93 protein-coding genes (1 of these 93 cut by a window edge) are annotated in these 115,343 nt (G+C 61.0%); 53 read left to right on the top strand and 40 right to left on the bottom strand.

From position 1 onward, the window contains the following. Positions 1–15 precede the first annotated feature (15 nt). Complete coding sequence (gene lhgO, locus PP263_RS11235) at positions 16–1,239, top strand: L-2-hydroxyglutarate oxidase (protein WP_308368542.1); 1,224 nt, start codon at positions 16–18, stop codon at positions 1,237–1,239. A 124-nt stretch (positions 1,240–1,363) separates the two neighbouring features. Beyond that, complete coding sequence (gene nadA / locus PP263_RS11230; protein WP_308368541.1) at positions 1,364–2,422, top strand: quinolinate synthase NadA; 1,059 nt, start codon at positions 1,364–1,366, stop codon at positions 2,420–2,422. 332 nt (positions 2,423–2,754) lie between these two features. Here nadA and PP263_RS11225 read toward each other — a convergent pair whose 3' ends face one another. Continuing rightward, complete coding sequence (locus tag PP263_RS11225; RefSeq protein ID WP_308368540.1) at positions 2,755–4,251, bottom strand: M48 family metalloprotease; 1,497 nt, start codon at positions 4,249–4,251, stop codon at positions 2,755–2,757. Between the two features lie 234 nt (positions 4,252–4,485). On the opposite strand from PP263_RS11225, the gene PP263_RS11220 reads away from it, so the two are divergent. From PP263_RS11220 to PP263_RS11190, 7 genes are all read left to right on the top strand, one after another. After that, on the top strand, positions 4,486–4,749 hold the full coding sequence (locus tag PP263_RS11220) for a sulfurtransferase TusA family protein (protein ID WP_308368539.1): 264 nt from the start codon (positions 4,486–4,488) through the stop codon (positions 4,747–4,749). 4 nt (positions 4,750–4,753) lie between these two features. Next, positions 4,754–5,857 (top strand): AI-2E family transporter, encoded by a 1,104-nt coding sequence (locus PP263_RS11215; protein WP_308368538.1) that lies wholly within the window; start codon positions 4,754–4,756, stop codon positions 5,855–5,857. A gap of 82 nt (positions 5,858–5,939) precedes the next feature. Beyond that, a complete protein-coding gene (locus PP263_RS11210; protein WP_308368537.1) occupies positions 5,940–7,043 on the top strand; it encodes a phosphoribosylaminoimidazolesuccinocarboxamide synthase in 1,104 nt (367 codons plus the stop codon). Between the two features lie 109 nt (positions 7,044–7,152). Further along, complete coding sequence (locus PP263_RS11205; protein ID WP_308368536.1) at positions 7,153–7,311, top strand: hypothetical protein; 159 nt, start codon at positions 7,153–7,155, stop codon at positions 7,309–7,311. Positions 7,312–7,347: 36 nt separating this feature from the next. After that, a complete protein-coding gene (locus PP263_RS11200; protein WP_308368535.1) occupies positions 7,348–9,726 on the top strand; it encodes a VIT domain-containing protein in 2,379 nt (792 codons plus the stop codon). Further along, positions 9,726–10,304, top strand: a complete 579-nt coding sequence (locus tag PP263_RS11195) for a class GN sortase (protein ID WP_308368533.1) — start codon at positions 9,726–9,728, stop codon at positions 10,302–10,304. Before PP263_RS11200 ends, PP263_RS11195 begins: the two co-directional genes overlap by 1 nt. A gap of 208 nt (positions 10,305–10,512) precedes the next feature. Continuing rightward, positions 10,513–13,242: a LuxR C-terminal-related transcriptional regulator gene (locus PP263_RS11190; protein WP_308368532.1), complete on the top strand. Its 2,730-nt coding sequence runs from the start codon at positions 10,513–10,515 to the stop codon at positions 13,240–13,242. 92 nt (positions 13,243–13,334) lie between these two features. On the opposite strand, the gene PP263_RS11185 is transcribed toward PP263_RS11190, so the two are convergent. Further along, positions 13,335–13,865, bottom strand: coding sequence for a hypothetical protein (locus PP263_RS11185; RefSeq protein WP_308368531.1), 531 nt, complete (start codon positions 13,863–13,865; stop codon positions 13,335–13,337). Positions 13,866–14,477: 612 nt separating this feature from the next. Between PP263_RS11185 and aceE the strand changes: the two genes are divergently transcribed. From aceE to PP263_RS11140, 9 genes are all read left to right on the top strand, one after another. Continuing rightward, positions 14,478–17,147: a pyruvate dehydrogenase (acetyl-transferring), homodimeric type gene (gene aceE, locus PP263_RS11180; protein ID WP_308368530.1), complete on the top strand. Its 2,670-nt coding sequence runs from the start codon at positions 14,478–14,480 to the stop codon at positions 17,145–17,147. 26 nt (positions 17,148–17,173) lie between these two features. Further along, positions 17,174–18,847 carry a dihydrolipoyllysine-residue acetyltransferase gene (gene aceF / locus PP263_RS11175; RefSeq protein ID WP_308368529.1) on the top strand — a complete coding sequence of 558 codons (1,674 nt, stop codon included), beginning with the start codon at positions 17,174–17,176 and terminating at the stop codon, positions 18,845–18,847. 226 nt (positions 18,848–19,073) lie between these two features. After that, the gene (locus PP263_RS11170; protein ID WP_308368528.1) at positions 19,074–19,343 is read left to right on the top strand and encodes a hypothetical protein; all 270 of its coding nucleotides are present in this window, start codon (positions 19,074–19,076) and stop codon (positions 19,341–19,343) included. An 83-nt stretch (positions 19,344–19,426) separates the two neighbouring features. Next, positions 19,427–19,675, top strand: a complete 249-nt coding sequence (locus PP263_RS11165; RefSeq protein ID WP_308368527.1) for a hypothetical protein — start codon at positions 19,427–19,429, stop codon at positions 19,673–19,675. After that, entirely contained in the window at positions 19,665–20,030 is a 366-nt protein-coding gene (locus PP263_RS11160; RefSeq protein ID WP_308368526.1) for a hypothetical protein, read from the top strand. The genes PP263_RS11165 and PP263_RS11160 overlap by 11 nt, the downstream gene beginning before the upstream one ends. Before the next feature lie 15 nt (positions 20,031–20,045). After that, positions 20,046–20,903: a C1 family peptidase gene (locus PP263_RS11155; protein ID WP_308368525.1), complete on the top strand. Its 858-nt coding sequence runs from the start codon at positions 20,046–20,048 to the stop codon at positions 20,901–20,903. 56 nt (positions 20,904–20,959) lie between these two features. Beyond that, the gene (locus tag PP263_RS11150; protein WP_308368524.1) at positions 20,960–21,259 is read left to right on the top strand and encodes a DUF2188 domain-containing protein; all 300 of its coding nucleotides are present in this window, start codon (positions 20,960–20,962) and stop codon (positions 21,257–21,259) included. 286 nt (positions 21,260–21,545) lie between these two features. Then, positions 21,546–21,902, top strand: coding sequence for a hypothetical protein (locus tag PP263_RS11145; protein WP_308368523.1), 357 nt, complete (start codon positions 21,546–21,548; stop codon positions 21,900–21,902). 428 nt (positions 21,903–22,330) lie between these two features. Further along, on the top strand, positions 22,331–22,807 hold the full coding sequence (locus PP263_RS11140; RefSeq protein ID WP_308368522.1) for a hypothetical protein: 477 nt from the start codon (positions 22,331–22,333) through the stop codon (positions 22,805–22,807). 548 nt (positions 22,808–23,355) lie between these two features. On the opposite strand, the gene PP263_RS11135 is transcribed toward PP263_RS11140, so the two are convergent. Both PP263_RS11135 and PP263_RS11130 read right to left on the bottom strand, forming a co-directional pair. Further along, positions 23,356–26,538 (bottom strand): multidrug efflux RND transporter permease subunit, encoded by a 3,183-nt coding sequence (locus tag PP263_RS11135; RefSeq protein WP_308368521.1) that lies wholly within the window; start codon positions 26,536–26,538, stop codon positions 23,356–23,358. 151 nt (positions 26,539–26,689) lie between these two features. Then, positions 26,690–27,832: an efflux RND transporter periplasmic adaptor subunit gene (locus PP263_RS11130; RefSeq protein ID WP_308368520.1), complete on the bottom strand. Its 1,143-nt coding sequence runs from the start codon at positions 27,830–27,832 to the stop codon at positions 26,690–26,692. A gap of 369 nt (positions 27,833–28,201) precedes the next feature. On the opposite strand from PP263_RS11130, the gene PP263_RS11125 reads away from it, so the two are divergent. The 4 genes from PP263_RS11125 to PP263_RS11110 all read left to right on the top strand — a co-directional run bounded on the left by PP263_RS11125 (position 28,202) and on the right by PP263_RS11110 (position 33,554). After that, entirely contained in the window at positions 28,202–29,161 is a 960-nt protein-coding gene (locus PP263_RS11125; protein WP_308368519.1) for an AraC family transcriptional regulator, read from the top strand. An 82-nt stretch (positions 29,162–29,243) separates the two neighbouring features. Next, complete coding sequence (locus PP263_RS11120; RefSeq protein WP_308368518.1) at positions 29,244–29,735, top strand: sigma-70 family RNA polymerase sigma factor; 492 nt, start codon at positions 29,244–29,246, stop codon at positions 29,733–29,735. A 26-nt stretch (positions 29,736–29,761) separates the two neighbouring features. Next, positions 29,762–30,700, top strand: a complete 939-nt coding sequence (locus PP263_RS11115) for a FecR domain-containing protein (RefSeq protein WP_308368517.1) — start codon at positions 29,762–29,764, stop codon at positions 30,698–30,700. 19 nt (positions 30,701–30,719) lie between these two features. Then, positions 30,720–33,554 carry a TonB-dependent receptor gene (locus tag PP263_RS11110; RefSeq protein WP_308368515.1) on the top strand — a complete coding sequence of 945 codons (2,835 nt, stop codon included), beginning with the start codon at positions 30,720–30,722 and terminating at the stop codon, positions 33,552–33,554. A 180-nt stretch (positions 33,555–33,734) separates the two neighbouring features. Here the strand turns inward: PP263_RS11110 and PP263_RS11105 are convergent, their stop codons facing one another. The 7 genes from PP263_RS11105 to PP263_RS11075 form a co-directional block, all read right to left on the bottom strand. Then, a complete protein-coding gene (locus PP263_RS11105) occupies positions 33,735–35,033 on the bottom strand; it encodes a jacalin-like lectin (protein WP_308368514.1) in 1,299 nt (432 codons plus the stop codon). Positions 35,034–35,267: 234 nt separating this feature from the next. Then, positions 35,268–36,704, bottom strand: coding sequence for an alkaline phosphatase PhoX (locus tag PP263_RS11100; RefSeq protein WP_308368513.1), 1,437 nt, complete (start codon positions 36,702–36,704; stop codon positions 35,268–35,270). A gap of 144 nt (positions 36,705–36,848) precedes the next feature. After that, positions 36,849–39,476, bottom strand: a complete 2,628-nt coding sequence (locus PP263_RS11095; protein WP_308368512.1) for a TonB-dependent receptor — start codon at positions 39,474–39,476, stop codon at positions 36,849–36,851. A 324-nt stretch (positions 39,477–39,800) separates the two neighbouring features. After that, positions 39,801–40,094, bottom strand: coding sequence for a delta-class carbonic anhydrase (locus tag PP263_RS11090; RefSeq protein WP_308368603.1), 294 nt, complete (start codon positions 40,092–40,094; stop codon positions 39,801–39,803). A gap of 30 nt (positions 40,095–40,124) precedes the next feature. Further along, complete coding sequence (gene gstA, locus PP263_RS11085; RefSeq protein ID WP_308368511.1) at positions 40,125–40,730, bottom strand: glutathione transferase GstA; 606 nt, start codon at positions 40,728–40,730, stop codon at positions 40,125–40,127. 85 nt (positions 40,731–40,815) lie between these two features. Then, complete coding sequence (locus PP263_RS11080; RefSeq protein WP_308368510.1) at positions 40,816–41,325, bottom strand: nuclear transport factor 2 family protein; 510 nt, start codon at positions 41,323–41,325, stop codon at positions 40,816–40,818. 299 nt (positions 41,326–41,624) lie between these two features. After that, the gene (locus PP263_RS11075; protein WP_308368508.1) at positions 41,625–42,287 is read right to left on the bottom strand and encodes a DsbA family oxidoreductase; all 663 of its coding nucleotides are present in this window, start codon (positions 42,285–42,287) and stop codon (positions 41,625–41,627) included. A 143-nt stretch (positions 42,288–42,430) separates the two neighbouring features. On the opposite strand from PP263_RS11075, the gene PP263_RS11070 reads away from it, so the two are divergent. After that, a complete protein-coding gene (locus PP263_RS11070) occupies positions 42,431–42,838 on the top strand; it encodes a helix-turn-helix domain-containing protein (RefSeq protein ID WP_308368506.1) in 408 nt (135 codons plus the stop codon). 40 nt (positions 42,839–42,878) lie between these two features. On the opposite strand, the gene PP263_RS11065 is transcribed toward PP263_RS11070, so the two are convergent. After that, positions 42,879–43,361, bottom strand: coding sequence for an HPP family protein (locus tag PP263_RS11065; protein WP_308368505.1), 483 nt, complete (start codon positions 43,359–43,361; stop codon positions 42,879–42,881). A 102-nt stretch (positions 43,362–43,463) separates the two neighbouring features. On the opposite strand from PP263_RS11065, the gene PP263_RS11060 reads away from it, so the two are divergent. Both PP263_RS11060 and PP263_RS11055 read left to right on the top strand, forming a co-directional pair. Beyond that, positions 43,464–44,042 carry a TetR/AcrR family transcriptional regulator gene (locus PP263_RS11060; RefSeq protein ID WP_308368504.1) on the top strand — a complete coding sequence of 193 codons (579 nt, stop codon included), beginning with the start codon at positions 43,464–43,466 and terminating at the stop codon, positions 44,040–44,042. A 70-nt stretch (positions 44,043–44,112) separates the two neighbouring features. Beyond that, positions 44,113–44,334 (top strand): hypothetical protein, encoded by a 222-nt coding sequence (locus PP263_RS11055; RefSeq protein WP_308368502.1) that lies wholly within the window; start codon positions 44,113–44,115, stop codon positions 44,332–44,334. A gap of 20 nt (positions 44,335–44,354) precedes the next feature. On the opposite strand, the gene PP263_RS11050 is transcribed toward PP263_RS11055, so the two are convergent. From PP263_RS11050 to PP263_RS10960, 19 genes are all read right to left on the bottom strand, one after another. Continuing rightward, positions 44,355–45,137 (bottom strand): CPBP family intramembrane glutamic endopeptidase, encoded by a 783-nt coding sequence (locus PP263_RS11050; protein WP_308368501.1) that lies wholly within the window; start codon positions 45,135–45,137, stop codon positions 44,355–44,357. Positions 45,138–45,156: 19 nt separating this feature from the next. Next, complete coding sequence (locus PP263_RS11045; RefSeq protein WP_308368500.1) at positions 45,157–45,858, bottom strand: AraC family transcriptional regulator; 702 nt, start codon at positions 45,856–45,858, stop codon at positions 45,157–45,159. A gap of 16 nt (positions 45,859–45,874) precedes the next feature. Continuing rightward, positions 45,875–47,215, bottom strand: coding sequence for an ATP-binding protein (locus PP263_RS11040; RefSeq protein WP_308368499.1), 1,341 nt, complete (start codon positions 47,213–47,215; stop codon positions 45,875–45,877). Beyond that, positions 47,215–48,573: a sigma-54 dependent transcriptional regulator gene (locus PP263_RS11035; RefSeq protein ID WP_308368498.1), complete on the bottom strand. Its 1,359-nt coding sequence runs from the start codon at positions 48,571–48,573 to the stop codon at positions 47,215–47,217. Before PP263_RS11035 ends, PP263_RS11040 begins: the two co-directional genes overlap by 1 nt. Before the next feature lie 138 nt (positions 48,574–48,711). Beyond that, positions 48,712–49,248 carry a nuclear transport factor 2 family protein gene (locus PP263_RS11030; protein WP_308368497.1) on the bottom strand — a complete coding sequence of 179 codons (537 nt, stop codon included), beginning with the start codon at positions 49,246–49,248 and terminating at the stop codon, positions 48,712–48,714. Between the two features lie 71 nt (positions 49,249–49,319). Continuing rightward, positions 49,320–50,537, bottom strand: a complete 1,218-nt coding sequence (locus PP263_RS11025; RefSeq protein ID WP_308368496.1) for an FtsX-like permease family protein — start codon at positions 50,535–50,537, stop codon at positions 49,320–49,322. Between the two features lie 28 nt (positions 50,538–50,565). Beyond that, positions 50,566–51,879: an ABC transporter permease gene (locus tag PP263_RS11020; protein ID WP_308368495.1), complete on the bottom strand. Its 1,314-nt coding sequence runs from the start codon at positions 51,877–51,879 to the stop codon at positions 50,566–50,568. An 11-nt stretch (positions 51,880–51,890) separates the two neighbouring features. Further along, a complete protein-coding gene (locus PP263_RS11015; protein ID WP_308368494.1) occupies positions 51,891–52,592 on the bottom strand; it encodes an ABC transporter ATP-binding protein in 702 nt (233 codons plus the stop codon). 257 nt (positions 52,593–52,849) lie between these two features. Continuing rightward, positions 52,850–54,130, bottom strand: coding sequence for an efflux RND transporter periplasmic adaptor subunit (locus PP263_RS11010; RefSeq protein ID WP_308368493.1), 1,281 nt, complete (start codon positions 54,128–54,130; stop codon positions 52,850–52,852). A 388-nt stretch (positions 54,131–54,518) separates the two neighbouring features. Beyond that, positions 54,519–56,522, bottom strand: coding sequence for a sulfotransferase (locus tag PP263_RS11005; RefSeq protein WP_308368492.1), 2,004 nt, complete (start codon positions 56,520–56,522; stop codon positions 54,519–54,521). A gap of 138 nt (positions 56,523–56,660) precedes the next feature. After that, positions 56,661–59,240, bottom strand: a complete 2,580-nt coding sequence (locus PP263_RS11000; protein ID WP_308368491.1) for a TonB-dependent receptor — start codon at positions 59,238–59,240, stop codon at positions 56,661–56,663. Between the two features lie 128 nt (positions 59,241–59,368). Beyond that, positions 59,369–60,235, bottom strand: a complete 867-nt coding sequence (gene purU, locus PP263_RS10995) for a formyltetrahydrofolate deformylase (protein WP_308368490.1) — start codon at positions 60,233–60,235, stop codon at positions 59,369–59,371. A 12-nt stretch (positions 60,236–60,247) separates the two neighbouring features. After that, positions 60,248–60,967 carry a sarcosine oxidase subunit gamma family protein gene (locus tag PP263_RS10990; protein WP_308368488.1) on the bottom strand — a complete coding sequence of 240 codons (720 nt, stop codon included), beginning with the start codon at positions 60,965–60,967 and terminating at the stop codon, positions 60,248–60,250. Further along, positions 60,960–63,980 carry a sarcosine oxidase subunit alpha gene (locus PP263_RS10985; protein WP_308368486.1) on the bottom strand — a complete coding sequence of 1,007 codons (3,021 nt, stop codon included), beginning with the start codon at positions 63,978–63,980 and terminating at the stop codon, positions 60,960–60,962. The genes PP263_RS10990 and PP263_RS10985 overlap by 8 nt, the downstream gene beginning before the upstream one ends. Next, a complete protein-coding gene (locus tag PP263_RS10980; protein WP_308368485.1) occupies positions 63,977–64,294 on the bottom strand; it encodes a sarcosine oxidase subunit delta family protein in 318 nt (105 codons plus the stop codon). The genes PP263_RS10985 and PP263_RS10980 overlap by 4 nt, the downstream gene beginning before the upstream one ends. A 15-nt stretch (positions 64,295–64,309) precedes the next feature. Further along, positions 64,310–65,563: a sarcosine oxidase subunit beta family protein gene (locus tag PP263_RS10975; protein WP_308368484.1), complete on the bottom strand. Its 1,254-nt coding sequence runs from the start codon at positions 65,561–65,563 to the stop codon at positions 64,310–64,312. A gap of 441 nt (positions 65,564–66,004) precedes the next feature. After that, on the bottom strand, positions 66,005–67,387 hold the full coding sequence (locus PP263_RS10970) for an L-serine ammonia-lyase (protein ID WP_308368483.1): 1,383 nt from the start codon (positions 67,385–67,387) through the stop codon (positions 66,005–66,007). A 25-nt stretch (positions 67,388–67,412) separates the two neighbouring features. Beyond that, positions 67,413–68,675 carry a serine hydroxymethyltransferase gene (gene glyA, locus PP263_RS10965; RefSeq protein WP_308368481.1) on the bottom strand — a complete coding sequence of 421 codons (1,263 nt, stop codon included), beginning with the start codon at positions 68,673–68,675 and terminating at the stop codon, positions 67,413–67,415. 15 nt (positions 68,676–68,690) lie between these two features. Continuing rightward, positions 68,691–69,962 carry an aromatic ring-hydroxylating dioxygenase subunit alpha gene (locus PP263_RS10960; protein WP_308368480.1) on the bottom strand — a complete coding sequence of 424 codons (1,272 nt, stop codon included), beginning with the start codon at positions 69,960–69,962 and terminating at the stop codon, positions 68,691–68,693. Positions 69,963–70,217: 255 nt separating this feature from the next. Between PP263_RS10960 and PP263_RS10955 the strand changes: the two genes are divergently transcribed. The 10 genes from PP263_RS10955 (at position 70,218) to fdhA (ending at position 84,484) form a co-directional block, all read left to right on the top strand. Next, entirely contained in the window at positions 70,218–71,345 is a 1,128-nt protein-coding gene (locus PP263_RS10955; protein ID WP_308368479.1) for a hybrid-cluster NAD(P)-dependent oxidoreductase, read from the top strand. Positions 71,346–71,924: 579 nt separating this feature from the next. Next, complete coding sequence (locus PP263_RS10950; protein WP_308368478.1) at positions 71,925–73,064, top strand: GlxA family transcriptional regulator; 1,140 nt, start codon at positions 71,925–71,927, stop codon at positions 73,062–73,064. Between the two features lie 248 nt (positions 73,065–73,312). Beyond that, on the top strand, positions 73,313–74,290 hold the full coding sequence (locus tag PP263_RS10945) for a dipeptidase (protein WP_308368476.1): 978 nt from the start codon (positions 73,313–73,315) through the stop codon (positions 74,288–74,290). A 59-nt stretch (positions 74,291–74,349) separates the two neighbouring features. Further along, positions 74,350–74,892 carry a DUF5943 domain-containing protein gene (locus tag PP263_RS10940; protein WP_308368475.1) on the top strand — a complete coding sequence of 181 codons (543 nt, stop codon included), beginning with the start codon at positions 74,350–74,352 and terminating at the stop codon, positions 74,890–74,892. Positions 74,893–74,959: 67 nt separating this feature from the next. Continuing rightward, positions 74,960–77,023, top strand: a complete 2,064-nt coding sequence (gene dgcA, locus PP263_RS10935) for a dimethylglycine demethylation protein DgcA (protein WP_308368474.1) — start codon at positions 74,960–74,962, stop codon at positions 77,021–77,023. Positions 77,024–77,231: 208 nt separating this feature from the next. Next, a complete protein-coding gene (locus PP263_RS10930; RefSeq protein WP_308368602.1) occupies positions 77,232–79,187 on the top strand; it encodes a (Fe-S)-binding protein in 1,956 nt (651 codons plus the stop codon). 36 nt (positions 79,188–79,223) lie between these two features. Continuing rightward, on the top strand, positions 79,224–80,498 hold the full coding sequence (locus PP263_RS10925) for an electron transfer flavoprotein subunit alpha/FixB family protein (protein WP_308368473.1): 1,275 nt from the start codon (positions 79,224–79,226) through the stop codon (positions 80,496–80,498). A gap of 160 nt (positions 80,499–80,658) precedes the next feature. Next, entirely contained in the window at positions 80,659–81,444 is a 786-nt protein-coding gene (locus tag PP263_RS10920; protein WP_308368472.1) for a hypothetical protein, read from the top strand. A 213-nt stretch (positions 81,445–81,657) separates the two neighbouring features. Further along, on the top strand, positions 81,658–83,268 hold the full coding sequence (locus PP263_RS10915) for a BCCT family transporter (protein WP_308368471.1): 1,611 nt from the start codon (positions 81,658–81,660) through the stop codon (positions 83,266–83,268). 16 nt (positions 83,269–83,284) lie between these two features. Beyond that, positions 83,285–84,484, top strand: a complete 1,200-nt coding sequence (gene fdhA / locus PP263_RS10910) for a formaldehyde dehydrogenase, glutathione-independent (RefSeq protein WP_308368470.1) — start codon at positions 83,285–83,287, stop codon at positions 84,482–84,484. A gap of 240 nt (positions 84,485–84,724) precedes the next feature. Here fdhA and PP263_RS10905 read toward each other — a convergent pair whose 3' ends face one another. Continuing rightward, entirely contained in the window at positions 84,725–85,825 is a 1,101-nt protein-coding gene (locus tag PP263_RS10905) for a substrate-binding domain-containing protein (protein ID WP_308368469.1), read from the bottom strand. A gap of 82 nt (positions 85,826–85,907) precedes the next feature. Here PP263_RS10905 and PP263_RS10900 point away from each other — a divergent pair, with 82 nt between their 5' ends. The 7 genes from PP263_RS10900 to PP263_RS10870 all read left to right on the top strand — a co-directional run bounded on the left by PP263_RS10900 (position 85,908) and on the right by PP263_RS10870 (position 93,328). Further along, positions 85,908–86,444, top strand: coding sequence for a formate dehydrogenase subunit gamma (locus PP263_RS10900; RefSeq protein ID WP_308368468.1), 537 nt, complete (start codon positions 85,908–85,910; stop codon positions 86,442–86,444). Beyond that, a complete protein-coding gene (locus PP263_RS10895; RefSeq protein WP_308368601.1) occupies positions 86,438–88,036 on the top strand; it encodes an NADH-ubiquinone oxidoreductase-F iron-sulfur binding region domain-containing protein in 1,599 nt (532 codons plus the stop codon). The genes PP263_RS10900 and PP263_RS10895 overlap by 7 nt, the downstream gene beginning before the upstream one ends. 2 nt (positions 88,037–88,038) lie before the next feature. Beyond that, positions 88,039–90,915: a formate dehydrogenase subunit alpha gene (fdhF, locus tag PP263_RS10890; RefSeq protein WP_308368467.1), complete on the top strand. Its 2,877-nt coding sequence runs from the start codon at positions 88,039–88,041 to the stop codon at positions 90,913–90,915. A 7-nt stretch (positions 90,916–90,922) separates the two neighbouring features. Then, positions 90,923–91,795: a formate dehydrogenase accessory sulfurtransferase FdhD gene (gene fdhD / locus PP263_RS10885; RefSeq protein ID WP_308368466.1), complete on the top strand. Its 873-nt coding sequence runs from the start codon at positions 90,923–90,925 to the stop codon at positions 91,793–91,795. Then, the gene (locus tag PP263_RS10880; protein ID WP_308368465.1) at positions 91,792–92,007 is read left to right on the top strand and encodes a formate dehydrogenase subunit delta; all 216 of its coding nucleotides are present in this window, start codon (positions 91,792–91,794) and stop codon (positions 92,005–92,007) included. The genes fdhD and PP263_RS10880 overlap by 4 nt, the downstream gene beginning before the upstream one ends. 144 nt (positions 92,008–92,151) lie before the next feature. Beyond that, positions 92,152–92,466, top strand: a complete 315-nt coding sequence (locus PP263_RS10875; protein WP_308368671.1) for a hypothetical protein — start codon at positions 92,152–92,154, stop codon at positions 92,464–92,466. Then, positions 92,441–93,328: a universal stress protein gene (locus PP263_RS10870; protein ID WP_308368464.1), complete on the top strand. Its 888-nt coding sequence runs from the start codon at positions 92,441–92,443 to the stop codon at positions 93,326–93,328. Before PP263_RS10875 ends, PP263_RS10870 begins: the two co-directional genes overlap by 26 nt. A gap of 182 nt (positions 93,329–93,510) precedes the next feature. Here the strand turns inward: PP263_RS10870 and PP263_RS10865 are convergent, their stop codons facing one another. From PP263_RS10865 to PP263_RS10855, 3 genes are all read right to left on the bottom strand, one after another. Then, entirely contained in the window at positions 93,511–94,698 is a 1,188-nt protein-coding gene (locus PP263_RS10865) for a hypothetical protein (protein WP_308368462.1), read from the bottom strand. Next, a complete protein-coding gene (locus PP263_RS10860; RefSeq protein WP_308368461.1) occupies positions 94,698–95,270 on the bottom strand; it encodes a tRNA-(ms[2]io[6]A)-hydroxylase in 573 nt (190 codons plus the stop codon). The genes PP263_RS10865 and PP263_RS10860 overlap by 1 nt, the downstream gene beginning before the upstream one ends. A gap of 184 nt (positions 95,271–95,454) precedes the next feature. Then, complete coding sequence (locus PP263_RS10855) at positions 95,455–95,892, bottom strand: hotdog domain-containing protein (protein WP_308368459.1); 438 nt, start codon at positions 95,890–95,892, stop codon at positions 95,455–95,457. Positions 95,893–96,183: 291 nt separating this feature from the next. Here PP263_RS10855 and fabV point away from each other — a divergent pair, with 291 nt between their 5' ends. The 8 genes from fabV to PP263_RS10815 all read left to right on the top strand — a co-directional run bounded on the left by fabV (position 96,184) and on the right by PP263_RS10815 (position 103,916). After that, entirely contained in the window at positions 96,184–97,362 is a 1,179-nt protein-coding gene (fabV, locus tag PP263_RS10850) for an enoyl-ACP reductase FabV (protein ID WP_308368457.1), read from the top strand. Positions 97,363–97,579: 217 nt separating this feature from the next. Next, positions 97,580–98,623, top strand: a complete 1,044-nt coding sequence (locus PP263_RS10845) for an NADP(H)-dependent aldo-keto reductase (RefSeq protein ID WP_308368456.1) — start codon at positions 97,580–97,582, stop codon at positions 98,621–98,623. Between the two features lie 81 nt (positions 98,624–98,704). Further along, positions 98,705–98,938 carry a DUF2789 domain-containing protein gene (locus PP263_RS10840; protein ID WP_183460848.1) on the top strand — a complete coding sequence of 78 codons (234 nt, stop codon included), beginning with the start codon at positions 98,705–98,707 and terminating at the stop codon, positions 98,936–98,938. Between the two features lie 135 nt (positions 98,939–99,073). Next, positions 99,074–100,036: an LpxL/LpxP family Kdo(2)-lipid IV(A) lauroyl/palmitoleoyl acyltransferase gene (gene lpxL, locus PP263_RS10835; RefSeq protein ID WP_308368455.1), complete on the top strand. Its 963-nt coding sequence runs from the start codon at positions 99,074–99,076 to the stop codon at positions 100,034–100,036. 91 nt (positions 100,037–100,127) lie between these two features. Further along, positions 100,128–101,003 (top strand): 4-hydroxy-tetrahydrodipicolinate synthase, encoded by an 876-nt coding sequence (gene dapA, locus PP263_RS10830; protein WP_308368454.1) that lies wholly within the window; start codon positions 100,128–100,130, stop codon positions 101,001–101,003. Positions 101,004–101,043: 40 nt separating this feature from the next. Further along, positions 101,044–102,219, top strand: a complete 1,176-nt coding sequence (gene bamC, locus PP263_RS10825) for an outer membrane protein assembly factor BamC (RefSeq protein ID WP_308368453.1) — start codon at positions 101,044–101,046, stop codon at positions 102,217–102,219. Next, positions 102,219–102,986 (top strand): MBL fold metallo-hydrolase, encoded by a 768-nt coding sequence (locus tag PP263_RS10820; protein WP_308368452.1) that lies wholly within the window; start codon positions 102,219–102,221, stop codon positions 102,984–102,986. The genes bamC and PP263_RS10820 overlap by 1 nt, the downstream gene beginning before the upstream one ends. Before the next feature lie 105 nt (positions 102,987–103,091). Further along, entirely contained in the window at positions 103,092–103,916 is an 825-nt protein-coding gene (locus tag PP263_RS10815) for a sulfite exporter TauE/SafE family protein (protein ID WP_308368451.1), read from the top strand. Between the two features lie 131 nt (positions 103,917–104,047). Here PP263_RS10815 and PP263_RS10810 read toward each other — a convergent pair whose 3' ends face one another. Beyond that, positions 104,048–105,580 carry a peptide MFS transporter gene (locus tag PP263_RS10810; RefSeq protein WP_308368450.1) on the bottom strand — a complete coding sequence of 511 codons (1,533 nt, stop codon included), beginning with the start codon at positions 105,578–105,580 and terminating at the stop codon, positions 104,048–104,050. 363 nt (positions 105,581–105,943) lie between these two features. On the opposite strand from PP263_RS10810, the gene PP263_RS10805 reads away from it, so the two are divergent. After that, positions 105,944–106,999, top strand: a complete 1,056-nt coding sequence (locus tag PP263_RS10805) for a tetratricopeptide repeat protein (protein ID WP_308368449.1) — start codon at positions 105,944–105,946, stop codon at positions 106,997–106,999. Positions 107,000–107,090: 91 nt separating this feature from the next. On the opposite strand, the gene PP263_RS10800 is transcribed toward PP263_RS10805, so the two are convergent. From PP263_RS10800 to PP263_RS10785, 4 genes are all read right to left on the bottom strand, one after another. Then, complete coding sequence (locus PP263_RS10800) at positions 107,091–109,745, bottom strand: TonB-dependent receptor (protein ID WP_308368448.1); 2,655 nt, start codon at positions 109,743–109,745, stop codon at positions 107,091–107,093. A gap of 516 nt (positions 109,746–110,261) precedes the next feature. After that, complete coding sequence (locus tag PP263_RS10795; RefSeq protein WP_308368447.1) at positions 110,262–110,555, bottom strand: ComEA family DNA-binding protein; 294 nt, start codon at positions 110,553–110,555, stop codon at positions 110,262–110,264. 533 nt (positions 110,556–111,088) lie between these two features. After that, positions 111,089–113,905 (bottom strand): TonB-dependent receptor domain-containing protein, encoded by a 2,817-nt coding sequence (locus PP263_RS10790; RefSeq protein WP_308368446.1) that lies wholly within the window; start codon positions 113,903–113,905, stop codon positions 111,089–111,091. A 537-nt stretch (positions 113,906–114,442) separates the two neighbouring features. Beyond that, positions 114,443–114,745 carry a HigA family addiction module antitoxin gene (locus PP263_RS10785; protein ID WP_308368444.1) on the bottom strand — a complete coding sequence of 101 codons (303 nt, stop codon included), beginning with the start codon at positions 114,743–114,745 and terminating at the stop codon, positions 114,443–114,445. A gap of 156 nt (positions 114,746–114,901) precedes the next feature. Here PP263_RS10785 and PP263_RS22715 point away from each other — a divergent pair, with 156 nt between their 5' ends. Together PP263_RS22715 and PP263_RS10780 are read left to right on the top strand one after the other, a co-directional pair. Then, positions 114,902–115,144: an Arc family DNA-binding protein gene (locus PP263_RS22715; protein WP_374693713.1), complete on the top strand. Its 243-nt coding sequence runs from the start codon at positions 114,902–114,904 to the stop codon at positions 115,142–115,144. Then, positions 115,141–115,343 carry the 5' portion of a type II toxin-antitoxin system VapC family toxin gene (locus PP263_RS10780; protein ID WP_308368443.1) on the top strand. The gene runs 211 nt beyond the window's last position, so 203 of the gene's 414 nt are visible here — the first part of the coding sequence; its start codon is at positions 115,141–115,143; its stop codon lies off the right edge, out of view. The genes PP263_RS22715 and PP263_RS10780 overlap by 4 nt, the downstream gene beginning before the upstream one ends.

Here is a 115,343-nt window from a genome sequence, read left to right as displayed (position 1 = left end):
ACAAGCGAGGTCAGGGTGTACGATTTCATCATTATCGGCGGCGGTATCGTCGGCATGTCCACCGCCATGCAGCTGCAGCAAGCCTTTCCCGATCGAAAAGTTCTGGTACTCGAGAAGGAAGCCCGGCTGGCGGAACACCAGACCGGCCACAACAGCGGCGTGATCCACGCGGGGGTTTACTATACGCCGGGCAGCCTGAAGGCAAAGTTCTGCCTGGAGGGCAACCGCGCCACCAAGGCCTTCTGTGACCGCCACGGCATCCCGTACCTCGAGTGCGGCAAGCTGCTGGTTGCCACCAATGCGCTGGAGGTGGAACGCATGAAGGCGCTGTGGGAGCGCACCGAAGCCAATGGTCTGGAGCGCTATTGGCTGAGCGCCGCGGAGCTGGAAGAGCGCGAACCCAATATCACCGGGAAGGCGGGAATCCTCGTACCTTCCAGCGGTATCGTCGACTACCGGGCCGTCACCGAGGCGATGGGGCGGGAATTCCGCACGCTGGGTGGCGAAATCCGTTTCGGTTGCACGGTCACCGGTATCGAGGAGCTTCGCTCTGAAGTGCGAATTCACAGCGACCGGGATACCGTTGCGGGCCGCCACCTGATTTCCTGCTCGGGCCTGATGGCCGATCGCATCGTGCGCATGCTCGGACTGGAGCCGTCGTTCCGCATCTGTCCTTTCCGCGGTGAATACTACCGGCTGAAACCCGAACACAACCGGATCGTGAACCACCTGATCTACCCGATCCCGGACCCGTCGATGCCCTTCCTCGGGGTTCACCTGACACGCATGATCGACGGCAGCGTCACGGTCGGGCCCAACGCGGTGTTGGCCTGGAAGCGGGAGGGCTACCGCAAGACCGACCTGTCCCTGAGGGACACCCTCGAAACCCTGAGCTATCCGGGTATCCTGAAAGTTCTGAAACAGAACCTGAAACCGGGCCTGAAGGAACTCAAGAACTCGCTGTTCAAGGGCGGTTACCTGAAAATGGTGCAAAAGTATTGTCCGATGCTCGAAAAGGCGGACCTGATGCCCTATCCGGCCGGGGTGCGGGCCCAGGCGGTCTCGCGGGACGGGAAACTGGTGGACGACTTCCTGTTCGTGAACACCGCCCGCACAATTAACGTCTGCAACGCCCCGTCCCCGGCCGCCACCTCGGCGCTGCCGATCGGCGCTCACATCGTCGACACAGCGATACAGCAATTCCATCTGGGGCCCAGAGCCGACAGCCGGGTCGCGTGATCCTGGCGCATCTAGGGCCTGACGGCTGGTGGCCTTCTGGTCACGCCCAACTGCCGGTGGCGAAGAAAGCCGAAGCGCCGCGATAACGCTATAATGCGCGCTTTTCCGCAACTGATAGGTAGTCATGAGCCAGAAATTAGTTCTCGCAGAGGCTGTTGATCCGCGCGCACTGGTGCAGGGGCACCTGGCGGAACCGGCTGTGCACCAGTACAGCGAAGAGGAGCTGGAGCTGTGGCGCGAGCGTATCAAGCGCCTGCTGAAAGAGCAGAACGCGGTGCTTGTGGCCCACTACTATACGGACCCGCTGATCCAGGCCCTGGCCGAGGAAACCGGTGGCTGTGTATCCGACTCCCTGGAAATGGCCCGATTCGGCGCTGAACACCAGGCGGAGACCCTGATCGTCGCCGGCGTCAAGTTTATGGGGGAGACCGCCAAGATCCTCACCCCCCACAAACGCGTGCTGATGCCCACCCTGGAAGCCACCTGTTCCCTGGACCTGGGCTGCCCGCCGGAAGAATTTTCCGCTTTCTGCGACGCGCACCCGGACCGCACCGTGGTGGTCTACGCGAACACCTCGGCGGCGGTAAAGGCGCGCGCGGACTGGGTGGTGACTTCGAGTATCGCCCTGGATGTGGTGGACCACCTGGACGCACAGGGCGAAAAGATCCTCTGGGCGCCGGACAAGCACCTGGGCAGCTATGTGCAGCGGGAGACCGGTGCGGACGTGCTGCTGTGGGACGGCGCCTGCATTGTGCACGAGGAGTTCAAGGCCAAGGGTGTGTTGGACCTGAAGGCCCTCTACCCGGACGCGGTGGTGCTGGTGCACCCGGAATCCCCCGCCGCGGTGGTGGAGCTGGCGGATGTGGTGGGCTCCACCTCGCAGATTATCAACGCGGCGAAAACCCGCCCGGAAAAGCGTTTTATCGTCGCCACCGACCAGGGCATCTTCTACAAGATGCAGCAGCAGTGCCCGGGCAAGGAACTGATCGTTGCACCCACCGCTGGTGCCGGCGCCACCTGCCGCAGTTGCGCCAGTTGCCCGTGGATGGCGATGAACTCGCTGGAGACCCTGTGCGGGGTACTGGAGCGGGGGGATAACGAGATCTCCGTGGACCCGGAGCTGGGCAGGCGCGCGATGGTGCCGCTGCAGCGGATGCTGGATTTCCGCAAGCCGCTGGACTGATCATCGAATGCGGAAAAATTTGTATGGAACAAATTTGGACAGCCGAAGGCTGCCCGCGAAGCGGGTGAGGCACAGGGATGTGCCTCATCAATGCGGAATGCGGAATGCGGAATGCGGAATGCGGAATGCGGAATGGAGCTTCCTTGCCAGCGGATGGCTACGGAGTCCTGATCGTTTCGCCTGCAAGCAGGCTGCTACAGGGTGCCTGTAGGAGCGGCCGTTGGCCGCGATCAATCTTTCAGTGAATTACAAATGCGGGAGCGCGGCGGCGAAACGTTCCGGCGGCAATAGACCGGCCCGCGTATTCCGCATTCCTCACTCACCATTCCGCATTAAAGCTCTTTGGCCTTCTCCTGCATCTTGATCACATCTTTCATACGCTGCTCCAGGATCGCGTGGGTCTGGTAGTCGTCCTTGGCCATGCGGATGCCGTGGCGCAGGTGCTGCAGGGCCTTGTCGAAGACGCCGTTGAGAATGTAGTACTCGGCGCGCGCCTCGTGTACACCGACGATGTCCCCGGCCAGGCCGTGAGTCTCCGCCAGCAGGTACCAGACCGCCGGGTCCTTTTTGCGCACGCGGCTGTGCCTTTCGAGGATGCGCTCCGCAGCCAGGTAGTTGCCCGCCTTGAAGTGGGCGTTGGCCAGACCCATGGTCAGGGCGTGATCGCCGGGGTTCCTGTCCAGCGCCTTGCGCAGGCGCTTGGTGGCGCTGTTGTAATCCTGGCGGGCCAGGTCGATATCCGCGCGGGCCAATACAAAGGCCGCCTTGTCCGGCTCCCTGTCCAGCAGCGGCTGCAGGGTTTCCAGGGCAGTGTCCATTTTGCCGGCGGCGGTCTGCGCCAGCGCCAGGCCGTAGCGGGCGGCGTCCTCATTGTCGCTGATACCGCGCAGTTCCGCCTGGAAGCGTTTGACCGCCTGTTGCGGGGTGGCTTCGGCGGCCACGCGGATGCGTGCGCGCATCAGATGGTATTCACGGCTGTCGCTGGTCTCGACCGCCGGCATGCGGTTGGCGCGCAGTTTGGCGTCGGCAATGCGCTTTTCGGTCACCGGGTGGGTGAGCAGGAACTCCGGCGGGCGGCGGTAATAACGGGTGGCCCTGAGCATCTGTTCGAACATCTCGCCGGCCTCCTCGGGATTGCGGCCGGATTTGGCGAGGGTCTCGATGCCCACCCGGTCCGCTTCCTGTTCGTTCTGGCGGGAGAAGCGCAGCTGGCTGTCCAGCGCGGCGGCCTGGGTGGCGGTCATCGCCGCGATACCGGCGTCACCGCCGGCGGTGGCGGCGAGAACCAGGGCGCCGAGCATGCCGGCGAGGGTGGGGATGGTACTGTTGCGCTGGGCCTCGAGGGAGCGGGCGTAGTGGCGCTGGCTCAGGTGGCCCAGTTCGTGGGCGATCACCGACGCGAACTGATCTTCGTTTTCGGCAAACAGGAACAGGCCGGTATGTACGCCCATGATGCCGCCGGGCACCGCGAAGGCATTCATGGTGTCGTTACTGACCACCACCACGTCGATGGACTTGTCTTCCAGTGGGGCGTATTCGGACAGGCTCTTGACCGTATTTTCCACGTACTGCTGCAGCAGCGCGTCGTTGGAGGTGCGCACCTGGCTGCGGAACATGCGCAGCCACATCTGCCCCAGTTCCTTCTCCCGTGTTCGGGATACCACACCGCTGCTGCTGTCGCCCAGTTCCGGCAACAGGATCTGGCCGTCGTCGGCGACTGCCGCCAGCGGCGCGCCGAGCAACAAGCCCAGACCCAGGATCGCCAGCCCGCTGCCGAGGTGCCGGCGGGAAGGGGAACGCCGCGAGTTTTTCTGTTGGTGATCGATCATCTGTGGCTACTGCTTGGTCAAGAAAAGATCTAAGACAACTCTATACGGAACCTCGGCGAGCTGTCGAGGTTTTGACCAAGAGGGCGGGGAAAAGGTTCTGTTGTTTGTGAACGGTGACTCCGGGCCCAAGGGCGTACCCCTTGGCGGGCGAGCGGATAGACGAATAAAGGGACGCGGCATTTCATACAACATCCGGGCTATAATCCGCCGCACTGCCGATTCTCGACCGAGACGATGACCGGAACTGTACAGACACAAAACGTGGACTGGGATGCCGCGCACACCCTGGACACCCGCGGGCTGACCTGTCCGCAGCCGCTGCTGGCCATGCGCCGGGCCCTGGGTGAACTGCCCGCCGGTACGCTGCTGCGGGTGCTGGCCACAGATCCGGGTTCCTGGCGGGACTTCCACAGCTACGCCGAACTGAGCCGCCGGCCGCTGCTGCGCGCGGAGCAGCGGGGCGGGGTATTCAGCTACTGGATAAGACGAGACACCTGAAATTATGCTGGCGATAGTCCGAAACTGGGTAAACCGCTACTTCAGCCAGGAAGAGGTAGTGCTGCTGGTGCTGCTGATGCTGGCGGCCCTAGTGGTTCTGGCGACCCTGGGCCAGGTGCTGGCCCCGGTGCTGGCGGCGCTGATCATCGCCTTCCTGATGCAGGGTATGGTGCAGCGGCTCGTTTCATGGAAGGTGCCCCACTGGCTGGCGGTAACCCTGGCCTGCCTGGTCCTGGTGGGCACTATCGTGGCCCTGTTTCTAGTGGTGCTGCCGATCATCTGGCGCCAGCTGGTGCGGTTGTTTGCGGAACTGCCGAATATGATCGAGCGGGGGCAGCAGTTGCTGCTACTGCTGCCGGAGCGCTACCCGCGGCTGGTTTCCGCGGAGCAGATCGACGATATCTTCAGTACCCTGGCCAGTGAACTGGGCTCGGTGGGCCAGACCCTGGTGACCTTCTCCCTCGCCAACCTGCCGGTGCTGGCAGCGGTGCTGATCTACGCAGTGGTGGTGCCGATCCTGGTGTTCTTCTTTCTCAAGGATTCCGACAAGCTGATCAATTGGTGTGTCTCTTTCCTGCCCAATCGTAGGCCCATGCTGCGCCAGATCTGGCACGAGATGAACGACCAGGTGGCCAACTACGTGCGCGGCAAGGTGATCGAGATCTCCATCGTCGCTGTGGTCAGCTACGCCGCCTTCCTGATGCTGGGGGTCAATTACGCGCTGCTGCTGGCGGTGGCTGTGGGGCTCAGCGTGTTGATCCCCTATATCGGTGCCGCAGTGGTGACCATCCCAGTGGCCGCCATCGGGCTGTTCCAGTGGGGCTGGAGCAGCGAGTTCTTCTACCTGATCCTGGCCTACGGCATTATCCAACTGCTCGACGGCAACGTGCTGGTGCCGCTGCTGTTTTCCGAGGCGGTCAACCTGCACCCGGTGGCGATTATTCTCGCGGTACTGTTTTTCGGCGGCATCTGGGGCTTCTGGGGCGTCTTCTTCGCCATTCCGCTGGCGACTCTGCTGAAGGCAATCATGAACGCCTGGCCGACTGCCGGTCACCAGGCCGAATGGGAGGCCAGGGAGATGGCGGAGAACGGCGGCGATCAACCATAAGCGCGGGGCTCTGTTTGCGCTGGAGCGCTTTTGCTAGAATCCCGCGCTTTCTCTCTGGCAGCCCCTGAACAGGTATAGATCCATGAGCCTTGCCGACAAAGTACTGGCGGTCAACGACGACCTGCCGATTCGCACCGACAAGCCCGTCCACAGCGGCAAAGTCCGCTCCGTCTACTGGCTAACCGAGACCGACAGCCGCCGCCTGATACAGGAAAAGGGCTACCCTGTAGCCCCGGATGCGCCGCTGGCGGTGATGGTGATCTCCGACCGCATCTCCGCGTTCGACTGTATCTGGACCGGTGAGGGCGGCATGCGCGGCGTGCCGGGCAAGGGGGCGGCGTTGAACGCCATCTCCAACCACTGGTTCAAGTTGTTCCGGGACAACGGCCTGGCGGACAGCCACATCCTCGACATTCCCCACCCGCTGGTATGGATAGTGCAGAAGGCGCGCCCGGTGATGATCGAGGCCATCGCCCGCCAGTACATCACCGGCTCCATGTGGCGTGCCTATGCCAAGGGCGAGCGCGAGTTCTGTGGCATCGAAATTCCCGACGGCCTGCAGAAGGACCAGAAGCTGCCGGAATTGCTGATCACCCCATCCACCAAGGGGATCCTCAAGGGCATCCCCGGCGTGCCGGAGGCGGACGACGTCAACATCACCCGCGGCAACATTGAAGATAATTTCGAGGCCTTCAATTTCCGCCGCCGTGACGATATCGAGCTCTACGAGAAGTTGCTGAAAGAGGGCTTCGACGTGATCTCCGAGGAACTGGAAAAACTCGACCAAATCTTCGTCGACACCAAATTCGAGTTCGGCTACGTCACCGACGCCAACGGCGAGGAAAAGCTGATCTATATGGACGAGGTGGGCACCCCGGATTCCTCCCGTATCTGGGATGGCGAACAGTACCGCGCTGGCAAGGTAGTGGAAAACTCGAAAGAGGGTTTCCGCCAGGCGCTGCTGAGCCACTTCGCGGACCCGGATATCCTGCTCAACAAGGACCGCATGGACGAGCGCCAGGCCCTGGCCCGCGACAACGAGCTGCCGGCATCCATGCTGATGGATGTATCCGATACTTATGTAGGGATTGCGGAAAAGATTATCGGCGGGAAACTGGAACTCTCCGAAAACCCGAAGGCGGAACTGATCGAGGTGCTGCGTAACGACTATGGTTTGATTGATTAGGGCCTGATCAGATAATCTGCACAAAAACCGGCGCTTGCGCCGGTTTTTTTTGTGCCCGGTAACGTGGAAAATCCCTAACCCTCCGGGACTTCCCCTGTAGGAGCGGGCCATGCCCGCGATCAAGGGTACGGCAAACACCCATCGCGGGCATGGCCCGCTCCTACAAATCAATGATCCACCGAGCGGCAATCCGCTGCCAGAATTCGCCACAATTCCCCTTCTTCCCGCCGCTATCCAAACCCGTTTCCGCCCGCTTGCCCCTTTTTAATCCACTTCAGAACGAAACAAATATGGAGGGATGCAAGTGAACAGGGCACTTTTTTCCGGCCAGCGCATACCGCGCGAACTGCTGGTGTTACCGACCGAGGAATACTACCGCCGCCGCTACCGCGGGGGAAAGCGCAGCCGCTGGCTGCTGTTTCTGGTTACCGCGCTGGCGGTATTTATCGCCGCGGTGGGCGCGCGGGCGGAACAGGCTGTCACTCTGGACGACGTGGAAAGCGGGGACCTGCTGTTTAACAGCGCGGAGCAGGGCCGTTATACACCGGCAGTCCATCTGGCCAGTCATGCGCGTATTGAGGTTCGCGGACTGGTGGCGGAAGTGCAGCTGGAGCAGGCGTTCGCCAACCGCAGCGACCAGTGGCAGGAGGCGGTGTACGTACTGCCACTGCCGGAACAGGCGGCGGTGAACGGCCTGGAAATCCAGGTGGGCGAACGGCGTATCGTCGGCAAGGTGCGCGAGCGCGAGCAGGCCGCGCAGATCTACAAGGCTGCCCGCGCCGCCGGCAAGCGCGCCGCGCTATTGGAGCAGCAGCGCCCGAATCTGTTTACCAACAAAGTGGCGAATATCGCCCCGGGTGAAACCATTCGCGTGCATATCCGCTACCTGCAGCCGGTGGCTTACGACAGCGGCACTTTCAGCCTGCGCCTGCCCACCACACTGACACCGCGCTATATTCCCGGCAAGGTGATCGAAGATGCCGAAACCGAGCTGTCGGTCGATGGTGACGGCTGGGCTCTTCCCACGAACCAAGTGCCGGACGCAGATAAGATCACTCCATTTATGTGGATTCCACCAGTGGAATCCACCCTTCGGGGCAGCGTAAAGTCGCCCAAAATGCCTCCCGACAGCTTTGCGCAACCGGCCGCAGAGCTGACTGCAAACAGCAGCCACAAAATTTCCGTCGAGGTAAAACTGGACGGCGGGCTGCCCTTGGCAGATATCACCAGCCCCTATCACGATATCGATTTCAAAAAGCACAGCGGCGGAAGCTATTTCGTCACCCTGCGCAACGGCAGTGCGGCCATGGACCGGGATTTCGCCCTGCGCTGGCGCCCGCGCGCGTCAGCTATGCCCCGCGCGGCGCTGTTTACCGAACAGGGAATGGCACCGGACGGAGAAGATGGAGAGAAGCGGGCCAGTACTTACCTGCAGCTGTTGCTGTTGCCGCCGGACAGGGCGGGAAAGGTGCGGCGCCTGCCGCGGGAAGTTGTCTATGTGATCGACACCTCCGGTTCCATGGGCGGCAACTCGATTCGCCAGGCCAAGGAGAGTTTGCTGTTGGCGCTGTCGCGACTACAGCCGGGGGACCGCTTCAACGTGATCGAATTCAACAGCAACACCCGCGCGCTGTTCCCGCGCCCGGTCGCTGCGGACCCGGTCAATATTCGGCACGCCCGCGCCCAGGTGGAGAACTTACAGGCCCGTGGCGGCACTGAGATGGCGCCGGCTCTGCGCCTGGCGCTGAGCCAGCAGCTGCCCGGTGACGACAATCTTGTGCGGCAGGTGGTGTTTATCACCGACGGCGCGGTGGGCAACGAGCGTGCGCTATTCGAACTGATCCAGCAATCGCTCGCCAACGCGCGCCTGTTCACCGTTGGCATCGGCTCGGCCCCTAACAGTCACTTCATGCGCAAGGCTGCGCAGTTTGGCCGCGGCGCCTCCGTCACCATCGGTGATTTGGGCGAGGTGCAGGAGAAAATGCAGGCGCTGTTTGCCAAGCTGGAAAACCCGCTGGCCACCGATTTGCAGATCACCTGGCCCCAGGGACTGGTGGTGGACGCCTACCCGAAAAGAATTCCCGACCTCTACCGCGGTGAGCCGATACAACTGGTGGCGAAGATCGGGGGCGCCGGGCTGAGCGGTGAGGTGCAGTTGCGCGGAAGACAGGCGGGCAAGCAGTTCCAGCTGCGCCTGGCTCTGAAGAAAAGCGGGTCCGATGTCGGCCGCGGGATCGGAAGCGTCTGGGCGCGCAGCAAAATAGAGTCGCTGCGCGACCGCCAACTGGCGGTGGGGGAATCCAGCGAGGCCGGGCAGTCGCTGCGCGAGCAGGTATTGCAGCTGGCACTGGATCACCAGTTGGCAAGTCCTTACACCAGCTTTGTCGCGGTGGAGGAAAAAGTGGTGCGGCCGCAGGGGGAAGGGCTCTCCAAAAGCCCGGTGCCCAATGTGGTGGCGCGCGGTCAGGTACTGCAGCGTCAGACCTACCCGAGCACCGCCGCCGGTCTCAACGCGCAACTGCTGATGGCCGCGGCCCTATTGAGCTTAGGCGGGCTGCTGTGCCGCGGACGGGCGTTGCGGTGCGGTCTGTCGCGGCAATTGCGCCGTTGGCTGCGAAAACTGCTGCCTGATCTGCGCCGGGTCCGGTTGCCGCAGGAGCGTAGCCTGGTGAGGACTCGCTAATGCTGCGCGCGGCTCTGTCCGGCATCCTATTGACCGCCGGGATTTGGCAGCTGGGCGGCGCCGCCTGGCTGCTGGCCAAGGCGGAGCTGGCACAGGTGCTGATCAGCGATGCCTGGGAGGAGCAGCTGCAGACGGGCGTCGAAGTGAAGCCCTGGCCCTGGGCGGACACCTGGCCGGTGGCGAAACTGCAGCTGGATCAGCAAACATCCTTGATGGTACTGGCCGGCGGCAGCGGCCAGGCGCTGGCCTTCGGCCCGGGAATGCTGGCAATCTCCGGCGCGCCGGGAGAGCCGCGCACCACGGTGATCGCCGCCCACCGCGATACCCATTTCGGCGACCTGGGCAAACTCAAACCCGGCGCACCGATTCAGCTGCAGGACAATCGCGGCCGCTGGCATAGCTACAGGGTCAGCGAGACCCGGGTGGTGGACAGCGGTCGCGAACAGCTGCCGGTTTTCGCCGAGCCGGGGCTGCTGCTGGTGACCTGCTATCCCTTCGGTGCGATAGATCCCCGCGGCCCGTTGCGCTACCTGGTGTACGCCGAGTACCTGGACGGCGCGGCGCCGGTCCAGCTGTGAGGGAAGGGAGGCGACCCGCGCGCTTCAGATAGTCGGCTCCGTCTAGGGTTTTATCCCCGGCCTATACTGGATGGCAGGTCAATCGGTTAAAACACTATAAAAATCTTTACCTCGCGGGTACCCGAAGAGGTGCCGCTCATTTTGATGGGATCGCGCGAAGCGCCCTGGCTGGATGCCCGCGCCGCAGCCGCCCTGGACGGAGTGCCTGATGCCCGCTCGCAGCGAGAACAGATTCGGTTCGACGCCCATGATCGCCTTGGGCCTGACGCCTCCGCACCTGGTGGAGGACAGTGTGTTGCGCGAGCGGCTGCTGCAAAAGGCCTGCGGCGAGCAGCTTCCCGCGGCGCACCTGTGCCTGGTGACCGCGCCGGCCGGCTACGGCAAGTCCACCTTCCTCGCGCAGTGCCGGCAGCGGTTGCAGGACCGGGGACTGGCCACCGCCTGGCTGACCCTGGATGAGGAGGACAATGAAGAGGGCCTTTTTTTCTACTGCCTGGGCGCGGCCCTCGGTCAGTTTAACCCGGAGATCACCGGGGAACTGGTTGAGCGCCGCCTGACGGCGGGCGAGTTCAGCGGCCGGCGTCTGATCACCGAACTGCTCGGATTTCTGGATCCCTCCCGGCATTACGCGCTGTTTCTCGACGATTACCACCACATTCACAACCCGGCGGTGCACGAGGCGTTGCGGCTCCTGTTGCTGCAGCTGCCCGGTAACCTCTACCTTTTTATCGGCTCGCGCAGCATGCCGCCGGTCCCCCTGTCGCGATACAGTGCGGCCGACGACCTGTTGCTGCTCGATAGCGGCGACCTGGGTTTCGACAGGGAGGAAACGCGGGCCCTGTTGTGCGACATCAACCATTTGCAGGTGAGCGGCGAGGAGATGGCGCTGTTGTGCGAGAGCACCGGTGGCTGGGCGGCCGTGCTGCAGCTGGCCGCCCTGTCCATGCAGGGCTCCGCCGATCGCAGCCGCCTTGTCAGCGCCTTGTCCGCTAACAGCGGATCCGTGGCCGACTTTCTCACCGAGGAGGTGGTGGCGCAGATGCCCGGGACCCTGGCCGGTTTTTTGCGCCGCATCGCCATACTCGACCGCTTCTGCGCATCCCTGTGCCTGGCCGTCACCGGCGACCGGGAACACAGTTTCGAGCTGGCGCGGCTGCAGGATTCCCGCCTTCCGGTGCAGAGCCTGGACGAGAGCGGCGACTGGTACCAAATGCATCCCCTGTTCCGCAATGCCCTTCAGCGGCAACTGGAGTCCGTTCGCGCGGAGGATCTTGTGGAGCTGCACCGCCGGGCCAGTGCCTGGTTTGAGAAACACGGATTGATGGCGGAGGCCATACAGCATTCCATCAGCGCCGGCAATGAAGGACGCGCGCTGGAGCTGCTCGACGAGGAGGGGATCAGCCTTCTGGTTCAGGGTTACGTGTCCCAATTCCTCGGCCTGGTCCGGCGACTGCCGGAGTCGCTGCTGCGGGAGAGCCAGGGGACGCTGATCCAACTGGCCTGGCTGCAGGTGCTCTGCAACCGATTGCCTCAGGCGCGGCGGCTGCTGGAAGAGCTCAAGAGCCGCAGGTATTCCCTCGAGTCGGCACAGTGGGTGGAGGTCATCTGCATCGAGGCGAACCTGTACGCCTACGACGACGAGCTGGACAAGGCGGCGCAACTGACGGACACCTGGCTGCCCCGCTGTCCCCCAGAGCCTGTATATCTCCGCGACTGCTTCAGGCTGTTGCCGGGCATGTTGCACTACGTCCGGCGGGAGTACGCGCAGGTGCTGGAAATAGCCCGGCAGGTGCTGGCGGCTCCCTCGGTTCCGAAGCAGGTCTACAACCAGGCTTGGGCCGCCTGCTTCGAGGCGCTCGTCTATCTCGCCGGCGCCAGGCTCAAGGAGGGCATCGGGTATGCGGAGCAGCAGTTGGGCAATATCCTGCGCCACGTGATGCCCAACTCCGAGGGGGTGGCCCTGCTGGAGTCGATGATCGGGCTCCTCCGCTACCAGCGGGGAGAGCTACAGCGGGCCGAAACCCTGTTCCAGCGCGGCCTTGAAGCGCTGCGGGTCTATGCGACCGTCGACATGGTCATCGGTGTGCTCAGCGCGCGCGCTCGGCTGTTGCACGGCGCGGGCGATACCCAGGGCGCCCTCGATTATCTGGACGAGATGCAGGCGCTGGCGGAGGGGCGCGGCTGGACGCGCCTGCGCGCCTGTGTCGTGCACGAGCGGGTGCGGCTGCTGCTGGCGCTGGGCGAGCTGGGGCGGGCCAGGGCCTGTTTCGACGAGTGGCAGCACCACCGCGAAACCCTCCCCCGTCCTTCGGGCTACATTCAGGCGAATATCGAAGAGTGGATCGGGGTTGCCAAAGTGCGCCTGATCCTGGCCGAAGGTGATGCGGTAAAGGCCGCGCTGTTGCTGAAGGCATCGATCGGGGAGTCTATCGAAAATGGCCAGGTATTGCGGGCCATGGAACTGCAGGTACTACTGGCCAAGACCTATCTGTCGGAGAACAAACCGGATCAGGCCAAACAGGCGCTGAGGGACGCACTGGCCCTGGATCCGGAGAGCGGAGCCATTCAGCTGTTTCGCGACGAAGGCGAGGAGGTGATCGCGGCACTGGCGGCGCTCAGGCGGGATCTGGGACTCTCCACAGGGCCGGAGCAGCGCGAGTTGTGGCAACAGCAGATAGACACCATCATTCCCGATCAAACCGCCGGGGAGGCGAAGGTCAACCTGGCCGCTGCCGGGCTGGTCGGCGAACTGACCAAAATGGAGTTGGCAATCCTGGCGCTGGTGGTCGAGGGCTATTCCAACAAGGAAATCTCCGAGCGCCTGGGCGTGCCTACCGACACCGTCAAGACCCACCTGAAATCCGCCTACGGAAAACTGGGCGTAACCCGGCGCACCCAGGCGGTGCGTCGCCTGCTGCAGCTGGGAATTTTCGAATAGCTGGGAACGGATTCCCTGAATCAACTGACCCCATGACAAATACCGGCAACAAATGTTGCCGGTAATAAACTTGGGGCGCGATTGGTAGAGACTCAATAGAGCACTGCGCGGCGGAAAGTGCGCCGGTGGTGCCCCGCGTATGAGATCGACGTCAACGGCATGCTGATAACGTCGATGAAGACAGAGACGATATCACCGGTAGCCGGCATCTCGCCTTTCAGAACCTCCACCGTGTATATCAGATTCCTGCCCTTCAGCACCGGGTTGCGTAGCTCTACCACAACCTGGTGCAACATTTCGCCTTTGAGAATCGAGACGTCGGCATTGGGCGGGTCGGAAAGGAAGCTGTCTTTGCCCTGGCTCCAGAAGGGAATGAAGGCTTTCGTCTTCATGTTGCCGGCGATACGTTCCGGCCGGTCGGAGAAGAAGAGCGTCACCGGGCTGACGTCCTTCAATGTCAGCCGGTTGGTGCCCTTGTCGAAACTCATGCGCTTCGCCGACTGTACGAAGAGGAAATCTGTGTTGACTTGTTGGGGCTTATCGCCCGGCGGCGCGGCCGAGGTGTTGGCGACGGCCAGGCTGAGGCCGAAGAGTATCAACAGCGGGATTCGAGTCATTTTCATGGTGTATTGCTCGGTTGACGGAAAGGCGGTGCGAGTGCGGCTGTACGGGGCATGCTTTCAGAAAAACTTTAGCCAGGAATACGTGGTCGCGCCAAAGCATCGGGGTTATCGAAGCCGCACCCTGCGTTGCGCCGTCCACGGCGGACGGCCCCTCAGCCCCGGAGGTCCCCAGGAACGTGACCGAAAAGCAATTTTTGGACTCGATTTTGTAACTACTCTTAGCGGTTTTTCCGCAATATCGTCCGTATACTGGCCGATTCAGCATATATTTGTTTTAGTAATTGGTTTTAATTGTTACTAAATGTCCTATCTGGAAAAACTTTTGTAGTAATACTACAATCGCCCCCGCTTGAGGCTCGCCACGACCGTCCAGCTGCCGAGCGGCTGGCCTGGGTGGGCCAACTTTCACTGTCGAATTACGAATGGCGGAAGAGAGGTACCCTTCCTTCTGTCCCGGTAGTAAGTCGAGCCGGACGGCGATGTCAGGTTCCGCGCGATTCCTTTACCAGTGGGGCACCGCCGCCCCAGCGCTGTACTTTGTCCAGTTGCCAACATTGATTCTGAAATAAGAAAGACCGACTCGACGTCGCACAATTCGCCGAGGAGCACTTGATGCACGAAGAAACCGACAACCAGGAAACGCAGGAGTGGCTGGACGCGCTGCAGGCGGTAATCCGCCACAGCGGCAAGGAGCGTGCCGCATTTCTGCTGAAGCAGCTGTCCGAACGCGCCACTGACGCGGGGGTGAAGCTGCCCCCGGCCATCACCACCCACTACCGCAACACCATTCCGACCAGCGCGGAAAAGCGCATGCCCGGCGACCTGTTTATGGAACGCCGCATCCGCTCACTGATCCGCTGGAACGCATTGGCCATGGTGGTGCGCGCCAACCAGAACGACGACGCTCTGGGCGGGCATATCGCCAGCTTCTCCTCCGCGGCCACGCTGTACGATGTGGGCTTCAACTACTTCTTCCGCGGCAACGAAGGCGAGCAACTGGGCGATCTGATCTTCTTCCAGGGCCACAGCTCCCCGGGTATCTACGCTCGCTCCTATCTCGAGGGCCGCTTCGACGAAGAGCAGATGGACAACTTCCGCCGCGAAGTGAACGGCAACGGTCTGTCCTCCTACCCGCATCCCTGGCTGATGCCGGACTACTGGCAGTTCCCCACTGTATCCATGGGCCTGGGCCCGATTCAGGCGATCTACCAGGCGCACATGATGCGCTACCTGTCCGCCCGCGGGCTGTCTCCGCGGGGCGACCGCAAGGTATGGGCCTTCCTCGGCGACGGCGAGTGCGACGAGCCGGAAACCCTCGGCGCCATCTCCCTGGCCGGCCGTGAGAACCTCGAGAACCTGGTGTTCGTGGTCAACTGCAACCTGCAGCGCCTCGACGGCCCGGTGCGCGGCAACGGCAAGATCGTCCAGGAACTGGAAGGCGTCTTCCGCGGCGCCGGCTGGAACGTGATCAAGGTCCTTTGGGGGCGCCTGTGGGACCCGCTGCTGGAAAAAGACGACAAGGGCCTGCTGCAGAAAGTCATGGACGAGGTGGTCGATGGCGAGATGCAGAACTTCAAGGCCAACGGCGGGGCCTATACCCGCGAGCATTTCTTCGGCAAGTACCCGGAACTGCTGGAGATGGTCAAAGACCTCTCCGATGATGAAATCATGAAGCTGAACCGCGGCGGCCACGACCCCTACAAGGTCTACGCCGCCTACGCCGAGGCCATGGCCAGCAAGGGTCAGCCCACGGTAATCCTGGCGCAGACGGTAAAAGGCTACGGCCTGGGCGCCGCCGGTGAAGCGGCCATGGATACCCACTCGGTGAAGAAGCTGGACCTGGACGCCCTCAAGCGCTTCCGCGACCGCTTCGGTATCCCGCTGTCCGATAAGGAGCTGGAGGAGGTTCCCTACTACCGCCCGGCACCGGACAGCCCGGAAATGAAATATATGGCCGAGCGCCGCAAGTCCCTGGGCGGCCCGGTGCCGTCGCGCAAGGCGGACTTCCCCGCATTGAAGGTGCCCGGCCTGGACGCCTTCAGCGCCCTGACCAAGGGCTCCGGCGACCGCGAAATTTCCACCACCATGGCCTTCGTGCGCGCCATCGCCGCGCTGGTGAAGGACAAGAACATGGGCCAGAACGTGGCGCCCATCGTCCCCGACGAGGCGCGCACTTTCGGTATGGAAGGCCTGTTCCGCCAGTTGGGCATCTACTCTTCCCAAGGGCAGAAATACACCCCGGTCGACCACGGCCAGATCATGTATTACAAGGAAGACAAGAAGGGCCAAGTGCTGGAAGAGGGCATCAACGAGGCCGGCGCCATGTCCGCGTGGATTGCCCTGGCGACCGCCTACAGCAACCACGGCGTGCCCATGGTGCCCTTCTATATCTACTACTCCATGTTCGGCTTCCAGCGCATCGGCGACCTGGCCTGGGCCGCCGGCGACATGCAGGCGCGGGGCTTCCTGATTGGCGCCACCGCCGGCCGCACCACCCTGAACGGCGAGGGCCTGCAGCACCAGGACGGCCACAGCCACGTGCTGGCGTCCACCATCCCGAACTGCAAGAGCTACGATCCGGCCTACGGCTATGAGCTGGCGGTCATTATCCAGCACGGCCTGAAGGAGATGTACGAGGAGAAGAAGAACGTCTTCTACTACATCACCATCGAGAACGAGAACTACCTGCAGCCGGAAATGCCCCAGGGCGTGGAAGAGGGCATTATCCGCGGTATCTACCGCGTCAGGTCCGGAGCCAAGAAAAGCGGCAAAGGCAAGGCGGCCAAGAAGCATGTCCAACTGATCGGTGGTGGCACCATCCTGCGCGAAGTGCTGGCCGGGGCGGAAATCCTCGCGAAGGAGTTCGGCGTGACCTCCGACGTGTGGAATCTCACCTCCGGCGTGGAAGCCGCCCGCGAGGGACAGGACGTGGCGCGCTGGAATATGCTGCACCCGGAGGACGAACCGCGTAAACCCTGGATTACCCAGCAGTTCGAAGGCAACGAATTCCCGGTGGTGGCCGCCACCGACTACATTCGTTCCTACGTGGAGCCGCTGCGGGAATTCATTCCCGGCGACCTCACGGTACTGGGCACAGACGGCTTCGGCCGCAGCGACTCCCGCGAACAGCTGCGCCGCTTCTTCGAAGTGGATCGCAACTATGTGGTCGTCGCCGCGCTGAATGGCCTGGCGAAGCAGGGCGTGATTGACGCAAAAGAAGTGAGCGAGGCCATCCGCAAGCTCAATGTCGATCCGGAAAAAATTAACCCGCGTATCAGCTGAGGCACGCTCGAAAGGAAGGCAAAAACATGGCAAAGCAAGTCATTAAAGTGCCTGATCTCGGCGGTGCCGATCAGGTGGACGTAATTGAAATCACCGTGGCGGCGGGCGATACCGTCGCGGAAGAGGATTCGCTGATCGTTGTGGAGGGCGACAAGGCCTCCATGGACGTGCCCTCTCCCTATGCGGGCAAAATCCTCAGCATCTCCGTGTCCGAAGGGGACAAGGTCTCCGAGGGCGATGTGATCGGCGAGATCGAAACAGAGGCCGAGGGCGAGGCAAAGGACGAGGAAAAGGCGGAGGCCGAGCCGGAGGAGAAAACCTCTGGGCCGGAAAAAACCGAAGAGGAGTCGGCCGAGACCACCGGTGGTGAAACCTCCGAAGCCGGCGAGGAAAAGGAAGAATCCATCACCATCCCCGACCTGGGTGGTGCCGACCAGGTGGACGTGATCGAAATCTGCGTAAAGCCCGGCGACGAAGTGGCCGAGGGCGATTCGCTGGTGGTGCTGGAGGGCGACAAGGCCTCCATGGACGTTCCCTCGCCGGCTTCCGGCACAGTGGTTTCCATCGCGGTGAAGGAGGGCGACAAGGTCTCCGCCGGTGACGACCTGGGCGTGTTGAAAGTAGTGTCCTCCGGCGCTGCGAAGCAATCTGTGGAAGAAAAACCCGCGGAAGAGAAACCCAAGGAGAAGGAAGCTCCGGCCAAAGAGGAAAAGCCTGCCGAAACGGCCGAACCCCCCGCGGCACCGCAGAAGGACCACCAGGTGGAGCGGGACCTCACCGTTTCCGCGGAAGTCTACGCCGGCCCCGCGGTGCGCAAGCTGGCGCGGGAACTGGGCGTGACCCTGAACAAGGTCAAGCCCAGCGGTCCGCGGAGCCGCGTGACCAAGGACGACCTGCACACCTATATCAAGGAGCAGGTGAAAAAGGCGGAGAGCGGGGGCGCCCTGGGCGTCGGCGCCGGTATCGGCATTGCCAAGATGCCGGACGTGGACTTCGGCCAGTTCGGCCCGGTAACCGCCGAGCCCATGTCCAAGATCCACAAGCTCACCGCCGCCAATATGGCCCGCAACTGGCTCAACGTGCCCCACGTCACCCAGTTCGACGACGCGGATATCACCGAGCTGGAGGAATTCCGCAAATCCATGAAGGCGGAGGCGGAAAAGCGCGGCGTGAGACTCACCCCCGTGCCCTTCCTGCTCAAGGCCGCCGCCGCCGCGTTGCGCGCCGAGCCCAGCTTCAACGTATCGCTGCACAACGACGGCGAACACATTGTGCGCAAGGACTACGTGCATATCGGCATGGCGGTGGATACACCCAAGGGCCTGATGGTGCCGGTGATCCGCGACGTGGACCGCAAGGGCTTGTACGAACTGGCCGAAGAGGCCAGTGAGATGGCGCTGAAGGCGCGTGACGGCAAGCTGAAACCCCGGGACATGCAGGGCGCCTGCTTCACCATTTCCAGTCTCGGCGCCATCGGCGGCACCGGCTTTACGCCGATCGTCAACGCGCCGGAAGTGGGTATCCTCGGTGTTTCCAAGCTGAGTGTGCAGCCGGTGTGGAACGGTAAGGAGTTTGTACCCAGGCAGATGCTGCCGCTGGCGCTGTCCTACGACCACCGCGCGGTAAACGGCAGCGATGCGGGGCGCTTTATGACCTACCTGGTCGACGTGCTGGGCGACGTGCGCCGCCTGTTGCTCTGACCCGCCACCACTCTCCTGTAGGAGCGGCGGGGCGGCCATCCGCCCATGGCCGCGATCGATGGTGAAGTTGTCACACCGATCGCGGCCATGTGCCGCCCGCTCCTATGTATATACTCGATGAATTCCGCGCATAAATTATCGCCCACCCCCTAGCCAAAAATCCCGCCAGCTACACTGAAGAATACAAACCTTTCGCGCCACTCTGAAAGTAAAGAGGTATTCGGAAATGAAGCGCATAGGGACATTCGCCCTGCCGGTGGTAACAGCGCTGGCCCTGCAAGGCTGCATTCTTCTTCCCGTCGACGACAAGGACGGCTTCGATCCCTTCTTTTTCGACCCGGATGACAACAGTCACAGCGCCGACTTCGTCGAGGTCGGCAATTACCAACCCAATTCCTATGCGCCGCCGGCGGCAAGCCGCCACTGCAGTGTGGAGGGGGAAATGCAATCGGTGGGTTCCGCCTGCTGGTTTTTTCCGGTAATGCGGGTCTACTGATCCCGGGACTTAAAGGAATAGCCCCCCTCTCCCGTTGGGGAGAGGGGATGGGGGAGAGGGGCCACCCTACGGAGGAATTTCCCATGCCGAAACGGACGATATTTTTTTTCGCATCCGCCGCCTCTTTGCTGCTCGCCGGTTGCGGTGTTACCAACCCCCGCGAGCAAGTGGTCTATCCCCACAGCAAACCGATTCCCCGTGCCGCCCATGCGGAGCAGAGGACCAGCTGTCCCGGCGACGCCGAGGAACTCGCTCCCGGCTCCATCTGCCCGCCGAGCGCCCAGTGTTTCGAAATTTACGGCGGCCGGCGCTGTATCGTCTATGAAAGGTAAATTTGCAATAACCGCGCTCGCCGCGGCCTCACTGATCAGCGGCTGCGCCGGTTGGGACGGCTTCTGGAACGACCTCTGCGGCACCCCGCAGGTCTACACTCACCAGCCCATTCCGCTGGAGGAAATGCCGGCCTTCCCGCGCCACTGCCTGCCGGGTGACACGGAAGTGATGGCCTATTCCCAGTGCCCGGTCGGTGAAGCGGCCTGCTACCAGCTGGATACCGGCAACTGGTGTACCGGTATCAGCATGGCCCAGTGCCCGGGCGGCGCCATCCCCATCGCCGTTGACGTGCAATGTCCGGTCGCCGGCAGTTGCTGGATGCATTCCAGCGGCCTGCGCTGCCACTCGGTGTAGCAAAGGAGTACGGCTATGCGGCAGATACACGGCCGCGGGCTCGGTTGGAATCGCGATCTCCCGGATATTCGCGATTACACACCCTCGACAAAATCGGTGTCGGGAATACTCGGTAAGTCCACACCGCTGAAGCAGGCGCTGAAGGCGCCGCCGCCCTCAGTGGACCTACGCGAATTCTGTTCGCCGATCGAAGACCAGGGGCAGCTGGGTTCCTGTACCGCCCACGCCGGTGTCGGCATGCTGGAATACTTTGAGCGGAGAGCCTTCGGCAAACACCTGGATGCTTCACGGCTGTTCCTCTACAAGGTGACCCGGCAATTACTCGGTTTCACCGGAGACGACGGCGCCTTTCTGCGCGACACTATGAAAGCGATGGTTTTGTTCGGTGTTCCGGCGGAAAAGTACTGGCCCTACGATCCCGAGAAGTTCAACGATGACCCCAGCAGCTTCTGTTTCACCTTCGCACAAAGCTACAAGGCGATCGAGTACTTCCGTCTCGACCCGCCGGATGTGGACAGAAGTGAACTGCTCGGCAGGATCAAGGAGAGCCTCGCCGGCCAGTTGACGGCGATGTTCGGCTTTACGGTTTACTCCTCCATGCCGCCTCCGGGCGACGGCAAAGGTGAGATTCCTTTCCCGACCACCGGCGACTCCTTCGAGGGCGGCCATGCGGTGCTCGCCGTCGGCTATGATGATAAAAAGAAAATCGCCGGTGAAAAGGGCGCCCTGCTGATTCGCAATTCCTGGGGAACGGGCTGGGGCGTGGAGGGCTACGGTTGGCTGCCCTATGCTTATGTTGAAGCCGGGTTGGCGACGGACTTCTGGTCCATGGTCAGAGCCGATTTCATCGATACCGATTTGTTCAAGGCCTGATGTGCCGTCCGGCCCGTTCGATGGGTTTTTTATCTGCAACAGTCGAGGAGGTTCGCATGCAGAGTTATCACATCACCAAAGAGGGCGATCACTGGAAACTGGCCAGGGAGGGCTCCGCTCGAGCCTCGCTGACCGCGGAAACCAAACGTGAGATTATCAGTGCCACCAGTACCTTTATGAAGGGCAAGGAGGCCTCGGTAAAGATCCACAAACTGGATGGCGGGGTTCAGGAGGAGAGGACCTATGTGACCGGGAGCAATTCTCGCGGAACCAGTTCCCGCGCAAGCAGTTCCCGCGGGAAAAAGTCCGAGTCCCGCAAAACCAAGTCGGCCCGGCGCCCGCGCCGTCTTCAGTGACGATAAGCTTCACTTGAGTTGCCGGCAAAGTGCCGGGGCGGGGATTCTGGAACCATTGGCTCCCAAATCCCGGCCCCGGCACTTTCGCTTCGATTCGCAGTTTTAGCCTTTGTCGGCGCCCCGGCCCAAAGGTTCCTAATGATAAGGCTTGATCAAAGCCCATAGAACAAATCCCGCCGTTTCCTGCAATCAAATATTTCGTGTAAAGTTTATATGTCCGCCTGCCGGGTACAAGAACCGGGCTGCGACATAGAGAGAATGTTCAATAATTCCATAGAGACAGGATATGAGCTGGATAGGGGGCGTGCTGATCGCGATAGACCAGCTGGGCAATGCAATTGCCGGAGGCAACCCGGATGCCACCATTTCCGCGCGGACCGGTTATTTTGCCAGGGTGGAAGACACCCCGTTCAAGCCCTACTGGGAAGTGATGGAGCGGGTCATCGATTTTACCTTTCTGCCAATCGACGGCCCGGATCACTGCTACAACGCCTACCTGTCAGATAAGGACGAGAAAAATGAAGAGGGTAGCGATATCATGCGCGGCCTGCTGGGGATTATCGTCATTCTGGTCTGTATTCCCCTCTCTGTCGTCACCAGGATCTATACCTTTGTTTTTCCCTGGACGAAATATAGAATCTGAGCCCCGGGAAAATTGATAACAGGCGCTTTTCGGCTGTTGGCCGGGACTGAAAGCGCTGTTCGGACAGCGTGCAATTATGCTGGATACACTGAGAGTGGCACTTGGATATGTCAGCGAACATAAAGTCCTATGTCTATAAAATTATTGACGAAATTTAAAAAAGCGGGGCGGATATTATTAGGAATAGTTTTGCACTGTATGTTTTTGCGCTGGCGTCAATTAAGGTTTTTAAGAGGTGTTGAATTATGTATTTTAGAGGTATATTTTTCCGAGCGGAAACTGGTCGTGGCGTTTATGTATGTAAATCCTGCCATGGGGGGGTGTCTTCAGATGCTCGGGCCGGTTTGAGGTGCTGGGGTCAGGTGATTTGAAACTGGTATCTGTCGGTAAGCTGGATGGTTTAATTAGATTTTTTGCGAGGTGATCTCATGGATCTGACTTGGGTTATCATATTTTTTCTTGCAGCCGCATCGTTTGGCTTTATTTGCGTCAAACTACGTAAATTGATTGTTTGTAAAATAGAATGTTTTGCTCGTGATGCGGGGATGAAAAGCACTTCTGGTTTTTTTTCCTATATTGAGGGTGATTACTTTTCCGTAAAAGGGCGGCTTTTGAGTGCAAAGAAAGTTCATAAAGAATATGTCCGCGCATTGGGGCCCAGTAATTTTGTAATCCACAGGTGTCAAGTTAATCTTTCTGTGGAGTATAGAGTTAGAGGCAAGAGATATGTTTGTGATAGGTCCATTTTTAGTATGGTTCCAAATAGCGACGAGTTGCTTGCGGATAAGGCGATGTCGCTAGTGCGGTCGTCAAAAAATATAAAAGTTTATTATCGTGATGAATCTAACCATGACGCGTATATCATTGTTGGTGGTGTCAAGAGTTGGTCTTCTCTTGGGGGTTAATTGATAAATCTACATAGGTGTTGAATGTGCTTTTGTGTGTGAGTTCTTTGCGTCGTTTATTTTTTATATTTCCTTTTTAGGGGCCTCAGCGGAATCTGTGGATCTGAAACCCGCTCAATAGGGGCTCCGCCCCTAGTGGCCGTAGGGTGCGCCGTGCGCACCGAAAGGCTCTGGAGCCCGCATCTGCTCTGATGTGGTGCGCTCGGCGCACTCTGCGTCGCTCAGCTAAGAGCCTGTTTAACGCCTTCGAAAATTCGATCCCAGCGCAGGGCCGGCATGGATGCCTCTTTCCGGGACACGGGCTGGGCGCCCCCTTAAATCCCTGTACACTCGTAATCGGCATCCATGCCTCACAAATCTGCCGGAGCAGATTTGGACGCCGAAGGCGCCCGCAGGGCGAGCGCCAGGGATGGCGCGAGTCATACGATCCCGGAAATAGGCGTCCATACCGGCCGGGCGAACCTCGCGCGAGACTCCAAACAGGCTCTAAGTGGCGGTTTTGATGCGAAGCCCACGGTAGCAGGCCCGCCCATTCTTTAAATTGCCACTCAGTTTTGCACCGCAACCACAGCCTGCTCCAGGCGCGCCGGCTCGCCCGCGCTGCGGCCGTGCCCCGCCAGCTTGCGCAGCGCCACATAGAAAACCGGCGTCAGCAACAGCCCGAACAGGGTCACGCCGATCATGCCGGTAAACACCGTCACGCCCATGGCGTTGCGCACCTCGGCGCCGGCGCCGCTGGCCAGTACCAGCGGTACCACGCCGGCGATAAAGGCCACCGAGGTCATAATGATCGGCCTCAGGCGCAGACGGCAGGCTTCCAGGGCCGCGCGCATCGGATCGAATCCGTCATTGATTTCCAGCTCGCGGGCGAACTCAACGATCAGGATGGCGTTCTTGCACGCCAGCCCCATCAGTACCACCAGGCCCACCTGTACGAACACGTTGTTGTCGCCGCCGGTCAGCCACACGCCGAACAGCGCCGCCAGCATACACATGGGCACGATCAGGATCACCGCCAGCGGCAGCACCCAGCTCTCGTAGAGTGCGGCGAGTACCAGGAACACCAGCAGCAGCGCCAGGGGAAAGACCAGCATGGCCGCATTGCCTTGGGTGACCTGTTCGAAGCTCAGGTCGGTCCACTGGATATTCATGCCGCCGGGCAGCGTCTGTTCCGCCACTTTTTCCACTGCCGCCAGCGCCTGGCTGGAGGACAGCATCGCCGGGTCCGACTGGCCGATCAAATCCGCCGCCGGGTAGCCGTTGTAGCGGATCACCGGGTCCGGGCCGAAACTCTGGCGCAGGGTGACCATGGTATTGATGGGCACCATTTCGCCGCGGTCGTTGCGGGTGTAGAGGTGGTCGATATCGCTCACTTCATCGCGGAAGGGCGCGTCCGCCTGGGCCATGACCCGGTAGGTGCGGCCGAATAAATTGAAATCGTTGATATACAGGGATCCAAAATACAGTTGCAGGGTGCCGAACAAATCGTCTAGGCGCACACCCTGCGCCTTGGCCTGCAACCGGTCCACCTCCGCATCCAGCTGCGGCACATTGGCCTGGTAGGAACTGAACGGGTAGCTGAGACCCGGTGACTGGCTGAGCGCGCCGGCCAATTGGTTGGTGGCGGTCTGCAGCGCGCCGTAGCCAGCGCCGGTGCGGTCCTGTACGTACAGGGAATAGCCGGAACCGGCACCGAGGCCGAAGATGGGCGGCGGCATAAAGGTGACGGCGAAGCCCTCTTTGATCTGTGCCAGTTTGCCATTCAGTTCCGCAGCAATTTCCTGCGCGCTGCGATCACGTTCACTGAAATCGTCGAAGAGCACAAACACCGTGCCCACATTCGGCGTGTTGGTGCGCTGCAGCGCGTTGAAGCCCACGAACCCGGCCGCGTGGGAAACCCCCTCAGTTTCCAGCGCAAGCTCGGTCACCCTGCGGGCGACTTCCTCGGTGCGGTCCAGCGAGGCGCCCTCCGGCAACCGGATACTGCCCACCAGATAGGTTTTGTCCTGGGTGGGAATAAAGCCGCCGGGGACCTGGTTGAACATAAATATCGTTCCGGCGAGTAGCAGTGCATAGAGGCCAAACACCAGGCCGCGACGGCTGAGGCTGCGGCCCACCATTCCCTGGTAGCGCTCGGCGTTGCGCTGGAAAAAGCGGTTGAACGGACGGAAGATCCAGCCGAACAGACGATCGATAACCCGTGCCGGCAGATCCGGCGCGGCGCCGTGGGGTTTCAGCAGTGTCGCCGCCAGTGCCGGCGACAGGGTCAGCGAGTTGATCGCGGAAATCACCGTGGCAATGGCGATGGCCATGGCGAACTGACGATAGAACTGGCCGATGACGCCGTCGAGGAACGCCATGGGCACGAATACGGCGCAGAGCACCAGGCTGATGGCGACAATGGGTCCGCTCACCTCGCGCATCGCCTGGTGCGCGGCGGCCAGTGGGGTCAACCCTTCCTCGATATTGCGCTCGACGTTTTCCACCACCACTATGGCATCGTCCACCACGATACCGATGGCCAGCACCATGCCGAATAATGTCAGTGTGTTGATGGAAAAGCCCAGTACCAGCAGCACCGCAAAGGTGCCGATAATCGACACCGGCACAGCCAGCAGTGGAATCAGCGAGGCGCGCCAAGTCTGCAAGAACAGAATCACCACTAGTACCACCAGCAGCACCGCTTCCAGCAGAGTTTTGATCACCGCCTTGATGGACGTGCTGACAAAAACCGTAGGGTCGTAGGCGATCTCCCAGTCCAGCCCTTCGGGAAACTGCTCGTCCAGTTCGTTCATTTTTTCCCGGACCGCGCGGGAAACTTCCAGGGAGTTGGAACCGGGCGCCTGGAAAATCGGCAGCGCCACCGCCTGGCGACCGTTGAGCAGCGCGCGCAGCGCATCCTGCGAAGAGGCCAGCTCTATGCGCGCCACGTCGCGCAACCGGGTGATCTCGCCGTCGTCGCCGGTTTTGAGCACCACATCGCCAAACTCCTCGGCGCTCTCCAGGCGGCCCTTGGCGTTGATGGAAATCAGGAAGTCGTTTTCCCCGGGCATGGGTTGGGCGCCGATCTGGCCTGCGGAGACCTGCACATTCTGCTCGCGCACCGCGCTGACGATATCCGCCGAGGTGACACTGAGCGCCGCGGCTTTCTGCGGGTCCACCCACAGGCGCATGGCGTAGTCGCCGGAACCGAACAGTCCCGCCTGGCCGACGCCGGGAATACGCGCGAGTTCATCGCGGATATGTAACACCGCATAGTTGCGGATATAGGTGGCATCGAAGCGGTCGTCCGGCGACAGCAGATGTACCGCCATCATCAGGTTGGGGGACTGCTTCTGTGTCGTGACACCCTGGCGACGTACATCCTCCGGCAGCCGCGGCAGGGCCTGGGACACGCGGTTTTGCACCTGTACCTGGGCCAGGTCCGGATCGGTGCCCAGTTTAAAAGTCACGGTGAGCGACAATGTGCCGTCGCTGCCGGCGACGGATTTCATATAGATCATATTCTCCACACCGTTGATGGCCTCTTCCAACGGCGTGGCGACGGTTTCCGAAATGGTTTTCGGGTTGGCGCCGGGATAGCTGGCCGTGACCGCTACGCTGGGCGGCACCACCTCCGGGTATTCGCTGACGGGCAGCAGCGGAATACTGATCAGGCCCACCACGAAAATAATGATCGACAGCACCGAGGCGAAAATGGGCCGGTCGACGAAGAAACGGGAAAAATTCATACAGGATCATCCAAAGTGCGGCATTGGGGTATCGCACTAAATTTTGAAACTTGAATCTGTTTTTGTAGGAGCGGCCCATGGCCGCGATCGGGTTCTCGCTCGGAGTCCGATCGCGGCCATGGGCCGCTCCTACAGGAAGAGTGTTTGGTGATCAGCGCGCGGCGAGCAGCCGGTCGGGATCCTGCTCGCGCATCTGCACCAGCTGCGGCTCCACCTGCACACCGGCGGCGAAGATTTTCTGCAGGCCGTTGACGACTATCCGCTCGCCGGAATCCAGGCCGTGGCGGATCACCACCAGTTCATCCATCTGCGGCCCGGCTTCCACTTCGCGGCGGACCACGCGGTTTTCCCCGTCCACCACATACACGAAGCGGCGGTCCTGGTCGGTGAGCACCGCCTTTCGGTTCACCAGCACCGCACGGCTCAACTGCTCCGTGGGCATCTGTACGCGGGCGAATTGACCGGGCTTGAAGGTGCCGGTGGGGTTCGGGATCACGGCGCGAAACTGTATGGTGCCGGTGTGGCTGTTCAGGCGGTTGTCGATAAAATCCAGCTGCCCGCGGTGGGGAAAGCCCGGCTCCCCGGCCAGCCCCACCCGTACCTCCGGATGTTGCTCGGGGGTGAAAAAGCTGCGGCTGGCAACAAAGGTCTGTTGGTCGCTCTCGAAATAGACATACATGGGGTCGACTGAAACCAGCGTGGTCAGGAGTGTCTGGTCTGCGCTGGCCAGGTTGCCGCGGGTGATAAAGGCGCGCCCGACCCGGCCGCTGATCGGCGCCTTGACCTGGGTGTACTGCAGATCCAGACGGGCATTTTCCAGCGCGGCTTCGGCGGCATCCACCGCCGCCTTGGCGGAATCCCGCGTGGCGTTGCGCCGATCGAATTCGTCGCGGGAAATCGCGCGGCTTTTCAGCAGCTGTTGAGCGCGCTCCGCCTGGCTCCGGGCCAGGGTCAGCTGGCTGCGCGCACTGGCCAGTTCCGCCTGCGCCGCGCGCTCGCGGGCGCGATAGGGGCGGGGATCGATGGAAAACAGCAGATCGCCGCGCTGCACCAGTTCACCCTCGGTGAAGGCGACCTGCTCGATATAGCCGCTGACCCGGGGCCTCAGCTCCACCGTTTCCGGCGCGGCCACGCGGCCGGTGAAATCGTTCCAGAGCGTGGCCGGCTCGGCCAGCACTTCGGCGACTTCCACCACCGGTGGCGGCGCCTGTCGGGCGCCCTGCTTATCGGCACCGCATGCCGCCAGCGCGGTTGCAGCCAGAACAAGAAAAGTGGTTTGCAGAATTCTTGCCATAACAAAATTAACTCCCTGGGTTACGGAAGAGTGGAAAGGGGCTTCTCTCCTGATGGACGGTAACCATACCGGTGAAGGGGGGTGGGGCGGTATCCGGTTACTGTGCGGTGATTGCCTAATCCTGTTTTGCGATATTGAGAGGCTTTGCCGGGTTGAGTTGGGCTGGCACCTGGTTGCGCAATTGTTGCAAAGCTGTGCGCGTGAAACCCAAGCGCACCAATAGTTGGCGGGATACAGATGGATTGCACATTGCTGCAGGGTAATTGCCTAATTCTGCAAAAGTCTAAGAGGGTTGCCCAAAACTCCGTATACTGGCCGCCGGTATGGTTGGCAAATGCCCGGTGATGACCGGGCGGTGAGGAGTTGGTTATGGCTGTGGAGCACAGGCAAGTCGGCGCGGGGGAAGCGGATATCGAGGCGGTGCGCAGGAAGCTCGCGCACAGAATACAGCAGTGGACGCCGGAGCAGGGAATGCAGTATTCGACCCTGGACGGAGTGGGGTTGATCCGCTCCGATACCGCGACCAGTTGTACCTCTTCGGTATACGAACCCTGCCTGGGCTTTATCGTGCAGGGCAGCAAAACCCTGCAACTGGGCGACAAGGAAATCTCCTACGGCTCCCCGAGCTACCTGGCCTCTTCGGTGCACCTGCCAGTGGTGGCGCAGGTGGTGGAGGCTTCCCCCGAGGAGCCCTACCTGGCGGTGAAGTTGGTGGTGGACCCGCAGGAGGTGACCGACCTGGTGCTGGACCTGGGGGACAAGGCCCCGGAACTCGACCCGGCGTTCACCTGCCCGGAAATCTCCTGCGGCCTGTGCGTCGCGCAAATGGATCTTGGCATGCTGGAGGCGGTAAACCGTTTGGTGGGGTTGCTGGAGACCCCCGCGGATGCGCCGATACTGGCGCCGCTGGCGCGCCGGGAAATCCTCTACCGCGCGCTGATGGGCGAGATGGGTGCGCGCATGCGCAAGTTCGCCGTGGCGGACAGCCAGGCCAACCGCATCTCGCGGGTGATCGCCCTGCTCAAAGACCGCTTCTCCGAGCCGCTGCGCATTCGCGACCTGGCGGGGGAGGCCAATATGAGCGAGTCGTCCCTGTACCACAGTTTCAAGCAGGTCACGCGCATGTCGCCGTTGCAGTTCCAGAAAAAACTGCGCCTGCACGAAGCGCGCCGGCTGATGCTGGCCGAGGGGCTTGAGGCGGCCTCCGCCAGCTATCGGGTGGGCTACGAGAGCCCGTCCCATTTCAGCCGCGAGTACAGCCGCATGTTCGGCGCGCCGCCGCGGGCGGATGTGAGCAAGCTGCGCGGGGAGCAGCGGGTGTCGGCCTGAGGCTTCGCCTGAACTGCTTCTCCACCAAACTGTAACATTGCCGCGCTAAACTCCGGTGCCTGAACCTCTGCGAAGTTCGAGCATGCCTGAGTTGAATGTCCCACAGGAGGCGCTCTGCCGGGAACTGGTCGAGGGCAGTCCCCGCATCAAACGCTATCTCAGCCGCCACGCCGCGGATGCCAGCGAGGCGGCGGATTTTTACCAGGAGTCCATCGCCCGCGTGCTGGAGCAGGCGCGCGAGCAGCCCATCCACAACCCGGTGGCCTACGCCATCCGGGTGGCGCGCAATCTGATTATCAATCGCCCCGCGCCCAGCTACGACGACGAGCGTGAACTGGCCTGTCCCGGCCCCTCGCCGGAGGAGAGCGCCAGCCGCGCCCAGCGCGTGGCGCTGTTGACCCGTGCACTGGAATCCATGCCGCCCCTGCGCCGCTCCGTATTTGTCCGCCGACGACTGCACGGTGACAGCCGCGCGACCATCGCCCGGGAACTGGGGATCAGTGAGGAAGCGGTGAAGAAACATATCAGCCGCGCCCTGTGCGATCTGCAGCGCATGCTGGACAGGGAGGTCTGACAGTGGGCAGGCAGGTGGAGCTGGAAATGATTTACTCCGATGCGGCGGAGTGGCTGGAGCGGCTGTCCGGCGAAAAGCCTGATACCGTGACTGCGCGCCGTTTCGAAAACTGGCTCAACGGCGATGCGCGCCGCGCGGCAGCGATGGATCGGATGCTGCAGACCTGGTGCGACCCGGCGCTCGCCGAAGCGGCGCGCAGGGCAGGATTGCCCGGAACCGCGAGCAGGCGCCGCCCGCTCCACTGGGGTGGGGCCCTGGCGGCCGCCGCCTGCCTGCTGGTGGCGGTTCTGCTCTGGCAGCCCGAGGGGGGAGAGGGCGGTGTCGCGCCGCCTGTGCACTTGCAAACACCGGTGGCGGAACTGCGCCAGTTCGAACTCGAAGACGGCTCGGTGCTGGAAATGGCCGCGGCGAGCGAGCTGGAGGTGCGCCTGGAAGAGCGGCGGCGCCGGGTGAAACTGGTGCGCGGTGCGGCTTACTTCGCCGTCGCCGGCGACAAACGGCGTCCCTTCGAGGTGCGTATCGGCAGCGCCAGCGTGGTGGCCCTGGGCACCGAATTCAATATCGAAAAATCCTCCGCCGGCACCGATGTCATCGTCCACGAGGGCGCCGTCGAAGTGCGCGCGAACGCCGGGGCGGAGCCCCTGGTGTTGCGCGCCGGCAATCGCGTGCGCATCGACCGCCGGGGCATTTCTCCGGCCGAATCGGTGGACCTGAAACGCGTTGTGGACTGGCGCTCCGGCTGGATTGAGATCCGCGACGAATCCCTCGCCTATCTGCTGGAGCGGTTCGCCCGACACAGCCCGGAGCCGATTGAGTTGGCGGACACCCGGCTGGCCGGGCTGCGGGTTGCCGGGCGTTTTCGCCTGAAGGACACGGAAGCCAACCTGGCTCTGCTCAGCCGCCTTTATCCACTGGAGGTGGAGCGGCGGGACGGCCGGATTCTGGTGCGGTATTCGCCGGAATAAGCCGGGGGCAGGGGAGGCCATGGGATATCCGCGCACTCTGGCCATTCGAATAATCCTGTGCATTTTCCTGCAATTGCCGGCGGCTGCGGGCGCCGAGGTTAGTCGCTATTTTTCCCTGCCGGCCCGGCCGCTGGCGGAGTCCCTGGCGGAATATTCGCGAATCGTCGCGCAGGCCGTAGTGTTTGATCCGCGGCAGGTGAGGGGAATGCGCGCGCCGGCGCTGGATGGGGAATTCACCGATGGAGAGGCATTGCGGTTGCTGCTGGCGGGCACGCCGCTCGCCGCCGAGCAACTCGGGCAGAGCTGGCTGGTTGCGCCGCGGGTGCAACCTTCCGCCTCAGAGCCGAAGGTCAGCTTTTCCGACAGCATCGAGGAAATCCAGGTAACCGGGAATTATCGGAGTGCCCTGGGCGTGGCTGCCGGGCGGAAGCGCGCGGCAAACCGGCGCCTGGATGTTGTCCTCGCGGAGGATATGGGCCGGTTCCCGGCACTGAATGTCGCCGAGGCGATCAACTACAGCGCAGGTGTCTCCGTGGTGCGCGACCGCGGCGAGGCATTGTTTGTCAGCCTGCGCGGCCTGCCCACCCAGTTCAACGAACTGACGCTCAACGGCCGGCCGCTGGCCAGCAATGAAAATGTGCGCACTTCCGAGCAGTACGGGCGGCGTTTTCATTACAGTATTTTGCCCTCAGAGCTGGTGGCGGGCGTCGAGGTACGGAAATCCACCACCGCCGCCGACACCGCGGGGGCCATCGGTGGCAGTGTCAATCTGAACACCTTCAGGCCCCTGGACAGTTCATTAGATGGGGGCTGCACCATGCTCCGCGGCAGCGCGGCCGCCAGTTATTCGCCGTTGTCCGCCGAGAGCGATCCGCGTTTTTCGGCACTGGGCTCCTGGGTGAATACCGATGGGAGTCTGGGGCTGTTGCTGGGTGCCGCCTATACAGAGCGCAGCCTACGCCAGGACCGCGCGCTCAATTTTCGCTGGACCGAATTGGAGGGCGGAGCCATTTCACCGGGAGGCGTGCGCCCCACCCTGGAGCTGGAGGAGAGCGAGCGTCTGGGGCTTACCGCTGCCGTGCAATGGCGGTCCCGAGGGGCAACGCAGTTGGATATCAACCTGCTGGACCTGCGCCGGGATACTGCCTACCGGGAATTCAGCTACAGCGCCGACTACGCCCCGGAATTTCTCGAAGCGGATAGTTTGCGCTGGCGTGACGGCGCCCTGATCGGCGGCGAGACCGAACGCGGTTCGGTGCAGATAAGCCGCGAGTCCGCCGGTCTCGCCGACCGGCTGCAGGCGCTGGATTTCAATTTCGAACAGGATCGGAACGGCTGGCACTACCGCGCTGGTGGAGCCTTCTCCCGCGCCCGCAGTTACAACAGCGATCCTATAATACGCACCCGCCTGCGTCGGGAAGAAGATGTGGCCTTCAGTTTCTGGTATCCCCGGAGCGTCGGCTCGGCGCTGCCCCGTATCGAGTACCGGAACCTGTCGCTGACAGATCCGGATGCCTTTCCCGGGCGGCGGCTGGAGTGGCGGCGGATCAACGCCGGTGATGACAGCGCGACCGTCGATCTCAGCGCGGTGCGTAATTTTACGGGGGATTTTTTCGAGAGCATCGAGGGGGGTATTCAATGGCGCAGCCGTGCGCGGGACTACCGGCGTCGGGATGCGATTGTCACCGGGGGAATTGCCGGCGAGTTTTTTTCTGCAGCCTATTATCAGCCGTTGCCGGTAGGGGATTTTCTGGAGAGCAGCAATGGCGGCCTGCCCCGGCAGTGGCTGGTGCCCGACGAGGCGCGCTTCTGGCGGTCGGTGGACACCAGTGCCCTGACAGCTGCCGGCCCCACTGCGGATGACCAGCTCAATTCCTATGAGGTGGCGGAGAGAAGCCGCGCGGTCTACCTTCAGGCCAATTTCGACACCCAGCCCTGGCGGGGCAACCTGGGGCTGAGGTATGTCCGCAGCGCCCGGCGCGCGCTGGGCCACTGGCCGGGTCCCGGCGGCGATGTGGATCCGGTGCGTTTTGACCGCGGCAGCGGAATTCTGTTGCCATCTGTGAATCTCGCTTTCGAGCTGGACAGCGCGCGCATCTGGCGACTGTCGGCGGCGCGGGTGATCAATCGTCCGGATTTGCAGGACCTCGCCCCCCGGCTGACCCTGAACTCCGGCGACGAACTCACGGCGGTGGGTGGAAACCCTGCGTTGCGGGCGGTGACCGGGCGGCAGTACGACGCCGCCTTTGAATGGTATTTTACCCCCCACAGCCTGCTGAGCCTGGGGTTCTTCCACACCGAGCTGGAAGGCTTTATCCACACGGATACTTCGGTTGTTTCCATCGGCGGCGAGGACTACGAATTAACCACCAGGAGCAATGGCGGCAGCGCCCGGGTAAGCGGGCTGGAGCTGGACTACCAGCAACTGTTTGAACAGCTGCCGGCGCCCTGGGACGGGCTGGGAATCCAGGCCAACTTTGCGCTGACGGATTCGCGGGCCGAATACCGGGAAGCCGACGACACGGTAAAGGACGAACTGGCGGACGTGGCCCCGAGAACTCTCAACCTGGGAGTTTTTTACGAAACTCCCGCTTTTGGTGTCCGCCTGCACTACAACTGGCGCGACCGGGTGTTGAAGCAGGTGGGCAGCTACAACCAGGCGTCGCAGAACAGCGAGCCCTACGGTACCCTCGATGCCCAGTTGTCCATCGGTCTCGGTGAAAAAATCCGATTTTTCGCCGAGGGGATTAACCTCACCGGCGCGGCGGAGCGGGAGTCCGTGGCCGGTGGGGAGTTTGCCGGTTACAGCTATTACGGGCGCACTCTGATCGCTGGAGTCAAGGCCAGTTTTTAATTCTAGCCTTGCATTTCCGAGAGCAACTCGGTGCGCGCGGCGCACCCTACAGGGTGCTTTGTAGGAGCCTGCTTGCAGGCGAAAAGATCAGTGCTTCGTAGCGGTTCGCCTGCAAGCAGGCTCCTACAGGTGAAGTTTCGTAGGATGGGCAAAGCGCAGCGTGCCCATCAATCATCCGGATTAAAAATCCCTCGCGATAAAACCGACCTTGTCCAACTCGTTCCCGGAACGGCCGTAGGCGCCGACAAAGCCCTTGCCCCCGGGGGCGGTGAAAGTCTCGCAATAGCCTTTGTAGCTGCCGCCGGAAATGCTGTTACCCAGATTGGTCTCCAGCGCCAGATAGAAAATACGCGTATGACCGTTGTATTTTTCCTGGCAAGCAGTGACGGTGTCCAGGTATTCACCCTGCGCCAGCGTCAGTGTTTGCGGGGTGCCGCCAGAGCCGCCATGGCCCAGCTGTTGCCCGTCGGCGTAACTGAATGCCAGCCGGTCCACGCGGCGTCCCGCGCGCAGACCTATAGCGGTGGGCGCCGGGTAGCCGCTGTCGCTGAGGATTGCCAGGTCATTGAAGAAATTCCCGTGGGGACCGCCGAGAGTGCCGGTCAGGTGGAAACCTTCCGCGACCGAATAATTGAAATGGGCGGCCACCGGATCGTGGTCGGAGAGTTCCTCGCCCGCTTCGTCGACAAAGTGTGAGGGCACATGGGCATCGCTGAGGGACAGGGTCACCGCCGGACCGCTGCGGTAGAGAATTTTATCCACCCGCTCACAATTGCCGCTGTTCTTGTCCGCGCAGTCCAGCAGTGCCGGGTCGCCATTCTGCGGATAGATACCGCCGCGGGACTGCTCCACCCACACATCGGTGAAACCGGCGGCGATAAATTCGTGCAGCTTGTCCGGCGCGCGCGTATAGCGGGAGTTGGTGTCGCCGGCGACGATGACCGCGTGGCCCCGGGAACGGGTTTGGACGGCCTCCAGCAGCTGCAACAGGTTGCTGGCGCGGGCGCTGTTGGAGTTGTCGTCGGTGTTGGCATCGGCGTGGAGGTTGTACACGTCCACGATGGCGCCGCCGTTAAGGAACATACGGGAAAAAGAGAATCCCTTGGGGGTGAGGCAGTCGCTGCCACTGTCGAAGACGCCGTAGCAGTCGTTCCATTTTGTGCGGCTGAAGTCGGTGACCCCGGCAAATGCGAAGCGGTTCATGCCGTCGCCGAAGGCAATATCGCCGGAGTGGGGCGATTGGTAAGTGTGTTGCACCTGGCTCACCAGGTCACTGTGGTAGCTGAAGTCCTCCTGCACCAGCACGATATCGTAATCGTTGAGCAGCGGGCTGATTTTTACAGTGTTGGTGGCCGGGCTGCCGGAGCTGAAGGCATCCGGCAGGCCTGCCACATTGTAGGTCAGTACGCTGAGCTGCCCGTCTGCCAGTGCCTGGCTGCTGAGTGCCAGCGCGGCGAATATTCCCCAGGTTCTTTTCACGGTTTTTCTCCTTTGCATGAGCATGTGGTGCCTGCGAATTGCAGGTATACGGAAGAGACTTCAGGTGGCGCCGGGGGGACAGCTGCGCCGATGAATTTATTTTGGCAATTGGGTGACTGAAAAAATTTCTGTTTTCCCATCCCGTAGGAGCGGCCGTTGGCCGCGATCGGCGGTGGTTAATATCACAGGCCGATCGCGGCCAACGGCCGCTCCTACAGGGGGGCTTTTCGCTGCTTATGCGCGTAAATTTCCCCATGGCCCGGTAATCGCCAGCGTCATGCCGGGCCTTTGGATATTCACGAACAGGGTGGAGCCATCCGGCGAGAAGCAGGCGCCGCAGAATTCTCCCTTGTCCGGGTGGGCGTTCATGGCCAGGGTGTAGAGTTTTCCCTGCGGCGTCAGTCCGCGGATATAGTTGACCATGTCCGGGCTGTCGGAATAGCTGTCCTCGCAGATAATCAGGTCGCCCCAGGGCGCTATGGCCAGGTTGTCGCAGGATTCCATCAGCGCCCGATCGCGGGTCTCGTAGACCAGTTCCAGTTCTCCCGGGGTTTCGTTGCCGCTGCCCTCGTGGCTGCCGGGGCGGTAGCGCCATATTTGCCCGATATGCTTGGGGCCGCCGCCGGTGGCGGCGAAGAAAATCTCCCGGCCGCCGTCCGCACGCGTGGCGAAAGCCACGCCCTCGCAGCGACAGAAGCGCGCCGCGCCCTTTGCCGCGCCGCGCAGGCTCAGGTCGCCATCCGGGGAAGTGACATCCTCCAGGTCCATCCACTCGCAGCTGAAACGCTGGCCGATTTCCACTGTGCGGGCGTCGGGGTTGTCCGCGTCCTCGGTCCAGTTGCGGGTGAGCGCCCGCGGCCAGTCGCGGATCACCAGAGCCTGCAATTTGCCGCCCTTTACCAATTCACCCGGCTGGGCGGGGAGAAAGCGATAGAAAAGCGCGTGATCGAAATCCTCGGTGAGGTAGACGATGTCGTTGCTGCTGTCCACCGCGGCCGCCTCGTGCACGAAGCGGCCCATTTCCTTCAGTGGCACCGGCTCCACCAATCCTTCGGCGATTGCGGGCACTTCGAAAATATAGCCGTGTTCGCGGCCGAATCCCTCCCCGGGGCCGGCCAGGCTCTCTTCGCAGCTGAGCCAGGAGCCCCAGGGGGTGGCGCCGCCGGCGCAGTTGCGGGTGGTTCCCAGCAGGCTTAAATGGGAGCGCTCCACGCGGCCGGTTTTGTGGCTGTAGAGCAGGGTACTGGTGCCGCCGTTGACCGGCAGGTCCCCATAAAAATCGTAGGCTTTTTTGCCGGCGGTTTTTGCCCGGGATGAATTGGTTTGAAAAGGGCCGATTTCCTCACCCACGGAGTCCAGTTCGTGGTTGCGCACCAGCAGGCACTGGTCTTTTTTTCCGGGCACCGGGAAGGCGGCCATGCCGTCCGGGGCGCTGGGGGTGGTGAGCCCGTCGGACATCATATCGCCGCTGCGGGAAATAATTTTGTAACTGAACCCCTGCGGCAGATTGAGGATGCCGTCCGGGTCCCGGTAGAGCTGTCCGAAACGGTCCACGCCACGCTTTGGGTCCACCGCGTACACCTGGGCAAGGGCGGAAAAACTGGAGAGGCCGCCGAAGGCCAGTGCGGCGGCGCCCGCGTTGCGCAGGAAGTGCCGGCGGGAAAGAGTCATGGTCGGTTCTCCCAATACAAAAAAGCAGAGACCTGTAGGAGCGGCCCATGGCCGCGATCGGAGGTGGTTTATGTCACAGGCTGATCGCGGCCATGGGCCGCTCCCGGCCGGACCGCTCCTACAACAAGGGCGAAAGACAATTAATCAGTAATTAATCCGCGCGCCCAGTACGAAAGTGCGGCCGTAATCGGTGTAGCTGCGGAACTCGTCGTCGTCCACAAACAGCTGCTGCACTTCGTTGGTGATATTGATGCCTTCCATAAACACGGAAACTGCATCGTTTATATCATAGGAGGCACTGAAGTCCAGTGAGCCGAACTCGGCGTTGTTCTCGGTGGCCAGGCTGTTGGTGCCGATCTGGTTGAGTACGCCGTCGCGCCAACTGTAGCTGAAGCGCAGGGCCAAGCCGTCTCTTTCGTAAAACGCCGTCAGGTTGTAGCTGTTCTTGGCCACATCCTCCAGCTCGCCCTCGATGCGCTCGTCGCCGTCCACGTACACTGCATTGGAGTCGGTGTAGGTGTAGTTGGCCTGCACGCCGAGGCCGTTGAAAGGCGCGGGCAGGTGGTGGAAGACCTGTTGATAGGCCAGTTCCAGGCCGGAGACATCCGCGTTTGAGCCGTTCACCTTGGAGGTGAGTCGATAGACCTCGCCATTGAATTCCAGGTCGGAGACCTGGGTCTGGATAAAGGTGGAGATATCCTTGTAGAAAATCCCGGCGGTTAATGCTGTGCCCTCCCGGGGGTACCACTCCAGGGTGGCGTCGTACTGCCAGGCCTCGAAGGGCTCCAGGTTGGGGTTGCCGCCGCTGGCGGTGAGGATATCGCCGGAGTTGAAGGTCAGGCGCGGCGCCATATCCTGCAGGTCCGGGCGGGTGATCACCTTGGCGGCGGCGACGCGGCTGACCAGGTTGTCGCGGATATCCAGCGCGAAGTTCAACGACGGCAGCACGTCGGTGTAGTCGTTGGAAAAGCGCACCGGAGTGGCCTCGCCGTCGACGTTGGCGTGACCGGAGGAAACCTGCTCCGTTTGCGCCACGCGCACGCCGATATTACCGCGCAGGGGCATTTCGCCCAACTGGCTGTCCATATTCAGCATGGCGTAGGCGGAGCGGATGCTTTCCTCGATTCGGTAGGAATTGCGTCGGTCGCCGGCGGTGAGCTCCGCAGCCAGGTCTTCCGAGCTGGGATAGTCGCTCCAGAAACGGGATTCATCGGGTACCAGCCACTCCTGGGGCAGGTTGCCGGAGGCGTCGCCGAGAAAATCACTCACCGGAAAACCGGTAAAGTAGCTCTCGTCGAAGGTGATCCCCTCGATACCATCGGTGAGCCGCAGGTCGCGGCGGAAATAGTCCCGCGAGCGCTCGCGCAGCTTGACGCCGGTGGCGAATTCGCTGAAGCCGGCGAAATTGATTTCGCGGCTGGCATCCAACTGGATCGACTGCTCCTCGTCCTCCGCGCGTATAGTGCGCCACTCCAGGCGGCGGCCGGGCCATTGGGCGGGATCGTTCAGGTCCACTTCGGTGTAGTTGATGCTGGGCACCGAGTCGCCGTCCACTTTAGGGAACAGGAAATCGAAGCCGATGCCGCTGGTGACCCGGAAGCGGGTGCGGCGGATCGGGTCGGCGTCCTCGCTGTCGGCGGTGGAGTGGAATAGGTCGCTGGAGAGGGTCCACTGGTCCAGTTGCCATTCGGCGTTGAGGCCGATGGCCAGGTTCTCGTCGTGGATACCGGAACTCTCGCGGCCGATCTGCACGGCACCGTCCCGGGTGGTGCCGCCCACCAGGGCACCGTCGCGGATCACCGCGGAGCCGGGCACCAGGTCCTCGTAGTCGTAGTCGGCGCTGTAGGTGAATTCGTCGTACTGCACCTCCTGGTCCACGTAGAGAATATCCAGGTTGATATCCAGGGTGTCGTTGGGACGCCACTGCAGTGCGGTGGACAGGCCCAGTCGCTCGCGGTCCTCCAGTTCCAGGGTCGGGCGGATGCCGCCTGGGGTGATCACGGGGCCGCTGTCACGGGTGCCGTCGCCATTGGTGTCTATACACTCGGGCACTTCGGTCCAGCCGAAATTGATCGCCCGGTCCTGGCGCAGGCTGCGCTCGGCGTAGGCACTGGAGACCAGCAGACCGAAGGTGCCGTCGGCATTGACCCAGTTTGCCAGCCCGGAGAGGCGCGGATCGGTCTCCTCGGCCAGCTCCGCGTGGCTGGCGCGGCCGGAGGCGGTGAACTTGGTCTCCCCCAGGTCCAGCGGGCGAAAGGTTTTCACATTCACCGTGCCGCCGATGGCGCCCTCGTCCAGCGCGGCGGTGGGGCTCTTGATCACCTCCACCGCGGAGACCAGCTCCGCGGGCAGGGTATCGAAGCGGAACTGGCGACCGAACTGACCGGAGGTGCGCACATTTTCATTGACCGCCATAGTGCGGCCATTCAGGGTGGTCACCTGGAAGTTGGAACCCAGGCCGCGCACGCGAACGTAAACCCCCTCGCCGCGATCGCGCACGATGGAGACCCCGGTCACCCGTTGCAGCGCCTCGGCGATATTCTGTGCGGGGAACTGGCCGATATCCTCGGCGATAATGGCGTCGGTAACGCTGGGCGCATTGCGCTTGGTATCGATGGCCGACTGCAGGCTCCGGCTGTAGCTGCCGGTAACCACTATCTCCTCCAGCTCCCCGAGGTTTTCCTGGGCAGTGGCCGGAGAAATGGCGGTGCCGAAAGTAACGGCGCCGATCAGTGCGGGTAGGGTTTTCTTGCGGTACATGGACAGTGTCATCTTTCCCCCGATGGATTCTTCTGGCGGTGATTATTTGCGTCCTTAGACAGCCAGCTAAGAGGGGAATGGAGAGGAAAAGGGGACAAAAATTTATTTATTTTTGGCGGAGCCGGGAATTCTTGAAATTTCAATAATTCTGTAACAGTTGGGCGGGCAAAATCAAAAGTTATCTGGAAGGTGGCTGCTTCCTTTCAGGAAGAGAGGCCGGTGGCGGCCCTGCTGCCGGGGGCTTTTTTGGCGGGACACGCTGAGAATACGTCGCTGTACGCTCTCCACGGCCCTCCTTGGCAGTGACAAAACGGTAGGATTGCTGTTTTGTAAAGATTATCGATGGATTGCTGACAGAAGCTCTGGGTTGATGACGAGGCTTCTTACGCCATGCGCATGATCTTCATTAAAGGTGTTTTCTTTGCACCACTCGCCGATGGTTTCAGCATTGACTTTGGCTATTTTGGGGAGAACGCTCCATGTGACCTGAAAAGGTGAGCCTTTTTCGTTGTAATCAGGGCCCGTAGTTGAGCCGGCGTACTGAACAGGGGCGCCGGTATTGTCCGGAATGTTCAATGCCTGATGTCGACCGTTTTTAACGCCGTGCTTGGCCAATTTACTGAAATCCAGAGCATGGGGTGCGGCGGCCGGTTGTCCGCGTTAGATCAACCCTTCAGCCTTCATGGCTGCCTGAACGGCGGGGCGCTGACTCATTCTCTCAATGAAACTGTTGAGATGGTTGAATTCTGACAGGTCGAGGGGCAGAAAATTGCTCCAAAAGGTGGTCACGAAGAGATACATATCCGCGACACTATAATTTTTTCCCAGTAACCATTCGTCTTCAGAAAATCTCTGGTTCATGGAGCTGTACTGCTGCAACAGACGATCGGCATAAACCCCTTTACTGACCGGGTCCGCTTTGGGGTTAAAGCGTACGCCCCAAGTTTTGTGAATTTCCGTGGCGATAAAGTTCAGGTTTTCGTGCAAACGGCTACGCGCAAAGGTGCCGTTGGCTGGTGCCAGGTTCTTCTGGGGTACCAGATCGGCAATATACTGCATAATGGCAACCCCCTCGGTCAGGCGTTCACCGTTATCCAGTTCGAACATGGGGACAGCGCCTTTACTGTTGATTTGATAGTAGTCGCTGCCGTCATCCAACTGGTGGCTGGCCAGGTCAACACGGATAAGCTCGACGTCCAGCTCTGCCTCACGGAGGGCGATATGGGGCGCAAGGGAGCAGGCTCCAGGTGAAAAATACAGTTTCATATCAGTTTCTCTTCAGGTTGATGATGTTCTGGAAACGGGCGAGCCCAGGGAAACGCGGCTACGCCCGGGTGATTCAGGGGTGGCACTACTGTAGGTCGGGCGCCTCGCCGACCAGTGCGGGGTCCCAGTGTTCGACCGCCTTGCCGTCGACGATCCGCCACATATCGAACCAGGTCGTTGTGTATTCACCCTTAGGATGTTTGGGATCTTTGACCACGCGAGGATAGGTGACGACAACCAGGTCACCCTCGGCGGTAACCGAGGTGATCGGCATGCTCAGCTTTTCCGGGATGGGCTTCGGCTTTACTTTCAGGACTTGGGTGAAATACCCGACGACGGCATCCCGTCCGCTGGCCGCATTCGGGTTGTGCTGGATATATTCCTCCGATAGCAGTTGATCGGCCATATCCCAATGACCGGCTTCGAGCAAATCCTTGATGATGCGATAGGCCACCTGTTTGTTGGCGTGGAGTTTGGGGTCGGGGCTGGTGAACAGCTCGTCCGCGTTACTTGCCGCGGTCACTGGTTCCTGGGCCAAAGCCGGCAGGCCGTTGAGGGCTGCGGCAATCAACGCCGCAAATAACATTCGTTTCATATTGAATCTCCTTACTGATTGGTAATTGATTCGTGGGAGCGGCGGGGGTAGTAATTACCAGCTTTGTTGGGTCAGGCGGGCACCGGCGCATTCTCGGAGGTCAATTTTTCTCTCTGCAGCGCCTCCCAGAATTCCGCCGGAATCCCACTTTCATCGATTGCACGTTGGGACAGCGCCGCGGTGCCCGCCGCCAGTGAAGAAAGTCCCGACGATTCATGATTAATCCTCCGAAATTGAGAGCGGGTGATACGTTTGGCGGGCAGGCGGAATCGTCCAATCCATTTCCCGCCTGCGGTCGGTCAGCGGGTGTGCTCCGGGAGCTGCGCCTGTTCCTGTTGGATCACCTGGATAATCCTCAGGTATTCGTCCGCTGAACGCGCACCCGCAATGGCGGACTGCCCGTTGATGATCATGGTGGGTACCGAGTGAATGCCCATCTGCCGCCAGCGCCGCTGATCGTCCCGTACCTCTGTGGCAAAGGCGTCGCTGGCGAGCAGGGTGCGGGCCTGTTCGACATCCAGGCCGGCGGCGCCGGCGAGATCCAGCAGCAGGTCGTGCGCTCCGGGATTGCGGTCCTGGCCGTGATAGGCGCGCAGCAGCGACAGTTTGAGTTTTCGCTGGCTGCCGGCGGGCCCCTGCGCATCGGCCCAGCTCAACAGCCGATGCGCGTCGAAGGTATTCCACACCCTGGAGCGGTGGCCGAACTCGAAGCCGACAGCTGCGCCGCGTTCGTGCAACATGGCGTTGGCCGCCGCTATCTGCTCCCGGTCCATGCCGAGCTGTCGCTCGAGGTAACTTTCCAAGCCCTCCCCGGCTGGCGGCATATCGGGGTTTAGCTCGAACGGCCTGAAATGCAGCTCCACCGGGATGTCGTCGCCGATGCGTTGCAAGGCGCACTCAAGAGCGCTTGCGCCGATCGCGCACCAGGGGCAGGAAATGTCGGAAATGAAGTCGATGCGCATGGACCTGTCCCCCCCGGTCTCAGGCTGTTGTCTCCAAGGCTGGTACGATCTTAGGGGGGGAACAAATTTTTTGTAAGTACTTACAAGAATGTTAGTGTAGGTGGGATATTGTAATGAGAGTCGGTTTGTAAAAGGGAGGCGTTATGCATATTTCAGAGAAGTTGCGGCGAGGTGACGTTTGCGTTGAGGCATGCCCGTCGCGAGAGCTGCTCCAGCACATCACCAGTCGATGGGGGGTACTGGTACTTATCTCCCTGGAATCCGGGACGCAGCGCTTCAGCGAGTTGAGGCGCAGGATCGGCGGCGTGAGCGAGCGGATGCTGGCCCAGACACTGCAATGCCTGGAGGGGGACGGGTTGGTGGACCGGGTGGCCTATGAGGTGGTGCCACCGCACGTGGAATACAGCCTCACGCCCCTGGGGCGGGAGGCGACGGAGAAGGTGCGCGTCCTCGTCGACTGGATCGAAGACAGTATGCCGCGGATCGTCCAGGTCTGGAGCGAGCGGGAAGCCACACGCTCGAAATCTGCCCGCCCGGTGGAGCCTGAATAGACTGTCGGACCTGTCCGTGGAATTTTTTCTTTGACGTGGTTTATACCCGGCGCTTTGGATAAGGCTGTCGCGCCAGTCGGTGGTAGATGCTCCCAAACAACACGATCAGCACGGCGCCCGCGAGCACCGGCGTCAGCAGAAAGTCCCACCCCTGACCGCCGAGCATTACCACAATCGGATTGGCACCCGCCGGGGGGTGGGTGGTGCCGGTGAGCTGCATCAGGGTGACCGCGATTCCCACCGCCAGGCCGAGAGACCAGGCGTGAACCCCGAACCACTCCGCAGCCACCAAACCGACCAGTGCGGTAAGGCCGTGGCCCAGCACGATATTGCGCGGCTGGGCCAGCGGACTCTCCGGCAGGCAGAACAGAATCACCATGGTTGCGCCGAAGGGCGCCATCAGCCAGATCCCCGGGCTGTCCATCGCGTCCAGGCTGCCGAGTGCGGCAATACAGAGCGTCGCGCCGAGACCGGCGATGAGTGCCGTTATCAGGGCGCGGGATTGAAAACCAAACCTGTTCACAATTGTTCTTCTCCCGAAGTAGACCGACTTGTCTATCAATGTAGACAGGTCGGTCTACTTGTGTCAAGCTGTTCTTTCGCAACATCATCAGATTCGACTGCTATGGACAAACGGGAGCACCTGATTCGCACCGCCTTTACGCTTTTCTATCGGCACGGAATCCACGCGGTGGGAATCAACCGTATCCTGGAGGAATCCGGAATCGCGAAGAAAACCCTCTACCACCATTTCGCCAGCAAGGAGGATCTGGTGGTGGCGGCCCTGGAATATCGGGACCGAATCTATCTGGATTGGTTGAGTGGGCGGCTGGCTGCAGTGCCCGCTGGCCAGCAGGGAATTGCCGAGTTGTTCCGGGCATTGGACGACTGGTTCAATGGCCGGGTACAGGAACTCAAACCCTACCGCGGCTGTTTTTTTATTAACGCCAGCGCCGAGTACGGCGATCGGCAACACCCGGTGCACCGGGTGTGTGCCGGGCACAAAGACAAGGTGGCGGCGTTGATCCGCGAACAGGTGGAGGCGCTGTCCCTGTCGCCAAAGCGGGCGGAGGCGGTCTGTGAGGCGCTGGCGCTGTTGAAGGAGGGCGCCACGGTGCTCGCCCATGTGCAGGGGGACCGGGATGCGGCCCGGCGGGCGGGGCGTTTGGCGGAGTTGCTGGTCAAGCGGGAGAAAGATGAATAGCGGAAGAACACTGTCACCTCTAAAAATGACAGTTCGGTTCTTTGCCGTGGCCCTGGGTGAACTCGTTTAGGTGCCGGCAGCGTTCGGCAGTAGTATCGAATACTTTCTCCAGCGCTTCGGCCGTGCTCGGCTGCTGAGCCAGCAGTTTCCCACTGTGGGCCATGGACGCGGGGCGCGGGGCAGTATCTGTTCCAGCTTGAACCCCTTTATCGGTTTGCCGCGATTCAGCAGGTGCCGCGCGCTGCTGTTGGCACAGAACTATCGCCGTGCGCCGTCCCTGGCCCGCCGCTAGAGGGGCGCTAGAGAGTCGCTTCAGTTCCAGGCGGACATCATCAACATCACCAGTGCCACCTCGGTAAAGTTGCCCAGCCCGTGGGCGATAATCGGCGCGAGCAGGCTGCGGGACTTCTCCATCAGCCACACGTAGACCAGCGCCCAGATAAAGGCGTACAGCTGCTGCGCAATCGCCAGGTGCAAGGGATCCGCCAGGAAGGTCTCGTAGTGGGCCACCGAAAACAGCAGGCCGACAGCTACGGCGGCGAAGGGTACTTCGAAGCTGCGCAGTCGCAGCCGGCCGGGTACCAACACCACCAGCATTCCCACCAAAAGGCCGCGAAAGACGGTCTCCTCGGCGAGGCCGGTAGCGGCCATCATCGCCAGCCAGCCACTGGCACCCACCGGGGTCAGGTCGTAGCCGGCGTCGGGCGCGGTCTGGGTGAGCAGCTGCGGCCAGTAATCGGCCACCAGCATCACCAGGCCCATGGCGACTCCGATGGCGGCGGCCAGTCCGGCATAGCTGCGGCCCGGCGGCCAGCGCAGGTGGCCGTCGGCGGCGGGCAGCAGACGGCGCATGATCAGTATGCCGATCAGGCCGCCCAGGGCCTGCAGCAGCATCGCGATGCCGACAAAAGCCCAGGTCTGCCCGAAAAGCAGGTCGGGGTGATTGTGATACAACCAGCGCGCCACCTGCCGCGCGGGCCACAAAATTCCCTGCATCAACAGCCCGGCGAACAGGATCGGCCAGAGACGAAAGTGCAGTCCGGTGACTTCGAAGAACGGCCGGGGATGCGGCGCAACAACAGAGGTATTCATCATTTTTTACCCGCGTGATGGTTTACGCGGTCAATTTAATGGCCTGCTCGTCCGGAGTATTGAACGAATGTTGCGTCCGCCAGCGGCCGGGCGGCAGGCCGGTGAGCTTGCGGATCGCGCGGCTCATATGGGCCTGGTCTGCGAAGCCGAAATCCGCAGCTATTTCCGCCAGCGGCCGCGTGCCGGTCACAATCTCTTTCCAGGCCAGTTTGGTGCGGGATTCCACCCGGTATTCCGTGGGGCTGGTATCGTAGGCGGCGCGAAACTGGCGGAAGAGGGTTTCGCGCCTGATGCCCGTTTGCCGCGACCAGTCGGAGACAGAGGGGGCATCGGGAGAGGCGAGTTGTGCGGCGAAGCGGTCGACGGGATCGTCGCTGGCGGCGCTTCCCGGCAGCAGTTGCGCGAGCAGCAGTTGGGACGCTTCATGCGGGTCGCGCTCGGCGGTGCGCACGAGCAGGTCGGGGTCCGCGATTCGGCAATGGGTTGCCGCAATACCGATTTCGAGCGGCAGGGGCAGGTTGAGAACCTGTGCCCGGTTTTTTGCGAAGCAGTCGAAGTGGCTGGAAAAGGGGCGGTGGATCAATACGTCCCCCGCCTGTGACCACCACCGCCCGTTGTCGCCGGCTTCGCAGTAACTGCCCTGCAATACAATTGCGGCGTAGGGCTCCGTGTGGGTATGGCGTGGAATGCGGGTTCCACCTGTGAATTGCTGTCGCAGTTCCATTTTTCCTCCGCCCCTGCTAGCCGCTCTTGGGCCAGGGTAGCCACAAACTTATTTGCAGCCCGCCGCCGGGGCGGTTGTGCAGCTGGATATGGCCGTCGTGGGCGTCGATGATTTCACGGCACAGCGCCAGCCCCAGGCCCACCCCCTGCGCTTTGGTGGAGAAGAAGGGCAACAGGGCCTGCTGCAGGACCTTGTCGCTCATGCCCTGGCCGCGATCGCGCACGGCAATCTGCTGTCCGCGGCTGTCCGCATTGATTTCCAGTTCTATTTGCTCCGGCGCACTGCCCGCCTCGCCTGCGTTCTTGAGCAGGTTCAACAGCGCCTGCTCCAGCTGCGCCGAATCGAAATACCCCGGCCGCGCCGGCAGTTCGCCGTGCAGCTGAAACCGCTGCAGCGGGGCCAGGTTGTCGATCAGCTGCCGCCACTGGACCTCCTCGCAGCTGGGCGGCGGCAGCTTGGCAAAGCGCGCGTAACCCTGGGTGAACTCCGTCAGGTGCTGACAACGTTCGGCGATGGTGGCAAACACTTTTTCCAGCGTTTGCGTTTTGCGGTTTTCCTCGTCGGCGGTGCCCGGATGCTGGCGGAGCATCTCTTTGCCGCTGTGGGCCATGGATGAGATGGGGGCAAGGGAATTGTTCAGTTCGTGGCTGATCAGGCGGATTACTTTTTTCCACACCTGTACCTCGGTGCGGGTCAGCTCCCGGGTCATTTCGCGAATGACGATCAATCGGTGCTTCTGCGCATTGAGTACAAAGGTATTGTTGCCGATATGCTGAGTGTGGCTGGTGTCGCCGTCGCTATAGCTGAACAGGCCGTCTTCCTGCTTTTCAATGGCCTCGGCCAGTTCCGGGGGGCACCGGGGCAGTATCTGTTCCAGCTTGAATCCCTGTATGGGTTTGCCGCGGTTCAGCAGCTGCCGCGCGCTGCTGTTGGCGTAGATGATATGTTGTCCCTGGTCCACCAGCAGCAATGCCTGGGGGGAGCTCTGAATTACCGTATCCAACAATAGTTCGCGCTGGTAGATATGCGCGCGCTCGCGGCGCAGTATCTCCCCAACCTCGTTGTACAGCCGGGCCAGGTCGCCCAATTGGTCATTGCGATTGACGGCCAGCGAGATCGAGAAGTCGCCGTCGCGGAAATTCAGCAGGCCACTCTCAAGAGCGTTCAACGCTCGGTTGAGCGGCCCGGTTAACAGGCGCAGCAGAAGCAGTACCGAAACCACCGCCAACAGCAAACCGCCCGCCCAGGCCAGCCTTGTGTCCAGGCCGAACTGTAGCAGCGCAAAGGGAATGGAGGTGGCGATCAGCAGGGCCAACAGTGAAACTGCGGCGATGCGGGCTTCCAGGGACCAACTCATCAGTAGGGAATACCGTGTTTATCCAGCCGGCGGTAGAGCGCCTGCCGGCTGAGGCCTAGTTCCCGCGCAGTCTGGGAGATAACGCCGTTGCAGCTGGCTAGCGTCTGCTCCAGCAGTTCGCGGCTGGGCTCGAAGTTGATGTCGACTTTTTTGCCGGTATTTTCCTGCACCGGCAGGGCCAGGGTATCCTCGTCGATGGTTCCTGACTGGCTGAGCACCGAGGCACGCTGCATGGTGTTTTGCAGTTCGCGCACATTGCCCGGCCAGCGGTAGTGCATCAATGCGTTTTGCGCCTGGGGGGAGAGCCGCTTGTCAGTGCCGAGCTCTACACCTAAAAAGCAGCGCGCCAGCGGCAGTATATCCTCCGGCCTGTCGCACAGGGGCGGCAGCTTGAGTTCGATGACGTTCAGCCGGTAGAAAAGGTCCTGGCGGAATTCGCCGGCGGCGATCTGTTGTGGCAGGTCGCTGTTGGTGGCGCTGACCACGCGCACCTTGACCTTGCGCGTCTGGCTGCTGCCCAGGCGTTGGAACTCGCCGGTCTGCAGCACTCGCAGCAGTTTTACCTGGCCGCTGGCGGACAGCTCGCCGATCTCGTCGAGAAACAGGGTGCCGCCGTCGGCGACCTCGAATCGTCCCTGGCGCGCGCGGTTGCCGGCACCGGTGTAAGCACCCGGCTCTGCGCCGAAGAGTTCCGCTTCCATCAGGTCCTCCGGAAGCGCGCCCACATTGACTTTGATATAGGGGCCGTTGCGCAGCGGGGAGTTGGCCTGCACGATATCGGCGATCTTTTCCTTGCCGGCTCCATTGGGGCCGGTGATCAATACCGGTACGTCGGATCTGGCCACCTGGGTGGCCATTTCCAGCAGTTTTTGCATGGCACCGCTGCGGTAGACGATACCCTGAAGGTCGAACTGCTGGCGCAGCTGCTGGCGCGCCTGCAGCGCCTGTTGCCGGGCCTGGCGCTGCTGTTCCTGCAGCTCATTCAGTTCCAGCAGGTTTTTTACCGTGGCCACCAGCTTGTGGTCATCCCAGGGCTTGCCGATATAGTCCGCGGCACCGGCTTTGACCAGTTCCACCGCCATCTCCAGCTGGGTCCAGGCGGTGAGCAGGATTACCGGCAGGTCCGGCTCAATGTCGCGTATTGCGAAGAAAAGTTCGCGGCCCTCTTCCCCCGAGGTGGTGTCGGCGGTGAAGTTCATATCCTGGATCACCAGGCTGATATCCCGGTGCTCGCGCAGCAACTGCAACCCTGCGGGCGGAGTGAGGGCGCTCAGGGTTTCTATCCGGTGCAGGGACAACAGCAGTTCCAGGGCGGAGATGATGCCCGGGTTGTCGTCGATGATCAGGACCTTGTCCATATCAGTACCGCTACTGGGGAATCGCTGGTTATTCTGGGCAGGCATTATGCACCGAGAAGGCCAAGTGGCGAAACAAGGTGCTGCATTCTTAAAGTGAAAATCCAGACCGACAAGGCAAGTTGCCGGCTAGGCGGGAAGCTATTCGGAATCCTCCGGGGCCGGCTTGTGGTCGTAGCTCAGAACACGGGCCAGTTTCCACTCCCCGGCGACCTTCTGCCAGATATGTGTGAACTTCCCGGTCTCCCGGAGTACCGGCGTTTTGCCTTCCGGGAGCCCATAAAATTTATGCGTGCCGGTCTGTATGGCTCCGAAATTATTTAATGGATAGATTTTTACGCTGTCGGCAACCAGCTCTCTCCTGGCGTCGATATTCTGGCCAGTTTTCCGGCCTTCGCACATATCCTGGACTGAGTTAAGAAATTCCGTGCCGGAATTTGCGATTTTCCCCCATTTGTCGTGGTAAAACTCGAAGTCTTCCGTCACCAGTTCCCGCGATGCAGCCAAGTCGCAGTTATTAAATACGGCATCAAACAATATCTGGTCTGCGTTTGAAATCTCTGCCACCAGCCCCGGGGAGGCTGAGGGGCCGGAGACTACCGGGTGTTCTTCCGCAATGACCGGAAGGTTCGCGAAAAGGATACCCGCTAAGAGCAGGGCTGTAGTTGACATGCGCATAGTTGCTTCCTCAATGAAGGCATTTGATGAGAAAAGGGAGGAATGATCCTCCCCCTTTTCTTTTCCGTAGTTTATATGCTGCGGGTGGCCGTGGCTGGCGAGATATTTGCCGCGCGTAGGGCCGGCAGCAGGGCCGCCGCCAAGCTGACGCAAAGAAGTATCGTCGCGCAGATGAGCATCAATGGAAGCGGCAACGTCGGTTGGGAATAGTTGGAAACTATAAAGTGGTTGGCGATCTGCGACGCGGCCATACCCAGGGCTATGCCGGTGCCTGCGATCATGCCGTTTTCCAGAAGGAAGTAGCGGCCGATGGCGGCGCGGGTGGCGCCCAGGGCGCGGCGTACGCCTATCTGCTTGCGGCGCTGGTTGATCCAGAAGGTGGTGAGTCCGACGATGCCCAGGGCGATGATAAAGGTGAGCAGTGCCATCACCGCGATAAGTACCTTGACCATGGTATTGTCGCGGGAGTACTGGCGGTCCTTTTGCTCTTCCAGGGTTTTCAGCTCGATCACCCGCTGCGGGTCGCGCTGACTCAGTTTTTCTTCCAGCTGTTTGAACACCGCGTCCCGCTGGCCCGGCTCGGTGCGCACCAGGTAGCGCATGAATAAAGTGCCGTCGATAACCAGCATCTGCGGGAAGAAAGCCGCATTGCCGGCCTTGGACCAGTTGACCCAGGAGCCGAGGTTGCGCTCCACTATGCCAATGATTTCTATCGGGTGACTGCTGCGGTTGGTGTAAATGGCGTTGCCCAGCGCATTCCCGTCCGGGTAGAGGGCATCCGCGAACTGCTTGGTGACAATGACCACATTCGCATCGAGACGGTCGTTGAGACCGACCTGCTGCACTTCCGATGGCTCGAAATTACGACCGGCGACCAGCTTCATACCCAGAGCCTGCAGAAACTCGGGGCCTACCTGGAAGTAGTTGGCGCCCTCGCCGCCGGTCTCCTGGTTCGGCTTGTTGTAGTAGCTGCTGGAGGAGCCGCTGCCGGAGAGCGGGATATGATTGCTGTGGGTGACCTCGATCACGCCAGGAATCGAGCGCATCAGATCCCGGTCGGCGACCACCGCCGCAGGTATATCGTAGTTTTGTGACATCGGCTGGAACATAACAGTGATGATATCTTCCACCGGCATGCCGGTGGGGCGCGCGACCTTGTCCTGGCGCTCGCCGACGATGATGCTGGCATTACTGACGATCGCCAGTGTCAATGCCAGTTGCAGCGCGATCAACAGCGCGGCAATCTTGCTCCGCCACAGGGCGGACAAAATGGGTCTGATTTCCAACATGGCATTTTCTCCTTTGACCTTGCGGGCCTTATTGGGTTTTCAGGTAGACGGAGGGGGTGGTGCGGCTGATGCGCCAAGCCGGATAGAGGCCGGCGAGCAGGCTGGCGAGAATGGCCAGGCCGATGGCCGCGAGCATCATCGTCCAGTTCATTGTGGCGACCTGGTCCAGGTAGCCCATCAACAGGATGCGAATTCCGCTCAGCCCCCCGAGGGTCAGCAGAATACCTGCAATACCGCCGAACAGGCCGATACAGCCGCTCTCCATCAGGTGCTGACTGAAGATGGCACTGCGGCTGGCGCCCAGAGCGCGGCGCACGCCGGCCTCCGGCGCCTTGCGCAGGAACTTGGCCAACAGCAGCGCCACCGCGTTGATCACACACACCAGCAGGAATGCCAGAGACAGCCACGCGAGTATCCGGTTGTCGTCGGTCAGGACCTCGTTGACCACCAACCACTCGGATGGGCGGGTCAGGCCGAATTTCAGCGGACGCGGATAGTGGCCCTCGGCCTTCTGGCTTTGTATATAGGTGGTGAGGAAGTTTTCGTAATCCTCTTTCTGTTGAGCACTTTCAAGCTCCACCCAGTACTGGATCCACACGTTGTGGCTGTTGAGGAAGTCTTCATAGCCCGCTATGTTTTCGCTCTTCCAGCCGTTAGTGTTGCCCCAGGATTGAATTTTCAGTTGGCGGTGCAGGCCGAAGGGCACGTACATCTCTTCGGAGTTGTCGAAATGCCCGTTGTTGAGATCGTAGACCTTTGGGGAGGGGTTCCAGTGTTCGATCACGCCGACCACGGTAAAGGGTTCGCCGTTCAGGTTGAGTGAGCGGCCTACGCTGTCCTCACCATTGAACAGTTTTTCATTGGCTTTCTTCGACAGCACTACCAGTTGTTGCGGACTCTCATCCGCCGCATTTTCCCATGCGCCGCCATAAATAAACGGGATATCGAACAGTGCGAAGAAATCCCGTGTTGTTACCCGGATCATCGAGGTGTAGGGGCGCAGCTCCGATCCTTCCAGGCTGACCGGGCCGCCCCAGCGATGCATGGCCACCTGGCGGCTGGGAATATTGGAGCGCAACAGGGCGGTGGCATCGCGGTAGCTGAGGTCCCAGGGCATTTCGCTGTTGTTGTTGACCGCTCTTTCCGGCCCCCAGCTGTCGAGCTGTACCGCGTAGAGTACGTCGTCTTTATGCTCCAGGGCGTTCTGTGACATCATGTAATTCAGGGTAAGTGTGGTCATGGAGGCGCCCACGCCCACGGCGATGGCTGCCACCATCAACGCGCTCATAATGGGCGTACTGCGCAGGCTGCGTATGGCCAGGGAAAAGTAATATCCAAACATGGTTTTTCTCCTCAGGCAGTTGCGGCTTCAGTATTGACCGCGCTGCGGTGCAAGTCGGACACCTGCCCGTCGACAATCTGGATATTGCGATGGGCCCGGCGGGCCAGATCCGGGTCGTGGGTGACCATCACGATGGTGGTGCCCCACTCGTTGATAAATTCCAGCAGTTCCATTACCTGGCGCGCCATCAGTGAGTCCAGGTTGCCGGTGGGTTCGTCCGCGAGCAGGAAGCGCGGTTCGCCGGCCAGGGCGCGGGCGATGGCCACGCGCTGCTGCTGTCCGCCGGACAATTGTGCGGGCAGATGCTTGGCGCGGGCGGAGAGGCCCACCTGCTCGAGGACCTTTTCGATGCGCTTTTTCCGCTCCTTGGCGTTGAAGCCGCGGTAGCGCAGGGGCACATCGATATTGTCGAACAGGTTGAGATCCGGGATCAGGTTGAAGCCCTGGAAGATAAAGCCGATTTTTTCGTTGCGCAGGCGGGAGCGCTCTCGGTCGTTGAGCCCGCTTACGTCCACGCCGTCGAGAAGGTACCGGCCGCCGGTGGTGGTTTCCAACAGGCCGGCAATGTTCAGGAAGGTTGTTTTCCCGGAGCCGCTGGGGCCGGTGACAGAGACAAATTCCCCCTCGGAAACCTCCAGGCTGAAATCGCGCAGGGCGTGGGTTTCGATGGTGTCGGTGCGGTAGCTTTTGCGGATGTTGTGCATTTTTAGCATGGTGGTTTTCCCTAATTCTTCATTTGCTTTTGTAGGATGGGCAAAGCGCAGCGTGCCCATCAGGTGTCGGTTGATGGGCACGCTGCGCTTTGCCCATCCTACGGTTCTGTCTTTGTAGGAGCCTGCTTGCAGGCAAATGTCGAGGCACTCTGTTTCAACCATTCGCCTGCAAGCAGGCTCCTACAGGCGGGCCTGCGGCCCGCGATGCGGAGCTGGAGCCTTCAGTCTCCACAAAACAGCTCCGCGGTCCCGGGGTTTTACTGCTTGAGTGCGATCAGTTGTGCGTTTTCCAGTCGGTCGGCGGCGGAGATTATGATTTGGTCGCCTTCCTTGAGGCCGGAGACGATTTCCACCTGGTTCAAGCCCAGGGCGCCGATCTGGATGGGCACCCGCTCCGCCTGCTCCTCGCCGTTCAGGCGGAAGGCGTAGCGGCCGCCGCTCTGGTCCAGGAAGGCCCCGCGCTTGACCAGCATGACGTCCTCGCGGTTTTCCAGCAGGATGCGGGCGGTCAGACGCAGGTTCTGGCGCAGGTTTTGCGGCTGGCCTTCGGCGAAGCGCACCCGCGTTTCCACCTGTCCGTTGATGACCTCAGGGGAAATTGCGGTGATTTCACCCGGGAGTTTCTTTCCGCCCAGGTTGATTTCCACCGCCATGGCCAGGCCGAGATCGTCGGCGTAGTTTTCCGGCACGGCGGCTTCCAGTTCGAAGCTGGTGAGGTCCACCACGGTGATCAAAGGGGTGTTGGCGGCTACGGCGCTACGCTGGGCCACTGCCAGGCTTCCGATAGTGCCATCCACCGGCGAGAGAATTTTCAGTTTACCAACCCGGCGCTGGAGTTCCTCCACCTGCAGGGTCTGTTGGGAAACCTGCAGTTCCAGGGTCTGGGTTTCGAAGGTCAGTGCTTCTTTTTCCAGTTCGGCATTCTGTTCGGCCTGCCGGTATTCCAGTTCGGCGCGGGCCAGGTCGTCGCTGGCCTTTTCGAAATCGAGCTGGGAGATAATCTGTTTTTCTATGGAGGTTTCCGCGCGCTTCAGTTCGCGACGGGCTGCGGTGAGGTCGACTTTGGCCAGGTCGGCTTTCTGGCGATTTTCCAACTGCTGGCGCTTGGCCTGGATTTTCTGCCGCTGCAGTTCCACGGTGAGTTTGTTGAGCAGGGCTTTTTCCTGGGCCAGTTGGTTTGAGAGCTCGGGGCTGTCCATTTCCGCCAGCAGCTGTCCGCGCTCGACGGCATCGCCGGCCTTGACCGCGAACTTGACAATGCCCTGGGCGGGGCTGAACAGGGTGGGGCTGTTTGCGGCCACTACCTTGCCCTGGACTACCAGGTCGCGGACCAGGTCGCCGCGCTCCACCTGGGCGATATTGACCCGCGACAGCGACAGGGTGCCGTCAACGGAACCGGTGACCCACCAGGATTTGATCCCCCAGGTGAGAAAGACGATTGCCAGCAGCACGGCGGCAGAGGATTTCAGCAGTTTTGGATTTTTCCAGGGGGGAGCGGCGTCTATTCGTATGTCCTGCCCGGAGGTGTCTCTGATCATTGTGGCTTTCCGTTACTCGTTGTTTGTTATCGCTCCGGCGCGCCCGCTGGGTTGTGACGCGCCGGGATCCGAATCTGGATGCAGTGGCGAAGAGGCTATTCGCCGTCCTTTCCGGCCTCCAGAGCAAGGGCTGTGCCAGTTTTGAATTTATTTGTAACTAACTGAAAATAAAGAAGTTTTAGAATTCTATCGGGAGGTGGAAGGAAGCGCGGGTGTCCGCTTTATGTGTCCGCTGTCCGCCAGGACGGCGCCGGACACCAGGTGATTGAGGGCGTGGTATTTCGATCGGGGGAGGGAAGAGTATTTTAAGGGGCCCGGGCGGGCCCCTGCGGGAAGCATTGAAGCCTGTGAAGGGCAACCGCGTTTCTGGCCTCACGTTATTCGCTCGCTACGACTGCAACATCCGGTAGCGTGCCAACACCGATGCGCCCAATGTTTCTTTCAGCGGAGAGAGCCAGGGTTCGAAGTGCCGCCACTGTTCGACAGCGCTGCGGTAGATGGGCTGGCGAACCTGCTCGGAGCTGGGCGTGCGCACGTTGCGCTCGGTCTTGTGAAACTCCAGACAGGCCTGTTCGAACGGCAGCTGGCAGAATTCGAGCATTCGCCGCACCTGGGTTTCCAGGTCGGCCACCACGTCTTCGTGCTGCACCCGCAAAACAAAACCGGGCAATACCGCATCCCAGTGGTCCATTAGCTCGACATAGTCCCGGTAGTACTGACCCAGATCCCTGAGGTCGTAACTGAACTCCTGCCCTTCGGCGAACAGTTGTTTGTAGCCACTGAAACAACAGGCCATGGGATGGCGGCGGGCATCGATGATCTTGGCATTGGGCAGGATCAGTTTGATCAGGCCGATGTGGCGGAAATTGTTCGGCATCTTGTCGATGAAAAACGGAGCGCCCCGACGGTGTATGCGGGTATCGTGAAGGTATTCCTCACCGAGCTGCGCAAGCTCCGCGTCGGACAAGTGTTGCAAAATCTCGGGATAGCCCGGCTCCTGTCCCTCTCGCGACAACCTGCGAAGTCGCTGGGACAGCGACAGGATGTTGGGCAACTCCAGGGTGCCATCCACCTGGGAGTGGGACGACAGGATCTGCTCCAGCAATGTGGAACCGGCGCGGGGCAGGCCCACAATGAAGATCGGGTCCGGCGCGGGGTGACCAGTCGAGGCCCGGCTTTCGAACAACGCCCGTGTGCAGACCCGGTGCTGGGCTTGCATATCCTCGCTCAGCTGTTCGGCACGGTAGCGGCTCTGGGCCTTCTTCAGCTGATTGCCCCGCGTGTAGTGCTCGAATGCAAGCGCATATTCCCGTCTGTCCTCATAAGCCTTGCCCAGCGCAAAACACAGATATACCCGTTGCATGTGCGTCAGGTTGGCTTTTTGCTCCAGCTGGAGCATCTGTTCGACTTCCCTATCGGAAAACGTGTAGACCTTGAGATTGGCGAGGGAAAAATACGCTTCACCATGATGGGGGCGGTTCGCCAATGCGGCCTTGTAACAGCCCACAGCTTCGTCAAAGCGTCCGCAGGTTTTCAAGGCATGCCCTTTGGAGGTGAGCGTGTTGGCATCGCCGGGTACCCGATCCAGGACCTCGTCAAATACACGCAAGGCAGTCTCATAGTCCCCCACCTGCAGGGATTCGATGGCAAACAGCGACTTGAACTGCACGTTGTCGGGCGCCTGATCCAGGAGGTGTTTGGCTTCGTTCAAGGCCTTCTGGAATTTTTGCCGTTTTCGCAAGGCCTGGATGTAGTCCATTCGGACCTGCACATTGTCCGGACTGAATTGGACGGCGCTTTCCAGCAGGAACTCGGCATCTTCCAGAACGCCGAGACGCAAACCGATATCCGCCAGCAACCGCATTGCCTCGATGTGGTGGGGCACTTTCTCCAGGAACTGCCGGCAAAGTTTCTCGGCCTTTTGCAGCTTGCCCTGGGCAATCAGGTCGGTTACGGCCACCAGTACCTTGGGCAGTTTCCGCAGCCGCTCCAGCTGCGCCCGGATCGGGATGGCCTCCGCTTCTCGGCCCTGCTGCTGCAGAATTTCCCACTGCGCACGCCAGCTGGCCTCCAGAACCGGGTTGATCTGGCAGGCCCTGCTGTAAGCCGCGAGCGCCTCGTCCAGTGCGCCCATACGGCGGTACAGGTGCCCTTCCTCCTGGTGAGCCCGACCGTGGTCGGGTGCCAGGGCCTTGACGCGCGCCAGGCATGCCGATGCCGCTTCAAAACTACCCTGATAGCGATGACAAACGGCGCTCATGTAGAGCGCCTCGGTTTCGTCGGGATGCTGCGCCAGGTATTGACTGAGATCGGCCAGGGCCGAGTCAAACTGGCCGGCCTGGATCTTTTGCTGAATCGACGACAGCACCGATTCAGGTTGCTCACTTTGCACAGCTCACCTCTCTATGCCGTACGCGATTTCTGATCGTCTCTCCAATTAGACCTGCTCTCGGTGCCGCTTGGCGCCCGGCAGGGGCGCCTCTGGCAGGGCGCCCCTGCCGGGCGCCCTGCTTTGCGGCTTGTGGTCAGGTTAGAAGTGGTAGGAGCCCCGGAGACCGAAAGTTCTCGGCCGCGACACCGAAACGCGACTGCGATCGAACACGAAGTTCCCGCTCAATTCAGCCCGTTCGTCCGTCAGGTTTTTGCCAAAGAATTCCGCGGACCACTTGTCAGTGGTAATACCCGCGGTCAGTCCCAGCATGGCCCAACTGTCCAGCTCCATCCTGTTGATGCTGATGATATCCGTGTAGGAGGACTCTGAATAGGTGACGTGGGGCATTACGTGGTAGGTCGACCCCGCAAAACCGTCCCACTCGTACCGCGCCTGCAGATTGGCCTGGAATTTGGGTGCGAAGGCCAGCTCATCGCCGACCCGTACGTCGTCGGTCGGGGTGAGCACCTCAGTGATCTCTGTGTCCAGAACCGAGAAGGAACCGCTGAGCAGAAGTCCGGATATCATTTCCGGTGCCCAGGTGAAGTCCCCCTCAACGCCCTTGACTTCCGCGTTGGCCGCGTTGTCCGAGAAGAAGAGGTTGGTAATGCTGGGGTCGAAAATCGTGGTTTGAAGTTTTTCTATATCCACGAAAAACAGGCTGCCGTTGAAACGCAGCTGGCCATCCAGTAAGTCGGTCTTCCAGCCCAGCTCGTAGTTGGTGGTGTCGTCCGTATCCAACGCGAAGGGCACAGTGTAATCCCCGGGGCCGGCCGCCCCGCCGGGCCGGTTCAACAGCCCCGGCCGGAAGCCCTCCGAGGCGGTGGCGTAAAGCAGGTAGTCGTCCGTAGGCATCCACTGCAGTGTGAACTTGAAGATGGTACCGTCTGTGGCGGCCACATCCGGTGCCTGCAGGGCAGCTACCACCGCATCCGGCGTGTTCTCATCGATAGTATCGGCGGTGTAGGTGATGTGCTGGGAAGGATCACAGGAGCCGTGGAAGGTATACTCGCCGTCGCCGTTGTAAAGGTCACTGATATCGGTGCCAAAGGCGTCTACGTCCGGCTGGAAGAGATTACAGAAGGACGAGTTGGCGCTGCCTTCGAAATCCACTTCGATGTCGTAGTAACGCGAGCCGACAATGGCTGAAAACGCCTCACTCAGCTCGAAAGTGACTTCCCCGAAAACGCCCATTTGCTTGTCGGTGCGTTTGACATCGTTGCGGAAAATCACGCCGTCGGGAAAGGGCCCGTCATCTGAGGTGTAGCCGGTTTCAAAGGGATAGTTGGGCGAAAAGCCGGTTTGAACCCCGTAGCCGTCGACCAGTGTGGATCCCGGATAAGTGAAATCGTTGCGCTCGCGCAACTCCATATCGCTATAGAAGGCGCCGAAGGTGGCATGTATGCGCTTGTCATCCGGAGTGGAAAAGCGCAGTTCATGTGTGCTCACTTCAGCTTCGCTGGTGGAGTCGACAAACAGGTTGGGAGCCTGGCAGGTGCCGCTGGGCCCCGCATCCCCCGGGTAACTTACCGAACCGTCGCAGATGTAATAGGGCAGGTACTGGCCCACGAACAGGTAATCGGAGTAATCCACCAGTTGGTCGGAGTCCCGTTTGGTAAAGGCTCCGGTGTACACCATCTCCAGCTCCGCCAGTCTGCCCTCCAGGGTCCAGTTGACGTTCTGATAGGAATCTTCCAGGGAATCCTCCGAGAAACGCTGGATTTCCATATCGTCCAGATCCGGGTCGACGAAGAAGACACCGTCCGAATCGATGGTCTGCTGCGCGTAGCCTACCAGCAGGCTCCAATCCTGGTTGATATCCCAGAGCCCGCTCAGCCGGCCGCCGGTATAGGTGGTGTCATTGAAGTCTTTCTGGACCAGGTCCGCATTGTCCGCTTCCAGAAAGGTCACATCGCTGAGATCCGCATTGGCCTGGAAGCCGGCCCGCCGGGCGCTGACCGCCACGCCGTTGTCGCGCATGGTGCCCTCGGGGCGGAAGCGCGCAGATTCGGCCGCTGAGCGCGTCCCCGCCACATTGTCGATGTAGCCGCCCTGGTGGTCCACATAGACCACACCGCGCAAGGTCAGGGTATTGGTCAGCGGCAGGTTCGCCACCGCTTCGAGGTTCTGGCTCGGCTCGCCGCCGGATGTGAAGGAGGTGCCGACTTTGATATTGCCGCCCGCGTCGGTCGGGTCCGGCTTGTTGGTGATCAGGCGCACGGTGCCGGCCTGGGAACTCGCCCCGAACAGGGTGCCCTGGGGGCCGGCCAGTACTTCCACCCGATTCAAATCGGCTGCGTAGACATCCAGGTTGCGTCCCGGCTGCGACAGCGGCTGCTCGTCGAGATAGAGCGCCACGTTGGGGGCCAGACCCGCCACCCCCGCGGTGGTCAGGTTGGGTGTCGTGGAGGCGACGCCGCGGATGTAAATGGTGTTCTGCCCGGGGCCGCTGCCACCGGCGGTAATGCCCGGCATTTGCACCATATAATCCTGGAAGTTCGATACTCCCATTTGTTCGAGCTTTTCCTCGCCCATTGCCGACACCGCGACGGGAATATCCTGGGTGCTCTCGGCGCGCTTGGTCGCGGTGACCGTCACCTCCTCAATAGTGGCCGCATGCGCGGGATTCGAAGCAATGGCCGCGACTATGGCGCTCGCTAAGGTAGTTTGTTTAAACATGACTCTACTCCCCTCTTTATTTTTTGTATGACTGGACTATTTGATTGTTTACCCCTCGTTCTAGCCCGATTTAGTTAAAGTGTACCATGACTCCCCTCCTGCTTTCTGAAACAGCGGTTGCCTATGAGTTAGTCCGGAAACACAACAGTCCGGTTTCCGTGCAGAAAAACGCGTTTTTCAATGTGATAACGCACCGCTTTGGCCAGTGTCTGGCTTTCAATATCCTGACCACGTGCAACCAGATCTTCCGGGTAGTGGCTGTGGTCCACTGCCTGCACCGCCTGGGTGATAATCGGCCCTTCGTCCAGGTCGTCGTTCACGTAATGGGCGGTCGCGCCCACCAGTTTTACCCCCTTGGCCCAGGCCTGGTGATAGGGTTTGGCGCCTTTGAAGCCGGGCAGTAACGAGTGGTGGATATTGATCGCCTTGCCGTCGAGTTTCTTCGCCAGTTCGGGCGACAAAACCTGCATGTACCGTGCCAGCACCACCAACTCGCATTGGTGGGAAGTAATCAATCGCCACAGCTCCGCTTCTTGTTCCGGCTTGGTCCCGGGGGATATCGGTAGGTGAAAATAGGGAATGCCATGCCAGTCGGCGAGGGGTTGCAGGTCAGGGTGGTTGGAGATTATGAGAGGAATTTCGATGGCGAGTTCGCCGGTGCGATAGCGATATAACAGGTCGTTCAGGCAGTGGTCGTATTTCGAGACCAGGATGGCGACCTTTGTCCTGTGGTCGGGGTCGCTCAGTTGCCATCTCATCTGAAAACCCGCCGCCCGTTCGGCAAATATTTCCCGAAAACGCTGTAGCGACGCAGTACCGGACAGCGGTCGAAACTCAACACGAATACTGAAACTTTCAGTGGCCCGGTCATCGAAGGAGTTCATCGACACGATGTAATTTTCCGTCTCCGCCAGGCTGCGTGTGACCACATCCACTGTGCCCAGAGTGCTCGGGCATTGCGCCGTGAGGATCCAGAGAGGCTCGTGATTAACCATGGCGCTTGATCCTCAGGTTTCGGAAGACACTGGATGGCGACCGGTCGAGGCTTGTCGCTGTGCGGCTGTGGCCGGTGTGTCGGCAATCAGCCCGTATTCGGCTGAGGCGTCGACCAGCCAGCGCCACGCGTAGTCGGCAAAACTGCGTCGCACCACCAGCTCCCACTGGTCGGCGGCGATTTTGCACAAGGTCGCCTGAGTCTTGGCCAGGACGGTGGTAACCACCTTGCCGATGGGAAAATTGCGCTCGTGCAGGTCGTAGGGGCAGCTTTTTTTCAGCACCATGGCGGCGTCGGGCCCCGCCAGGTGGATCAGCGTCTGGCCGCCGCTGACATTGACGACGGCGAAATGCCCGCTCAGGTGGCGCCGCAGCCGAATCTCCAGCGCCGCTGCCTGATCGCCGGGGCAGACCAACAGCCATTCGTCCGGGGCGATCCAGCGCAGCGACAGTGGTCCCTGCTGTATGCTGCGCAAACGCTCGGGCAGGGCCATTCCGAGGGCGGCCTCGACGCCGCGTTGGAAGGCCGGGTCTTCGGCGTTGCCCCGCAGCACCAGGTGTCCCTTCAGGGCTTCCTCCCACAGGCGCACGCCGGCCGGCTTCGATGTGGACGCGGGTCCAGTGCTGTCGAGGTGATGCAAGGGGCTTTCCGCGGGTATCTCTCCGCTCGGCAGTTGATCCATGACCGCCACCTGTCCCTCACCAATGGCATCGATATCAATTACATCAGACATTTTGACGCTCTCCTTTCGGGTCCAGGAAGATCGGGCTGCAGATCTCGGCTTCGATCACGCTGCCGTCTGTCTGCGGGTAATAAACGGTATCGCCCATGCGGTTGAAGCCGTTGCGGATCAGGCCCATGGCGATGCTGCGGCTCAGATTGGCGCTGTAGTAGCTGGAGGTGATGTGACCGAGCATGGTCATTGGTTTCGGTTGGTTGGGGTCGTCCACTGCCTGGGCGCCTTCGGGCAGAACCGCTTTCGGATTCCTGGTCTTCAGGCCGACCAGTTGCTTGCGGTCCTCGCGCACACAATCGGCTCGCTTCATGCCGCGCTTACCGATGAAGCTGAAGGGTTTGTCCTCCTTCACCGCCCAGCTCATGCCCAGGTCGTAGGGGTGAACGGAACCATCGGTGTCCTGGCCGGCAATGATGAAACCTTTTTCGGCACGCAGGATGTGCATGGTCTCGGTGCCGTAGGGCGTCAGATTGTATTTGGCGCCGTGCTCGAACAGTTTTTCCCAGACGTACAAGCCGTAGTTGGCCTGGACGTTGATCTCAAAAGACAGCTCGCCGGTGAAGGAGATGCGGAATACCCGTGCCGGCACCCCGGCCACCGTGCCCTGGCGCCAGTCCATAAAGCGGAAGGCATCGCGGTCCAGGTCGATGTCGTCGCACAGTTCCGCCAACAGTTTGCGGCTGTTGGGGCCGGCGATACTCATGGTGGCCCAATGGTCAGTGACAGTATTGAAGTAGACTTCGAGCTCGGGCCACTCGGTCTGGTGGTAAAACTCCAGCCATTCCAATACACGGGCGGCGCCGCCGCTGGTGGTGGTCATCAGAAAGTGCTGCTCGCCCAGGCAGGAGGTCACACCGTCGTCGAACACCATGCCATCCTCGCCGCACATCAGGCCGTAGCGGCACTTGCCGACCGCAAGCTTGGCCCAGGCGTTGGTATAGACACGGCCGAGAAACTCCCGCGCGTCCTTGCCCTGGATGTCGATCTTGCCCAGGGTGGAGGCATCGAGAATGCCGATGCTCTCGCGCGTGGCCCGGCACTCGCGATCCAATGCCTGCTGCATGGTTTCGCCCGCCTTGGGGTAGTACCAGGGACGTTTCCACTGGCCGACGTCCTCGAACTTAGCACCGTGCTCCACATGCCAGGGGTGCATGGCGGTGTAGCGCTTCGGATCGAACAGCTCGTCGCAGTGCCGCCCGGCTATGGCGCCGAAGGTGACCGGGGTGTAATTGGGCCGGAACACCGTGGTGCCGGTCTCGGGAATCGTCTTGTTCATCGATTTGGCGGCGATGGCCATGCCGTTGATGTTGCCCAGCTTGCCCTGATCGGTGCCGAAGCCCATGGCGGTGTAGCGCTTGACGTGCTCGATGGATTCGAAGCCCTCGCGGGTGGCCAGTTCGATGGCGGCGGCGGTGACGTCGGTCTGGAAGTCGACGAACTGCTTGGGGGCGCGGCTGATGCGCTTCAGGTGCGGCACGCAGAACAACGCCATAGCCTCGCCTTCGGACAATTCGTCGACCTCCGGCGCCGTGGCGGGAACGCTCGGGTAACCCGCCTTGGCGGCCGCTTCCGCACCGGCCCGCAGGCCTTCGCGCAGGCAGCCGGCCAGGCTGAAGGTGCCGTCCACGGCGCCGGCAACCAGTTGGCGCTGCACCGTCTCACCCGGCACAAAACCGATGATGTCGTCGCGCCAGACAGGCCGGCTGCCGGTATGGCAGGAAAGATGCACCGCCGGGCTCCAACCACCGGAACTGGCCAGGGTGTCGCAGGCCAACACCCGGGTCGCACCGGTCACCCGCCCGCCGTCGGCATCAATGGGTGCAATGACCGCGCCGGTCACCTGCTGGCCGCCTTTGGCCTCGATCACGGCGCAGCCGCGCATCAGCGTCAGGCCGCGAGCCCGGGCCTCCTCCTGGTAGGGGCCCTCCGGGTTCTGGCGGGTATCCACAACTGCGACGACCTCGTGGCCGCTGTCCTGCCAGTCGAAAGCGGTGCGATAGCCGTAATCGTTGGTGGTCATCAGCACCAGACGCCGGCCGGGCACCACGCCGTACTGGCGGATGTAGGTCGAGACCGCGGAGGCCAGCATGCAGCCGGGCAGATCGTTGTGGCCAAATACCAACGGGCGCTCGTGGGCCCCGGTGGCCAGCACCACCCAGTGGGCGCGCACCCTGTGCATGCGCTGGCGAGCCTGGCCTTCCGGCGCGCGGTCGCTCAGGTGGTCGCTGCGGCGCTCGTGGATGGTCAGGAAATTGTGGTCGTGATAGCCGTTTACCGTGGCGCGTGTCAGCACCTGTACATGCTCGTATCCGGCCAGTTCCGTCAGTGTGTTGTGCAGCCAGCGGTCGGGCGCCTCCCCATCGATGAGATCGCGGCTGTACAGCAGGGAGCCGCCGGGTTCGGCCTGTTCATCGGCCAGTATCACCCGGGCCCCGGTGCGGGCGGCCGCCAGGGCGGCGGACAGGCCGGCGGGGCCGGCGCCCACCACCAGCACGTCGGTATGCTGATTCAGGTGATCGTAGATGTCCGCATCCGGCACACGCGGCGACCGCCCCAATCCGGCTGCCTTGCGAATGTATTTTTCGTAGAGCTCCCAGAAGGACTGCGGGAACATGAAGGTCTTGTAGTAAAAGCCCGGCGGCAACATCCGGCCGAAGAGCTTGCCTGCCGCCCCCATCAGATCGAACCCCAGGCCGGGCCAGCCGCTGGTCGGCTGGCTGACCAGGCCCTCGAAGATTTCCTGCTGGGTGGCGCGCACGTTCGGGACCTGGGTGGCCTCTTCGGCACCGAGCTGAAAGATGGCGTTGGGCTCCTCCGCACCAGCGGCGACAATGCCGCGCGGGCGGCCGTATTTGAAGCTTCGGCCGACCACTTTCACACCGTTGGCCAGCAGCGCCGAAGCCAGGGTGTCGCCCCGGTAACCCTGATAGTGTCGGCCGTTGAAGACAAATCGGATCGGTGTTTCGCGGTCGATGCGACCACCGGAAGGGAGACGGTTGATTTGGGTCATTGCGCCGCCTCCTCTGTTTCAAGGGTATCGGATACGGAAGTCACCTTGGGTTGCTCGCCCATTTTGTAGGTTTCCTTGATTTCATAGGTTTGCGTATCACGGGTGACGTTGAAAAACTTTCGGCAGCCAATCGCGTGCACCCAGATTTCATGATGCAATCCGCGCGGGTTCTTGCGGAAATAGAGGTAGGTGCCCCATTCCTCGTCGCTGCATTGGTCCGGGTCCGCCGGGCGGGCGATGTGAGCCTGGCCTTTGGGGTGAAACTCTTCTTCCTCGCGGTACTCGCAACAATAGGGGCAGTGGATATAAAACATCAGTGATCTCCCAGCTCAGTGCGCCACGCCGGCAGCGCCGTGTTCATCGACCAGGGAACCGTCATAAAAACGGTACATGGAAAACGGTTTGGCCAACTCGTGAGCTTCTCCTCGCGCGAGTGTTGCCGCGAACACATGACCGGAACCGGGTGTCGCCTTGAATCCGCCCGTGCCCCAGCCGCAGTTGAAAAAGAGATTCTCCACGGGTGTTTCCGATATGATCGGGCAGGCGTCCGGGCAGGTGTCGACGATGCCGCCCCACTGGCGATTCATGCGCACCCGGCTGAACATGGGGAACAACTCGACGATTGCCTGCAACGTATGTTCGATGGTGGGGTAGGAGCCGCGCTGGCCGTAGCCGTTGTAGCCATCGATACCGGCGCCGATCACCAGGTCGCCCTTGTCCGATTGGGAGATGTATCCGTGCACATGGTTGGACATGACCACGGTGTCCAGAATCGGACGGATTGGCTCGGATACCAGGGCCTGCAGCGGATGGGATTCGACGGGCAGCTCGAAACCGGCCATCTTCGCCAGCACCCCGGAATTGCCGGCAACCACACAGCCAATGCGATCGCCGAGGATGACTCCGTGCTGACGGGTTTCCACGCCCCGGGCCGCGCCGTCTTCGGCGAGGATGTCGATCACCTCACATTGCTGGATCAGGTCCACACCCATCGCGTCCGCCGCCCGGGCGAAACCCCAGGCCACGGCGTCGTGCCGCGCCACCCCGGCACGCGGTTGCCAGGAAGCACCGAGCACCGGGTAGCGGCGGTTGGCCGAGCAGTCCATGATAGGCACCAGATCCTGCACGCCCTGGGTGTCCAGCGCGAAGCTGTCGATGCCGTTCAAGCGATTGGCGTTGACGCGCCGGTGGATGTCACGCATGTCCTGCAGGGTGTGCCCCAGGTTGAGCACCCCGCGTTGGGAGAACATCAGGTTGTAGTTCAATTCCTGGGAGAGGCCTTCCCAGAGTTTCATGGCATGCTCATACAGCAGCGCGGCCTCATCCCAAAGGTAGTTGGAGCGCACGATGGTGGTGTTGCGCGCCGTGTTGCCACCGCCCAGGTACCCTTTCTCGATCACCGCCACATTGGTAATCCCGTGCTCTTTGGCCAGGTAGTAAGCTGTGGCCAGGCCGTGACCGCCGCCGCCGATGATGATCACGTCGTACTTCTTTTTCGGCTTGGGACTGCGCCAGACCCGCTGCCAGTTTTCGTGATAGGTCAACGCGTGTTTCAGCAGACCGAACCCGGAATATTTCTGCATCGTTAAATCCTCTGAATTGGCAACCGGTATCCAAGCTGACTGGCTTCGGTGTTCGATAAGCTCGACCGCAAGCAAAGGGTTATGACTTGAGCTGCGGGGTTCGCGCCCCATAAACTTGGGGATTGAAACCGATGGTAGGGGGAGCACCCGGGCCCCATGTGCTCGGTCGCGACATTGGGGGGATGATTTGCGACAAAGGGGGAAATCAGCACTGAATGACACTAAGTAAAGGGGCTGGCGGGGGGCTTCGCATCACTGTTATTGCTTAACTTAGTGCCGTTGGAATCAGCACTTAATACCGCTACCTTAAACGTTGTATCGGCCGTAGGATGGGCAAAGGAGCGTAGCGACGTGCTCATCTTCCGGGACCTTGATGGGCACGCTACGCTTTGCCCATCCTACAAATGTGCCGATTTTCGGCTTAAGGCAGCGGTATTGAAATCAGCACTCAATGATATTGACCGCCAGGCCGCCGCGCGAAGTTTCTTTGTACTTGTCCAGCATGTCCTCGCCGGTTTGGCGCATGGTGCGTATGACTTTGTCGAGTGAAACGAAATGCTCGCCGTTGCCTCGCGACGCCATGATCGCAGCGTTGATGGCCTTGACAGCAGCGATGGCGTTGCGTTCGATGCACGGAACCTGGACCAGGCCACCGATGGGGTCGCAGGTCAAACCCAGATGATGTTCCATGCCGATCTCGGCGGCATTCTCGATTTGCTCGGGTGTGCCACCGGTGGCGGCAGTCAATCCAGCCGCCGCCATGGCGCAGGCGGAACCGACTTCGCCCTGGCAGCCGACTTCGGCGCCGGAAATGGATGCATTTTCCTTGAACAGGATTCCGATGGCCGCCGCCGTCAGCAGAAAACGGATGACACCATCATCGTCAGCGCCGGGGCAGAATTCGACATAGTAGTGCAGTACCGCGGGAATAATGCCGGCCGCGCCATTGGTCGGTGCGGTCACCATTCGGCCGCCTGCGGCATTTTCTTCGTTGACCGCCAGAGCATAAAGGTTCACCCAGTCCAACGCGCTCAACGAGGGGGAGATCAGGTCCTGTCGATCGTGTGCTTTGAGCGACTGGTAAAGAGCCGCAGCGCGGCGCTTGACTTTCAGGCCTCCAGGCAGAATACCTTCGTTGCGAATTCCGTTCTGCACGCATTCCCGCATAACCTGCCAGATGTCCAGAATACCTTTTCGAATTTCCTCCGGGGGGCGCCATACCTGTTCGTTGGCGAACATAATCTCAGCGATGGACATGCCGTGTTCGCGGCACAGTCGAAGCAGATCGGCTGCGGTTTTGAATTCATAGGGCAGCGACGTAGAGTCCTCGACGATGCGGTCCGCGCCGGCGGCGTCTTCATTGACCACAAAGCCGCCGCCGACGGAATAGAAGGTTTGTTCCCTTATCACATGGCCGTTTTCGTCAAAGACGGTGAAGCTCATACCATTGGGGTGGTAAGGCAGGCTTTTTCGCTTGTGGTAGATCAGGTCCTGCCTCTCGTGGAAAGGCACTTCATGTTCGCCCAGCAAGGCCAGCCGTTGTGTGTCGAGGATTTCTTTCCTGCGAGGCGCGACTATGGCCGGGTCGATGCGCTCGGGTTTGTGACCTTCCAGCCCCAGCATGACGGCGGGGCCGGTGCCATGTCCCTTTCCCGTTGCTCCCAAGGAGCCAAACAGTTGGACCTCGACACGCGCCACCTGCGACAACAGTTCCGCTGTCTTGAGGCCGGTCGCGAAGCGGTACGCGGCCAGCATCGGCCCTACAGTGTGCGAACTGGAAGGGCCAATGCCAATTTTCAACATGTCAAACAGACTGATCGCCAATTTGGTGCTCTCTTCTTCGTTGCGGCTAACGGTAAGCCGGGAAATCCCGGCAATACTGCCGTACCTTGTCGCGCACTTCGGCGATGACAACTTCCGCATCGCCATTTTGCAGCGCATCGAGCACATCGGCGATCCAGCCCGCCAATGCGGTGCAGTGCTCGTCCGTCATTCCCCGGGTCGTGATCACCGGCGAACCGATGCGCAGGCCCGAAGTGACAAACGGGGATTGAGGGTCGTTGGGCACAGCGTTTTTGTTGACGGTAATGTGAGCCTTGCCGAGGGCAGCGTCGGCCTCTTTGCCGGTGAGGCCCTGCTTCACAAGGCTGAGCAGGAAGAGATGGTTGTCTGTGCCCCCCGAAACGACATCGTAATTGCGCTCCTTCAGGACCTTCGCCATAGCGCGGGCATTGCGTACCACTTGTGCCTGGTAGTCGCGAAAAGCCGGCTCGGCTGCCTCCTTGAAACTAACCGCCTTGGCGGCAATCACGTGCATCAGCGGGCCGCCCTGGCCGCCGGGGAAGACGGAGGAGTTCAGCTTCTTTTCCAGCTCCGGTTGCCCCCGCGACAGAATCAGCCCACCGCGCGGGCCGCGCAGGGTCTTGTGGGTGGTGGTGGTTACCACGTGGGCGTGTGGCAGGGGGTTGGGGTATTGCCCGGCCGCAACCAGCCCGGCCACGTGGGCCATGTCCACGAACAGATACGCTCCCACATCGTCCGCTATGTCCCGGAATCGGGCCCAGTCGACCACACGGGAATAGGCGGAAAAGCCGGCGACAATCATCGCCGGCCGGTGTTCCCGGGCCAGCGCCTCCACCTGGTCGTAATCGATCTCGCCCGTGGTTTCATCCAAACCGTACTGGATGGCGTTGTACAGCTTGCCGGAAAAACTGACGTGGGCGCCGTGGGTCAGGTGACCGCCGTGCGCCAGGCTCATGCCCAATACGGTGTCGCCCGGCTTCAGCAGCGCCATATAAACGGCGGCATTGGCCTGGGAACCGGAGTGCGGCTGCACATTGGCGTAGTCCGCCCCGAACAGCGCTTTGGCCCGGTCGATGGCCAGTTGCTCCACCCGATCCACATGCTCGCAACCACCGTAGTAGCGTTTGAGCGGGTAGCCCTCGGCGTATTTGTTGGTCAGGCAGGAGCCCTGTGCCAACATCACCCGGGGGCTGGTGTAGTTCTCCGAGGCAATCAGTTCCAGATGGTCTTCCTGGCGGGCGGCCTCGTCCTGCATGGCTGCCCAGAGTTCGTCATCGTAATTGGCGATCGTATCGTCTTTACTGAACATGGTGGTGATCTCTGTTTAAAGTTTGTCAAACTTGCAGTTGTTCAGCACGGTCTCGGCGTACCAATCCAAAAAGTTGATCACGCCGAACTCGTAGGTTTGTGAGTAGGGCCCCGGCTCATAACCGAGCGAGTTGATCCCCCGCTGATTTTCCTCCGCCAGATCGCGGTCCTGGCGGTTGGTGGCGTCCCACACCTGGCGCAGGTTCTCCACGTTGTAATCCTCGCCTTCCACGGCGTCCTTGTGCACCAGCCATTTGGTGGTCACCAGGGTTTTCTGGGCCGAAACCGGCAGTACCCGGAAGACGATCAAATGATCGCTCTGCATGTGGTTCCAGGAGTTCGGCAGATGCAGAATGCGCATCGATCCCAGCTCCCGGTTCTGGATGCGACCGAGGGTCTTGCGGCAGGCGGGTTTGCCGTCCATCGTCATCGCCTGGGTACCTTCTTTCAGTGGCATTCGGACAATTCGGTTGCGCAAGCCGTGTTCTACGTGCCGGTGTGGAATGCCTTCCCGGTCCCAGGCTTCCGCCTGGCGTTGATAGTGTTCGAGGAACTCGGGTGTTGCCCGTGGATCATTGGTGTCGTCCCATTCCAGCAGCGTGCGCAGTAGCTCCGGGTGGCTGCCGGAGCAGTGGTAGCACTCCCGATTGTTTTCGATGACCAATTTCCAGTTGGCGTTTTCCTCCAGTGTGGACTCCGCGGCGACCTTGGTATTGTCCATGTCATAGGGCTCCATGTATTGAGCCAGGGAGGTGAGAAAGGGGTCGATCTCCGGCGCCTCGCCTTCGGCAAGACAGACGAAGATGAAGCCACCGGCGGTTTTGCAATGGATTTTTTTCAGGCCGTACTCCGCCCGATCAAAATTCTCACCCATCTCGTTACTGGCGAAGATAAGGTTGCCCTTCAGGTCATAGGTCCACTGGTGGTAGGGGCAGGTCAGGTTGGCGACCTTCCCTTTGGCCTGGGTGCACAGCCGCGAGCCACGATGGCGGCAGACGTTGTGAAATGCCTGGATCTCGCCGTCCCGGTCGCGCACGATCAGCACCGGGTCCTGGCCGATCTCCACGGTCATGTAATCGCCCTTTCCGGGAACTTCACAGGTCATGCCGACGAACAACCACTCCTTCTGAAACACCTCTTCCATGTCGAGGCGGAACAGGAACGGGTCGTTGTACAACGGCCGGGGAAGTGAGTGGGTCCGGGACCGCTCCGCCAACAAGCGGGCCATGTCACGCCTGGCTTCTTCCAGGCCGCCGTATGTCAGGTTCAACAGGTCATACTCGTTCATCTGCATCATCCTCAGGGTGAACTCCTGCCGGGTGGCAAAGGGTCATTCTCGGTAGATAAGGGGCCGGTCGTTTATCCGATAGCGACACAGCGCGATTCCTTTTCGACTCGCTCTCCGTTCGGACCGGCGTTGCACAGAGACTGGAGAAGATAAACAAGACCGTGTCGCAAATGGCTAACTGCCATCGGTGCTTTTCCAACAGAATGGCGGGAACGGCCAAATTGCGGCCAGTGCCGCCCCGATGGAGACACTGCAATGACCAGCGTGACCGAAGCTTCTCAGTCGTCCGCCTACTTCAATCCCCTGAACACCAGTGTCTGGGCCAATGGCCGCCACCTGGTTCGCTGCGTACGGGTTATTCGCGAGACCTGGGATGTCAAGACCTTCTGTTTCAATGCGGAGCAGCCGGTTATGTTCTTTTTCAAACCCGGCCAGTTTGTGACCCTGGAGCTGGAGATCGATGGCGAGCAGGTAATGCGGTCCTATACCATTTCCAGCTCCCCTTCCGTCCCGTACAGCTTTTCCATTACGGTGAAGCGGGTGCCTGGTGGACGCGTCTCCAACTGGTTGCACGACAACCTGAAAGAAAACGATGAATTGGCGGTTCACGGCCCGGTTGGCAACTTCAACTGCATCGATCATCCGGCAGAGAAGGTTCTGCTGCTGTCAGGCGGGGTGGGTGTTACACCGGTGATGTCGATGGCGCGCTGGTATTTCGACACCAATACCGACGTGGACATAGCGTTCATCCACAGTGCGCGTACACCGAACGACATCATCTTCCAGCGCGAGTTGGAGCATATGTGCTCCCGGGTGCCCAACTTCAATCTTTCGGTCATCTGTGAGCGCATCGAGATCGGCCAGGCCTGGAACGGTTACCGGGGATACCTGGATAAAGTGAAGCTGGAGTTGGTGGTGCCGGATTACCTGTCGCGGCGAATTTTCTGCTGCGGCCCTACGCCATACATGAATGCGGTGCGATCCATATTGGTGGACAGTGGCTTCGATATGAATTTGTACCATGAGGAGTCGTTCGGCGCCACACCGACTGCGGCGACCCGGGACGCGCTGGAACAGGCGGAGATTGCGGTTCGCGAGGCGGAAGAGGTCCTGGACTCGGAGCTGTTTACCGTAGAGTTTACGCAGTCGGGAATGAGTGTGCAGGTGGCACCCGGGGAGACGGTGCACGCGGCGGCCAACCGGCTTGGGCTGAATATTCCCAAGGCGTGTGGGGTTGGGATATGCGGGACATGCAAGGTTCGGAAGACCGCCGGGGAAGTGGATATTCAGCACAATGGCGGAATTACCGAAGAGGATTTAAACGAGGGGTACATTCTGTCCTGCTGTAGCAAACCCCTATCCAATGTGACCATCGAGGGATGACCGTTCAGGCCGATGTGTCGCAATGAGACTCAAATAGAATTGATTCTTATTTTTATTCAGAAAATGCAACCTTCTTGTCGCTATTGGACCCGCCAGTAGCCTATCTCCGACGTTTTTGGACAACTCCTTTCGGAAGGTCAGTCGTAGCATTGATCTTCCACTCCCGCCTCCCGGCGTCCAAGGACGCCATTGCAAACATTAAAAATGTATCAACTGGGGGGTTGGAACGGCCTGCCGAAGTGTGTAAAGTGGGCTGATCGGTCAAAGAATAACCAACTGCTTCCGGCAAAGGTTGTGAACTTGGAAAGGCCAGGCCTATCCGTGTGATCCATGTCCAGTGACATGCCGATTCTTGCCGCCATGAGGCGAGAGCAGTGAGACGAAAAGAATAAAAAGTGGGGGAGCACCTCGGCCTGTGGTGGTTGACGCCCCTCCGGAAACAACAAGGCGAGAGCAGTGAGACGAAAAGAATAAGAAACGGGGGGAACGACTCGGCCTGTGTTGGCTGACGTGCCTTCGTAAACAACACAGTCGCCTCCTAGGGCGACTGGGCTTACTTGTCGGGTGGAGGGCAAGTCCATGAATAATAATGCCGTATCTCAAACCACTAGTGCCAACACTCAACCCTACCGGGTCGGCTTTTTGCTGATCCAGAACTTTACCCTGGTCGCTCTGGCCACCTCGATTGAACCGCTGCGCATGGCAAACCAGTTGAGCGGGACAGAACTCTATACTTGGCAGTTACTCTCAGCCGATGGCGAGACGGTAGTGGCGAGCGATGGTATTTCAATCGCGCCCGATGCATCCATTGCCGACAAACAGCCTTTCGATATCATCATTGTGGTCGGCGGGGTGGATATCACCCGCAGTTTCACCAGGAAGGAAACACTCTGGTTGCAGTCGATGGCACAAAAGCATGTGATGCTGGGTGCGGTATGCACGGGAGCTTATGTCCTGGCGAGCGCGGGCCTGCTGGACGGCTATAATTGCAGTGCCCACTGGGAATGCCTGCCGGCGTTGCAGGAGCGCTTTCCCAAGGTAAATTGGACCAACCGGCTTTATACATTGGATCGCGATCGCATGACCTGTACGGGCGGCGGAGTTCCGATGGATATGATGCTCAGCCTGATGACACGGCAGCATGGCCAGGCACTGGTAGGCGCGATTTGCGATATGTTTGTCTGTGACCGGGTGCGGCCGGACAATGAACTGCAGCGGACGCCCCTGCGCCGCTTGCTGTCGTCGGACCAGCCCAAGCTGGCGGAAGTGACCGAGCTGATGGAGGCGAACATTGAAGAGCCCATTGAGTTGGAGGAGCTGGCCTCCTTTGTGGGTATCTCCCGCCGACAGTTGGAGCGGCTGTTCCTGAAGCACCTGAATTGCACACCGTCGCGTTACTACCTGAAACTGCGGTTGAATCGGGCACGGCAATTATTGAAGCAAACGACCAATTCAATCATAGAAGTGGCCGCCATGTGTGGCTTTGTATCCGCCCCCCATTTCAGCCGCTGTTACCGCAAGTACATCGGCATCTCCCCCAAGGAAGAGAGGGCTGCGGTCTGGTCGATGACGCAGTTGGGCCCGGTATCCAATGAGGCTGAGCCCCCGCTCTCCTCTTGCGCGGCACTGCGGGTCGCCCAGGCCGAACCAACCTTTGGTTCAGTCAAATTTGTGGCCGAGCCTGTGGCGTTCGACAAGAGGCACCTTCGCGCCGGTTAGTGTGGTGTAAGGTACTAATTGTGTAGGCTTGGCGGTGGAGAACGGAATTCCATCGCTCCCTCCCCCCATTTTTCGACGACGAACGGCCGCGCAACAGTACTCTTACCGTAGCGTCCTCTTTTCCAGTGGCGGGCATCATCCGCGATGCCGATTTTAGTGCCCCCCCTGTCGCATCCAGTGAACCCGCTCCCTACCCCCGTGAATACACTTCCTACCTGACCACAGAGAAAATCACAGGGTACCTACACATGAACGCCACGGAACTTCATCGGGACGCCATCGTCATCGACGGCCTCATTATCGCCAAATGGAACCGCGAGCTCTTCGAAGATATGCGTAAAGGTGGCCTCACCGCCGCCAACTGTACCGTGTCGGTTTGGGAAAATTTTCAGAGCACTGTCGACAATATCGTCGAGATGAATCGACTTATTGAAGACAACAGCGATCTGTTGCTCAAAGTGCGCCACACCTCGGATATTCGTCGCGCAAAGGAAGCCGGAAAAACCGGCATCATGCTCGGCTTCCAAAATGCCCACGCCTTCGAAGATCAGTTGGGTTACGTGCAGATATTCAAGGATCTCGGCGTCGGGGTGGTGCAAATGTGCTACAACACCCAGAACCTGATTGGCACCGGTTGTTATGAGCGCGATGGCGGTCTGTCCGATTTCGGTCGGGAAGTGGTGGCGGAAATGAACCGGGTCGGAATCATGTGCGATCTGTCTCACGTCGGATCGAAAACCTCGCAGGAGGTGATTCTGGAGTCCAAAAAACCTGTTTGCTATTCCCATTGCCTCCCGTCCGGACTCAAGGAGCACCCGCGCAACAAATCGGACGAGGAGCTCCGCTTTATCGCAGACCACGGCGGTTTCATCGGCGTCACCATGTTCGCGCCGTTTTTGAAAAACGGCATCGACTCCACCATCGACGACTATGTCGAGGCCATCAGTTATGTCATCGACATTGCCGGTGAAGACCAGGTGGGTATAGGTACCGACTTCACCCAAGGCCATGGCAAGGACTTCTTCGAGTGGCTGACCCACGATAAAGGCTACGCCCGGCGCCTGACCAACTTCGGGAAGATCGTCAATCCCGAGGGGATTCGAACTGTCGGCGAATTCCCCAACCTGACCGAAGCGCTGCTGCGTCACGGCTTTTCCGAGCAACTGGTGCGCAAGGTAATGGGCGAAAACTGGTTGCGGATTTTAGGCGAAGTCTGGGGCGAGTAGGGTGCGCCGTGCGCACCACGACAGCCCTGGGGCGTGAACAAAGATCAGGAGAAACCACTATGACCAGCCACGCACCGGAATTGCCGATTCAAGTGGACGATGAAACCGGCGTCTGGACCACCGACGCCCTGCCGATGCTCTACGTGCCCCGGCACTTTTTTATCAACAATCACAAAGCCATCGAGGCCGAAATCGGCCCCGAGCGCTATGCAGAAATCCTCTACCAGGCCGGCTATAAATCCGCCTACCACTGGTGTGAGAAAGAAGGGGAACTGCACGGCCTGAGAGGTAGCGCCGTGTTCGAGCATTACATGAAGCGGTTGTCCCAACGTGGCTGGGGCCTGTTCACCGTCGAACAATTGGACATCGATTCGGGCAAGGCCCGGGTGCGGCTCGATCACTCTGCCTTTGTATACGAATACGGCAAGGTGAACCGCAAGGTCGAATACATGTTTACCGGTTGGTTTGCCGGAGCCCTGGATCAAATTGCCAACAACCTGGGCCTGAGCATAAAAACCAGGGCGGTACAGAGACAGAGTGCCGCGGAAGAAGGGTTTGACCACGGGTTGTTCGAGGTCTTCCCGATTTCTTACACGGGCTAGCCGCCCAGCGATTACGGCGCTGGAGCGAATACACGAAACTTGATGTAGCATTAAAAGGGTACAAAAAATGTCCCAATTCGAAGCACTTTTCCGCCCGTTGCAGATCAATCAACTCACTATCCGCAACCGAATCGTCAGCACCGCCCACGCCGAGGTCTACGCCACCGACGGCGGCATGACCACCGAGCGCTACGTCAAGTACTACGAGGAAAAGGCCAAGGGCGGCTGCGGCCTGTGCATCTGCGGCGGCTCCAGCGTGGTTTCCATCGACAGCCCGCAAAGCTGGTGGCAGTCGGTCAATCTCTCCACCGACCGCATCATCCCCCACTTCCAGAATCTGGCCGACGCCGTACACAAGCACGGCGGCAGGATCATGATCCAGATCACCCACATGGGCCGCCGCTCGCGCTGGGACGGCGAGAACTGGCCCAACCTGATGTCGCCTTCCGGCATCCGCGAGCCGGTGCACCGCGCCACCTGCAAAACCATCGAGGAAGAGGAAATCCAACGCGTGATTGGCGACTTCGCCCAGGCCGCCCGCCGCGCCAAGGAGGGCGGCCTGGACGGGGTGGAACTCTCCGCCGTGCACCAGCACATGATCGACCAGTTCTGGTCGCCGCGGGTGAACAAGCGCACCGACGAGTGGGGCGGCAGCTTCGAAAACCGCATGCGCTTCGGCCTGGAAGTGCTGAAGGCGGTGCGCGAGGAAGTGGGCCGGGACTTCGCCGTGGGCATGCGCATCTGCGGCGACGAGTTTCACCCCGACGGTCTGAGCCACGACGACATGAAACAAATCGCCCGCTACTACAACGACACCGGCCTGCTGGATTTCTTCGGCGTGGTGGGCTCGGGCTGCGACACCCACAACACCCTGGCCAACGTCATCCCCAACATGACTTTTCCGCCGGAGCCCTTCCTGCACCTGGCCGCCGGCATCAAGGAAGTGGTGGACGTGCCGGTAATCCACGCCCAGAACATCAAGGACCCCAACCAGGCCCAGCGCATCCTGGAAGCGGGCTACGTGGACTTCGTGGGCATGACGCGGGCGCACATCGCCGACCCGCACCTGATCGCCAAGATCAAGATGAACCAGGTGGATCAGATCCGCCAGTGCGTTGGGGCCAACTATTGCATCGACCGCCAGTACCAGGGTCTGGACGTGCTCTGCATCCAGAACGCCGCCACCTCGCGCGAATATATGGGCCTGCCCCACATCATCGAAAAAACCGACGGGCCCAGACGCCGGGTAGTGGTGGTGGGCGGCGGCCCGGGCGGAATGGAAGCAGCGCGTATTGCCGCCGAGCGCGGCCACGAAGTGATCCTGCTGGAAAAAGCCGGCGAACTGGGCGGGCAGATTACCCTGGCCGCCCGCGCCCCGCAGCGCGACCAGATCGCCGGCATCACCCGCTGGTACGCCCTGGAGCTTGAGCGCCTGGGTATCGATCTGCGTTTGGGTACCGAGGCGAACGCCGAACTGGTGCGCGAGCTGCGCCCGGACGTCTGCATACTGGCTACCGGCGGCACGCCCTTTATCACCCAGAGCCCGGAATGGGGCGCAGAAGAGGGTCTGGTGGTGTCCTCCTGGGACATTCTCAGCGGCGCCGTGGAGCCGGGCAGGAACGTGCTGGTTTACGACACCATCTGCGAGTTTTCCGGCATGTCCGTGGCCGACTACCTGGCCTCCAAGGGCGCACTCGTGGAACTGGTTACCGACGATATCAAGCCCGGCGTGGGCATCGGCGGCACCACCTTCCCCACCTACTACCGCAGCCTTTACGAAAAGGAAGTGGTCATGACATCGGACCTGATGTTGGAAAAGGTCTACCCGGAAGGGGACAAGAAAGTGGCCGTGCTGGAAAACGAATACACCGGCCAGCGCGAAGAGCGGGTGGTGGACCAGGTGGTGATCGAAAACGGCATACGCCCCGACGAGGCGCTGTACTACGAACTCAAACCCGAGTCCCGCAACCGCGGCCAGATCGACGTGCAGGCGCTGTTCGACTGCAAGGCGCAGCCGGTATTGGCGGAAGAGGGTGACGGCATGATCCTGTGGCGCCTGGGCGACTGCGTCTCCCAGCGCAACACCCACGCCGCCATCTACGATGCCCTGCGCCTGTGCAAAGACCTGTAAGAGCCTGTTCCGGAATTCCAGGTCGCGGTGTGAGGCCGGATGGGGTACCTCTTTCCGGGACACGCTGTGAATACATCCCTGTACGCTCTCCACGGCCATCCATGGCCGTGAAAGGTCCCGGAAAGAGGTACCCCATCCGGCCCGGAGAGCATTGTGGAAGATTCCAAACAGGCTCTAAGCGTACGAAAAACCGAAGTGAGTGGTGATGATGCTGGACTTGTTACTTCCCGCCCTGCTGGCCGCGGCCCTGGGCCTGCTGTTCGCCGGCGCCCTGCGCCGCATCCGCCTCTGGCGCCGGGGCCGCCCCGAGCCCGTGGCGTTTCTGGCCGGCCTGGCGGCCATGCCGCGGCGCTACCTGGTGGACTTGCACCATGTGGTAGAGCGCGATCGCTATATGTCCAACACCCACGTGGCCACGGCGGGCGGTTTTGTCCTTTCCATGCTGCTGATCGTGCCGGTGCACCTGTTCGGGCTGGAAAGCCGATGGCTCAACCTGGCCTTGCTGTTGGCCACCCTGCTTATGTTCTGCGGCGCGGTGTTCGTGTTCCTGCGCCGGCGCAATCCGCCGGCGCGCCTTTCCAGAGGCCCCTGGATGCGGCTGCCAAAGAACCTGCTGGTGTTTTCCGCCTCCTTCTTTGTACTCACCCTGCTCAGCTCCGGCCTGCTGCCCGAAGGTTTTGGGGGCTGGGTCCTTGGCATTTTGTTGGCGGCGGGCGTTGCCTTCGGCCTGGCGGAAATGCTGTTCGGCATGGGCTGGGGCGGGCCCATGAAACACGCCTTTGCCGGCGCCCTGCACCTGGCCTTTCACCGCCGCCCGGAGCGCTTCGGCGGCGGCCGCTCCACCGGCCTCAAACCGGTGGACCTGGGGGCGCCCACCCTGGGCGTGGCCAGGCCGGAAGACTTTACCTGGAATCAATTGCTCGGCTTCGACGCCTGCGTGCAGTGCGGCCGCTGCGAAGCGGTCTGCCCCGCCTTCGCCGCCGGCCAGCCGCTCAACCCCAAAAAACTGATCCAGGATATGGTGGTGGGCCTGGCCGGTGGCAGCGATGCCGGCTACGCGGGCAGCCCCTATCCTGGCGTCGAACCCGGTAACGCCAGCGGCGCGCCCCACCAGCCCATCGTCGACGGCCTGCTCAGCGCCGAGACGCTCTGGTCCTGCACTACCTGCCGCGCCTGCGTGGAAGAGTGCCCGATGATGATCGAACACGTCGATGCCATCGTCGATATGCGCCGCTTCCTGACGCTGGAGAAAGGTGAAACGCCCAACAAGGGCGCCGAGGTGCTGGACAACCTCATCGCCACCGACAACCCCGGCGGCTTCGCCCCCGACAGCCGGATGAACTGGGCGGCGGACCTGAACCTGCCGCTGATGGCCGAAGTCGGCCGTGCCGAAGTGCTGTTCTGGGTCAGCGACGGTTGCTTCGACATGCGCAGCCAGCGAATCCTGCGCGCCTTCGTCGAGATCCTGAAGGCCGCGAAAGTCGATTTCGCGGTACTCGGCAACGAAGAGTGCGACAGCGGCGATCTCGCCCGCCGCCTCGGTGACGACGCCACCTTTCAAAGCCTGGCCCGCCAAAACATTGCCGTCCTGAATCGATACCGCTTCGAGCGCATCGTCACCACCGACCCGCACGCTTTTCACGTCCTCAAGAACGAATACGGCGACTTCGGCGGTCACTACGAAGTGCTGCATCACAGCACCTTTATCAACGGGTTGGTGCGTGACGGCAGGCTGCAACTGAAAGCGCACAAAGGCGGCACCGTCACCTATCACGACCCCTGCTATCTGGGGCGCTACAACGGCGAATACGAAGCGCCGCGCGCACTGCTGAACGCCCTGAACATCGAGCTGAGCGAGATGGAACGATCCGGCTATCGCTCCCGCTGCTGCGGCGGTGGCGGTGGCGCCCCCATCACGGACATACCGGGTGAACGCCGCATCGCCGACATGCGGGTCGAAGATGCCCGCGCTGTTCAGGCGGATCTTATCGCCGTCGCCTGCCAGCAGTGTACTGCCATGCTGGAAGGCGTGGTCGAGCCCCGCCCACAGATCAAAGACCTCGCCGAACTGGTCGCCGATGCTTTGGTTGAAGAGGTCCATGAGCCGCGGAAAGCAGCCATGAGCCCTGGGCCAAAAACAGCCGTGAGCCAAGAGCAGCCGTGAGTCAAGAGCAGCCATGAGCCAACAGGAGCAACACTGATGAGCGATGTGATCCGCCGCGACCCGAGAACCGAGAGGATCCTGCGCAACCGGCTGCATCCCCTGCACGAATCCCTGGCCGGTGGCCCGGTGCGGGGACCGACAGGCTTGTTGCGCAGGAACCCGCACGCCGTGGGGTTTATCGGGCCCAACGGACTAAAACGCATCGATCGCAGTTCCACCGGCCCGGCACCGTCGGGCCGGGACCTGGGCCGGAGCGCCAAAGCGACCCATAGCGAGGAGCAGGCACTGCCTCTGCACCGGGTCGACCATCCGGACTTTTATGTGGCCGCCGTGCTGGACATGGCTGGTGGCCGCCTGACATCCCATGACCGGGATGTCCTCGGCCAGGCACAGCAACTGGCGCACAGCGGCGGTGGCCAGGGCGCGGTGGTCGCCATTGTACTGGGCGAGGCCCGCGAGACCGGATTCGACACCGCCGGCGCCGACCGCCTGATCCAGGTGACCCACTGCGACGGTCAGGCACTGGACGATTATTGCCCCGAGCGGAAACTGGCCGTGCTGCAGGCCGTGGAAGATCAACTGGGGCCCCGCTTCTGGCTGTTCCCGGACAGCGTGCACGGCGGCGCCGATCTGGGGTCGAGGCTGGCCGTGCGCCTGGGCGAACGACCGGCGGTGCACGCCTGGCAGGTCAGCGAGACCGAGACACTGTGTCGCGGCGGCAGCGGCCGCATCGATATCCGTCGCCACACTCCCCGGGTGCTGCTGCTGGCCGAGGAATGCGCCCTGCCGGTCGACGACAGCCGTCACCAGGCATTGCCGATTCAGCTCGACGAGTACCCGGACGTCCGGGTATGCATTCGCGATCAGGGTCTGGTGCCGGTGGACCCGAGCCAGATCCCGCTGGCGGAGGCGGAATTTATTCTCTCTGCCGGAAACGGCGTACGCGACTGGGACCAGTTCCACGAAGTGGCCACCGCACTGGGCGCGACCGAAGGGGCCAGTCGCGTCGCCGTGGACGACGGTTTCATGCCCCGGTTCCGGCAAATCGGTGCCACCGGCACCTGGGTAACGGCGCGGGTCTATGTCGCCGTGGGCATCTCCGGCGCGGTGCAGCATTTGCAGGGCATCGGCCGCTGCGAAAAAGTGGTTGCCATCAACCTCGACGACGGCTGCGACATGGTCAGGCGCGCCGATCTGAGCGCCATCGGCGACAGCTCGGAAATCCTGGCGGAGCTGTTGGCGCTGGTGCGGGAACATCGGGGTGGGAAAGATACGGACGCAACCGTGCCGGAGACACTGGAAGTGGCCTAGCCCCAAAGGCTTTAGCCCTGTGGGAGCCAGCCCTGCTGGCGAATGGGGCGTGGCGGATAGCACCGATTGAATCGCCTGCAGGGCAGGCTCCCACAGAATGGGGTCTAACAAAACAGTGTTGGGCGTAGCCCTCAAAAGACATTCATCGAGGAAGCACACCATGCCCGTTGAAACATCGCTGAACATCGCCGCCCTGGTTTCGGTCGGCCAGCACCCGGTCTCCGGCCGCGCGCGCCGCGCCGATCAGGACGCCCGTGCCGTGGAACTGGGCCTGACGCTCGCGGGCCGGTCGCTGTCCCTGGTTCACGTCGGCGACGCCGGCGAGCCGGCGCTGCGCCAATACCTGGGCATGGGGCTGCACACAATGACCGTGCTGCAGGAAGCCCCGGAAGCGGATGCCGTACAGCCCCTGTTGCAATACTTCGCCACCCATCCAGCGGATATCGTCCTGGCCGGGGTACAGGCCGAACGCGGCGAGGCCTCAGGCCTGCTGCCCTACCTGTTGGCGGAGCGGCTGGGTTGGCCGCTGGTGCCGCGCATCGCCCAGATCCGCGCCATTGAAAACGGCCGCGCCGAGGTGCTGCAGGCCCTGCCTCGCGGCCAGCGTCGGGCCCTCACCGTGCCGCTGCCTTTCATCGCCACCGTCGACAGCGCCGCGCCCGGCGCCCGGCAAACCGCCTTCGGTCCCGGCCAGCGTGGCCTCTTCGACATTCAGCGCGGTGTGGCACAACCCGACGTGGCACGCGCCGAGTGGATGGAAACCCAAGCCCGTCCCAGACCCAAACGACTGAATGTGGTCAAGGCCAAATCAGCCGCGGAGCGGTTCAAGGCCGCCACCGCCAAACCCCAGGGGCAGGGTGGGCAGGTCATGAAGCAGGAATCCAGCCGGGAGAAAGCGCAGGCAATTTTCGATTTGCTGGTCGCCGAAGGTGTGATTCGCCAATGACGTTAACAGGTACAAAACACAGCCCCGATGTCGTTTGCAGAATCATTGCCGACGCACAAAGCGCTAGTATGAAACGCAGATGAAACGCAAGTATCGGAGTTCGGTCCCGGCAGTCGAAAAACAAGAACCTCAAGGGCTGAGCGGGGAAACCCGAAATTAGCACCGGCATCAATCCAAGTATTCGATAAGCCGAGTGAGCTGGAGAAAAAAATAATGAATGACACTCCTCCACTGACAGCCTGTGCCGACCAAGCTTACGAAGACGTGGACCATGAAATCGGGGAGCAAAATATCCAGGTCGCTGGATTCGACATGCACACCCCCGTCTTTGGCATCAGTGCCCTGCTGATTCTGGTATTCGTCGTCGTCACCCTGATGTTCCCCGAGGCGGCCAACGCCCGGCTCGTCGGCGTCCGGGACTGGGCCATCGATCATTTCGACTGGCTGTTCATGGCCGGCGCCAATCTCTTTGTCCTGTTCTGCTTCGCCCTTATCCTGCTGCCCGTCGGCCGTATCCGCATCGGCGGCCCGGATGCCAAGCCCGACTTCTCGCGCCCGTCCTGGTTCGCCATGCTGTTCGCCGCCGGTATGGGCATCGGCCTGATGTTCTGGAGCGTTGCGGAACCGGTGGCCTATTTCACGGGCTGGTCCGGCACCCCGCTGAACGTCGCCATCCACACGCCAGAAGGGAAATCCCTGGCACTGGGCGCCACTATGTTGCACTGGGGGCTGCACCCCTGGGCCATGTATGGTGTGGTGGGTTTGGCACTGGCCTTTTTTGCCTACAACAAAGGCCTGCCTCTCACCATTCGCGCCGTCTTTTATCCCTTGCTTGGCAATCGCATCTGGGGGCCCATCGGCCACGTGATCGACATCCTCGCCACGCTCGCGACCATCTTCGGCCTGGCCACCTCGCTAGGCCTGGGCGCGCAGCAGGCGGCCAGTGGTTTGAGCTACCTGAACGGAATCGAAAATAACACCACCACCCAAATGGTTCTTATCGCCCTGATCACCGGCGTGGCCATCTTATCCGTGGTGCGCGGGCTCGACGGCGGCGTGAAGGTGCTGAGCAACCTCAACATGGTGCTCGCCCTGGCATTGCTGGTGTTCGTCACGTTGGTGGGCTCCACCTCCGGATTCTTCGCCAACCTCTTCGACCTGTTCGACTCCTACGCACGGAACATCCTGCCGCTCAGCAGCTGGACCCACCGCGAGGACGAAACCTGGTTCCATGGGTGGACCATTTTTTATTGGGCCTGGTGGATTTCCTGGTCGCCCTTTGTCGGCATGTTCATTGCCCGCGTATCGCGCGGCCGCACTGTGCGCGAATTCCTGACCGCAGTGTTGATCATCCCCACGGTAGTCTGCGGCATCTGGGTGGCCGCCTTCGGCGGCACTGCGCTGGACCAGGTTCAGGCCAATGTCGGCGAACTCGCCAACGGCGTCAGCGACGTCTCGCTCAGCATGTTCCAGATGCTCGCCAACCTGCCGATGGCGCCACTGCTCTCCGCCGGCGCCATCTGCCTGGTGCTGCTGTTTTTCGTGACGTCCTCGGATTCCGGCTCGCTGGTGATCGCCGGCATCACCGCCGGGGGTAAGGAAGATACCCCCGTTGCCCAACGGGTTTTCTGGGCCTCATTGGAGGGACTGATCGCCGCCGCACTGCTGTACGGTGGCGGCAAACAGGCCTTGAGCGCCCTGCAGGCCGGAGCCGTTACCGCCGGGCTGCCGTTCACCATTGTTCTCATTCTGATGTGCCTCAGCCTCTACAAAGGCCTGAGTCTCGATTCCCGTGCGCTCCATTCCCACCGCACTGCCCACTAGCAAGGAGATCCCGACTATGAACATTCAGCAATCCAATCGCGGTGTCGTCTACCAGGGACCCGGCAAGGTCTCGGTGGAATCCATCGCCTTCCCCGAACTCGCCCTGGGCAAACGCCGCTGCGACCACGGCGTGATTCTGAAAGTGCTCACCACCAACATTTGCGGCTCTGACCAACACATGGTCCGAGGTCGTACCACTGCGCCCCAGGGGCTGGTGTTGGGTCATGAGATCACCGGCCAGATCATCGAATGTGGCCGCGATGTGGAGTTTCTCAAGGCCGGGGATATTGTTTCCGTGCCCTTCAACATCGCCTGCGGCCGCTGCCGCAACTGCAAAGAGGGCAACACCGGCATCTGCCTCAACGTCAACCCCGCCCGGCCCGGCGCCGCCTACGGCTACGTGGACATGGGCGGATGGGTCGGCGGCCAGGCGGAATACGTTATGGTGCCCTACGCCGACTTCAACCTGTTGAAATTCCCGGACTCCGACCAGGCGAAGGAAAAAATTCGCGACCTGACGTTGCTCTCCGATATTTTCCCAACAGGTTTTCACGGTTGCGTGACGGCAGGGGTGGGGCCGGGCTCAACCGTCTACATCGCCGGCGCCGGCCCCGTCGGCCTGGCGGCGGCCGCGTCTGCGCAATTGCTGGGCGCGGCCTGCGTCATCGTCGGCGACATGATTCCGGAGCGCCTGCAACAGGCGCGCAGTTTCGGTTGCGAAACGCTGGACCTGCGCGAGGACGGCGAGCTGGCCGAGCGGATCGAGCAGATTCTCGGCGAACCCGAGGTGGATGCCTTTGTCGACTGTGTGGGCTTCGAGGCGCGTTGCCACGGTTGCAACCACCACGAGGAACAGCCGGCAGTGGTGTTGAATTCGGCCATGCAACTGACCCGCGCCGGCGGGCGGATCGGCATTCCCGGCCTGTATGTCACCGAAGATCCCGGCGCGCAGGAAGATGCGGCCAAAGTCGGTTCGCTGAATATGCGATTTGGCCTCGGCTGGGCGAAGTCCCACGCCTTCTTTACCGGGCAGTGTCCGGTGATGAAATACCACCGCCAACTGATGCAGGCGATCCTGTTCGAAAAGGTGCAAATTGCCCAGGCGGTGAATGTGCAGATGATCAGCCTGGATCAGGCGCCGGAAGGCTATTTGGATTTCGACGGTGGGGCGGCGAAGAAGTTTGTGATCGACCCGCATGGATCGGTTGCGGCCTGATAGCTGAACGTCGATAACGTCAATAACTCAGGAACCGAATGGCACTAAGATAAGCCGGCTCACCTTGTAGGATGGGCAAAGGAGCGCAGCGACGTGCCCATCTTCCGCGGCCTTGATGGGCACGAGCCCGCCACGGATGGCGGGCATGCAGAAAACGCATGGAGCAGTTTTCTGCCTTCGCTTTGCCTATCCTACAAAAGTTGCTGCACCGGCTCTTAACTTAGTGCCATTAGCGCCGAATCATGGCGCAACCTTACCCTGGCTCGCCAGCAGTTCCTGCAGCGTAACGATCTCCCCACACCGGTCCGGCGCATAGCCTGGCTGGTCGTGGATGGCCTTGATGAAATCGGGCGCGCGCATCAGTCCCAGCAACTGGTTGATGGTGTTCTGGTGCAGCCGGTCCCGATGGCAGATCAGCAGGTAGTGCTCGCTGGCCTGCTCAATAAAATCCAGATCGAACTGGCGCGCGGCCGCTTCGACGCCGAAGCCGAGGTCGGCCATGCCGGCGGCGACGTAGGCGGCGACTGCCGTATGGGTGTACTCCTCCTGCTCCGCGGTGCGAATGTCTGCCGGGTCCAGCCCGGCCTCGCGCAGCAGCATGGTGAGCAGCAAATGGGTGCCGGAATCCCGGTTCCGGTTGATGAACAGCAACTCTTGCTTAGCGTGGGGCCGGGCGAGGTCCTTCAGGCCCTCGATGCCTTTGGGGTTGCCGCGCGGGATGATCAACCCCTGCTTGCGGGTGACGAAGCGGATCACCCTCAGGTCGCCTGCCTGCAGGTCGTCGTGGTAGTAGCGCAGCGTCTGCTCGGCGAGGGCGGGTGAGGTGGGCAGGTGGAAGCTGGCCAGATCGCAGTCGCCGCGGTTCAGGGCGGCCAGTGCCTCGCGGGTGTTGCAGTACTGGAGTTTCAGTTCCAGCCGGTCCGGATAGCGGGGCAGCAAGGCGACGGCGTAGCCATGGCTTGCGTGCAGCCGCAGCACCGGATGGGCGCCTTCCAACAGTTGCTGCAATTGGATATTCAGTTCCGACGCCATACTGTCTATTTGCGGCCCGAGCCGGGCCTTGATGCGTTGTTCGGACCACAATAAGACCTCGCCCAGGGGCGTCAGCTCCGTGCCCTGGCCCTTGTGCTTGCGCACCAGCGGCAGGCCGAAAAAGTCGCTGCCGCGGTTGATCAGGTTCCAGGCGTGGCGATAGGAAATACCGGCCTCGCGCGCGGCCAGGGTGAGCCGGCCGGTGTCGCGGATACCCTTGAGCAGGTTGAACAGGACGGGTTCGAACAGCGCATCCGTTTCCGTCCGGAACCCCCAACTGGGGGTGATGCTGAGCTTCTTCTTATGCATGGCGTTTCATATTTGTAGTCGCGCTGTGGCGTGATACTTTCGGATTCAAGTGTAAAAACCTTCGTGCCAGATAAGAACAATTATGCATATATCAGCGCAAGATTCATCCGCCGGGGCGGATCTTCCCCTGGACTGGATTCAAGCCGAGGTCGCGGCGCTCAAGGTCAAGCCGGGCCCGCTGCTGCCTATCCTGCACAGCATCCGCGACCGTCTGGGGTACATCCCCGAGGAAGCGGTGCCGATCATCGCCGAGGGGCTGCAAGTCACCCGCGCCGAAGTCCATGGCGTAATCAGCTTCTATCACGACTTCAACACCGCGCCCATCGGCCGGCACCGGCTGCAGATCTGCCGCGCCGAGGCCTGCCAGGCGCGCGGCTGCCGCTCGCTGGAGACGCACGTCAAGGCAAAACTCGGTATCGACTACCATCAGACCACGGCGGATGGCGAGTTCACGCTGGAGCCGGTTTATTGCCTGGGCAATTGCGCCACCGGCCCCTCGGTGCGACTGGATAACGACATCCATGGCCGGGTGACGGCCAAACGGCTGGACGCACTGCTCGGCCAGGCCGCCACCGTTCCGCTGACCCTTCAACCGCTGGCGGAGGAGCCCGAATCGTGACCCGAATTTACGTTCCCCGCGACACCACCGCTTTATCGCTCGGCGCAGACGCAGTGGCCGCCAAGCTTGAACAGGGCTGCGCCGAGCGCAACCTCGGCGTCGAGCTCGTCCGCAATGGTTCCCGCGGCCTCTTCTGGCTCGAACCACTGCTCGAAGTCGAGACAGATCAGGGCCGCATCGCCTACGGCCCGGTCGCACCCGAAGATATCCCGTCCCTGCTCGACGAAGGCCTGCTCAATGGCCGACCCGGCCACCCGCTGTATCGGGGCCCGACCGAAGAGATTCCCTACCTCAGGAAACAGCAGCGCCTCACCTTTGCGCGCGCCGGCATCACCGACCCGGTCTCGCTCGACGACTATATCCACCACTGCGGCTACGTCGGTCTGCGCAAGGCGCTCGCCAAAATCCCCCAGGAAATCGTCGACGAAGTGAAAACCTCCGGCCTGCGCGGCCGGGGCGGGGCGGCTTTTCCGGCCGGTATCAAATGGCAGACGGTGCTCGATGCCGACGCCCGCACGCCGAATAGCCCCTATTGCAAACGCAAATTCATCGTTTGCAACGCCGACGAAGGCGACTCCGGCACCTTTGCCGACCGCCTGGTGATGGAAGCCGACCCCTTTATGCTGATCGAAGGCATGACCATCGCCGGCCTCGCCGTCGGCGCCGACACCGGCTTTATCTACCTGCGCTCCGAATACCCGGTCGCCCACCAAATCCTGAACGAGGCCATCGCCAAGGCCGAGGCCGAAGGCTACCTGGGCGACAATGTCTTGAGCTCCGGCAAGGCCTTCCATCTGGAAGTTCGCCTCGGCGCCGGCGCCTACATCTGCGGCGAGGAGACCTCCCTGCTCGACAGCCTGGAGGGCAAACGCGGCCAAGTGCGCGTCAAACCGCCGCTGCCCGCCCTGAAAGGCGCCTTCGGCCAACCGACCGTGGTCAACAACGTACTCACGCTCGCCGCCGTGCCCTTTATCCTCGCCGAAGGCGGCCAGGCTTACGCGGACTACGGTATGGGTCGTTCACGCGGCACCCTGCCGTTCCAGTTGACCGGCAACATTGAACGCGGTGGCGTGGTGGAACTGGCGTTCGGTATCACCCTGCGCGAACTGCTGGAGGACTTCGGCGGCGGCACCGCCTCCGGCCGGCCCATGCGCGCGGTCCAGGTCGGCGGCCCGCTCGGCGCCTATATGCCGGAAAGCCAGTGGGATACCCCGCTCGATTACGAAGCCTTCAGCGAGGTGGGCGCCGTGGTCGGCCACGGCGGTATCGTCGTGTTCGACGACACCGTCGACATGCTCGACCAGGCCCGCTTCGCCATGGAATTCTGCGCGGTCGAATCCTGCGGTAAATGCACCCCTTGCCGCATAGGCTCCACGCGCGGCGTGGAAGTGATCGACCGCATTCGCGCGAATGAACACCGCGACGATAACCTGATTCTGCTGCAAGACCTCTGCGACACCCTGGAAGACGGCTCTCTTTGCGCGATGGGCGGCATGACGCCGAACCCGGTGCGCAGCGCCCTGCAATACTTCCCGGACGACTTTCATCGAGACCCCACCACCGCGTCCAATGCGACGAGGGAGGAGGCCTGATCATGCTGCATATTTTTGACCCCAAGACACAGACCGACCGGGACCTGGGCACGCCGCCCCCGATTGAGAGCGGCCACACCGTGACCCTGACCATCGACGGCCAAACCGTCGAAGTGCCCGAGGGAACATCCGTTCTCCGCGCCGCCGCCATCGCCGGCATCCAGATTCCCAAGCTGTGCGCGACCGACAACCTGGACGCTTTCGGCTCCTGCCGCCTGTGCGCGGTCGAGATCGAAGGCCGGCGCGGCCTGCCGGCCTCCTGCACCACGCCGGTTGCCGAGGGCATGAGCGTCATTACCCAGAACGAGCGCGTCGCCAGGCTGCGCCGCAACGTCATGGAGCTGTACATCTCCGACCACCCGCTGGACTGCCTGACCTGTTCCGCCAACGGCGACTGCGAACTGCAGGACATGGCCGGCGCCGTCGGCTTGCGCGAAGTGCGCTACGGCTACGAGGGCAAAAACCATCTGGATGCCGGGAAAGACACCAGCAACCCCTATTTCACTTTCGACGCCAGCAAGTGCATCGTCTGTTCGCGCTGCGTGCGCGCCTGCGAGGAAGTGCAGGGCACCTTCGCGCTGACCATCGACGGACGCGGCTTCGACTCCAAAGTCGCCGCCGGACAAAACGACGACTTCATGGATTCCGAATGCGTCTCCTGCGGCGCCTGTGTCCAGGCCTGCCCGACCGCCACGCTGATGGAAAACTCCGTGATCGAACAGGGCCAGCCGGAACACTCGGTGGTGACCACCTGCGCCTACTGCGGCGTCGGCTGTTCGTTCAAGGCCGAGATGAAAGGCAACACCGTGGTGCGCATGGTCCCGTTCAAGGACGGCCACGCCAACCACGGCCACTCCTGCGTGAAGGGCCGCTTCGCCTTCGGCTACGCCACCCATCCGGACCGCCTGACCGCGCCGATGATCCGCAACCACATCGACGAGCCCTGGCGCGAAGTGAGCTGGGAAGAAGCGATTCAGTTCGCGGCCGAGCGCATCAAAGCGATTCAGGCCAAATACGGCAAAGACAGCGTCGGCGGCATCACCTCCTCTCGCTGCACCAACGAAGAAGCCTACCTGGTGCAAAAACTGGTGCGCACCGCCTTCGGCAACAACAACACCGACACCTGCGCCCGCGTCTGCCACTCGCCGACCGGCTACGGCCTGAAACAGACCCTGGGCGAGAGCGCCGGCACCCAGACTTTTGATTCCGTGATGAAGGCGGACTGTATCGTCGTGATCGGCGCCAACCCCACCGATGCTCATCCAGTGTTCGGCTCGCAACTGCGACGCCGCCTGCGCCAGGGCGCCAAACTTATCGTCGCCGACCCGCGCTATATTGACCTGATGAAAACCCCGCACGGCGGCGAGGCGCTGCACCTGCCGCTGCGCCCGGGCACCAACGTCGCTCTGATCAACGCCCTGGCGCACGTAATCATCACCGAGGGACTGGAAGACCGCATGTTCATCGTCACGCGATGCGATAGCGGCGAATACGCCGCTTGGAACGCTTTCATCCGCGAGGAACGCCACTCCCCGGAAGCGACGGAAGCCATCACCGGCGTACCGGCCGACAAAGTGCGCGAAGCGGCCCGGATGTATGCCGGGGCCGGCAACGGCGCCATCTACTACGGCCTGGGCGTGACCGAGCACAGCCAGGGTTCCACCATGGTGATGGGCATCGCCAACCTCGCGCTCGCCACCGGCAACATCGGCCGCGAAGGGGTGGGCGTGAACCCGCTGCGCGGCCAGAACAACGTCCAGGGTTCGTGCGACATGGGCAGCTTCCCGCACGAACTGCCGGGCTACCAGCACGTCTCCCAGGACGGCCCGCGCAAAGCCTTCGAAGACGCCTGGGGCGTCAAGATCGACAATGAACCCGGCCTGCGCATCCCCAACATGTTCGACGCCGCCATCGACGGCAGCTTCAAGGGCCTGTACGTTCAGGGCGAAGACATCGCCCAGTCGGACCCCAACACCCAGCACGTGGAACAGGCGCTCGGCTCGCTGGAATGCCTGATCGTGCAGGACCTCTTCCTGAACGAGACCGCCAAGTTCGCCCACGTGCTGCTGCCCGGCTCCTCCTTCCTGGAGAAAGACGGCACCTTCACCAACGCCGAACGCCGCATCAACCGCGTGCGCAAAGTAATGCCGCCGCTCGCGGGCAAGGAAGACTGGCAGATCACTCAGGACCTCGCCAACGCCCTGGGCTACCGGATGGACTACAACCACCCGGAAGCCATCATGAACGAGATCGCCCAGCTCACACCCAGCTTCAAGAATGTGACCTACCAAAAGCTGGACGAACTCGGCAGCATCCAATGGCCGTGCAACGACGAGCACCCAAACGGCACCCCGATCATGCACGAGGAAGACTTCCCGATCGGGAAGGGTAAGTTCGTGCTCACCGACTACGTGCCCACCACGGAGCGAACCAACCGCCGCTTCCCGCTGTTGCTCACCACCGGCCGCATCCTCAGCCAATACAACGTCGGCGCCCAGACCAGACGCACCGACAACCAAAGCTGGCATGACCAGGACTGGCTGGAACTGCACCCGCACGACGCCGAAGAACGCGGCATCAACGATGGCGATTGGGTCGGCCTAACCAGCCGCGCTGGCAACACCGTGCTGCAAGCCAAAATCAGCACCCGCATGCAACCGGGCGTGGTCTACACCACCTTCCACCACCCGGTCAGCGGCGCCAACGTCATCACCACCGACAACTCCGACTGGGCCACCAACTGCCCGGAATACAAGGTCACGGCAGTGCAATGCGAGAAGGTCGCCCGGCCTTCGGCCTGGCAGGAGCGCCATCGGAAACAGCACCGGAAACAATGGAGCCTGCTGCCCTCCAACGCCTCGGCTGAACCGGTGGCGTGAGGCGACCATGGCCACTGTCAAAGCCGAGACGAAACTGATCGACCAGGCCGGCTGCCGGACCGCAAAGGTGCGGGTGCGTCAGCGCCGCGGACCAAACGCCTGGTCGGAATGCATTCAGGACGACTGCCTGGCCGATGAGACCGCCATCGCCCTGGTCTACAACGGCATTGCCCACGCCGTGATGATGGCCAGCCCGACCGACCTGGAAGACTTCGCCCTCGGTTTCAGCCTGAGCGAGGGCATCCTCACCCGCGCTGGGGAACTTTACGATCTGGAGATCACCGACCACGGCGACCGCGGCATTGAATTGAAGCTGCAAATCCACGGCGGCTGTATGGATGCATTGAAACGCCAGCACCGCACCCTGGCCGGCCCCAGCGGTTGCGGACTGTGCGGCCAGACGTCGCTGGCACAGGCGTTGCGGCCCCTGCCGGAGATTGCGCGCAGGTCTCCACCGGCGGCGGAAGCCGTCCAGCGGGCGCTGCAGCAGCTCGGCGACCACCAACCCCTGCAACGTTGTACCGGCGCCATTCATGCGGCCGCCTGGTGCACCCCCGAAGGTCAGGTGCAAATGCTGCGCGAAGATGTGGGAAGGCACAACGCGCTGGATAAACTGATCGGCGCCCTGCACCGTCGGCAAGTGCACAGGGACAACGGCTTCGTCCTTGTTTCCAGCCGGGCCAGTTACGAACTCGTCGCAAAAATGGCCCGCTGCAACCTGGGCAGCCTCGTCGCCGTCAGCGGCGCCACGGCCGTAGCCGTCGACCGCGCCAATCACAGCGGGCTGAACCTGATCGGCTTCGCCCGGGACGGCCGCCAGGTGGTCTACCACTCAACCGATCACGAGCCATTCCAACGATACCCGGACTCCATCCCATGAGCAGCAAGCACTCCGAACAACTGGTGAAAATGATCAACCAGATAGCCGCCAACACCCCGGTGCAGGGCGGTCCGGACGCGGCGGCGGAAGCTGTGGCGGCGCATGTGCGCAGGTTCTGGGCCAAGCCGATGAGAGCGGATATCAGAGCGTATATGCAAGATGACGGGGCGGGATTGACTGAGTTGGCGGTTGAGGCGATCAAGCGGCTTTGATCAAGCAGCTTTGATCAAGCAGCTTTAAAGCACCGCCCGTTCCGCCTGCCGTTCGCTGTTCAGCCGAACGCGTAGCGGCCGCCCAAAGTGTCCGTTCCGGAGGCTGCGAACAGCGGCGGTTTGTGATAGAGCCCGCGGCCTTTTTTGATCGATGTCATCCTGCCTGGTAGTGCCCTTCTTATGCTGTTCTCTTCCACAAATGTCAACTGGCAGGTGTACGCCACGACCGCCGCCGGTCTGGGCATCATCTGCCTGTTCCCCTCCGGGGGTGGCGATTCAACTGGTGATGCTGGCCGCGGTGATTGTGGTAGTGTGAACCCGGTCTACGCCCTGGACAAGGCGGTGGTGACGTTCCGCCGCGAGGGACCATCGTCGACCGCTTCGGCGTACACGATAAGCCAGAAGAAATCGAACGTGTTCTGGGAGGACACTGATGAGCGAGTTGAACAACAACAATAATAACCACCACGAGCAACCGCTGGTGCTGTCGTGTATCGATGGCTCCCACTACACCGGAGCCGTTTGCGACTACGCCGCCTGGATCTCGGTGAACACCGGCGCACCGCTGAAATTGCTGCACAATATCGAGCGCGGCAATGTGCCGGCGGTGGCGGATCTCACCGGCAGTATTGGTCTCGGCAGCCAGGAAGAGCTTCTGGAGGAGCTGACCACCCTGGAGCAGCAGCGCTCGCGCCTGATGGTGCAGCAGGGCAAGCTTGTGCTGCAGGCCGCGCGGGAGCGGGCGGAGCAGGCGGGTGTGCGGGAGGTGATCACCTGCCAGCGCCACGACAGCCTGGGCGAGACCCTGGTGGAGCTGGAGGATTGCATCCGCGTACTGGTGATCGGCATTCGCGGCGAGGAACACGGCGAATCCCAACGGGGTCTGGGCGCGCACCTGGAGACCGTGGTGCGCGCACTGCACAAGCCCATCCTCGTGGTCAACCAGGAGTTCCGGGCACCGCGCAGGATCTTGCTGGCCTACGACGGCAGCGCGGCGGCGCGCAAGGCGCTGGCCATGGTGGCGGAGAGCCCGCTGTTTCGCGATATCTCCTGTCACCTGGTGTATGTGGGGCCGGCGGAAACTGCGGAGAGCCTGCTGGCGGAAGCCAGTGCCCAACTGGACGGCGCCGGCCTGGCGGTGACCGCGAACCGCCTGGAGGGCAGGACCGTGGAAGCGCTCACCGCCTACCAGAAGGAGCACGAAACCGATCTCACGGTGATGGGCGCCTTCAGTCACAACCGCCTGCGCGATCTGTTGCTGGGCAGTATTACCGCACAAATGCTTTTGAATACCCGTCAGCCGCTGTTGTTGTTGCGTTAGATATTGGCGGTTGCACAATTCTGTAGGATGGGCAAAGCGCAGCGTGCCCATCACGGGCGAGATGATGGGCACGCTGCGCTTTGCCCATCCTACGAAACTACGTCAAATCCTTTGTAGGAGCGGCCCATGGCCGCGATCGTATTGTGCTACGAGGTGAGTCTGATCGCGGCCATGGGCCGCTCCTACAAAGTACCCTGAGACACCGAGGTGGTTTGCGCGAGTAATTCACGCAATGGCCGCGGCGGATGCCACCGGCGTTGCATCAGGTGAATAAAACGCAAGGTGCGGAAGGCGTCGAACCAATGGTGAAAGGCGTTCTCCCTGGCGGCGCCCAGTAATTTTTGCTGCCGGCAGTGATTGGTAAATTGTTGCCAGCCCAGCTCTTCCAGCGCCTCCCGCCAGCGGGGGTTTTGACAGACCTGCCCGCCATCCTCCAGGGCTTCGTTTAGGAAATCGCGCAATTCGTCGAATACCTGCGGCGCATACCAGGTGGGTTCTTCGCCCGACTCCAGTTGCCCGGCAATTTTCGCCGTGGCTGGGCCGGTGCCGAAGGGCACCCGGTCGGAGAGCCGCGCGGCAATGCGCACAGGTGCGCGGTCGGTGAGTTCCACCACCGGTGCCAGCTTGCCCAGTTTATTCAGCAGGTAGAAATCCTCCCCGGCGGCTTTTTTCGGGAATCCCCGCGCGGCGCAGTAGTGATGGACGCTGATCGCCAGGATGCTGCCGATGGTATGAAAGGCCCAGGGGGAGCCGGCCCGGCGCAGGTTTTCCACATAGTAGTGCAGCGCCTGTTCGTAGAGTTGCAGCGCCTGATGCACCGGACTGTGGCCGCTGTCGTGAGCGAAGGGGTAGAGGGCGGCGCTGGTGATTTGCGCATCCGGGAGTCCCTCGAAATAGTCTTCGGGCAGCCACGTGTCCGCATCCGTGGAGTGTATCCAGGGGCTGGAGAGAAAACCCAGTTGATGCAATTGCGCCGCGATATCGCAGCCGATCCTGCGCGCCAGGCCCACGCCCTGTTTGCGCGGAATGCGCAGCGTCTCCCGCCAGCGCTCCACCAGCAGAAGGCCGCCGTTTTCTCCCCAGGGGCGGAGGCTCAGGTGCCGGTTCTGCCAGGCGGGCGGTGAGAGCTTTTCTATCGCCTGCAGCAGTTCCCGGTTGCTGTTTGCGTTGTCGTCACCGTCCGGCTGGTTGACCACCAGTATCAGCAGCAGTTTTTTTGTCGGGAACTTTTCGAGCAACCGCTGCAGAAAATCCGGCGATTCCCGGTAGCTGGGAATAACCAGTGTGTGTCGGTAGCGGCTGTCGGGCCAGGTGTCCAGCAGGCGGATTTCCGGCTCCGCGTATTTTTGCAGATACTTTCCCGCGGACATCAATGCAGCGCGGCGCGATGGGGCAGGGCGGCGGCGATGGCCGCTTCCGCATCCAGCAACTGGTGGAGACGGGCTTCCACCGTTTCCCGCGGGAAATATTCCAGGGCCAGCTCCACAAACAACTCGTGGTGGCGGGCCTCGCTTTCGGTGATCACCTGGTAGAAGGTTTTGAGCGTGCCCTGCGGCAGCGCTTCGGCCACCAGTCCGAAGCGCTCACAGCCGCGGGCCTCGATAATGCCGGCGGTGAGCAGGCGGTCGAGCAGGTACGCTTCGCTGCCGCGGCGGATCAGTTTGCGGATGGCGTTGATGTAGGGATCTTTCTCGTCCGGCGCTTGGAAAACGCCGCGCTCGTGCATCAGTTTGATCACCTGGCGGAAGTGGTTCATCTCCTCCAGCGCCAGGTTCACCATGGCCTCCACCAGCACCGGTTTATCCGGGTAGTGGGAGAACATGGAAACCGCCATGCCGGAGGCCTTTTTCTCCGCGGCGGCGTGATCCTGCAGGAAGCGGTCGAAGTCGGCCAGTACTGGCTCCGTCCAGGATTTTGGGGTGGTGAATCTCAGGTCGAACATGGGGGCGGTATCAATCGCAAATGCGCGATTATACCGCCGGTTTGGCCCCTCTCCCTATTTTGCCCCCTCTCCCCAACCCTCTCCCCAGTGGGGAGAGGGGGCCGAATGCTCCCCTCTCCCGCTTGCGGGAGAGGGGCTGGGGGAGAGGGGCTGGGGGAGAGGGCCAGGGGAGCATAGGGGTTCCCTAACTGGCCAGACGCTGCTCCCTCCGCTCTTTCTCCTCCTGCTCCCGCCGGGAGGCCTCCCGGGCCTCCTCCAGGGTCATACCCGCCTTCTTGTGGGGAGTGGGTTTGCCCTCCGCGTCCAGAGCGACAAACACGATGCGCTCCACTTGTATGATCAGCTCGCGGGTCTGCTTGTTGCGCACCTCACAGTGCACGGTCAGTGAGGTGCGGCCTATATCCACCACCTCGAATCCGAATTCCACCACGTCGCCGCAAAACGCCGAACTGACGAAGTCGATCTCCGACATCAACTTGGTGACCACCATGGGGGTGCCCATCTGGCAGCCGGCGAAAATGGCCGCCTCCTCGTCTATCCACGCCAGAAGCTGACCGCCGAACAGCCGTTGCGCCGGGTTGAGATCTCCGGGTTTCACAAAGTGACGTGAGTAGTATTTCATGCCTACCTCTCTGCCTTGCTATGGGTTAAGAATAGGCCGCGGTCCGCTACGGCCCCAGTATCGAAGCTGCACTAAGTGTGCCAAATACAAGTTGTGGAGAGCTGCCTCGTCATACAAATGGCGCTACAGCAAACCACCGGGACTATCGGGGCGCTTTAGCCGGGGAGGGGGATATTCTGGACAGCGATTTGCGCGCCCTGTGACGCCGGCTATGGGACTGGCCGGTTTATGCCTATAGAATGCCCAGCCAATGACTGTAGGTTCCCAAAATCGAGGGGGAGAATTCCAGGCATGATTATCCAGCCGAAAGTACGCGGTTTTATCTGCACCAACGCCCACCCGCAGGGCTGCGCCGCCAACGTGCGCGAGCAAATCGACTACATCAAGTCCCAGCCGGCCATCGAGAACGGCCCCAAGAAGGTATTGGTGGTGGGCGCCTCCACCGGCTACGGCCTGGCCTCGCGCATCACCGCCGCCTTCGGCTGCGGCGCCGACACCTTGGGGGTCTTCTTCGAGAAGCCGCCCACGGACAAGCGCACCGCCTCCGCCGGTTACTACAACGCCGCGGCCTTCGAGGAGGAAGCGCACAAGGCGGGCCTCTATGCCAAGAGCATCAACGGTGACGCCTTCTCCGATGAGATCAAGGCCAAGGCCATCGAGATGATCAAGGCGGATATGGGCAAGGTGGACCTGGTGGTCTACAGCCTGGCCTCGCCGCGACGCACGGACCCGGAGACCGGCGAACTCTATAGCTCGGTGTTGAAGCCGATCGACAAGGCTTATACAACCAAGAGCCTCAATACCGATAAGCTGGAGATATCCGAGGTCACCGTCGAACCGGCCACGGAAGAGGAAATCGCCGCGACCGTGAAAGTCATGGGCGGTGAAGACTGGGAGCGCTGGATGGACGCCCTCAGCGACGCCGGCGTGCTGGCGGATGGCTGCAAGACCGTTGCCTACACCTATATCGGCGAGAAGCTCACTTGGCCCATCTACGGTCGCGCCACCATCGGCAAGGCCAAGGAAGATCTGGATCGCGCCGCCAAGGCCATCACCGACAGCGACAAGGCGGAAGCCCATGTGGCGGTACTCAAGGCGATAGTCACCCAGTCCAGCGCGGCCATCCCGGTGATGCCGCTGTATATCTCCCTGGTCTACAAGGTGATGAAGGAGGAGGGCACCCATGAGGGCTGCATCGAGCAGCTGTACCGCCTCTACACCGAAGGCCTCTACACCGACAGCCCGCGCCTGGACGACGCCAACCGCTACCGCATGGACGACAAGGAGTTACGCCCGGAGACTCAGGCTAAGATCGAGGCTTTGTGGCCGCAGGTGACCGACGAGAACTTGTTTGAGCTGACCGACTACAAGGGGCATCACGAGGATTTCCTCAAGCTGTTCGGTTTCGGCATCGAGGGCATCGATTACGACGCTGATGTCAGCCCGATGGTAGAGGCGGATTTCGAGTAGCCCTGCCGTCTCCTGTAGGAGAGCCCTGGGAACGCCGAGCTCCAGCTCGGCAAAGCGGGCCGCAGGCCCGCCTTGATCCTCCACCGCCCTATGACGCGGCCTCCGGCCGCGATGCCGAGCTGGAGCTCGGCGTTCCCAGGACAGCCGCTCCTACAGCTCCTTTAGCTCCTTTCTCAAATCTCAGCATAATCTCCCTATCGATCGCAGGAGTTTCCCCATGGAATACCGCCAACTGGGCACCACCGACCTCAAAGTCAGCCAGATCTGCCTGGGCACCATGACCTGGGGCGAGCAGAACAGCGAAGCCGAGGCCTTCGAGCAGTTGGACTACGCCCTCGACCGGGGTGTGAATTTTATCGACTGCGCAGAGATGTACCCGGTACCGCCGCGACCGGAGACCTATGGGCGCACCGAGGAGATTACCGGTAACTGGCTGGCGGCGCGGGGCAATCGGGACCAGGTGGTCCTGGCCACCAAAGTCACCGGTCGCGGCGACGCCAACTCCGGTGTGGCGCATATCCGTGGCGGTCCGCGCCTGGAGCGGGCGCAGATTCTCAAGGCCTGCGACGATTCCCTGCGGCGCCTGCGCACCGACACTATCGATCTCTACCAGGTGCACTGGCCCGAGCGGCACGCGAATTTCTTCGGTCGCCTGGACTACAAGCACGACGGCGACGACGGGATATCCATTGCCGAGACCCTGAGTGCGCTGGAGGAACTGGTGCGCGCCGGCAAGGTGCGTCATATCGGTGTCTCCAACGAGACTCCCTGGGGAATGCATCGATATCTGCGTCTGGCCGCGCACGGCAACAGGCCGCGCATCGCCTCCATCCAGAACCCCTACAGCCTGCTCAACCGCAGCTTCGAAGTGGGCTGCGCGGAAATGGCGATTCGCGAGCAGTGCGGCCTGCTGGCCTACTCGCCGCTGGCCTTCGGTGCCCTGTCCGGCAAATACCTGGGCGGACGCAAACCCGTCGGCGCGCGTCTGACCCTGTTCGAGCGCTTCCAGCGCTACACGGGCCCGCGGGCGGTGTCGGCCACCGAAGCCTACGTCGGCCTGGCGCGGGAGTTCGGCCTGGACCCGGCGCAGATGGCCCTGGCCTTCGTCAACCGGCAGCCGTTCGTCACTTCGAACATTATCGGCGCGACGACGATGGAGCAGCTGCGGGCGAATATCGACAGCGTGGGGGTGGCAATCAGCGAAGAGCTGCTGGAGGAGATAGAGGCGGTGCACAGCGATAGTCCCAACCCAGCGCCGTAAACCTTTCCCTTCCGCCGGGGGATAGCCGCCCCCGGCGCTTTCCTATACTGTTGCAAGGTATTGCGACCGCGGGGAGCGACCATGGAAACCACCGGCCACCACACCGTCAACGACCTCTTCGCCCAACTGGGCCTTCCGTCCGATGATGACGCCGTCGAAGGTTTTCTCGAGCGCCACCACCTGAGCGGTGAAGAGCACCTGTCCGAGGCGCCCTTCTGGTCTGACGGGCAGCGGGAGTTCCTGGAGCAGGCGATCCTGGACGATTCCGACTGGTGCGAGGCGGTGGACGAACTGGATACCCTGCTGCGGCATTGAACCACCAGTAGGTGCGCCGTGCGCACCAGTAGGCCCGGACAGTGCGCACGGCGCACTCTACCCCTCGCCACCTCCCTCCCGCCATCGCTATAATGCGCCGCTTTCGACCGCCACAGCGGCAGACAAAGACACCCGATGGAAAAACCCCACTTTCGCGCAGCGCTACTGCATCCGCGCTACTGGCCGACCTGGCTGCTCTTCGCTTTCTGGTACCTGGTCGCGCAGCTGCCTTACCGCTGGCAACTGGCCCTGGGCCGAGTCCTGGGCCGGCTGATGCTGCGCCTTGCCAGCCGCCGCCGCACAATTGCCGAGCGCAACCTGGCGCTGTGCTTCCCCGAGCTTTCTGAGGAAGAGCGCGCTGAACTGCTGCGGCGCAACTTCGACTCCAACGGTATCGCGCTGATGGAAACCGGCATGGCCTGGTTCCGTTCCAGCCAATGGCTGCGCAAGCGTTTCACCATCGAGGGCCTGGAACACCTGCGGCAACCCCAGGAACGGGGACAGGGGGCGGTGCTGATGGCGATGCACTTCACCACCCTGGAGATAGGTGCCGCCTTTATGGCCATGTGCCACAAAGTCGACGGCATGTACCGCCCGCACAAGAATCCCGTGTACGACTATATGCAGCGCAAGGGACGCGAGCGCCACGGGGAGGATTCCGAGGTCTACCAGCGCAAGGATGTGCGCGGCATGCTGCGCGCGCTGAAGAGGGGGCGCTCGGTATGGTATGCGCCGGACCAGGACTACGGCATCAGCCACGGAGTCTTCGCCCCCCTGTTCGGCCAGCCCGCGGCCACAGTCACTGCCACTTCGCGTTTTGCCCGCCTGGGACGGGCACAGGTGGTACCCTACATGGTGACCCGGCTGGAGGGCGGTGCAGGTTACCGTGTGGTGGTCTATCCCCCGATAGAGGAAATTCCCTCCGGCGACGAACTGCGGGATGCGGTGGTGGTCAATCAGTTTATCGAGGCCCGCCTTCGGGAGAATCCATCCCAGTACATGTGGGTGCACCGCCGCTTCAAGACACGCCCGGAAGGTGCTCCGGACGTCTACGGCGAGGCCCGCAAGCGCAAGCGGCGGCGCAAGAAGCGCAGATAGCCTGCAACTGGTCTGGCATCCGCCCTGCGCGCTCAGTAACATACCGGTTTCGTTTTTCGGCGGCTCAACCGGTGAAAGGTAAGGAGTTAGGATGTTTTCCGGCAGTATGGTGGCCCTGGCTACCCCCATGTACGCAGACGGCAGCCTGGACTGGGACAGTCTGCACAATCTGGTGGAGTGGCATATAGAGCAGGGCACCCGCGCCCTGGTCGCGGTGGGCACCACCGGTGAATCCGCCACTCTCGACGTCAACGAGCACCTGGAGGTGATCCGCCGCGTGGTGGATCAGGTGGCCGGGCGCGTACCGGTGATTGCCGGCACCGGCGCCAACTCCACCCAGGAGGCCATCGAACTCACCGAGACCGCCTCCAAATGCGGCGCCGACGCCTGCCTGCTGGTCACTCCTTACTACAACAAGCCCACCCAGGAGGGCCTGTACCAGCACTACAAGGCCATCGCCAAGGCCGTGGCCATTCCCCAGATACTCTACAATGTGCCCGGGCGCACCGCGGTGGATATGCTGCCGGAAACGGTGCGGCGCCTGGCGGCGATCGGCAATATCGTCGGCATCAAGGAGGCCACCGGTAACCTGGAGCGCGCGCGCGAACTGCTGGAGATCCTGCCCGGGGATTTTGCCGTCTATTCCGGTGACGACGCCACGGCCCTGGAACTGATGCTCGCCGGCGGCCACGGCAATATCAGCGTGACCGCCAATGTGGCACCGGCGGCGGTGGCGCAGATGTGCGAGGCGGCACTCGGTGGCGATGCCGGCACAGCGCGCGCCATCGACGAACGCATCCGCATACTGCACAAAGTGCTGTTTGTGGAGTCCAACCCGATACCGGTGAAGTGGGCGCTGCGGGAGATGGGGCGCGTGGATGGTGGTATCCGCCTGCCACTGACCTCTCTTTCCCCCGAGCATCACGCCACAGTGCGCGAGGCGTTGCGTAGCGCCGGAATATTGTAAAAAACGCGCCGCCCAAGATTCGAAAGTAAAGGTATCGATAATGACAAGATTCACTGCTGGAACCGCACTCGGGATCGCCAGCCTCGCGCTGGTGGGTTGCGGAATGTTTGGCGGCGACGACGGCTATTTCCGCGACCGCGGCGATGACTACCAGATGGCCAACAGCCTGCCGCCGCTGCAGCTGCCACCCGGAGTCACCGCCAAGCACCAGGAAGAGCTGTACGAGATTCCCCAGATCGGCGGCGGTGAACTGGAGCACGGCGAGTTCGAAGTGCCGCGCCCACAGCCTCTTTCCACCAATGTGGGCATGGACCGGGTGAAGATCCAGAAGCTGGGCAATCGCCGCTGGGTGCTGGTGTCCCAGCCGCCGGATGAAGTATGGCCACAGCTTCATTACTTCCTGCGCAGTTCCGGGCTGCAGTTGGCCATGTCCGACGCCAGTTCCGGGCTTATGGAAACCGTCTGGCTGACTTTTGGCGAAAGTCCCGACACCAAAGACAAGTACCAGTTACGGGTGGAGTCCGGCGTACAGCCGGATACCACGGAGGTTCATGTGCGCCACCTGTCGGTACCTATCGACACGCCGGTGGGCGGCCAGGTCAATTGGCCGGAGCGGTCCACCAGTCCGGAGCGCGAGGGCTGGATGATCGACGAGATGTCCACTTCACTGGCCGCTGAGTCCACCGGCGCGACGGCATCGCTGGTGGCGCAGGCGATCGGCGGCGGCTCGGTCAAGGTGCAACTGGTGGAGCCGGCGGGCAAAGAACCCTATATCACCATGGACCTGGCCATGGACCGCGCCCGGGCCACCGTGGCCCATGCGATCAATGTCGGTGCCTATCGGCTGCACCAGGAAGATGCGGACAACGGCCTCTTCTATGTCACTTACGACGAAGACCGCGAGCTCTCCGAAGAGGATGACGACAGTTGGTTTTCCTGGAGATTGGGCAAGGACGAGGACAAGCAGGCAAAGGTCGCGGATAAAGTGACCTTGCAACAGCTGTTGGCCAATATCGATCCCTCTGCCGACCCGGCGCTGTTCAGCGGTATCGAGGGCCTGGGCGGTGCTCCGGACCAGAAGATTCCCGGCTACCTGGTGCTGGTGCGCGGCACTGGGGAGGCGGTCCAGGTCCGCGTTCGCGACACCCGCGGGAAGCCGCTGCCCCGCAACCGGGCGTCGCAACTGTTGATGGCTGTTCGTCAGAATCTCATTTAATGTTGCGCTTTGCCTCGCTGGGAAGCGGCAGCAAGGGCAACGGCACCCTGGTGGCCAGTGGCGGCCACTGCCTGTTGGTGGACTGTGGCTTTACCATCAGGGAGACCGAGCGGCGCATGGCGCGGCTCGGCGTGTCGCCGGCGGACCTGTCCGCGATACTGGTGACCCACGAGCACAGTGACCACCTCTCCGGTGTGGCGCCGTTGGCGCGCAAGTACGGGCTGCCCGTCTATCTGACTCCCGGAACCCTTCGCGCGCGCGATATCGGCAAGCTGCCGCGGGTCCACTTGATCGAGGGCCACCGGCCGTTTGCGGTGGCGGATATCGATGTGACGCCGGTGGCTGTTCCCCACGATGCGCGGGAGGCGGCGCAGTTCGTATTCCGCAGCCGCGGCAGCAGCCTCGGCCTGCTCACCGACCTGGGTACTGTGACTCCCCATGTGGAGGCACATTTTGGCGATTGCGATGCCCTGGTACTTGAAGCCAATCACGATCCACAAATGCTCGCCCAGGGCCCTTATCCTCCGTCACTGAAGCGGCGCGTGGGGGGTGCCTACGGCCACCTCAGCAACCAACAGGCTGCCGGTTTCCTGCAGCGGGTCGGCTGCGAGCGGTTGCAGCATTTGGTGGTGGCGCATATCAGTGAAAAGAACAATACCGTCGAGTTGGCCCGGAGCGCCTTGGGCGATGTCGCAGAGCAGGTCAGCAACTGTATTTTTGCCTGCCAGCAGCAGGGATTCGACTGGCTTCATATCGACAAGGCTTGAAACAATTTTGTGGGAGCCTGCCTGCAGGCGACTGCGACGATGCTATTGCCCCTGTTTCGCCAGCAGGGCTGGCTCCCACGAAAAAGCGTGTTGTAGGGGAGGGGGATGGAAACACTGCTGATCTATCTGGTGCTCGGTGCTGCCGCCGGCACCATTGCCGGGCTTTTCGGCGTTGGCGGCGGCCTGATTATTGTACCGGCGCTGGTACTGGTATTCACCGCCCGGGGCTTGGCACCGGAAATTCTCACCCATATGGCGGTGGCTACTTCTCTGGCCACCATCGTTATTACTTCCCTTAGCTCCATCCGTACGCACCACCTGAAAGGCGCTGTGGACTGGTCAATTTTTCTCGCCATGACGCCGGGTATCCTGCTCGGCTCCTGGCTCGGCGGAGTGACCGCCCACCTGCTCCCGGGTGCCTGGTTGCAGCTGTTGATCGGCGTTTTCGCCCTGGCGATCGCCGTCAAGATGTGGCTCGATGGCCTGCGCCATGCGCAACTGCCCACTGACGGCAGCCGCCTGCCCGGAGCCGCGGCGCTGTCTGCCGGTGGGGGTGTTATCGGCTGGGCCTCGGCGATTTTCGGAATCGGCGGGGGCTCGCTCACCGTGCCCTTCCTGTCCCACTGCCGGGTGCAGATGCAGCGCGCCGTGGCCACCTCCGCCGCCTGCGGCCTGCCCATTGCGGTGGCCGGGGCGATCAGCTTTGCGGTACAGGGATGGGGCGAGGCGCAACTGCCGCCCTGGACCAGCGGCTATATCTACTGGCCGGCGTTTCTCGGCATAGTGCTCGCCAGCACGCCCTTCGCCCGGCTCGGCGCCAACCTGGCCCACCGGCTCTCGCCGCAGATGCTCAAGAACTGCTTTGCCTGCCTGCTGTGCGTGATCGGGTTGCGGTTTATCTGGCTGAATGCCGGGTTGGCACTCGGATAATTGGTTGGGGCTCGGGAAGAACAGCTCCCCTCTCCCGCTTTGAGAGGGAGGTTGGGCTACTGCCGCAAACAAAAAAGGACCGCTGCTCACGCAGCGGCCCGCTAATGCGTACTTCAGGCACTGCCCTTACCTCAGACAGTGTTGGCTTCCGCCTCAGTCCCCGCTGGGGATTTTCCCGACTGCCCCTGCCCTTCCCAATACTTGGACTTCAGTCCAACCAGGATAAGGATGATGCCGATGCCGATGCTGAACAGGCTGATCTGCAGGTACAGATTCGGCAGCTCTTCAACGTTGTTCGGATCGAAGTTTCCTGCCAGCAGGCCGGCGATGATGTTGCCGATGGAGTAGGTCAGCACGAACACGCCCATCATCTGCCCAGCAAAGCGACGGGGGGCCAACTTGCTTACCGCGCTCAGGGCAACCGGACTCAGGCACAGCTCACCCACTGTGTGAAGGAAGTAAGTGGCGGCCAGCCAAGTGGGCGCCACCTTCAGGCCTTGGGCGGCGTACTGGGAGGCAAAGAACATCACGATAAAGCCGCTTGCCATGATAATCAGACCGATGGCGCACTTCAGGCTGTAGGAGGGCATGATCATGCGCTTGCCCAGATTGATCCACAGTGCGGCGAAGAAGGGCGAAAGGATAATGATGAAAGCGGCGTTGAAGCTCTGGAACCAGGAGGCGGGAATTTCAAAGCTGCCGATCAGGCGATCGGTGTAGTCGCGGCCGAACAGGTTCAGGGATGAACCCGCCTGCTCAAAACCAGCCCAGAAGCAGGCGGAGGCCAGACATACCAGGAACAGCGCCCACATCCTTTTCTTTTCCACTTCGTTTAGATCGCCGGCGAAGTAGACGAAGGCGTAGTAGGCGAAGAAGATGAGGGTAAATGCCACGGCCACATACCCAGCCAGCACCACGGGGTTGATGCTGATAGCACCGGTCAGAGCCAGGCCGGTAATCACTGCCGCGGCCACAACGATGGCACCGATGATGCTCCAGGCCCTTTTCGCGCCCGCGGGGGATAAGGGATTTATCGGTTTCAGGCTGGCGTCGCCGAGGTTGCCGATGGTCCCACGGTACTGGAGCAGACCCACGCCCATGCCCACCGCGGCGGCGCCGAAGCCCCAGTGCCAGCCGACATTCTCGCCGAAGTAGCCGCAGATGAAGTAGCCGAGCAACGAGCCCATATTGATGCCCATGTAATAGAGGGCGTAACCGCTGTCGCGGCGCACGTCCTCCTGGGTGTACAGCTGGCCGACCAGGGCGCTGATATTGGGTTTCAGCAATCCGGTGCCGGTGACGACCAGGATCAGGCCGATAAAGAAGGTGCTCTCGTTGGGGATGGCCAGGACAATGTGGCCGCACATGATGATGATGCCGCCGTACCACACCGTCCTCTGTCCCCCCAGCAGGCGATCAGCGATCCAGCCGCCGGGTAGGCCCATAAAGTAAACGGCACCGGTGTATAGACCGTAGATGGCCGCCGCGGTAGCGACGGTGAAGGTGAGCCCCCCTTCCTGCAGGCTCGCAGTCATAAACAGTACGAGCAGGGCCCGCATGCCGTAATAACTCATGCGTTCCCACATTTCAGTGAAGAACAGGGTTGAGAGCCCTTTGGGATGGCCGAAAAAGCCATCACTGTTCTGATGTGTATTCGACGACATAATCTGAATTTCCAGTTGTTATAGCTTTAGTTGAGGCTGGATACGGCAATAGTAAAAGCCGTAGTGGTGTCCGCGACATAAGAAGACATAGAAGTGCCTCTGCCTGTAAATAGTTAGGGAAATCTCTGGCGTACAGAGCTTCCGGTATAAACCTGCAAAGTGTAACAGTTGGTTGTTATTCAGGCTAATGGTTACAAATGAAACGAGTATGAGAGGTTTACAGACAGCCCGGTTGATGTTAAAGCTCACAAGAGCTGCTGCCAGGGAACTATAACGATGAAAATCTCGCCGCTAGTGACTGGGATACTATTTTTGGTCATATTTTTGGGTGCTTGTACCACTGTCCCACCAACAGCCACGGAGGTGAACACCGATCACCTGCTCAGTGGCGAGCCGCTGCTGGGCTACCGGGTGACGCCACAGCAACTGCCGGAGGTCGATATCCTCGGCCTCAGCGACGAGATGCGTGAACTCCTCGACAGCATCGCCCCGGATGCCGGTTCTTCGCAGAGGCTGGCGGCCCTGCTGAAGGCCTTCGGTGAGCAGTTTCATGTGGAATACGACGCGGACAGCACCCTCACCGCCGCGGAGACCTTCCACGAGCAGCGCGGCAACTGCATGGCATTTACGGTGATGATGGTGGCCATGACGCGGGCCCTGGGGGCCGAGGCCTATTTCAACGAAGTGGAAGTGCCTCAGACCTGGGATTATGCGGACGCGGACACCTTCGTCGTTTACCGCCATATCAACATGGTCTCCAAAACCCGGCGCGGTCGCCGCGTCGTGGATTTCGATCTCGAAGCCTACGACCCGGTGTACGAGCAGTTCCGCCTGTCCGATTCCGCCGCTTTCGGCCAGTTCTACAGCAACCGCGCGGTGGAGCTATTGAAGGATGGGGACACCCGCGCCGCCTTCCTGCACATGCGCAAGGCTCTGGAACTGCAGCCGCAGGGCAGCGAGCTCTGGGCAAACCTCGGGGTGATCTACGCGCGCGCGGGATTTGCCACCGAGGCGGAGCAGAGCTACCTGCAGGCCATCCGCTTGAAACCGGGCAACCTGACCGCCATCAGCAACCTGGAACGCCTCTACCGCAACAGCGGCAGGGAGGCCCTGGCGGCTCACTACGAACGCCAGGCCCGCTACTACCGCGAGCGCAATCCCTACTACCTCTATTTCCAGGCCCGCAATGCCTACGAACACGGCGAATTCGAACTGGCACACAAGCGGCTCCGCCGCGCCCTGTGGAAATACAGCGACGATCACCGTTTTCACTTTTTGATGGGGCTGACCAATTACCGCCTGGGGGATATGAAAGAATCGCGGGAGCATTTTACCGAGGCGTTTTCCCTGGCGGAAAACCTGGGTACCAAGAACGCCTATATGCGCAAGTTGGAATATCTGCAGCAGGGGGCCCGGTAGGGATTCAGAGATTTGTCTGCTCGTAGGTGAATAGGACTAAAAAAAAGAGGCGCCGAATCGGCGCCCCTCTTTTTTGCTTGCCAGGTCCTTTTTAGAACTGGTAGCTGACTCCGGCCCAGGCGTAGCGGCCTTTGTAGTCCAGGGTGCTGTTCCAATCTCCGGACCCCGAGCCGTCGGTGGGCTCGCGGTCGGCCAGGTTGTCAACACCGGCGGTCAGTCGCAGTGCGTCGCTTACGTCCCAGCCCGCGTGAAGGTCCAGGTAGGTGTGCGAGGGCACTTCGCGATAGGAGGTCTCGCCGTCGCTCAGATGGCGAACATCCAGGCCCAGGCTCCAGCTGTCCGCGAACCAGGTGGCACCGGCGAGGCCGCGCCATTTCACGTACATCTCGCTGGATGTACCCACATAGCCCAGCTTGTCCCAAGTCTGGTCAGTCTGCTCGTTGTATTCCTCGTACTCCAGCAGGCGGGAAGCCTGCAGGCGCAGGGCCAGCTGTCCGGCGTTGAAGTGCAGGTTGTTGACGATATCGAGGTCCACACCGCGGGTGCTGATTTCACCGATATTCATCTTAGCGCCCTCCAGGTTGGTGACCTGGCCTCCGGCACCGCGGGTGATCGAGACGCAAGCGCTCTCGATGCCATCGCGGTAGCAGTCGTCCAGCATGCGCTGCAGGTCCGGAGAGGTGATGGCGTTCTCCACCTGAATATCGAAGTAGTCCAGGGTGATGGACAGGTCTTCGACAAAAGCCGGGGTCCAGACGATGCCGAAGGTGTAGGACTCGGCCTCTTCCGCGTCCAGGTTCGGGTTGCCGCCGATATTGGTGGGAACCTGGCTGCCGCTCTGGGTAAAGGCCGGACCTACCATGCCGCAGTTTGCGCCCTGGCCACGCTCGTTGCTCTCGCTGGTGTCACAAGGGTCGATCAGGTACTCATAGCTCTGAGCGGTGCCGCTGTAAAGCTCGTAAATACCCGGAGCCCGGAAGGAGGTGGAAGCACTGGCACGGAAGCGCAGGTCTTCGATCGGAGCGTAGACAAAGCCCACTTTACCGGTGGTTTCACCGCCGAAGGTGTCGAAGTCGGAATAGCGAACCGCAAGGTCAGCGGACAACTCTTCCGCATACTTGGCGCCGGACAGAATGGGCAGGTTGAATTCGGCAAACACCTCGGTTACCGAGTAGTCCCCTTCGGTGGCTTCCTGCTGGTTGCCGAAGGTGTCGCCGCTTTGGGTTTCCACGCTGGGATTGAACTCACCGGACTCCTTGCGGTACTCCACACCAGCGGCAAAACCCAGAGCGCCGCCCTGGAATTGGACAGCATCTATGTCTCCGGTAAGAGAGACGCCGTAGTTTTCCAGCTCGTATTCGTTGTCTTCCCTGTCGGCGTAACGCATATAGTCGATCACCTCGGGGCTCATGCCGCCGGCAAATACCGGCTCGATGCCAGCGGTGCCGTTCAGGATCTCCTGCAGCTTGCTCTTGCTGTAGGAGTTGGCGATCACGTTTTCGCCTTCGTTTTTTCCGTAGCTGGCGAATGCGTCCCAGCTCCAGCCGTTGGCCAGGTCGCCGCGAAGACCGGCGAGGAAGCGGTAGGTATCGGTTTCCTGCTCATAGTCGCGGGTGCCGCCGGCCACCGGGCGAATGCGCATGTCATCAAAGCCCGCCTGCCAGCTTTCGCCGGGGAAGGGGAATTCTTCGTCTTCCGGATCGCTGCCATTGGCGACCCAGGCGTCGTGGGCTTCCTGCCAGGCACTCTGCAGTTGTGCCTGAATTTCGGCCGGCAGATGTTGTTCCGGATCTATTGCAAAACCGTTGGCGGAATACATCGGCTGTGCAGCCAACTGTTGGTTGGTGGTTTTGTTGGTATAGCTGGCCTCTCCGTAGAGCTCTACGCTGTTGCTCAGCGAGTAGTTGCCGGACAGTGTGACACCGGTGCGCTCCATGCTGCCCGCAAGCCACATATGTTGGCCGATATCGTAGGAGGTAGTGCCATCGGTCAGGGTTTGGCCGCCTTCGCCAACGGTAAAGTTGCCATAGGCAGTGTAAAGGTTACCGTTGGGGGTCAGTGAGCTGTTCAGTCCTGCCCAGTCGCGATCGTTGTAGGTAATTTCAGCGCGCTGGCTGTGGGAGATATTGCCCACGAAACTGCCGCGCTCCCCTTCGTTGCCGAAGGTGAAGGACAGCTCACCATTTTCGCCGCCGCCATCTTCAGTGGCGCCGCCGCGGGCACTGATCTTCACGCCGTCAAAGGAGTCTTTCATTACCACGTTGATAACACCGGCAACGGCATCGGAACCGTATACCGCCGAGGCACCATCGGTCAGCACCTCAATGCGGTCGATCATATCGACGGGGATATTGTTCATATCCACCGCGGAACTCACCCCGGAGCTGGAAGATACGAAACGGCGACCGTTTACCAGAACCAGGGTGCGGGAGGAGCCCAGATTGCGCAGGTCTACAAAAGCCAGACCGCCGCCCCCGTTGTTATCGTTGGCGTTGATGCCCGCGGTGCCCATAGACGGCAGTTCGCGCAGCAGTTCGTCGATGGTGCCCACGCCGGAGCGCTCGATGGCTTCTGAGTCAACCAGGGTGATGGGGCCGGTAGTTGACAGCGGGTCACGGGCAATACGCGAACCGGTAACGATCACCTCTTCAACTTCTGGGCCGGGTATTGAGTCTTGAGCCACTACACCAGTAGCAGCGAGAGTGCCCAAAGTCGCGATAGCAACGCTCAATTTGGTCTTGATCATAGATAGTGCATCCTTTTATGTACTTATGGTACTTACAATGCGGTTGTTAGCTTGTAGCATTTAGTGCGCGGGCTGACTTTAATGTATTAAATATAAATATGGAACTATCGTGACTAAGTGAAGTATTCTTAAAATCAGCATTGAGCCGTACAAAAGGCGACCAAAAAGGTTGTTATTTGATCGATAAATGGCAGAACTATTCGCGTAGATAAGATTTCATAGCAATAATTTTTCTTATCGGAAATAAATGTGAGCAGGTCTGCTTTAAGTGTAAAGACGACAGAAAGGCATAAAAATTGATCGATTCAGCCTTGACTGATGGGTCAGTGAGAGGTGCTATCCAATAAATGGTCGCTTTTCTTTGTTGCTGAGAAAGCCGGCTGTGAAAAGAAAGGAGTATTGAGCCTGGGGGTGGTCGGGGGAAGTCAGCTCTGCTGGCGAAGCGAGGTTGAGAAGGTAGATTACAGCAAAGCGGGCGGTAGAGCCCCGTAGCGCTCTTCCGCCCGAGTTTGGCCGCTAGAGCTGGATCTTGTCTCGATTCTTCTCCAGCGTAGCTGCGCCCACCCCCTTGATTTCCAGCAACTGCTCCACCGAAGTGAAGGGCCCCTGCTCCTCGCGGAATTTGATAATCAGCTCCGCGCGAGCTTCCCCCACACCATCCAGTGCCGACGCGAGTTCCTCGGCGGAGGCGGTATTGATATTAACCGCGATCAATTCCGCATCCGCTTCTTCGGCGATGGTGGAAACAGAAGCGCACACCAGAAACAGTGCGGCAAATACAGCAGATAACCACTTTTGTACTTCTTTCATAAAAAGTTCTCCCTGTGGGCTTATCGTATTTGCGCTGGAACTGTCCAATTTCTCCAGCCTGATTACTTTACCAACTTATTTATCGTTTGTGTGCGGGACTTCATTACACGCCATTACAGGTTTGGTTGTTTTCTGATCAAATATGGACGGAAGTCCTATGCCTAAAGCTCTGCTGAATACTTTGGCATATGTTTTAGAACCGCAAGGACTGCTGAATGGAGATAAGGTTTTGAGCGAAGTCCTCTTGGCGCAATGAAGGCTTATTCCAAAACCTCTCCGTCATTACGAAGTGGACAGCCAAAATCGGAATGAAGCATAGAGAAGGCTAATGGTAGTGGGGATATACACTGAAAGAGAAGATTTCTTTGGACTTCATTAGTCAACAACGGTGAGGGGGATTATCAAGAATCAAAGACTTAGCCTGGGACCTGACCTTATTGCTTCAATAAAAAACCCCGCACCTCTGAAGAGATACGGGGTTTTCTGAGGTGCGCAGATCCTACAGGATCGTTACAACTCTAATCTACTCTTTCTTAGAAAGTGTAACCTACGTTGAGGTATGCGGTTCTTCCGTAAGCGTCAGAGTAGCGAGGATCAAAACCAAGCTGGTGACCAGCACCGCTTACACGTAGAGTTTGCGGCGGCTTCTTATCCAGCAGGTTGTTGACGCCGAGTTTCAGAGACAGCTGATCTGCCATTAACATCCACTGGCTCTGGAAGTCGACAGTAACATAAGACGGGATGTCCAGCTGAATTTGCTCGGTTGCAAGTGCGTCTTCGATTTCTCCCTCCGAGTTGACCACCTGCTCAACTATGAAGTCGCCATTTTCATCAAGCGTAAACACCTCGTTGGCTTGGTCCAAATAACCACTACGGTAATTTACAGCGAGATTATGGGTAAAGTCACCATGAACCAGGGTGGCGTTGGCGCGGATGATGTTTCGGAAGGTTACATCATCGTCTGCGCCGAATTTGCCCATGCTGGTACCGTAGAGTGAATTTTCATTTTCAATCATATAGGTACCACCAAATCCGAGAGTCAACTCACCAAATGACAGTTCATTAATTTTCTCGAAACGGTAGTCGATACCGCTCACTTCGGATTCACCAATGTTGACTACAGCTTGAATAATGCCCAATTCATCACGGCCAGAACCGGCGTTACGTACCGGAACAAACAGTTCGCGATATTGCTGCCAGTTGTCGAAAATCTGCTGTTCAGTCAAGCTGTCGACCTGGTCTTCCATTTGGATATTCCAATAGTCCACCGTAGCGGTGAAATTATCGGCAGTATCAAATACGAAGCCCACACTGAATTGCTTTGAAGTTTCAGGTGTCAGCTCCGAGTTGCCGCCAGCCAGTACTTGTGCCTGGAAACCTGCAGGCGCAACACAGAGACTGCGCAGGGGGTCGTTGGCAGGGAACGGGCAGTCAAAGGTTCCGGATGTAACCCCGAAGTTCACCAGCGGGCGAGCCAGGTCGACCATCGAAGCAGCCTTGAATCCGGTGCCGTAAGAAGCCCGCAGCGACAAGCTGTCAGTAACTGTCCAGCGGCTGCTTACTTTATAGGTTACGTCAGACTCGTCATCGTTTACCGTGCCCAGATTTACACCGTCTACTACGGAGTCAACACCGCCAATGGAGTCGTAACGCAAGGAAGCGGTCAGGTCGAGATTTTCCATTACAGGAAAGTAGGCTTCCGTATAAACACCGTATGAGTCTCGTTCCAGATCGTAAGTATTTCCTGGCTGAACGAAAAGAATCCGTCCACTTGCGTTAGCATCCGAAGCTCCCTGAACGTAGCTAGTGCGCCGATAGTCAACGCCGCCAGCAATTTGAGCGTCTCCGCCATTCATGGCAAACATTGGCATGGATACAGAGGCGTCGAAACCAGTAGTGGTCGTTTCTGTCGTGCTGTTGTTACCAAGGTAAATAGTCGGGGCCAGCAGTTCGGAAGTGTTTTCCGGCAAGTTGTCCGGGGTCTCAAAAATATTGAGATTGCCAGATTCCACTAGATCGTAGAACTCGTCCCCCAACAGCCATCCATCAACAAAGTTTTCTTCCTGATCGGTGGTAGAGTTAAAGGCAGCGACTTCATAGCTGATATCGCCAACTGAGCCCTCAATACCAGCCACAAAATGAAGTGCTTCAGATGCATACTCAGTAGTACGGTTACCTGCTGCAAGAGCGCGCCAGGTGCCGGTAACTTGCTCAATATCAGCAACGGCTGCTGCGTCTACATACGGAAGTACGTAGTCCTGAACCAGCTGGGAGTCGATTGGCAGCTCAACTTGCCCAGTCGGGTAAGGTGCGATCGCGGAGGTCATGCTGGTGTCAGTGTAGACCAATTCACTAAAACCAGTCATATTGTCGGAAATTTTGAATTTCCCGGACAGAACGACGGAGGTTGCTTCTCTCTCAGGGAGAATTTGCAGCGTGCTAGTGTAGTCGAAGGCGCAAAGATCGTCAGAAGGAGCGTTGTCCGGTGCGCAGGATCCGTTCGCTTCTCTGTAAGGGTTGAAATTAATAGTGCTACGACCTGACGCTTCGGTAAAGTACACGTAAGCGTTGCCGGGGATGGAATTGGTTGATCCGTTAAAAAACAGAACAGGGTTTCCGGTAGCCGGATTATTCCGTGTAATGATACCGGTGCTGCCAAAATCCCGATCTTTGGCGGCCAGAGAGTTCTGCTCAACATGGCTCAGGGTGGCCATCACGTTAAAGCCATCGGAGTCCAGGTCACCAAAGCCAGTGGTGATGTCGAACTTGCTGGTCTCACCGTCACCGTCTTCCATAGGCTGGTCAAAGCGCGCAGAGATGCTGGTGGTGTTTACATCCTCTTTGAGAATGAAGTTTACGACACCGGCAATTGCGTCAGAGCCGTATAGGGCGCTGGCACCGTCTGTCAGAATTTCTACACGTTCAATCGCGGCGATTGGAATGTGGCGGAGGTCAACAATACTGCCGGAGGTGGAAGCCGCCAAGCGACGACCGTTCAGCAGAACCAGTGTGTAACTGTCACCCAGGTCCCGGAGGTTAGCGGTTTGCAAGCCACCGCCGCTGCCGCCAACAGAATCGCCAGGAGTGGTAAAGCCCTGCATGGAGGAGACTTTGGTCATCAGGTCTGCAGCTGAGGTAACACCGGTAGCTGCAATTTGTTCTGAATCCATTATTTGGATGGGAAGTGCGCTTTCAAGATCGGCCCGCTGGATGCGAGAACCGGTAACGATGACTTCCTCCACCAAAGTCGCATCTTCCTGCGCAAAGGCGGGCATTGCCGGAACCATAATCGCAGCTGCGGTCAGGCCCAGGGCCCCTTTAACAGCTGCAGACAGGAGGTTCTTTTTCATTGTAAATCCTCTCTTGATCGTTGGATTTATAGTGTTTTGCCACAAATGGCGATGTTTAGAAGCGGCTACCCCCAAGTAGCCACTTCCCTCCCAACACTGCTATTGACGGCTGGGACGATGGTCCCCTCAAAAAAATCGCATTTTTTTTCTTTAACTTCGCAATGTCAGGTTTGGGAGGTTTGTTTTGTGTGTTTTTTAATCAATTTGAGGGTGCGAGGAGAGATAAGGACGCCCCGTTCGGGGTGGGAAGGACCGGAGGGGGCTAGAACCGGAGAGTCACGATGCCGTAGAAGAAACGGCCTATGGCGTCGTAGTTCAAGAGCCCGCCTTGCAGACGATTGAATCAGTGCTATCTGCCCTCTATTCGCCAGCAAGGCTGGCTCCCACAGGGGAGGGAAGTTTTGACTCGATGTATTGGACTTAGGCCGGACTTAGGGAGTTGCCGGTTCCGGGCGTCGGATGCCTCCGGAGGTCTCCATCTTCTCCTGGCAGACATGGCTGATGCTCAGATTCACCTCGGCGGTCTCGAGGGAGGGGTCACGCCACTTGGCGAGGGGCCACTTCCCTGGCGATTTGATCCGCTCGCTCGATCTGTGCGACCCGCAGGTCGTATTCAGCTTGCAGAGTCATCCAGAGCTGTGGGGTGGTATCGAAGTAGCGGGCCAGACGCATGGCCGTATCCGCGGTTATGCCGCGCCTCTCCCTAACTATGTCGTTGATGCGCGGCGCCGGCACATGCAGCGCCTTTGCCAGTGCATTGGCGCTTATGCCCAGCGGGACCAGGTAGTCCTCGCGCAGGATTTCGCCCGGGTGGATGGGGCGTATGCCGCTGTTGAACATATTTACCTCCTCAGTGGTAATCCTCGATGGCCACATCTGCTGGGCCATCCGGAGTATATCGAATAACGTTAAGCGTCAAACTGGTGGCCACAAGCCTTGTTTGTGTTTCATCCAGGGTGGAACCATAATGGTTCCATTGTGTATGGAGGTGTGGCTATGGCTACTGTAACGCTTAAGAATATTCCAGACGATCTATATCGGCGCTTGAAGGAATCTGCGCAAGCGCATCACCGCTCCATCAACAGCGAGTTGATCAGTTGTTTGGAACTGGTGCTTGTCCCCAGGAAGGTAACTCCAGAGGAACGTTTGGTCAGATTGCGGAGTAAACGCCCGCGATTCGACTCCGATGCCGTTTCAGTCGAGGAAATCCGGGAGGCCATTGAAAGGGGGAGGCCGTGATTGTTGCCGACACCAATGTCATCACCTATTTGGCTTTGCCTTCACCTTATACGCCCCAGGCTGAACAGTTGTTGCTGAGGGAGTCGGAATGGGTTGCACCTGCGCTTTGGCGCAGCGAGTTTCGCAATGTCCTGGCGCTCTATATACGCAAGTCTCTGGTCAGTTTCGAGGAGGCCCTCGCTGTGCAGGCGGAGATGGA

Source organism: Microbulbifer sp. TB1203 (assembly GCF_030997045.1).
Taxonomy (GTDB): Bacteria; Pseudomonadota; Gammaproteobacteria; order Pseudomonadales; family Cellvibrionaceae; genus Microbulbifer.
Note: the sequence above shows the minus strand (reverse complement) of the source record. Positions and strands in the feature narration are given on the sequence as shown.

Bases quoted from the DNA above. Each gene is read 5' to 3' on its own strand.
- nadA (WP_308368541.1), top strand. From the start codon at position 1,364: ATGAGCCAGAAATTAGTTCTCGCAGAGGCTGTTGATCCGCGCGCACTG.
- PP263_RS11225 (WP_308368540.1), bottom strand. From the start codon at position 4,251: ATGATCGATCACCAACAGAAAAACTCGCGGCGTTCCCCTTCCCGCCGG.
- PP263_RS11220 (WP_308368539.1), top strand. From the start codon at position 4,486: ATGACCGGAACTGTACAGACACAAAACGTGGACTGGGATGCCGCGCAC.
- PP263_RS11215 (WP_308368538.1), top strand. From the start codon at position 4,754: ATGCTGGCGATAGTCCGAAACTGGGTAAACCGCTACTTCAGCCAGGAA.
- PP263_RS11210 (WP_308368537.1), top strand. From the start codon at position 5,940: ATGAGCCTTGCCGACAAAGTACTGGCGGTCAACGACGACCTGCCGATT.
- PP263_RS11205 (WP_308368536.1), top strand. From the start codon at position 7,153: ATGCCCGCGATCAAGGGTACGGCAAACACCCATCGCGGGCATGGCCCG.
- PP263_RS11195 (WP_308368533.1), top strand. From the start codon at position 9,726: ATGCTGCGCGCGGCTCTGTCCGGCATCCTATTGACCGCCGGGATTTGG.
- PP263_RS11190 (WP_308368532.1), top strand. From the start codon at position 10,513: ATGCCCGCTCGCAGCGAGAACAGATTCGGTTCGACGCCCATGATCGCC.
- PP263_RS11185 (WP_308368531.1), bottom strand. From the start codon at position 13,865: ATGAAAATGACTCGAATCCCGCTGTTGATACTCTTCGGCCTCAGCCTG.
- aceE (WP_308368530.1), top strand. From the start codon at position 14,478: ATGCACGAAGAAACCGACAACCAGGAAACGCAGGAGTGGCTGGACGCG.
- aceF (WP_308368529.1), top strand. From the start codon at position 17,174: ATGGCAAAGCAAGTCATTAAAGTGCCTGATCTCGGCGGTGCCGATCAG.
- PP263_RS11170 (WP_308368528.1), top strand. From the start codon at position 19,074: ATGAAGCGCATAGGGACATTCGCCCTGCCGGTGGTAACAGCGCTGGCC.
- PP263_RS11165 (WP_308368527.1), top strand. From the start codon at position 19,427: ATGCCGAAACGGACGATATTTTTTTTCGCATCCGCCGCCTCTTTGCTG.
- PP263_RS11160 (WP_308368526.1), top strand. From the start codon at position 19,665: ATGAAAGGTAAATTTGCAATAACCGCGCTCGCCGCGGCCTCACTGATC.
- PP263_RS11155 (WP_308368525.1), top strand. From the start codon at position 20,046: ATGCGGCAGATACACGGCCGCGGGCTCGGTTGGAATCGCGATCTCCCG.
- PP263_RS11150 (WP_308368524.1), top strand. From the start codon at position 20,960: ATGCAGAGTTATCACATCACCAAAGAGGGCGATCACTGGAAACTGGCC.
- PP263_RS11145 (WP_308368523.1), top strand. From the start codon at position 21,546: ATGAGCTGGATAGGGGGCGTGCTGATCGCGATAGACCAGCTGGGCAAT.
- PP263_RS11140 (WP_308368522.1), top strand. From the start codon at position 22,331: ATGGATCTGACTTGGGTTATCATATTTTTTCTTGCAGCCGCATCGTTT.
- PP263_RS11135 (WP_308368521.1), bottom strand. From the start codon at position 26,538: ATGAATTTTTCCCGTTTCTTCGTCGACCGGCCCATTTTCGCCTCGGTG.
- PP263_RS11130 (WP_308368520.1), bottom strand. From the start codon at position 27,832: ATGGCAAGAATTCTGCAAACCACTTTTCTTGTTCTGGCTGCAACCGCG.
- PP263_RS11125 (WP_308368519.1), top strand. From the start codon at position 28,202: ATGGCTGTGGAGCACAGGCAAGTCGGCGCGGGGGAAGCGGATATCGAG.
- PP263_RS11120 (WP_308368518.1), top strand. From the start codon at position 29,244: ATGCCTGAGTTGAATGTCCCACAGGAGGCGCTCTGCCGGGAACTGGTC.
- PP263_RS11115 (WP_308368517.1), top strand. From the start codon at position 29,762: ATGATTTACTCCGATGCGGCGGAGTGGCTGGAGCGGCTGTCCGGCGAA.
- PP263_RS11110 (WP_308368515.1), top strand. From the start codon at position 30,720: ATGGGATATCCGCGCACTCTGGCCATTCGAATAATCCTGTGCATTTTC.
- PP263_RS11100 (WP_308368513.1), bottom strand. From the start codon at position 36,704: ATGACTCTTTCCCGCCGGCACTTCCTGCGCAACGCGGGCGCCGCCGCA.
- PP263_RS11095 (WP_308368512.1), bottom strand. From the start codon at position 39,476: ATGACACTGTCCATGTACCGCAAGAAAACCCTACCCGCACTGATCGGC.
- gstA (WP_308368511.1), bottom strand. From the start codon at position 40,730: ATGAAACTGTATTTTTCACCTGGAGCCTGCTCCCTTGCGCCCCATATC.
- PP263_RS11080 (WP_308368510.1), bottom strand. From the start codon at position 41,325: ATGAAACGAATGTTATTTGCGGCGTTGATTGCCGCAGCCCTCAACGGC.
- PP263_RS11075 (WP_308368508.1), bottom strand. From the start codon at position 42,287: ATGCGCATCGACTTCATTTCCGACATTTCCTGCCCCTGGTGCGCGATC.
- PP263_RS11070 (WP_308368506.1), top strand. From the start codon at position 42,431: ATGCATATTTCAGAGAAGTTGCGGCGAGGTGACGTTTGCGTTGAGGCA.
- PP263_RS11060 (WP_308368504.1), top strand. From the start codon at position 43,464: ATGGACAAACGGGAGCACCTGATTCGCACCGCCTTTACGCTTTTCTAT.
- PP263_RS11050 (WP_308368501.1), bottom strand. From the start codon at position 45,137: ATGATGAATACCTCTGTTGTTGCGCCGCATCCCCGGCCGTTCTTCGAA.
- PP263_RS11045 (WP_308368500.1), bottom strand. From the start codon at position 45,858: ATGGAACTGCGACAGCAATTCACAGGTGGAACCCGCATTCCACGCCAT.
- PP263_RS11040 (WP_308368499.1), bottom strand. From the start codon at position 47,215: ATGAGTTGGTCCCTGGAAGCCCGCATCGCCGCAGTTTCACTGTTGGCC.
- PP263_RS11035 (WP_308368498.1), bottom strand. From the start codon at position 48,573: ATGGACAAGGTCCTGATCATCGACGACAACCCGGGCATCATCTCCGCC.
- PP263_RS11030 (WP_308368497.1), bottom strand. From the start codon at position 49,248: ATGCGCATGTCAACTACAGCCCTGCTCTTAGCGGGTATCCTTTTCGCG.
- PP263_RS11025 (WP_308368496.1), bottom strand. From the start codon at position 50,537: ATGTTGGAAATCAGACCCATTTTGTCCGCCCTGTGGCGGAGCAAGATT.
- PP263_RS11020 (WP_308368495.1), bottom strand. From the start codon at position 51,879: ATGTTTGGATATTACTTTTCCCTGGCCATACGCAGCCTGCGCAGTACG.
- PP263_RS11015 (WP_308368494.1), bottom strand. From the start codon at position 52,592: ATGCTAAAAATGCACAACATCCGCAAAAGCTACCGCACCGACACCATC.
- PP263_RS11010 (WP_308368493.1), bottom strand. From the start codon at position 54,130: ATGATCAGAGACACCTCCGGGCAGGACATACGAATAGACGCCGCTCCC.
- PP263_RS11000 (WP_308368491.1), bottom strand. From the start codon at position 59,240: ATGTTTAAACAAACTACCTTAGCGAGCGCCATAGTCGCGGCCATTGCT.
- purU (WP_308368490.1), bottom strand. From the start codon at position 60,235: ATGGTTAATCACGAGCCTCTCTGGATCCTCACGGCGCAATGCCCGAGC.
- PP263_RS10990 (WP_308368488.1), bottom strand. From the start codon at position 60,967: ATGTCTGATGTAATTGATATCGATGCCATTGGTGAGGGACAGGTGGCG.
- PP263_RS10985 (WP_308368486.1), bottom strand. From the start codon at position 63,980: ATGACCCAAATCAACCGTCTCCCTTCCGGTGGTCGCATCGACCGCGAA.
- PP263_RS10980 (WP_308368485.1), bottom strand. From the start codon at position 64,294: ATGTTTTATATCCACTGCCCCTATTGTTGCGAGTACCGCGAGGAAGAA.
- PP263_RS10975 (WP_308368484.1), bottom strand. From the start codon at position 65,563: ATGCAGAAATATTCCGGGTTCGGTCTGCTGAAACACGCGTTGACCTAT.
- glyA (WP_308368481.1), bottom strand. From the start codon at position 68,675: ATGTTCAGTAAAGACGATACGATCGCCAATTACGATGACGAACTCTGG.
- PP263_RS10960 (WP_308368480.1), bottom strand. From the start codon at position 69,962: ATGAACGAGTATGACCTGTTGAACCTGACATACGGCGGCCTGGAAGAA.
- PP263_RS10955 (WP_308368479.1), top strand. From the start codon at position 70,218: ATGACCAGCGTGACCGAAGCTTCTCAGTCGTCCGCCTACTTCAATCCC.
- PP263_RS10950 (WP_308368478.1), top strand. From the start codon at position 71,925: ATGAATAATAATGCCGTATCTCAAACCACTAGTGCCAACACTCAACCC.
- PP263_RS10945 (WP_308368476.1), top strand. From the start codon at position 73,313: ATGAACGCCACGGAACTTCATCGGGACGCCATCGTCATCGACGGCCTC.
- PP263_RS10940 (WP_308368475.1), top strand. From the start codon at position 74,350: ATGACCAGCCACGCACCGGAATTGCCGATTCAAGTGGACGATGAAACC.
- dgcA (WP_308368474.1), top strand. From the start codon at position 74,960: ATGTCCCAATTCGAAGCACTTTTCCGCCCGTTGCAGATCAATCAACTC.
- PP263_RS10930 (WP_308368602.1), top strand. From the start codon at position 77,232: ATGCTGGACTTGTTACTTCCCGCCCTGCTGGCCGCGGCCCTGGGCCTG.
- PP263_RS10925 (WP_308368473.1), top strand. From the start codon at position 79,224: ATGAGCGATGTGATCCGCCGCGACCCGAGAACCGAGAGGATCCTGCGC.
- PP263_RS10920 (WP_308368472.1), top strand. From the start codon at position 80,659: ATGCCCGTTGAAACATCGCTGAACATCGCCGCCCTGGTTTCGGTCGGC.
- PP263_RS10915 (WP_308368471.1), top strand. From the start codon at position 81,658: ATGAATGACACTCCTCCACTGACAGCCTGTGCCGACCAAGCTTACGAA.
- fdhA (WP_308368470.1), top strand. From the start codon at position 83,285: ATGAACATTCAGCAATCCAATCGCGGTGTCGTCTACCAGGGACCCGGC.
- PP263_RS10905 (WP_308368469.1), bottom strand. From the start codon at position 85,825: ATGCATAAGAAGAAGCTCAGCATCACCCCCAGTTGGGGGTTCCGGACG.
- PP263_RS10900 (WP_308368468.1), top strand. From the start codon at position 85,908: ATGCATATATCAGCGCAAGATTCATCCGCCGGGGCGGATCTTCCCCTG.
- fdhF (WP_308368467.1), top strand. From the start codon at position 88,039: ATGCTGCATATTTTTGACCCCAAGACACAGACCGACCGGGACCTGGGC.
- fdhD (WP_308368466.1), top strand. From the start codon at position 90,923: ATGGCCACTGTCAAAGCCGAGACGAAACTGATCGACCAGGCCGGCTGC.
- PP263_RS10880 (WP_308368465.1), top strand. From the start codon at position 91,792: ATGAGCAGCAAGCACTCCGAACAACTGGTGAAAATGATCAACCAGATA.
- PP263_RS10870 (WP_308368464.1), top strand. From the start codon at position 92,441: ATGAGCGAGTTGAACAACAACAATAATAACCACCACGAGCAACCGCTG.
- PP263_RS10865 (WP_308368462.1), bottom strand. From the start codon at position 94,698: ATGTCCGCGGGAAAGTATCTGCAAAAATACGCGGAGCCGGAAATCCGC.
- PP263_RS10860 (WP_308368461.1), bottom strand. From the start codon at position 95,270: ATGTTCGACCTGAGATTCACCACCCCAAAATCCTGGACGGAGCCAGTA.
- PP263_RS10855 (WP_308368459.1), bottom strand. From the start codon at position 95,892: ATGAAATACTACTCACGTCACTTTGTGAAACCCGGAGATCTCAACCCG.
- fabV (WP_308368457.1), top strand. From the start codon at position 96,184: ATGATTATCCAGCCGAAAGTACGCGGTTTTATCTGCACCAACGCCCAC.
- PP263_RS10845 (WP_308368456.1), top strand. From the start codon at position 97,580: ATGGAATACCGCCAACTGGGCACCACCGACCTCAAAGTCAGCCAGATC.
- PP263_RS10840 (WP_183460848.1), top strand. From the start codon at position 98,705: ATGGAAACCACCGGCCACCACACCGTCAACGACCTCTTCGCCCAACTG.
- lpxL (WP_308368455.1), top strand. From the start codon at position 99,074: ATGGAAAAACCCCACTTTCGCGCAGCGCTACTGCATCCGCGCTACTGG.
- dapA (WP_308368454.1), top strand. From the start codon at position 100,128: ATGTTTTCCGGCAGTATGGTGGCCCTGGCTACCCCCATGTACGCAGAC.
- bamC (WP_308368453.1), top strand. From the start codon at position 101,044: ATGACAAGATTCACTGCTGGAACCGCACTCGGGATCGCCAGCCTCGCG.
- PP263_RS10820 (WP_308368452.1), top strand. From the start codon at position 102,219: ATGTTGCGCTTTGCCTCGCTGGGAAGCGGCAGCAAGGGCAACGGCACC.
- PP263_RS10815 (WP_308368451.1), top strand. From the start codon at position 103,092: ATGGAAACACTGCTGATCTATCTGGTGCTCGGTGCTGCCGCCGGCACC.
- PP263_RS10810 (WP_308368450.1), bottom strand. From the start codon at position 105,580: ATGTCGTCGAATACACATCAGAACAGTGATGGCTTTTTCGGCCATCCC.
- PP263_RS10800 (WP_308368448.1), bottom strand. From the start codon at position 109,745: ATGATCAAGACCAAATTGAGCGTTGCTATCGCGACTTTGGGCACTCTC.
- PP263_RS10795 (WP_308368447.1), bottom strand. From the start codon at position 110,555: ATGAAAGAAGTACAAAAGTGGTTATCTGCTGTATTTGCCGCACTGTTT.
- PP263_RS10790 (WP_308368446.1), bottom strand. From the start codon at position 113,905: ATGAAAAAGAACCTCCTGTCTGCAGCTGTTAAAGGGGCCCTGGGCCTG.
- PP263_RS10785 (WP_308368444.1), bottom strand. From the start codon at position 114,745: ATGTTCAACAGCGGCATACGCCCCATCCACCCGGGCGAAATCCTGCGC.
- PP263_RS22715 (WP_374693713.1), top strand. From the start codon at position 114,902: ATGGCTACTGTAACGCTTAAGAATATTCCAGACGATCTATATCGGCGC.